At 57.4% G+C, this 115,343-nt stretch carries 99 protein-coding genes and 1 pseudogene (2 of these 100 cut by a window edge); 64 read left to right on the plus strand and 36 right to left on the minus strand.

All coding sequences use genetic code 11. The features are described 5' to 3' along the window. Positions 1-1,315, plus strand: the 3' portion of a protein-coding gene (locus tag AACH73_RS11945; RefSeq protein ID WP_338736349.1) for a cation:proton antiporter. It extends 509 nt beyond the left edge of the window; only the last 1,315 of its 1,824 coding nucleotides appear in the window; the start codon falls outside the window, past its left edge; its stop codon occupies positions 1,313-1,315. A 214-nt stretch (positions 1,316-1,529) separates the two neighbouring features. On the opposite strand, the gene AACH73_RS11950 is transcribed toward AACH73_RS11945, so the two are convergent. Next, positions 1,530-2,285 carry a prephenate dehydrogenase/arogenate dehydrogenase family protein gene (locus AACH73_RS11950; protein ID WP_272742261.1) on the minus strand — a complete coding sequence of 252 codons (756 nt, stop codon included), beginning with the start codon at positions 2,283-2,285 and terminating at the stop codon, positions 1,530-1,532. 257 nt (positions 2,286-2,542) lie between these two features. Continuing rightward, a complete protein-coding gene (locus tag AACH73_RS11955) occupies positions 2,543-3,268 on the minus strand; it encodes a hypothetical protein (protein ID WP_272742260.1) in 726 nt (241 codons plus the stop codon). Between the two features lie 312 nt (positions 3,269-3,580). Between AACH73_RS11955 and AACH73_RS11960 the strand changes: the two genes are divergently transcribed. The 13 genes from AACH73_RS11960 (at position 3,581) to AACH73_RS12020 (ending at position 23,308) form a co-directional block, all read left to right on the plus strand. Further along, positions 3,581-4,345, plus strand: coding sequence for an EF-hand domain-containing protein (locus AACH73_RS11960; RefSeq protein WP_272742259.1), 765 nt, complete (start codon positions 3,581-3,583; stop codon positions 4,343-4,345). A gap of 96 nt (positions 4,346-4,441) precedes the next feature. Further along, a complete protein-coding gene (locus AACH73_RS11965) occupies positions 4,442-5,173 on the plus strand; it encodes a CVNH domain-containing protein (protein WP_338736044.1) in 732 nt (243 codons plus the stop codon). Between the two features lie 384 nt (positions 5,174-5,557). After that, a complete protein-coding gene (locus AACH73_RS11970; RefSeq protein WP_338736045.1) occupies positions 5,558-6,859 on the plus strand; it encodes an integrase arm-type DNA-binding domain-containing protein in 1,302 nt (433 codons plus the stop codon). A gap of 138 nt (positions 6,860-6,997) precedes the next feature. Next, positions 6,998-7,345, plus strand: a complete 348-nt coding sequence (locus AACH73_RS11975; protein ID WP_338736046.1) for a type II toxin-antitoxin system RelE/ParE family toxin — start codon at positions 6,998-7,000, stop codon at positions 7,343-7,345. Continuing rightward, positions 7,342-7,623 (plus strand): XRE family transcriptional regulator, encoded by a 282-nt coding sequence (locus AACH73_RS11980; RefSeq protein ID WP_338736048.1) that lies wholly within the window; start codon positions 7,342-7,344, stop codon positions 7,621-7,623. The genes AACH73_RS11975 and AACH73_RS11980 overlap by 4 nt, the downstream gene beginning before the upstream one ends. Before the next feature lie 195 nt (positions 7,624-7,818). Beyond that, positions 7,819-8,298, plus strand: a complete 480-nt coding sequence (locus AACH73_RS11985; protein ID WP_338736049.1) for an RNA polymerase sigma factor — start codon at positions 7,819-7,821, stop codon at positions 8,296-8,298. Positions 8,299-8,312: 14 nt separating this feature from the next. After that, a complete protein-coding gene (locus AACH73_RS11990; RefSeq protein WP_338736050.1) occupies positions 8,313-9,269 on the plus strand; it encodes a FecR domain-containing protein in 957 nt (318 codons plus the stop codon). Between the two features lie 149 nt (positions 9,270-9,418). Continuing rightward, positions 9,419-12,502, plus strand: a complete 3,084-nt coding sequence (locus AACH73_RS11995; protein ID WP_338736051.1) for a TonB-dependent receptor — start codon at positions 9,419-9,421, stop codon at positions 12,500-12,502. Between the two features lie 158 nt (positions 12,503-12,660). After that, positions 12,661-16,116, plus strand: coding sequence for a TonB-dependent receptor (locus tag AACH73_RS12000; RefSeq protein WP_338736052.1), 3,456 nt, complete (start codon positions 12,661-12,663; stop codon positions 16,114-16,116). A gap of 312 nt (positions 16,117-16,428) precedes the next feature. Continuing rightward, the gene (locus AACH73_RS12005) at positions 16,429-18,042 is read left to right on the plus strand and encodes a family 43 glycosylhydrolase (RefSeq protein WP_338736053.1); all 1,614 of its coding nucleotides are present in this window, start codon (positions 16,429-16,431) and stop codon (positions 18,040-18,042) included. A 45-nt stretch (positions 18,043-18,087) separates the two neighbouring features. Continuing rightward, positions 18,088-19,014 (plus strand): rhamnogalacturonan acetylesterase, encoded by a 927-nt coding sequence (locus tag AACH73_RS12010; protein WP_338736054.1) that lies wholly within the window; start codon positions 18,088-18,090, stop codon positions 19,012-19,014. Between the two features lie 49 nt (positions 19,015-19,063). Then, positions 19,064-20,047, plus strand: a complete 984-nt coding sequence (locus tag AACH73_RS12015; RefSeq protein WP_338736055.1) for a pectinesterase family protein — start codon at positions 19,064-19,066, stop codon at positions 20,045-20,047. Between the two features lie 147 nt (positions 20,048-20,194). Beyond that, positions 20,195-23,308 (plus strand): sugar-binding domain-containing protein, encoded by a 3,114-nt coding sequence (locus AACH73_RS12020; protein WP_338736056.1) that lies wholly within the window; start codon positions 20,195-20,197, stop codon positions 23,306-23,308. A 454-nt stretch (positions 23,309-23,762) separates the two neighbouring features. On the opposite strand, the gene AACH73_RS12025 is transcribed toward AACH73_RS12020, so the two are convergent. Next, on the minus strand, positions 23,763-26,117 hold the full coding sequence (locus AACH73_RS12025; RefSeq protein ID WP_338736057.1) for a TonB-dependent receptor: 2,355 nt from the start codon (positions 26,115-26,117) through the stop codon (positions 23,763-23,765). Between the two features lie 607 nt (positions 26,118-26,724). Further along, positions 26,725-27,240: an SRPBCC domain-containing protein gene (locus AACH73_RS12030; protein WP_338736058.1), complete on the minus strand. Its 516-nt coding sequence runs from the start codon at positions 27,238-27,240 to the stop codon at positions 26,725-26,727. Between the two features lie 144 nt (positions 27,241-27,384). Between AACH73_RS12030 and AACH73_RS12035 the strand changes: the two genes are divergently transcribed. From AACH73_RS12035 to AACH73_RS12050, 4 genes are all read left to right on the plus strand, one after another. Then, positions 27,385-28,299 carry a LysR family transcriptional regulator gene (locus AACH73_RS12035; protein ID WP_013479871.1) on the plus strand — a complete coding sequence of 305 codons (915 nt, stop codon included), beginning with the start codon at positions 27,385-27,387 and terminating at the stop codon, positions 28,297-28,299. A gap of 250 nt (positions 28,300-28,549) precedes the next feature. Then, positions 28,550-29,083 (plus strand): sigma-70 family RNA polymerase sigma factor, encoded by a 534-nt coding sequence (locus tag AACH73_RS12040; protein ID WP_338736059.1) that lies wholly within the window; start codon positions 28,550-28,552, stop codon positions 29,081-29,083. Positions 29,084-29,094: 11 nt separating this feature from the next. Continuing rightward, positions 29,095-30,042 (plus strand): FecR domain-containing protein, encoded by a 948-nt coding sequence (locus tag AACH73_RS12045; protein ID WP_338736060.1) that lies wholly within the window; start codon positions 29,095-29,097, stop codon positions 30,040-30,042. Between the two features lie 109 nt (positions 30,043-30,151). After that, positions 30,152-32,635: a TonB-dependent receptor gene (locus AACH73_RS12050; protein WP_338736061.1), complete on the plus strand. Its 2,484-nt coding sequence runs from the start codon at positions 30,152-30,154 to the stop codon at positions 32,633-32,635. Between the two features lie 61 nt (positions 32,636-32,696). Here AACH73_RS12050 and AACH73_RS12055 read toward each other — a convergent pair whose 3' ends face one another. From AACH73_RS12055 to AACH73_RS12065, 3 genes are read right to left on the minus strand one after another with little or no spacing between them, the layout of a single operon-like run. Continuing rightward, the gene (locus AACH73_RS12055) at positions 32,697-33,341 is read right to left on the minus strand and encodes a TonB family protein (protein ID WP_338736062.1); all 645 of its coding nucleotides are present in this window, start codon (positions 33,339-33,341) and stop codon (positions 32,697-32,699) included. Between the two features lie 31 nt (positions 33,342-33,372). Continuing rightward, positions 33,373-34,449, minus strand: coding sequence for a cytochrome c peroxidase (locus tag AACH73_RS12060; protein ID WP_338736063.1), 1,077 nt, complete (start codon positions 34,447-34,449; stop codon positions 33,373-33,375). Then, positions 34,449-37,256, minus strand: coding sequence for a TonB-dependent receptor (locus tag AACH73_RS12065; RefSeq protein ID WP_338736064.1), 2,808 nt, complete (start codon positions 37,254-37,256; stop codon positions 34,449-34,451). The genes AACH73_RS12060 and AACH73_RS12065 overlap by 1 nt, the downstream gene beginning before the upstream one ends. A gap of 141 nt (positions 37,257-37,397) precedes the next feature. Between AACH73_RS12065 and AACH73_RS12070 the strand changes: the two genes are divergently transcribed. Continuing rightward, on the plus strand, positions 37,398-37,817 hold the full coding sequence (locus AACH73_RS12070) for a hypothetical protein (RefSeq protein WP_338736065.1): 420 nt from the start codon (positions 37,398-37,400) through the stop codon (positions 37,815-37,817). 36 nt (positions 37,818-37,853) lie between these two features. Here the strand turns inward: AACH73_RS12070 and AACH73_RS12075 are convergent, their stop codons facing one another. From AACH73_RS12075 to AACH73_RS12100, 6 genes are all read right to left on the minus strand, one after another. Beyond that, entirely contained in the window at positions 37,854-38,108 is a 255-nt protein-coding gene (locus AACH73_RS12075) for a hypothetical protein (protein ID WP_338736066.1), read from the minus strand. A 10-nt stretch (positions 38,109-38,118) separates the two neighbouring features. Then, on the minus strand, positions 38,119-39,096 hold the full coding sequence (locus tag AACH73_RS12080) for a FecR domain-containing protein (RefSeq protein ID WP_338736067.1): 978 nt from the start codon (positions 39,094-39,096) through the stop codon (positions 38,119-38,121). A gap of 70 nt (positions 39,097-39,166) precedes the next feature. Beyond that, positions 39,167-39,718: an RNA polymerase sigma factor gene (locus AACH73_RS12085; RefSeq protein WP_338736068.1), complete on the minus strand. Its 552-nt coding sequence runs from the start codon at positions 39,716-39,718 to the stop codon at positions 39,167-39,169. Positions 39,719-39,856: 138 nt separating this feature from the next. Beyond that, the gene (locus tag AACH73_RS12090) at positions 39,857-41,320 is read right to left on the minus strand and encodes an alginate export family protein (RefSeq protein WP_338736069.1); all 1,464 of its coding nucleotides are present in this window, start codon (positions 41,318-41,320) and stop codon (positions 39,857-39,859) included. 12 nt (positions 41,321-41,332) lie between these two features. Then, positions 41,333-42,640 (minus strand): MFS transporter, encoded by a 1,308-nt coding sequence (locus AACH73_RS12095; protein WP_338736070.1) that lies wholly within the window; start codon positions 42,638-42,640, stop codon positions 41,333-41,335. Between the two features lie 68 nt (positions 42,641-42,708). Continuing rightward, a complete protein-coding gene (locus tag AACH73_RS12100; RefSeq protein ID WP_338736071.1) occupies positions 42,709-43,971 on the minus strand; it encodes a gallate dioxygenase in 1,263 nt (420 codons plus the stop codon). Between the two features lie 183 nt (positions 43,972-44,154). Between AACH73_RS12100 and AACH73_RS12105 the strand changes: the two genes are divergently transcribed. Then, the gene (locus AACH73_RS12105; RefSeq protein ID WP_338736072.1) at positions 44,155-45,396 is read left to right on the plus strand and encodes a LysR family transcriptional regulator; all 1,242 of its coding nucleotides are present in this window, start codon (positions 44,155-44,157) and stop codon (positions 45,394-45,396) included. Here the strand turns inward: AACH73_RS12105 and AACH73_RS12110 are convergent. Further along, the gene (locus AACH73_RS12110) at positions 45,355-46,572 is read right to left on the minus strand and encodes a LysR family transcriptional regulator (protein ID WP_338736073.1); all 1,218 of its coding nucleotides are present in this window, start codon (positions 46,570-46,572) and stop codon (positions 45,355-45,357) included. The two genes, AACH73_RS12105 and AACH73_RS12110, sit on opposite strands and share 42 nt — an antisense overlap. Before the next feature lie 63 nt (positions 46,573-46,635). On the opposite strand from AACH73_RS12110, the gene AACH73_RS12115 reads away from it, so the two are divergent. The 9 genes from AACH73_RS12115 to AACH73_RS12155 all read left to right on the plus strand — a co-directional run bounded on the left by AACH73_RS12115 (position 46,636) and on the right by AACH73_RS12155 (position 57,369). Next, positions 46,636-47,325, plus strand: coding sequence for a 4-carboxy-4-hydroxy-2-oxoadipate aldolase/oxaloacetate decarboxylase (locus AACH73_RS12115; protein ID WP_338736074.1), 690 nt, complete (start codon positions 46,636-46,638; stop codon positions 47,323-47,325). Further along, positions 47,322-48,410 (plus strand): 4-oxalomesaconate tautomerase, encoded by a 1,089-nt coding sequence (locus tag AACH73_RS12120; RefSeq protein WP_338736075.1) that lies wholly within the window; start codon positions 47,322-47,324, stop codon positions 48,408-48,410. Before AACH73_RS12115 ends, AACH73_RS12120 begins: the two co-directional genes overlap by 4 nt. Further along, positions 48,407-49,297: a DUF1932 domain-containing protein gene (locus tag AACH73_RS12125; RefSeq protein ID WP_338736076.1), complete on the plus strand. Its 891-nt coding sequence runs from the start codon at positions 48,407-48,409 to the stop codon at positions 49,295-49,297. The genes AACH73_RS12120 and AACH73_RS12125 overlap by 4 nt, the downstream gene beginning before the upstream one ends. Beyond that, entirely contained in the window at positions 49,294-50,331 is a 1,038-nt protein-coding gene (locus AACH73_RS12130) for an amidohydrolase family protein (RefSeq protein ID WP_338736077.1), read from the plus strand. Before AACH73_RS12125 ends, AACH73_RS12130 begins: the two co-directional genes overlap by 4 nt. A gap of 33 nt (positions 50,332-50,364) precedes the next feature. Continuing rightward, on the plus strand, positions 50,365-51,936 hold the full coding sequence (locus AACH73_RS12135) for a subtype B tannase (RefSeq protein WP_338736079.1): 1,572 nt from the start codon (positions 50,365-50,367) through the stop codon (positions 51,934-51,936). Positions 51,937-52,139: 203 nt separating this feature from the next. Continuing rightward, complete coding sequence (locus tag AACH73_RS12140; protein ID WP_338736080.1) at positions 52,140-55,094, plus strand: two-component regulator propeller domain-containing protein; 2,955 nt, start codon at positions 52,140-52,142, stop codon at positions 55,092-55,094. Between the two features lie 2 nt (positions 55,095-55,096). Beyond that, entirely contained in the window at positions 55,097-55,762 is a 666-nt protein-coding gene (locus AACH73_RS12145) for a response regulator transcription factor (protein ID WP_338736082.1), read from the plus strand. Between the two features lie 170 nt (positions 55,763-55,932). Then, complete coding sequence (locus tag AACH73_RS12150; protein ID WP_338736083.1) at positions 55,933-56,733, plus strand: hypothetical protein; 801 nt, start codon at positions 55,933-55,935, stop codon at positions 56,731-56,733. An 84-nt stretch (positions 56,734-56,817) separates the two neighbouring features. Continuing rightward, entirely contained in the window at positions 56,818-57,369 is a 552-nt protein-coding gene (locus tag AACH73_RS12155) for a DUF3617 family protein (RefSeq protein WP_338736084.1), read from the plus strand. 91 nt (positions 57,370-57,460) lie between these two features. On the opposite strand, the gene AACH73_RS12160 is transcribed toward AACH73_RS12155, so the two are convergent. The 3 genes from AACH73_RS12160 to AACH73_RS12170 form a co-directional block, all read right to left on the minus strand. Next, entirely contained in the window at positions 57,461-58,495 is a 1,035-nt protein-coding gene (locus AACH73_RS12160; RefSeq protein ID WP_338736085.1) for a hypothetical protein, read from the minus strand. Between the two features lie 274 nt (positions 58,496-58,769). Next, positions 58,770-59,432: a hypothetical protein gene (locus AACH73_RS12165; RefSeq protein WP_338736086.1), complete on the minus strand. Its 663-nt coding sequence runs from the start codon at positions 59,430-59,432 to the stop codon at positions 58,770-58,772. Positions 59,433-59,445: 13 nt separating this feature from the next. Then, positions 59,446-60,060 carry a hypothetical protein gene (locus AACH73_RS12170; RefSeq protein WP_338736087.1) on the minus strand — a complete coding sequence of 205 codons (615 nt, stop codon included), beginning with the start codon at positions 60,058-60,060 and terminating at the stop codon, positions 59,446-59,448. Positions 60,061-61,258: 1,198 nt separating this feature from the next. On the opposite strand from AACH73_RS12170, the gene AACH73_RS12175 reads away from it, so the two are divergent. From AACH73_RS12175 to AACH73_RS12195, 5 genes are all read left to right on the plus strand, one after another. Then, the gene (locus AACH73_RS12175) at positions 61,259-64,897 is read left to right on the plus strand and encodes a TonB-dependent receptor (protein ID WP_338736088.1); all 3,639 of its coding nucleotides are present in this window, start codon (positions 61,259-61,261) and stop codon (positions 64,895-64,897) included. 121 nt (positions 64,898-65,018) lie between these two features. Beyond that, on the plus strand, positions 65,019-66,122 hold the full coding sequence (locus AACH73_RS12180; RefSeq protein WP_338736089.1) for a pectinesterase family protein: 1,104 nt from the start codon (positions 65,019-65,021) through the stop codon (positions 66,120-66,122). 73 nt (positions 66,123-66,195) lie between these two features. Beyond that, entirely contained in the window at positions 66,196-67,026 is an 831-nt protein-coding gene (locus AACH73_RS12185; protein WP_338736090.1) for a rhamnogalacturonan acetylesterase, read from the plus strand. Between the two features lie 120 nt (positions 67,027-67,146). Continuing rightward, positions 67,147-67,770 carry a TIGR02466 family protein gene (locus tag AACH73_RS12190; protein ID WP_338736091.1) on the plus strand — a complete coding sequence of 208 codons (624 nt, stop codon included), beginning with the start codon at positions 67,147-67,149 and terminating at the stop codon, positions 67,768-67,770. 11 nt (positions 67,771-67,781) lie between these two features. Continuing rightward, positions 67,782-68,414, plus strand: coding sequence for a TIGR02466 family protein (locus AACH73_RS12195; RefSeq protein WP_338736092.1), 633 nt, complete (start codon positions 67,782-67,784; stop codon positions 68,412-68,414). Positions 68,415-69,004: 590 nt separating this feature from the next. Here AACH73_RS12195 and AACH73_RS12200 read toward each other — a convergent pair. After that, positions 69,005-69,289: a hypothetical protein gene (locus AACH73_RS12200; protein WP_338736093.1), complete on the minus strand. Its 285-nt coding sequence runs from the start codon at positions 69,287-69,289 to the stop codon at positions 69,005-69,007. Between AACH73_RS12200 and AACH73_RS12205 the strand changes: the two are divergent. The 5 genes and pseudogenes from AACH73_RS12205 to AACH73_RS12225 all read left to right on the plus strand — a co-directional run. Next, positions 69,282-69,437 (plus strand): annotated as a pseudogene (locus AACH73_RS12205) (ATP-binding protein); the annotation flags it as partial. The gene AACH73_RS12200 and the pseudogene AACH73_RS12205 sit on opposite strands and share 8 nt — an antisense overlap. Before the next feature lie 26 nt (positions 69,438-69,463). Further along, positions 69,464-69,751 (plus strand): hypothetical protein, encoded by a 288-nt coding sequence (locus tag AACH73_RS12210; RefSeq protein WP_338736094.1) that lies wholly within the window; start codon positions 69,464-69,466, stop codon positions 69,749-69,751. Between the two features lie 261 nt (positions 69,752-70,012). Next, on the plus strand, positions 70,013-71,377 hold the full coding sequence (locus tag AACH73_RS12215) for a globin-coupled sensor protein (RefSeq protein ID WP_338736095.1): 1,365 nt from the start codon (positions 70,013-70,015) through the stop codon (positions 71,375-71,377). A gap of 31 nt (positions 71,378-71,408) precedes the next feature. Then, the gene (locus tag AACH73_RS12220; RefSeq protein ID WP_338736096.1) at positions 71,409-71,690 is read left to right on the plus strand and encodes a hypothetical protein; all 282 of its coding nucleotides are present in this window, start codon (positions 71,409-71,411) and stop codon (positions 71,688-71,690) included. Positions 71,691-72,284: 594 nt separating this feature from the next. Further along, the gene (locus tag AACH73_RS12225; protein ID WP_338736097.1) at positions 72,285-73,043 is read left to right on the plus strand and encodes a LytTR family DNA-binding domain-containing protein; all 759 of its coding nucleotides are present in this window, start codon (positions 72,285-72,287) and stop codon (positions 73,041-73,043) included. 194 nt (positions 73,044-73,237) lie between these two features. On the opposite strand, the gene AACH73_RS12230 is transcribed toward AACH73_RS12225, so the two are convergent. Then, complete coding sequence (locus tag AACH73_RS12230; RefSeq protein ID WP_338736098.1) at positions 73,238-73,582, minus strand: RcnB family protein; 345 nt, start codon at positions 73,580-73,582, stop codon at positions 73,238-73,240. Between the two features lie 344 nt (positions 73,583-73,926). On the opposite strand from AACH73_RS12230, the gene AACH73_RS12235 reads away from it, so the two are divergent. From AACH73_RS12235 to AACH73_RS12260, 6 genes are all read left to right on the plus strand, one after another. Next, the gene (locus AACH73_RS12235) at positions 73,927-75,018 is read left to right on the plus strand and encodes a serine hydrolase domain-containing protein (RefSeq protein WP_298325543.1); all 1,092 of its coding nucleotides are present in this window, start codon (positions 73,927-73,929) and stop codon (positions 75,016-75,018) included. 10 nt (positions 75,019-75,028) lie between these two features. Further along, positions 75,029-75,505 carry a nuclear transport factor 2 family protein gene (locus AACH73_RS12240; RefSeq protein ID WP_298325540.1) on the plus strand — a complete coding sequence of 159 codons (477 nt, stop codon included), beginning with the start codon at positions 75,029-75,031 and terminating at the stop codon, positions 75,503-75,505. A gap of 391 nt (positions 75,506-75,896) precedes the next feature. After that, on the plus strand, positions 75,897-76,643 hold the full coding sequence (locus tag AACH73_RS12245) for a LuxR family transcriptional regulator (protein ID WP_338736099.1): 747 nt from the start codon (positions 75,897-75,899) through the stop codon (positions 76,641-76,643). A 119-nt stretch (positions 76,644-76,762) separates the two neighbouring features. Next, positions 76,763-77,395: an acyl-homoserine-lactone synthase gene (locus tag AACH73_RS12250; RefSeq protein ID WP_338736100.1), complete on the plus strand. Its 633-nt coding sequence runs from the start codon at positions 76,763-76,765 to the stop codon at positions 77,393-77,395. A gap of 658 nt (positions 77,396-78,053) precedes the next feature. Then, on the plus strand, positions 78,054-78,512 hold the full coding sequence (locus AACH73_RS12255) for a DUF2285 domain-containing protein (RefSeq protein ID WP_338736101.1): 459 nt from the start codon (positions 78,054-78,056) through the stop codon (positions 78,510-78,512). Beyond that, on the plus strand, positions 78,484-80,244 hold the full coding sequence (locus AACH73_RS12260; protein WP_338736102.1) for an ABC transporter ATP-binding protein: 1,761 nt from the start codon (positions 78,484-78,486) through the stop codon (positions 80,242-80,244). The genes AACH73_RS12255 and AACH73_RS12260 overlap by 29 nt, the downstream gene beginning before the upstream one ends. A gap of 246 nt (positions 80,245-80,490) precedes the next feature. Here the strand turns inward: AACH73_RS12260 and AACH73_RS12265 are convergent, their stop codons facing one another. Together AACH73_RS12265 and AACH73_RS12270 are read right to left on the minus strand one after the other, a co-directional pair. Further along, positions 80,491-80,772, minus strand: coding sequence for a helix-turn-helix transcriptional regulator (locus AACH73_RS12265; RefSeq protein ID WP_338736103.1), 282 nt, complete (start codon positions 80,770-80,772; stop codon positions 80,491-80,493). A gap of 59 nt (positions 80,773-80,831) precedes the next feature. Next, positions 80,832-81,131: a helix-turn-helix transcriptional regulator gene (locus AACH73_RS12270; protein ID WP_338736104.1), complete on the minus strand. Its 300-nt coding sequence runs from the start codon at positions 81,129-81,131 to the stop codon at positions 80,832-80,834. A 78-nt stretch (positions 81,132-81,209) separates the two neighbouring features. On the opposite strand from AACH73_RS12270, the gene AACH73_RS12275 reads away from it, so the two are divergent. The 7 genes from AACH73_RS12275 to AACH73_RS12305 all read left to right on the plus strand — a co-directional run bounded on the left by AACH73_RS12275 (position 81,210) and on the right by AACH73_RS12305 (position 87,590). Continuing rightward, a complete protein-coding gene (locus AACH73_RS12275; RefSeq protein WP_338736105.1) occupies positions 81,210-82,040 on the plus strand; it encodes a sigma-70 family RNA polymerase sigma factor in 831 nt (276 codons plus the stop codon). A gap of 57 nt (positions 82,041-82,097) precedes the next feature. Beyond that, positions 82,098-83,042: a FecR domain-containing protein gene (locus AACH73_RS12280; RefSeq protein ID WP_338736106.1), complete on the plus strand. Its 945-nt coding sequence runs from the start codon at positions 82,098-82,100 to the stop codon at positions 83,040-83,042. A 289-nt stretch (positions 83,043-83,331) separates the two neighbouring features. Then, on the plus strand, positions 83,332-84,282 hold the full coding sequence (locus AACH73_RS12285; protein ID WP_338736107.1) for a hypothetical protein: 951 nt from the start codon (positions 83,332-83,334) through the stop codon (positions 84,280-84,282). A gap of 141 nt (positions 84,283-84,423) precedes the next feature. Continuing rightward, positions 84,424-85,764, plus strand: a complete 1,341-nt coding sequence (locus AACH73_RS12290; protein ID WP_338736108.1) for a hypothetical protein — start codon at positions 84,424-84,426, stop codon at positions 85,762-85,764. A gap of 8 nt (positions 85,765-85,772) precedes the next feature. Then, the gene (locus tag AACH73_RS12295; protein ID WP_338736109.1) at positions 85,773-86,330 is read left to right on the plus strand and encodes a hypothetical protein; all 558 of its coding nucleotides are present in this window, start codon (positions 85,773-85,775) and stop codon (positions 86,328-86,330) included. Beyond that, positions 86,311-86,892, plus strand: coding sequence for a hypothetical protein (locus AACH73_RS12300; RefSeq protein WP_338736110.1), 582 nt, complete (start codon positions 86,311-86,313; stop codon positions 86,890-86,892). Before AACH73_RS12295 ends, AACH73_RS12300 begins: the two co-directional genes overlap by 20 nt. A 146-nt stretch (positions 86,893-87,038) precedes the next feature. Beyond that, positions 87,039-87,590, plus strand: a complete 552-nt coding sequence (locus AACH73_RS12305) for an AAA family ATPase (protein WP_338736111.1) — start codon at positions 87,039-87,041, stop codon at positions 87,588-87,590. A gap of 430 nt (positions 87,591-88,020) precedes the next feature. Here AACH73_RS12305 and AACH73_RS12310 read toward each other — a convergent pair whose 3' ends face one another. The 5 genes from AACH73_RS12310 to hxsB form a co-directional block, all read right to left on the minus strand. Continuing rightward, complete coding sequence (locus AACH73_RS12310) at positions 88,021-89,331, minus strand: hypothetical protein (protein WP_338736112.1); 1,311 nt, start codon at positions 89,329-89,331, stop codon at positions 88,021-88,023. Between the two features lie 348 nt (positions 89,332-89,679). Further along, a complete protein-coding gene (locus AACH73_RS12315) occupies positions 89,680-90,396 on the minus strand; it encodes a lysozyme inhibitor LprI family protein (protein ID WP_338736113.1) in 717 nt (238 codons plus the stop codon). 38 nt (positions 90,397-90,434) lie between these two features. Next, positions 90,435-91,085, minus strand: coding sequence for a peptidoglycan-binding domain-containing protein (locus tag AACH73_RS12320; RefSeq protein ID WP_338736114.1), 651 nt, complete (start codon positions 91,083-91,085; stop codon positions 90,435-90,437). After that, positions 91,072-92,211 carry a His-Xaa-Ser system radical SAM maturase HxsC gene (hxsC, locus tag AACH73_RS12325; RefSeq protein WP_338736115.1) on the minus strand — a complete coding sequence of 380 codons (1,140 nt, stop codon included), beginning with the start codon at positions 92,209-92,211 and terminating at the stop codon, positions 91,072-91,074. Before hxsC ends, AACH73_RS12320 begins: the two co-directional genes overlap by 14 nt. After that, positions 92,208-93,650 carry a His-Xaa-Ser system radical SAM maturase HxsB gene (gene hxsB, locus AACH73_RS12330; RefSeq protein ID WP_338736116.1) on the minus strand — a complete coding sequence of 481 codons (1,443 nt, stop codon included), beginning with the start codon at positions 93,648-93,650 and terminating at the stop codon, positions 92,208-92,210. The genes hxsC and hxsB overlap by 4 nt, the downstream gene beginning before the upstream one ends. 292 nt (positions 93,651-93,942) lie before the next feature. On the opposite strand from hxsB, the gene AACH73_RS12335 reads away from it, so the two are divergent. Together AACH73_RS12335 and AACH73_RS12340 are read left to right on the plus strand one after the other, a co-directional pair. Beyond that, positions 93,943-96,501, plus strand: a complete 2,559-nt coding sequence (locus AACH73_RS12335; protein WP_338736117.1) for a TonB-dependent receptor — start codon at positions 93,943-93,945, stop codon at positions 96,499-96,501. Position 96,502: 1 nt separating this feature from the next. Continuing rightward, positions 96,503-98,653 (plus strand): Atxe2 family lasso peptide isopeptidase, encoded by a 2,151-nt coding sequence (locus AACH73_RS12340; protein ID WP_338736118.1) that lies wholly within the window; start codon positions 96,503-96,505, stop codon positions 98,651-98,653. A gap of 53 nt (positions 98,654-98,706) precedes the next feature. Here AACH73_RS12340 and AACH73_RS12345 read toward each other — a convergent pair whose 3' ends face one another. From AACH73_RS12345 to AACH73_RS12375, 7 genes are all read right to left on the minus strand, one after another. After that, on the minus strand, positions 98,707-100,458 hold the full coding sequence (locus AACH73_RS12345; protein WP_338736119.1) for an asparagine synthetase B family protein: 1,752 nt from the start codon (positions 100,456-100,458) through the stop codon (positions 98,707-98,709). A gap of 2 nt (positions 100,459-100,460) precedes the next feature. Further along, positions 100,461-101,234: a lasso peptide biosynthesis B2 protein gene (locus AACH73_RS12350; RefSeq protein WP_338736120.1), complete on the minus strand. Its 774-nt coding sequence runs from the start codon at positions 101,232-101,234 to the stop codon at positions 100,461-100,463. A gap of 11 nt (positions 101,235-101,245) precedes the next feature. After that, positions 101,246-101,398 carry a hypothetical protein gene (locus AACH73_RS12355; RefSeq protein ID WP_298325485.1) on the minus strand — a complete coding sequence of 51 codons (153 nt, stop codon included), beginning with the start codon at positions 101,396-101,398 and terminating at the stop codon, positions 101,246-101,248. A 74-nt stretch (positions 101,399-101,472) separates the two neighbouring features. Continuing rightward, on the minus strand, positions 101,473-101,625 hold the full coding sequence (locus AACH73_RS12360; protein ID WP_298325482.1) for a hypothetical protein: 153 nt from the start codon (positions 101,623-101,625) through the stop codon (positions 101,473-101,475). Between the two features lie 70 nt (positions 101,626-101,695). Beyond that, complete coding sequence (locus tag AACH73_RS12365) at positions 101,696-101,836, minus strand: hypothetical protein (protein ID WP_338736121.1); 141 nt, start codon at positions 101,834-101,836, stop codon at positions 101,696-101,698. A gap of 142 nt (positions 101,837-101,978) precedes the next feature. Beyond that, complete coding sequence (locus AACH73_RS12370; protein ID WP_338736122.1) at positions 101,979-102,587, minus strand: GntR family transcriptional regulator; 609 nt, start codon at positions 102,585-102,587, stop codon at positions 101,979-101,981. Between the two features lie 173 nt (positions 102,588-102,760). Beyond that, a complete protein-coding gene (locus AACH73_RS12375) occupies positions 102,761-103,090 on the minus strand; it encodes a hypothetical protein (RefSeq protein ID WP_338736123.1) in 330 nt (109 codons plus the stop codon). Between the two features lie 325 nt (positions 103,091-103,415). Here AACH73_RS12375 and AACH73_RS12380 point away from each other — a divergent pair, with 325 nt between their 5' ends. From AACH73_RS12380 to AACH73_RS12420, 9 genes are all read left to right on the plus strand, one after another. Further along, complete coding sequence (locus AACH73_RS12380) at positions 103,416-105,467, plus strand: ParB N-terminal domain-containing protein (RefSeq protein WP_338736124.1); 2,052 nt, start codon at positions 103,416-103,418, stop codon at positions 105,465-105,467. Between the two features lie 313 nt (positions 105,468-105,780). After that, positions 105,781-106,089: a DUF736 domain-containing protein gene (locus tag AACH73_RS12385; protein ID WP_298325465.1), complete on the plus strand. Its 309-nt coding sequence runs from the start codon at positions 105,781-105,783 to the stop codon at positions 106,087-106,089. A gap of 428 nt (positions 106,090-106,517) precedes the next feature. Next, positions 106,518-107,708, plus strand: a complete 1,191-nt coding sequence (locus AACH73_RS12390) for a DUF932 domain-containing protein (protein ID WP_338736125.1) — start codon at positions 106,518-106,520, stop codon at positions 107,706-107,708. 256 nt (positions 107,709-107,964) lie between these two features. Next, positions 107,965-108,201: a helix-turn-helix domain-containing protein gene (locus AACH73_RS12395; RefSeq protein WP_338736126.1), complete on the plus strand. Its 237-nt coding sequence runs from the start codon at positions 107,965-107,967 to the stop codon at positions 108,199-108,201. A 56-nt stretch (positions 108,202-108,257) separates the two neighbouring features. Then, positions 108,258-108,728 carry a S26 family signal peptidase gene (locus AACH73_RS12400; protein WP_338736127.1) on the plus strand — a complete coding sequence of 157 codons (471 nt, stop codon included), beginning with the start codon at positions 108,258-108,260 and terminating at the stop codon, positions 108,726-108,728. Further along, the gene (locus AACH73_RS12405) at positions 108,725-109,300 is read left to right on the plus strand and encodes a lytic transglycosylase domain-containing protein (RefSeq protein WP_338736128.1); all 576 of its coding nucleotides are present in this window, start codon (positions 108,725-108,727) and stop codon (positions 109,298-109,300) included. The genes AACH73_RS12400 and AACH73_RS12405 overlap by 4 nt, the downstream gene beginning before the upstream one ends. A 162-nt stretch (positions 109,301-109,462) precedes the next feature. Beyond that, positions 109,463-111,469, plus strand: coding sequence for a relaxase/mobilization nuclease RlxS (gene rlxS / locus AACH73_RS12410; protein ID WP_338736129.1), 2,007 nt, complete (start codon positions 109,463-109,465; stop codon positions 111,467-111,469). 77 nt (positions 111,470-111,546) lie between these two features. Further along, entirely contained in the window at positions 111,547-111,780 is a 234-nt protein-coding gene (locus AACH73_RS12415; protein ID WP_338736130.1) for a hypothetical protein, read from the plus strand. Positions 111,781-111,877: 97 nt separating this feature from the next. Next, a complete protein-coding gene (locus tag AACH73_RS12420; protein WP_338736131.1) occupies positions 111,878-112,321 on the plus strand; it encodes a MucR family transcriptional regulator in 444 nt (147 codons plus the stop codon). Positions 112,322-112,425: 104 nt separating this feature from the next. Here the strand turns inward: AACH73_RS12420 and AACH73_RS12425 are convergent, their stop codons facing one another. The 3 genes from AACH73_RS12425 to AACH73_RS12435 all read right to left on the minus strand — a co-directional run bounded on the left by AACH73_RS12425 (position 112,426) and on the right by AACH73_RS12435 (position 113,858). Next, a complete protein-coding gene (locus tag AACH73_RS12425; protein WP_338736132.1) occupies positions 112,426-112,701 on the minus strand; it encodes an HU family DNA-binding protein in 276 nt (91 codons plus the stop codon). 162 nt (positions 112,702-112,863) lie between these two features. After that, entirely contained in the window at positions 112,864-113,241 is a 378-nt protein-coding gene (locus AACH73_RS12430; RefSeq protein ID WP_338736133.1) for a DUF5615 family PIN-like protein, read from the minus strand. Continuing rightward, positions 113,238-113,858, minus strand: coding sequence for a DUF433 domain-containing protein (locus AACH73_RS12435; RefSeq protein WP_338736134.1), 621 nt, complete (start codon positions 113,856-113,858; stop codon positions 113,238-113,240). Before AACH73_RS12435 ends, AACH73_RS12430 begins: the two co-directional genes overlap by 4 nt. 266 nt (positions 113,859-114,124) lie before the next feature. Here AACH73_RS12435 and AACH73_RS12440 point away from each other — a divergent pair, with 266 nt between their 5' ends. Continuing rightward, on the plus strand, positions 114,125-115,343 hold the 5' portion of the coding sequence (locus AACH73_RS12440) for a conjugal transfer protein TraG (protein WP_338736135.1). 884 nt of this gene lie beyond the right edge of the window; only the first 1,219 of its 2,103 coding nucleotides appear in the window; it begins with the start codon at positions 114,125-114,127; the stop codon falls past the right edge of the window.

Genomic DNA, 115,343 nt, shown 5'->3' on the forward strand with positions numbered 1-115,343 from the left:
CCGCAGCGTGTTTGCCGTTTTGCTGGCGCAGGATCTGGCTGTCGCGCCCATACTGATCACGGTGGTGGTGCTGGCGTCCGGGGGCGAGTCCTTCGGCATCAGCGGACTTCTGACCCTCATTCCGGCGGTGGTGGCCATGGCGCTGCTGGTGGTGGGCGGGCGTCTTCTGATGCGCCCCCTGTTCCGTTCGGCAGCCATGGCCAAGAGCGCCGAGCTGTTCATGGCCGCCTGTTTCCTTGTCGTACTGGTGTCCGGGCAACTGGCGGTCTGGGCGGGCTTGAGCATGGGGCTGGGGGCCTTTATCGCCGGGGTGCTGCTGGCCGAAACCGAGTACCGGCGCGAAATCGAAATGATGGTGGAGCCCTTCAAGGGCCTGTTGCTGGGCCTGTTCTTCGTTACCGTGGGGGCGCGTCTCGACTTTGCGGCCGTGATGTCCGAGCCGGTACTGGTGCTGGGCCTGACGCTCGGCCTGATCGTACTGAAGGTGGCTGTGGTCACACCGCTGGCGCGCGGCTTCGGCCTGAGCTGGCGCGGGGCACTGGAGGCGGCGCTGGTACTGGCACCCGCAGGGGAATTCGCCTTCGTGATTATCGACGAAGCGGTGGGGCGCAAGCTGGTACCCGTCGGCTTTGGTCACGCGGTTATTGTTTCGGCCATTGTCAGCATGTTCCTGGTGCCTCTTCTGGCCGGTATCGGCGCGCGCTTCAATCGCAAGACGGCGACGGCCGAAACGGCCACCAGCGTCGCGCCGGCCCATGTCTCTGAGCAGGTTGATGTGCTGGTGGTCGGCTACGGCCGTGTGGGTGAGCTGGTGGCGGACATGCTGCGTCGGCACGACATATCCTTTGCGGTGATTGACGCCAATGCACGGGTGGCGTCACGGGCGCGTAAGGACGGTGTCGAAGCCTGGTATGGCGACGCCTCGCACGTCGATATGCTGCACCGTATGGGCGTGGACAATGTGCGTGCGGTGGTGGTGACCGTTTCGAATGCGACCTTCACCGACGCCGTAGTGACCGCCGTGCGTCAGGTACGTCAGGATGTCGGTCTGATCGTCCGTGCCAAGGATGCCGGTCACGCGGAAAAACTCTACGAACTGGGGGTGACCGACGCGGTGCCGGAAACCATCGAGGCCTCGCTGCAACTGGCGGAAAACACGCTGGTCGATCTGGGCGTACCGATGGGGCTGGTGCTGGCCTCCGTGCACGAAAAGCGCGACGAGTTCCGTCAGGACCTGCTCAAATACGCCCCCGACGGCCGCGTCCCGCGTATCCTGCGTACCACCAAACGCAGTATCAAGGCGGTGGAGGGGTAGGGAGATGAGTGATTGTAACGGCGAATGGAGCGACGAAGAGAGGGTGGACCTGACAGAGGCAGCCTTTACCGCGCTTCGAGCGCAATTGGTCGCTGCTTTTTCGGCACCTGATGTAACCTATGTCCGGATGTCAGCGGAAGATGTGATCGCACGGAACGCAAAACCTGACCTTCTCTAGCGAAGCTTAGGCGCGCGGCTGCGGGTAAGGCAGCGATCAATCCGCCTGACGGTGCGCTTCCAGCCGCTCACGCAGGCTGTCGATCTCGGCAAAGAAGCGCTTGCGGATTTCGGACGCAAACGGATTATCGCGCTCGATCGACATAAACAACTCATCCGAATCGCCCTGGACCAGCCCCACGCCCTGCATCATCAGGTCATAGGAGCGCGTGGTATGGACGCGCGGCAGGGGCTCAAGGCCGCTCAGGACCTTGGCGATCATGTGCGTCAGGCCCTGCACCGCGGCGAGGGCGCGATCGTGGATTTCGGGTGTCGCCATCGACACTTTCAGATCAAGCGTCTTTTCCAGAAAGCGCACGATAGGGGTCAGGTGCCGCACGCGCACCGGACACACGACGATTTCCATATCGTGTATGCCATAGCGCGCCGATTGCGGCCCGAACAAAGGGTGGGTGCACAGGATCGACACCTGCGGCGGCAGGGCCTCCTGAAGCCACGCGGCCGGCTTGACCTTGACCGAGCCGACGTCGATGACCAGACCGTTGAGCGGCACATGTGGCGCGATCTTCGCAGCCAGGTCTTTCAGGGTGCGGATCGGCGTGGCGAGGATCACCACCTGACAGGCGGCTGCCTCTTCGAGCGAGACCAGTGAGACATTGTGGCGTTTGGCGTAGGCCCTGGCCTCTGGCGACGGGTCACAGGCCAGAATGTCGAAATAGGGGGCGAGATGCCGGACAATCAGCCGCCCGAAGGCCCCCAGCCCGAACAATCCGAGTTTATGAACCTGTTTCACTGTCTTCGCCACTTATCGTTCCGGTCTTTTGGAAGGCAGGGCAGTTAGCATGTTCCGACAGGGGCGGCGAGAATAAACGCGCTTAAGGGGTGTAATTAGATGGAATTTGCTTTTTTATGCGCGCTAACCGCAATAATTTTGCACAGTTTCGCAAAAATTTGCTGGAAAGTTTCTTGTGACACAAATGAAACAGGTTGCCAATGCAACAACATGGCAACCTGTTTCAAATAATACTAAACGTTTGATTTTAAAACGTCTTACCAGCCGCCGAACAGGCCGCCTTTTTTCTTCTGGTCCTTTTCGCGTTCGGCGGCGCGTTGTTCCAGCCCTTTTTGCAGAGGTGTTTTGGGCAACTCATCCAGGGTCAGCTTGCCGTCCTTGTTGGCGTCCAGCAGTCGGAAGCGCTGCGACGTGGCGCGGGTCCATTCCTCGATCGTGATGCGATAGTCAAAATTGGCGTCGGCGGCACGGATGGGCTGCGGCTCATTGATCAGACTGAACTGCGCCGCGCCCTGCACGCTCTTGATATAGCGGTTGGCCGCCCCGGTCTTGTCGCCATCCTCATCGGTGGTACGCGGGTTTCTGGGCTGCGCCACCAGCGGGCTGAAGCCGGTGATTTCGGGGGCCAGCTCGGTTTCGTAATAGGTATTGTCCTGCGAGGTGATCACCCCCCGGCCGTCGCGGTCCACGATGGCAAAAAAGCGCATGGCGTCGGCCAGAAACTCATCCGGACTCAGAGCCCCGTCCTTATTGGTGTCGGCGCCGTTGAACCACAGCACGACCGGGTAGGGGTCTTTTAGCGGGGCCTTGAACACTTCGCCCGACGGACTGAAGAAGACGGCCTGTCCGACGGTGCGACCACTGGGCGTTTCTGGCGGCGCTTCGCCGGTCGGCGGCGGGGCGGAACGCGGGGGCTGAGCCATGGCCGAAGGGGCGAGACAAGCGATCAGAAGGCCGCAAAGGGAAATTTTTTTGAAGGTCATGACTCTGGTTCCGCCGATTTGGGTCTGTTGTCGGGTCTCTATGTGATTTTTAGATGGTGTGATTATGGCGTGACTGACATGCAAGGGGAAAATTTAGCGCCCCTGCGATCAGGCGTTTTTGCCTGACGGAAAATTTGTCGGGATTTGTGTAATGAGTGTAGTGAAAGTGGGTCCGAAAGCATTGAATAAGGCAAAATTGTGACAAATTATGCAAGTCATTGAAATTGTTATTAAATAAATGCTTTGTTAATAAGGAATTGCTTCCGTTTTGGCACTTGTCATTAGAGGCAAGTACTTGAACGGAGATGACAGATGCAGATTGGATCTATGTCGGCCTCCGCTATGTCGCAAATGCACGCGAAGATGTTTTCGAAGATCGACGCAAACAGCGACGGCGGAATAACGCTGGAGGAGATGACCGCCTCCGCCAGCGAAAAGACGAAGGGTAGGGGCGGCACAGAAGACAGTGCGAAAATCGCTGAACGCTTTGCCCGTATGGACAGCAACAGCGATGGCTCGGTAAGCGAAGAGGAAGGCCTGAGTGTCTTCCAGAGCCAGATGTCGTCACAAACCATGAGCGGCATGTTGCAGGCTCAGGAAGGCGGGCAGGATCGGCCCATGGGCCCGCCGCCCGGTGGCGCGGCCGGAGGGGGTGGTGGTCAGAAACCGATGCGTTTCGACGCACTCGACACCAATCAGGACGGCACGGTCAGTCTCGATGAGATGCTGGCGTCGTCTGAGAGCGATGAAACCGAAGATACGGAAGACACCGACAAAACCGCGCGCCTCACTGAACTCTTCTCAAAGATGGATGCGGATGGCGACGGCTCGGTCACCGAGAGCGAAAAATCGACCTTTGATGAAAAGAGGCGCGCCGAAGGCCCGCCGCCTCCGCCTATGGAGGCGTTCGCTCAGACCTCTGAAAGCGAAGACACCGCGTCGTCGGCGACAGGTACGACCGTCGATGAGGGCACGGCGGCCAGGCTGGCGGCTCTGACGACTCAATGGATACAATCCATGACCAGGGTACTGGCGGATCAGGTGCAAAGCCAGACATCCGTGTCGGTCGCGGCCTGATCCGCTGCGGGCAGGTAGAAGACCTGCCTGTTCGGCTGTTCAGCTACGGTTCAGAAAGACGGGCGCTAGATGGCCTCACCACACGGAGAGAAACCCATGCGCCGTCTTCTTACCCTTTTCGCCCTTGCACTGGTCTGTGGCCTGTCTGCCGGGGCTGCCTCTGTTCAGGACAGCTATGCCAGCGGTCGCTGGCAGGACCGCGACGATGATCGCCGCTGGGGCGGGTTGCCCGCCGGCTCCTATCGCGAAAGCTGCCGCGATATCGAAATTCGCGGAGACGTCCTGTCCGCGCGCTGCCGCGCCAAGAGCGGCTACTATAACTATTCGACGCTTTCGCTGCGCGATTGCCGCGGCGGCTCGGTCGAAAATGACCGCGGCACCCTGCGTTGCGAAGGCGGCCGGGGCGGCGGTGACTGGGGTGGCAACTGGGGCGGAGGCGGCGGCTGGAACGACGACCGCCTGCCCGACGGCAACTATCTCCAGACCTGCCGCGATATCCGGGTGCAGGGTGATCGCCTGACGGCGCGCTGCCGGATGCGCGAAGGCGGCTATAACTACACCGACCTGCGTTTGCGTGAATGTCGCGGCGGTCGCGTCGAAAATCTCAACGGGACCCTGCAATGCGAAGGCGCGGGCTATAGCGGCGGGCGTCTGCCGTCAGGCAATTACCGCGATACCTGCCGCGATATTTCCCTGCAGGGGGACCGTCTGACGGCCCGTTGCCGTGACAAATGGGGCGATTATCGCCTGACGGCCCTGTCCTTGAGCGATTGCAACGGCAGTCAGGTGGAAAACAGCAACGGCAATCTGGTCTGCCGCAACTGGTAATGCCGGACTGAGGTCAAAAAAGAGGCCGGGGCTTTTGTCCCGGCCTCGCCTGTTATTGGAAGGTGTCTGCGATCTGCGCCGTGGTCGGACCACCGTCGTACAAGTTGGGGCCCTCCATGCCTTTCAGGCAATAAATGACCAGCAGGACGATGCCGCCCACGCGCGGTACGAAGCTGATCCGCAGCCACCCGCAGCTTGGATATTTGAACCGATAATGGGAAAATAATGGCGGACAGAGAGGCTAAAACAAGTAAATCCGTAGTAAATTTTTTCCGTACGCTAGTGTTTGAGAAATTTGAATAAAATTTATATTTTGTTCGTTGCTGTATCTTTCTGTCCGTTAGTGTTCTTGATGGGCTTTGAGCCGTCATGTATGCTTAGGGTATGGCAAAATTAATTCACAGACTGACGCCGTCATTCGTCAAGAGTTGCGACCGCCCCGGATGGTATGCCGATGGGGGAGGGCTTTATCTTCGAATCGACCGGACGACTCGCAAATGGACTTTCCTGTACCAGTGGCAAAAACGCCGAAAGGAAATGGGCCTCGGCGGCGTCAATGAGGTGCCGCTTCAAGTAGCGCGGGAGAAGGCGGAGGCGGCGCGCCATTTACTCAAGTCGGGCATAGATCCGCGTGCTGACACAACCGAGATCAAGGTCGCCCGGGCAAAGCGTCAGGCCATTACCTTCGGCATGGTGGCTAACGACGTCCTTGAAACGGTCCGGGCGGATGCGCTGGCCAAGATCAGGCGTATGGAAGCCCCGCCGAAAACGGATGCAGAGCGTGACGCCGAGAAGCGCAAGGTCGAGAAGGCTATCAATCCATGGAGGCTGTCGCTTCGGGTTTACTGCGAACCTATATGGAATATACCCATTGCCGACGCAGATACGGATGATGTCCTAACGGTTCTAAAACCCATGTGGACGCGCGTTCCGGAAAGTGCAGACCGTACCCGGTCGAGAATGGAGCGGGTGTTTGCAAACGCGGCGGCACGTAAACTCAGAGGCTATGATAACCCTGCAAGGTGGCGAGGGCATCTGGAGTTCCTTTTGCCGCGCCTTCCTAAGCTCGTGAATGGTCACCACCCGGCTTTGGACTACACGCTTCTGCCGAAATTCATGGCCGAACTGGAAGAGCGGCGTGCGCGATCAGCGCCATTGCTGAAGTTTACAATACTAACGGGCTCCCGAACGACTGAGGCGCGCGGGGCCAAGTGGTCAGAGTTTCACGATGACGACTGGCTATGGATCGTACCGGCCATTCGTATGAAGTCACCCGATGGCCAGCCGAAGGAGCACCGCGTTCCTTTGTCACCTCAGGCGCGGGCACTCGTGAAAGAAATGCGCGTGGTTGCACAGGGTTCGCCCTTTGTGTTCCCTGGACATCGACCCGGAAAGTGCTTGTCTGAGCTGACCATGCTCCTTCTGGTCAAACGGATGGGCTACGAGAATATTACCGTCCATGGCTTCCGATCGACCTTTAGTGACTGGGCCGGTGAGGAGACCGACTTCGCCGACGAACTGGTCGAAATGTCAATTGCACACAAGGTCGGCAATGCCGTCCGGCGTGCGTACAAGCGTAAAGACGCCCTGGCGCGGCGCCGGGAACTCATGACTGCCTGGGGTGAGTATGCCTGCTCATTGATCCCGGGTGCCTATCAAGAACAGTTGCCGCTTGCCGCAGAGTAACCCTGCCTCCCCAGCGACGCATTTCTCCGATGCCGCCACACACGGCACCTTTCGGCAATCCGCGCGTCAGCGGCGGGCTGGCGTCGTTTAAGGTTCAATTGAGCTTGAAGTTATATAAATTTTGATATAAGGTGTTTAATGACTGATAGTCAGCCGCTCAAGCCCATCGAGTTTCGGGGCTCGTCTAAAAAAGATCTGCTCGCCTTTCCGAGGCCCGCTATCGAAGACGGCGGGCACCAGCTTTTTCTCGTCCAAAAAGGCGAGGAGCCTCACGATTGGAAGCCGATGGTCAATGTCGGTCACGGGTGTTTCGAAATTCGAATAAGCGAGAGTGGGGATGCCTTCCGAATTATCTATGTGGCGAAGTTTGCTGATGCCGTCTACGTGCTGCATTGTTTTCAGAAGACCACCCGGCAAACGGCGCATCGCGATATTGATTTAGCGAAAACACGATATCAGGATCTTCTTCGGGAATTAAAGTCATGACCTCACAACGCTTCGACACAGTCTGGGAAGCTTTGGCTGATACGCCCGTTGAGGCCAAGGTTATGCGTATGCGCTCCGAACTCATGACGGACATAGCCGCTTTCATCAAGGCGAGAGGTCTGACACAGGTGCAGGCCTCCGAGTTTTTGGGCATCACTCAGCCACGCGTGTCTGATTTGCTACGAGGCAAGCTTGGAAAGTTCAACCTGGAAACCCTTATCGCTCTCTCAGAGCGCACCGGCCAACGTATTGATTTACAGAAGTCGCGCGCGGCCTGAATCGGTTGTCGGTCGTGGGCGATAATCGCGAGCGCGCCCCAACAGTAGGAGCGCTTCAGGTATTCCAAATATGACCGGGTGCCCGCAGCCCCCATCGCTTTACCACGCATCACACTCTAAGTCTTTTGGTTCAGAAAAAATTGTCGTGTATTGGTTGCTCCGGCGTCTTAAGTGTGAGGACAAGCTTGAGCGTCAATGGAAAATCTTAGAAAGATTCTAGCCAAAGCGAAGCGGGTAGTCGTTCGCAAGGGCATTTCGCCGCAAGACGCAGAGGACCTGGTCCAAAGCGCTTACATGCGCGTCCACGCCTATGAACAACGTGAGGTCGTACGCTCTCAGGAGGCGCTTCTGATCACGGCGGCGGTGAGATTGGCTTATGATGAGAGGCGAAGGCAGGACAGAGCCGCCATGTTGGAAAAAGCTGATGCGCTGCCGTCCGTACCGGATGACGCGCCGCTCCCGGATGAGATATTGCGCGCTCAGCAGCGCGTTGCCAGGCTCAAGGAAGGCTTGGACAGATTACCAGAGCGGACCCGTCGTATTTTGCTTAGTCGGCGCCTGGATGGGCTGACCTATAAGCAGATTGCGCAGAGAGAAGGCTCAACAGAGGCCGCGATAGAGAAGCAGGTGGCACGAGCCACGCTCGAGTTAATGAATTGGGTGAACGGATGGTAAGTCCAGACGACAATATGCCACCGGAAACGACTGAGAAAGACAGTCGGCTGTCCGAAACGGCGGCCGAGGCCGCTGTATGGATGGCGCGGCTAAAAAGTGATCAACGGCGGCCTGAAACTGAGTCGGCGTTTCGACAATGGCTTGCGACGACGCCTAACGCTCAGGATCTCTTCGATGAGGCCACGGAGGTATGGGAGATGATTCCCTCAGCCGTTCAGCGTCGTCCAACGCCTTCGTTTCATCAGTTGATGTCTCGACGCACCACGGCAGTGGTCGCAGCTGCCGCCGTGATTGTGCTTGTCATATTAGGCGGGTTTTTCGCAATAAGCGCTCGCCCGATTATGTTTGAAACGCAAACGGGCGAGCAGAGAACGCTGACCCTGGCGGATGACTCAAAAGTTACCCTGAACACGAATACCAGACTTTCCGTGACCTATAGCCGCAGTCGGCGTTACATCCAGTTGGAACGAGGGGAAGCGTTGTTCCAGGTAGCGCACGATGCTTCCAGACCGTTTGTCGTTGAAACGGGAACACAACGTGTGACGGCTCTGGGCACAGTTTTTTTGGTGCGCTCAGACCCGTCGGTCATGCAGGTTGCCCTTTTTTCGGGTAAGGTGGAACTGCGGCCAACAGATAGCTCTACGACTCCGTACGGTATGATATTAAAACCTGGCGAGCGAGCGACCGTCCGTGAAAGGCTTACTCCCATTGTGGATCGTCCGGCATCAGACGTTATCACCGCCTGGCAACGGCAGGAGATTGTGTTCTCTGGCGTCACACTCTCTGAAGCGATAAATGAGTTGAACCGCTACAGCCGGTTGCAGATCGTCGTTGCCGACTCTGGTATCGCTTCATTAAAAGTTGCCGGGGTTTTTCAGACAGGTGACTCCGAAGCTTTCGCCAAAAACATTGCACGCATCTATGGGTTGAAAATCCGTCGGTCTGAGAAGGTAATTGAACTTACCCGTTAAAGCTCCGTATTTGACTAACAGGCAGAATTGCCCTCAAGCTTTTTGACGTTCTGCGTCTGAGTGATCTAAAAAAAACGCGCTAAAAAAGCCGGCCGACGGCATCGGACAGGGATATGCGGTTAAACAGGAATTGGCTTATTGGCCCGTGCATGACGGTGCTTTTCTGTTTTGCGCCTCTGATAGCCGGAGCTCAGTCGCTGATCGACTGCCAGTTCCCAGAGCAGCCCCTAGGCAAGACCCTCACCTCTGTTGCGCGCGCGGCGAGGGTTACGGTTCTTTTCGACCCTGAACTCGTCGAGGGCTTGAGATCGAGGCCTGTGAACGGGCATTTTTCGTCGTCTGAGGCTCTGGCCCGCATTCTGGCGGGATCAGCCTTACACGCTGTCGAAATGTCGCCAGGGCAGTTTATTATTGAACGTGGCCCATTGGGCATCAAACCGCAGAGCGGCGGCTTGAAGCAGGACCGCCCGCCGCTACAATCAGTGCCGGTGCCTCTGATTGTTGTGACAGCCGCTAAAAGTGAGCTTCGAGAGCAGGAAGTTACCAAACGTGAGTATAACGGCGTTCTTGAAGCGGCAGCCGCCGCGGACGTTGCAAAGTTTCCAGAGGCTAATCTTGCTGAAGCGCTCCAACTTCTTCCCGGGTCAGCACTTGCGCGTGATCAGGGGGAGGGACGCACCCTCTCTGTGCGTGGTATCGGCCCGGAACTCTCCGTTGTGGAGATTAACGGGATTGAGGCTCAGGCGGTAACCGACGGCCCAAATTTTGGGAGCTATCGCGGGCGAGGTTTCGATTTCAACGTCTTCCCGTCTGAAATCTTCGCGCAGATTTCGACCGCCAAAACGACACGGTCGAGTCAGCCGGAGGGGTCCCTCGGCGCAAGTGTGTTTTTAACAACGCCGAAGGCCCTTGAGCAAAGACGAGTTCCGGACCAACTCAGTGTCACGCGAGCCTACAATGATTTGTCAGAGCGTACGGGGCTCCGTTATACAGCCTCCCTTTCGCGCCCGGGTCGTGACAACCGGTTTGGCTGGACAATATCGGCGTCCTACAGCCGTACACCCTTTGAAATACAAGGCGTAAATAGCGGGAATTGGAATACAGGCCCCTCTAACGGCGGCTTTTGCCGGCCGACGCTCTACGAGGGTGGGCTTTGTGATGTTGTTCCCACGGAATATCCCAACGCCCTTGCCGCCTATGCTCTACTGGGCTCAACGGGCGTCGTGTCTCCCCAATTTTACCGCTTTACCAGTATCTCAGGACAGGCGACACGAAGTGGCGTAGCGGTAGGGGCCCAGTGGCGTCCGAGTGAGGCGACCTTAATAACAGCGGACCTCCTGGTGTCAGAATTTAGTACCCAGCGGACGGGGCATTATCTGTTTCCAATAGGATTTAGCCGTGGCGCAGCTCAAGGCGGCAAACCTGAAATTGTGGCCAGAGATGTAAAGGTGGATATTAACGGGAGTGTCATCTACGGACTTTTCGACAATGTGGATGTCCGCTCTGAGGTGATATTCGACGACTATAAGACCCGTTTCGACCAGGTTTCTTTACAATTTTCGCACGCTTTTGGCGCCAAACTGCGGTTCAAAGCGGCGCTTGGATTTGCGCGGTCCCGCTTTCTCAATCAGGATGAAGTGAGCTTTCATGTTGATCGCTACAATGTCGATAACTTCGTGTTCGACACACGCCGCACGGGAGCCAATAATCCTTCTTTAGATTTTGGGTTCGACGTAACAGATCCCTCTCAGTGGTATTTTGGCCCGAGGCAGTTGCAGCCGGGTGGTACCGGGTCCGTTGGTCCGGAGATCAGGTATCGACCGAATTTTTTGCGCAACGAATTCAATGTGGTGAAGGGCCAGTTCATTTACCCTCTGTCAGCGGAGGTCCAACTGGTGGCAGGTGTTCAGTGGAAACGCTATGGCTTTCGCTCTGAAGTCTTCCGATTTCTAGAGGGTGACGTGGATTTCCCGTCTCCCACCAAAGACTTGAGCGCGTTAGGCGATCAGTTTTGCGGCCTCAGCCGATTTGCCAAAACTGATCGAACACCTGTTTGCTGGTTTGCGCCGGACCCTAATGCCTTTGCAAGCGAGTACAACATCTATGGAAACACCGGCCGCACGGCCGTTTCGCGTGAGGCGTCTCTGGCTCGCGGGTTTAACCAATCCGTCACCGAGAGCGATTTTGCCGCGTTTGTAGAGTGGACCTTTGAGGGCATGTGGGGCGCGTTTCCCTTCAAGGCGGATGCCGGTTTGAGGGTCATTGAAACCCATCAGACCTCTGAGTTTTATAATGAATCCCATCTGGCTTCGTATCCGGTACCACGACTAGAGTCGGTATCGCGAAGATATGTAGATACGCTCCCGACAGTGAACATTGGACTGGAACTCAGCCCCACACAGGTTATTCGCTTAGGACTGGCCAAGGTTATGGCGCGTCCGCCTCTGACCAACATCGCGGCAGCAACGGCCCTGAACATTGGCGGGGGTTCCAGACAGGTTATCTCAGGCAATCCGTTCATCAAGCCGATCCGCGGAGACACGATGGACCTCGCTGCCGAGTGGTATCCGTCACGGGACTTCAACCTTTCGCTTGGCTTGTTTTATAAGCACATCAGTACCTACGTCCAAAATTACTCTTATGTGGGGTCCTATGCCAGTACCGGGCTCTCAGACACACTCCTTGAAAACACCGGGGCCGCTCCGTCCGATGATTTTCTCATTACCGAAGTGATTAACACGCGGGGAGGGGAGGTGAATGGCCTTGAGTTCAATCTGCGCTGGCGAGCGCGGGGGTTGACGCGTCTCTTATCTGGCCTTGGCCTTGACCTCAACTATACGCAGATAAACAGCGAGATTGAGTACTTCCTCGACGATCAAGGACAACGACGCGTTGTTCACTTCGATTTGTTGAATTTGTCCCCGCGCTCCGCACGCGCCACAGTGCTTTATCGCACTGCCAACCTTGAGGCTCAGGTGACAGGGGTTTACCGGAGTTCTTATTTGACTGGCGTGCCTGGGGCACGAATATCAGATGCCGCAGGTGTTGATGGATCTTTCTACCTCAGCGCGGCGCTTGCGTACAAGATTGCTCCCAATTTGCAATTGCGCTTAGAAGGGCTCAATCTTACGGATGAGCCTTCCCGCACGTGGGAGGGGCTGGAAACAAGGCGGCTCGTTGACGTCCAATGGAGTGGTCGGACGGTCTCAATCGGCCTCAATTACACGTTTTAGCTCCGTTCAGGCTTACTGAGCAAAAAAATCTTCATTGGTATGTCGGAAATAGCCAGCCACGCGGTCTTACTCAATAAGGCTGCGTGACACCGGTGTCTCAGGTTCGACGCGACAGCTGCAGAAAATGGCGACAGCTAGATATGCCAGGGAGAAACACAATGGATACGTTTAATGACCGCTCGAAGTGCGGCTTTCGCGCAATTTTGCTTACAGGAATATCGCTCGGTGCGATGGCTCTGACTGCGCCCTCGCTGGCGACCGCGCAGGAAGCGAGTTCGAAAGACGAGCTGACAACGGTCGTCGTGACGGGCTACCGCGCATCGCTTCAGAGCGCGCTGACCACAAAGCGTAAATCTGACGTGATGCTTGATGCCATCAATGCCGAGGATATCGCGGACTTCCCGGACTCCAACCTCGCGGACTCGCTTCAACGTCTGCCGGGCATCTCTATTGATCGCGACAATGGCGAAGGTCGTCAGATCAGCGTGCGCGGCCTCGGCGGAGATTTCACGCGCGTCCGCATCAATAATATGGAAGCGCTCTCGACGGGTGCGTCCAATGACGCCGGTTCTTCGCCCAACCGTTCACGGGCGTTCGACTTCAATGCGTTCGCTTCGGAACTGTTCAATTCGCTCCGGGTTCAGAAAACAGCCTCGGCTTCGACCGATGAAGGCAGTCTGGGGGCCACGGTTGACCTGATTACGGGGCGTCCGTTCGATTACAAGCAAGGCGCCGCCGCTTTCTCCATCGAAAACTCTTATTACGAAAACGGTGAAACCAACAGCCCGCGCATCGCCGGCCTATTCTCCCGTCGCTGGGCGGATGGCAGGCTGGGCTTCCTGATGTCGGTGGCCTACGCTGAGCGCAATTCGGAAGATGACAACTATGCGCGTGGCGTCGGTTCTTCAGACTATGTGTATCGCGGATCGACATGGGCGGGCAATGAGCTTCCGGGACGTGCCGGTTTTGCGGCCCCTACCGGGACGACCTTTACGGCCTTGATCCCGACGACGCTTACCGGAGCGGCGCTTGACGCTTATAAAGCCAACCCGGCCAATTATTATAATCCCGTTGCGAACCCAGCGGCCTATGCGGAGCTTACGGGGTCAAATCCGGCCGCTTATGCTAAACTCTATCCGAATTGCGCCGCTACAGTGGCGACGCCTGTAGCCGGCCTTACGGCTACCACGCCGGGCTGCAACGACTCGCTGATCCGCTTCCCGGCCTTGCCGGCGATTCAGCAACGCGACACCAGTACGGAGCGCTTGGGGGTTACGGCCTCGTTCCAGATGCAACTGGCACCTCAGACCCGCTTCACCATCGACACTCTGTATTCAAAGTTCACCAGCGAGAGCACCAACTATCAGCTCGGTCCCGTAGGCTTGAATCGCAATAATACCAGCGATACCTATGCCTACGGTGCCAATCTGCCGACGGCAACGGCGCGGACCGGAACGGCGTTTACGGAGGCTCAGCGTCGGGGTCTTTATCCAAACGGATGTACGTTTGCCCTTGAGACGGAACTGAATCCAGGTACTGACTGCGGTCAGCAGCTTTATGGCACGACCCCCCTGACGGGTTACACGTTTAGCTTTAACCCATATAACCGCGACACTTATGAGTACTACACGAACCCAGCATCGCCGGGTTATGTAGGTACTGCGGCCTCGTTGGCCTTCCGCGGCGATCTGATTGGTCGTCCTTCTGTAAAAGTTCTCGACGCCGAGGTTGTTGGGACCAACGCTGAATATATGAAGCTTCAGAACGTTGACTGGCGTTCAGCGGCGGATCGCGGTGCCTACACGACCGAATTCGGCCAGGTGTCTTTTGATTTGACTCATCGCTTCACGGACAAGCTGGCCAGCCAGTTCACTATCGGTATTTCTGAGTCAACGAACATCAATCAGGGGACACTGGTCGAGTTCAACTATATGGACGCCCAGGAGGTCTACACCTTCGATGAACGCGGTAACCCTTCCATGCCTAAGCTGGATGCGGGTTTCAACGCAGCGGACCCCAGCAAGTGGGGCATCGTTAAGGGCTTTTCCGGCATGCGCAATTTCATGCGCACCACGGTCAATAAATACAGTGGCGCGAAGGCAGATTTCACTTACGATTGGACGGATCACCTGACCTTGAAGTTTGGTGGCGTGGCACGAAAGTTCGATTTCTCCACCAATCAGCTCGAGCGCAATAACGACACGCTGAACCCGACGGAAAAAGAAGCCGGTATCTCCATTGCGTCCCTGGGCCAGGTTATTGAGTTTGGTCAGGGGCTGGATGTTCCTGCCGGCACAACCACCCGTTTCTTTGCTCCCTCGATTGAAGCCTTTGATGCCGCTTTCGGGTTCACCTGTAATTGCATCAACAAGTATGGCGACTTCCGCATCACCACCAAGCGGAACCGCACGACGACTTTTGCCGTTACCGAAGAAACCCAAGCCTATTATGCAGAGCTAAAGTTTAATTACGACGTTCTGGGTCGCAATATGTTCGGTAATATTGGCGTGCGCCAGGCGCATACCGATGTCCGTTCTGTCGGTCAGACGAATACGGGGCGTACCATTTACGGCACCAATAGCTATGATGACACCCTGCCGTCGTTCAACGTGGCGTGGGAGGTCATGAACGACTTCTACATCCGTGCGGGTGCGGCCAAGGTGATGTCGCGCCCTCTGCTGGGCAATCTTTCGCCTGCGGTCACGGGTATTTCCGTGCCTGGTGATGGCTCTGTGACGGGGGGCACCCTTTCGGTCGGCAATCCGCGGCTGTCGCCCTTCCGCGGCGTGGCGTATGACCTGTCAGCGGAATGGTACTTCGCCAAGGGCGCTCTGGTGTCGTTTGCCGTGTTCAAGAAGGATATTGAGTCCTATCCTCAAACCATCATCTATGACGCGCCCCTGTCAGACTTCCTTGATGCGGATGCGATCGAGCAACTCAAAGTTCAGATCCGAACAGGCACGAATCCCACAACAGTGGCAAATCAACTGGCCTATATCGACGCAGGTAACGTGTTCCAGGCCCGCCAGATCCGTGATGCGCCGGGTGGTGTACTTGAGGGATGGGAATTCAGCTATCAGCAGGACCTGACCTTCCTGCCGTGGTATTTCAAGAACCTCGGTGTCCAGTTCAACATGACGAATCTCGACACCAATCTGAATTACATCCTTGATCCGGGCAGCAAGAACACGACGACAGGGGCTGTGATTACGCCTCCGACGTTGGGAACCGGGCCCTGGTTGGGCGCGTCGCCTCGCGCCATGAACTTCACCATCTATTACGAAACCAGCAAGTTCAATGCGCGTGTATCAGCCTCGCAACGGGATGAGTATTACACGACCTACCCCTTGGCTTCAGGTAACTGCCAGCCCGGCCTTCAGGCCAACGGTACGCCCTGTGATGGACCGCTCATCAACGAGTTCGGCGGATCGAAAGAAACGCTGAATGTTGATATGTCGGTACGGTATCAGCCAACTAAGAAAATTTCTCTCACTTTCGAGGCTCTGAACCTGACTGACCAGAAATCAGAGCGTTATGCCTATACCGACCCGGTTGTTGCGAACTATTCGGCAGTCGGTCGTAACTTCAGGCTCGGGATGCGCTACAAGTATTAATATTTATCCGGGTTTTCTCGGATAACATATTGTCTTGTGGGTATTTTAGGTCAGTTTTCATGCTCTGATACTAAAATCCTGTAGCGCTTTGTTTCGCAGGTGTGCTCCACTCCCTGTGGCATAGTCTGCTTATAACTGACGATTTAAAGGAAGCCCGAGCGCCTTGAACGTCTATACAGGTTGCGGGCATTTCGTCCCGCAACCTGTTCTTTTCCCTGTCCTTGCCATTTCGTTCTGTTCGGCAAATTTGCTGTGCGGGAATGATGGCAGTGTGAACCTTCCTCATTGGCAAAAGGTTATGGATATACAAGAATGACCATTAACCGGCGAAGCACACTAAAATCTATCGGTCTTGGAGCGTTTCTGTTTGGAGCCCCCGCCGGGGCCGTTGCGGCTCCTAAGGCCAGGCGTACGACATGGCCCAAGGGGATAGAGGGGCAGCGTCAGCCGGATCTGGGTGATGGCACCTTCCTCAATCCCATCATGGCCGGGGACCACCCCGATCCGTCCATCCTGAAGGACGGCGACGACTATTACATGACGTTTTCGACCTTCGATGCCTATCCGGGTCTGGTGATCTGGCATTCGAGGGATATGGTCAACTGGCGGCCCATCGGCCCGGCCCTGACCCAGAATATCGGCTCGGTCTGGGCCCCGGAACTGTGTAAGCACAAGGGGCGTTATTATCTCTATATCCCGACCAAAAAGACCTCGGCACCGGGTTCAAAGACCACCTCGTGGGTGATCTGGGCCGATCGTATCGAAGGCCCGTGGTCCGATCCGATTGACCTTGATCTACCTAACCACATCGACCCCGGCCATGCGGTGGGCGAAGACGGCTCGCGCTGGTTGTTCCTGTCGGGCGGAGACCGCGTTCGCCTGTCGGACGACGGTCTGTCGAAGGCCGGTGAGGTCGAGCACGTCTATGATCCGTGGCGCTATCCATCCGACTGGGTGGTCGAAGGGTTTGCACCCGAAGGACCTAAGGTCACCCGCCACGGCCAGTACTATTACATGATCCTCGCTGTTGGGGGCACGGCGGGGCCGCCGACCGGACATATGGTCATTGCGGCGCGCTCGAAGTCGATCAACGGTCCGTGGGAGCATCACCCGCGCAATCCGCTGGTGCGCACGACCTCGGCCGAGGAAAAATGGTGGTCGCGCGGCCATGCCACCCTTGTGGAGGGGCCTGCCGGTGATTGGTGGGGCGTCTATCACGGCTATGAAAACGGCTTCTGGACGCTGGGGCGGCAAACGCTTCTGGCCCCGGTGACGTGGTCTAAGGATGGCTGGTTTGATTTTGGCGGCGGTGATCTGTCGCAGCCTATAAAGAAGCCCAAGGGTGGCAAACCGCATGGCTTTCAGCCCCCACACGGGTTTGCTCTGTCGGACGACTTCACGACCGACAAATACGGCATCCAGTGGAATTTCTTTAACCCGTCGCCGGACGAGAAAAGCCGTATCCGCCGCGAAAACGGCGTGCTGCACCTCAAGGCGGCGGGTGAAGCGCCCAGCTCCGGCGCGCCGCTGATCACCATTGTCGGTGATCCGGCCTATGAGATCGAGATGGAGATTGAAATCGACGAGGGCGTGCGCGCCGGCCTGCTGCTGTTCTATGACACCAAGCTATACTGCGGTCTGGGCTTTGATGCGAAAAACTTCGTCACGCACCAGTACGGTATCGAGCGCGGGCGTCCGGCCAATCCGCACGGCCGTCGGATGCTGATGCGCCTGCGCAACGACCGGCATATTGTGACCTTTGACACCTCATCGGATGGCCAGACCTGGCGACGCTTTGACCGTGGCATGGAAGTGTCCGGCTACCACCACAATGTGCGCGGCGGATTCCTGATGCTCAAGCCGGGCTTCTACGCCGCCGGGCAGGGCGAGGCACGCTTCCGCAACTTCCGGTACCGGGTGATTTAACGCCCGGGTTTGACTCATAAGAGACTTAACAGAGGGATCCTGCCCATGACTATGCCCGCCTCCGGTGCGAAAAAGTCCATTGTCTTTGGTGCTGCAATGATCGCGCTCAGCCTGCTGGCCGTGCCCGCCCTTGCGCAGACCGTGCCCAGCCTGTCGCCTCAGGACGTCGAGGCCCGTGCCCAGATCAAGAAGATCAATGCCAAAAAGGTCATTCTGGTCGGTGATTCCACGACGGCGGTTCTGGGGGGCTGGGGTCCCAGCTTTTGCGGTCATCACCTCAGTTCGTTCGTGGCCTGTATAAACCTGGCCAGAGGCGGGCGTTCGACCTTTAACTATATCGCGGAAGGCTCCTGGGACATTGCTCTGGCTGAAATGAAAAGCGGCGGGTTTTCAAAGACCTACGTCCTCATTCAGTTTGGCCATAATGACCAACCGGGTAAACCCGGCCGTTCAACAGACCTCGTGAACGAATTTCCGCAGCTTCTGACGCGCTACGTCAATGAAACCCGTGCGGCCGGTGCCATACCGGTGCTGGTGACGCCCCTGACCCGTCGCGGGTTCAAAAATGGCGTTCTGGAGAACGATCTGGCCCCCTGGGCCGCCGCAACGCGCAAGGTGGCGGTAGAACTGAACGTACCCCTTGTGGACCTTTACGCGCGCTCACAGAGCGAGGTTCAGGCGATGGGCCCGGTGGCCGCCATGCGATTTGCGCAAAAGCCGCCCAGCGCAGAAGTGCTGGAAGCGGGCAAAACGGGGACGACGATTTCCGGGTCCACGGGGGTGCCTGTGGCACCGGCTCAGGCCCCGCTCACCGAAGAGCAGATACGCAATGCTCAGGAGCCGCTGGGACAGGCAAAGCTGAGTTTCGACTACACCCATCTGGGCAGAGAGGGGGCGGACTTTTTTTCCAAAATCGTTGCCTATGAACTGGCGCGTGCGGTTCCGGAACTGAAGCGGGACCTCATTCCGTGAACCGTCGCCACCCTATATCTGAACCGCGTTTACTATTGAGGAAGCGCTGATGACCGCAAAGCAACCTATGCTGAATCGCCGACTGTTCTGCGGGGCAGGCGGGCTGGCATTGATCTCAGCACCCGCTGGCTTCGCACAGACGCAGGCGATTGTGCGTGTGCCGACGCAATACAAGACCCTTGCCGAAGCGTTTGCGGCTCTGCCTGACGCGGGAGGTGTGGTCGAGATCGCGCCGGGGACCTACCGCGAAAAACTCAGTCTGTCGAAACCCGGCGTGCATCTGGTAGGCAAGGGCAAAAAGCCGGAAGATGTGGTTATTGTCTGGGGCGACAGCGCGAAAATGGCCGGGGGCACGGGCAAGTCGGCGTCGTTTACCGTCAGTGGCGATGGCTTCCGCGCCAGCAATCTGACGATCCAGAACGACTACCACCTCACTCAGCCGGACAATCCCTCTCAGGCCGTGGCCTTATCTATAAGCGCTGACCGGGCGGTTTTACGCAATGTCCGTCTTCTGGGGGCGCAGGATACGCTCTATGCAGGATCGAAGAAGCCGACCGTGCCAAGCCGTCAGTACTATAAGGATTGCTACATCGAAGGGCATGTCGATTTCATTTTCGGCAATGCGCTGGCCTTCTTTGATCGCTGCCATCTGCATATCATCGAGCGGAATGGTGCCTTTATCACGGCCCACAGCCGCACGGCCGACAGCGAAACCACGGCCTATGTCTTCGATCATTGCCGCATTACGACGGCGGGGACGGGTGCCTACTATTTTGGGCGGGCGTGGCGACCCTACGCGCAGGTCATTTTCCTCGATACGCGCATCGACGGGCGCATCCATCCGGAAGGCTGGCGTGAATGGACGCCGGGCAAGACCGAGACCTATGCCACAGCGCATTTTGCGGAATACAATTCCAGTGGACCGGGCGTGGATGTCAGCCAGCGGGTCTTCTGGGCCAAGCGGCTTACTGCCGATCAGGCGGCAAAGTGGCGACTGGAGAGCGTGTTCCCCGATCGTAGCTGGATGAATTGAAAGAGATAACCCCTCCCCGTTTACGGGGAAGGGGGACCGCGAAGCGGTGGGCGGGGATATGACCCGCCTGTCTTTTCCCCTTCTGGCGGGACACGCCCGCCACCTTCCCCGTAAATGGGGAAGGATGAATGCTAGGATGTCATACTCATGACCCAACTCAATCGCCGTAACTTCCTCACTGTTTCCGCCGCGGGCGCGGCGACCGCTTCGGTCGCAGGACCCGCTGAAGCGGTCGAGACCACCCGTATGGCTATCCCCGACGAAGGCTGGAACCTGTGGGTAGATGAGAAGGCTGCCTATAAGGACGATGTCATCTATCTGCCGGCGCAGGCGGACCTGAAGACCCTTCCGATCAATCCGCCGACGGGAGGGTGGGGGGCGCTGACCCCCGAAGCCACGGTTACCCTTCCGGCTACGGTTGAACAGCACTTCTGGGGCCGCTTTGGACTAAGGCCATATACGGGCGATGAATACCGCTATGCCGAAGACGATCCGGTGCCGCAAAACGGAGCCTATCGAGGTGTGTCGTGGTGGTGGCGCGAGATCACTATTCCCGCCTCAGCCAAAGGCCAGCGCGTCCTCTTGCATATCCGTGGGGCGCGGTTGCGGGCCGAGGTGTTCCTCAATGAAAAGCTGGTTGGGTATTCGATCCTCTCCGAACAGCCCTTTGATTGCGATCTGACCGCTGCCATGGCTCCCGGCGGCACCAACCGTCTGGCCATCCGCATCACCAATCCCGGTGGGCGCTACGACTGGCGCGATTCCACCACCATGATGTGGGGTAAGCTCAAACTGTTTGCCTCGCACGGGTTTGGCGGGCTGGACCGCGGCATGACCCTCAGCGTGCATCCGCTGGACAGCCATATCGAGGATGCGTGGGTGCTCAATACGCCTGAGCCCCGTAAGGTTACCGCCCATATGCAGGTGCGGTTGACCGACAAAATCAGCGCGGAAGGCCTCGCCAAACGCGGTTCTGTCCTGTTGCAGGGTCCGGACGGGAAGTCTGTTAAAGTCAAAATCGCTTTAAAAAGTGCGAGGATCGAAAACGGCGTGGCCACGCTGGTCTACGATCTTCATGCACCTGATGCGAAGCTGTGGGACCTCGAAAACCGCCACCTCTACCATATGCGCTTCGACTGGAAGGGTAAGATCGGCCTGTCATCAAAGACCGTGCGCTTTGGCTTTCGATGGTTCGCTGTCGAAGGGATCGGCACTAATGCGCTTTTGCGGCTGAATGGCAAACGTATCAAACTTTATTCCGCCATCTCGTGGGGGTACTGGGGCTATAACGGCATGTGGCCGACGCCGGCTTTGGCGCGGCGCGAGGTTGAGGCGGCGAAAGCCTTGGGCCTCAACTGCCTCCATGCGCACCGGAATGTCGGCAAGCACGATGTCTTTGATCGTCAGGACGAACTGGGGCTGTTGCGCGTTATGGAGCCCGGCGGCGGTCGCCACGCCATCGGTAAGGACCTGAAACCCGGTGAGAGCCTGTCTGCGGCCGATGCCTTCAGCCGCGCTTATATGATCGAGAAGTGTCGCCTGATGGCGAAAACCTTCCGTTCGCATCCGTCGCTGGCGCACTACACGCTTCAGAACGAAATCGGGGCCAATCTCAACAATCCTGACGTCCAGAATGTTCTGAAAATTATTCACGACGAAGACCCTTCGCGCACGGTCATCCTCAATGACGGCTTCGTCAAACGCGGCGCGGCTCAGGCCATGTATCTGGCCTATAATGACCACTATTTCCGTTCAGATGTCGAACCGTTCGGCGGCTGGTGGGTGGAGCATCAGGGAGCCGGCGATCAGTGGTACGACAAGTTCTATCAGTCGAAAGACAGCTATATCCATTATCAGACCGGTAAGCCCTATATCGTCGAATTTGGTGAAATGCAGGGCTGCGCCACGGCGGACAACCATGTCCTGATGGTGGCTGATATTCTGGCCAATGGCGGTAAGTCTTACGACCTTGAAGACCATAAGGTCATCGTGCATAACACTTCGGCCTATCTCGATAAATGGGGCTTCCGCAAAGCGTTTCCGACGACGGAAAGCCTGTTCCTGTCGGTTGGCCGTAAGGTTTATGACGCCTGGCAGAACTATCTGGAAAACATCCGCATCGGTGACGAAGTCGATATTGCCGCGATTTCCGGCTGGGAGACGACGGCTATCGAAAACCATTCCGGTATTGTCGATAATCTGCGCTACTTCAAATCGCCGCCCGATCTTCTGCGCAACAGCCTGCTGCCGGTCCGGCCGATCGCCAAGCAACGTCGTCTGGTCTATGCGACGGGTGAAGCCGCCGAACTCGATATCTACCTGCTCAATGATACCGATGCGCAGATCAGGGGCGAGATGATACTGAGCCTGATCGCGCCGGACGGGACTACGACCGAGATCGCCCGTTATGCCGCGCCGACGCATGTGAAGGATCAGTTCCGCTACCTGCTGGCGGAAAAGGTGCTGACGCCCGCACTGACGAAGCCGGGCATAAACAAGGTTCAGATTGAGCTGAAAGGCTACCCGTCCTTTGTGCGCGACCTGTGGGTGGTGGACAATGCCTCAGGGCTGAAAAAGCCGGTGAAACTGGCCGTATCGGGTGTGGCCAAATCCTTCCGCGATCAGTTGACAGCCATCTCCGGCCTTACGGTTGAAGACTTCAAGGCTGGCGGGAAATATGATGCCATCATCGCTTCGGGCCTCAAAGCCGAAGAGATAGCCAAGCGTCAGGTAGGGGAACAAACGGGCCTTGAAGCTCAGCCGAAGGCCGGCGAAAAGCCCAAACTTATTCTGGGCGACCTGCCTGCGGACGTGCTGGCGGCGGTAAAGGCGGGGACGCCACTGCTGGCCTATGTGCCGGAAGACGGTCTGGCCGAAGGGGTGGCGAAGCAGTTGTCGGCGCTGGGCCTGTTCACCTATGCCGGTCAGGTGGGCAATCTGCGCGCGCCGTGGATGGGTAACTGGAACTATCTGCGTGCCCACCCGATCTTCGAAGGCCTGCCAGTGGATCAGGCCACTTCGGTTTTCCACCAGGTCGAAGGTCAGCCCTCTAATGGCTTGCTGATTGACGGCCCTGTCATTGGACCGGAAGGCATTGAGGTCATCGCCGCCTATAGCCGCGACCATGACCGTCAGAACGGCGCAGCGAGCTTTACGGTACGCAAGGACGGCATGAAGGTGCTGGTCCACCGATTACCCGACATGGTGGCCCCGCTTCAAAAACGCTTCCTGATCAATGCGATTAGCTGGCTGGCAGAATAGTTTGAAGCCAAAACATTTGATTGATTACTCAAAAAGGTCGTTGCACCGATCCACAGGCGGCGAGAACGAACTCGCCGCCACCATCTGGTGGCTGGGATAAGGCCAGTCTCTGAGCACTATATTTATTCAGATAAAAGAATACGATTTGCCCTCATGGAGGGTGACCTGTCCTGCCCTGTCGCCTGAGCCGGGGGCGATACGGAATTCATCCAGTGTCTGGCCTTTTGGCGGAACTATGCGCCTCGCCAATTTGCGCGGATAAAAAACGCCAGAAGTTCTGTAGCGCATTGTTTCTATTGGTGTAAAAAGATGCGGGCACCCTCCGGTTTGGAAGGTGCCCGCCGAGGCCGATACCTGGAGAGGGGGAATAGATAACGACCTCTTCCCAATCTGGTTTAACGACGGATTGCAGGTTTTGCTTTTTTGAGCCAAAACCCGCTCACAATCCCTAAACTCAGAACTTCGTGCCGAGGGTCACCATGGTGGTGATCGGAGCACCGATCCAGAAGTAGTTGCCGGAGTCGTAGAAGACATTGCCCGTCGAAATGGCCGAGATGTACTTCTCGTTGAACAGGTTTTTCACATTCAGGCGAAGATAGGCGTCTTTCACCGGCCCGACCTGACCAAGGTCATAGCTGACATTGGCATTCCAGACCGTGTAACCCGGTGCCGCATCACCATTGGCCAGAGAGGCGTAGCGCTTGCCGGTGTATTTGCCGTTGACGTTAAAGTCCCACTTGCCGGTTTCATAGCTGAGATTGACCGCGTGCATAACCGACGGCACCTTGCCCAGCTTCTTTCCCTTGGTCGGATTGTAGGCCGTGGCGGAGTAGTAAACATTTTCCAGCATCTCGGTGTCGGTGTAGGACGACGAGGCGTAGAGATCGAGCCCCTTGACCGGGGTGAAGCCGATTTCGGCATTGATCCCCTTCATGCGGGCCTTACCCACATCCGTCGCCACCGAGGCACCGATTTCCTCATCCCATGCCGTTTCAACGCGGTGGTCGAAGTCGGTCTTCCACAGGGCGATCGCACCCGACACGTTCGGTGATGAGTAGCGATAACCGAGATCGATGGTTTTGGAGATTTCCGGCTGAAGATCGAGCGAAAGGCGATCATATAAGGAGTCCGTGCGCGGGGCCGAAATAGTTTCGGCATAGCTCGTGTAGATCGTCTGATGGTCGGCGATCTTGTAGCTGACCCCCAGGTTCGGCAGGGTCTTGTCATACGACACGGTCCAGCTTGCCGGGGCCTTGGCGGTGATCTGCGTCACGGTGCCGGTATAGACCAGCTTGGTGCCCGGGTCTTTCGCACAATAGGCGGTCGAAGATGAAATCTGGTTGCAGTAGTTGTTGAGCTCGCGCTCAAAATCTGGCAGGCGCACGCCCAGATCGACCTTCAGCTTGTCATCGAAGAACGAACCGCCATAGGTGATGGCGAATTGCTTGAGGTTGGCGTAGGACTGACGATTGCGCTTCTGGATTTCTTCGCCGTTTTTGCCATAGACCCACAGTGACGAGTCTTCGGAGAAGACATCACCGATCCATTGCCCACCTTCGAGGAAGCTGACGCGACCCGTCTGACGGTGATTGCCGTGGTCGTAGGTGTAGGCCACCCGCAACGTATTGTGGGGGTCGATGTACCAGATAAGCGACGAATTGACCGTCGTGCGGCGGGTTTCGGTCACGCTGGGTGAAAAGACCTTGTAGGCCGTTGTGGAGACCACGCCGTCGTGGTTGGCATCATAGCCCTTCAGTTCATTCCAGACATAGCTGGAGCCGACCATCGACAGTACACCAGTTGACTCCGTCAGGGTCGAAACCTGCGTGCCACCGTCGGCCAGCGTGTACTGGAAGCTGGGGTCGAAGGTGAAGACCAGTTTGTCGGTCAGGTGCTTCTTGAACTGGGCGCGGATATTGCCGTTGTTCGTCGGATTGATACGATAGCCGTAGTAACCGGAGGAACCCGACGAGATCGAGTTGGACACAGTGCCAATCGTCGAGGCATAGGCCTCGGACCAGTTGCCTGCGTTGATAGTAGTCAACGAACTGTTGTACACAGCGTTGTTGCGCGTCTCATTGTAATACAAGGCCACTGAGGCAAAATCGCTGCCCCCCAGCGACTGATAGATGCGGCCGTTGATCTGTTTGCGGTCTTCGGTGCCGACACCCTTGAATTGGTTGGAGTTAAGGTTCGAAACCGCCACAAAGGCCGTCGTACCCCACGGTCCGAACTCACCAGTGTCCACCTGTACGTACTGGCGAGAATAGTCATTGGTTCCAACGGTCGCCTTGGCAGACACGCCAAACGCCTTGGACGGACGGCGAGTCTGATAGGTGATGGTGCCGCCGCCGGCCGATGCTGTCGGGCTATCGACATCGGTGGTGCCAAGGTTCACATCAACCTTGGAATAGATCTCCGAGTCCGGATTCATCGTCGGATAATAGGCGTAGTTGCCCGTGTCGTTGAGCGGCATACCGTCAAGCATGAAGGCGATGCGCTGCTGATCGAAGCCACGCAGGGTGATGTCGCCGCCGACGGATCCCGTTGCTGTCTGGTCCGAGAAGTTGACGCCCGGCAGTATATTGATGGTTTCCAGAATGGAGCCGGGGGCCTGCTTTTCGATAAACTCTTCGGTGATGGAGGACCGCGTCTTGGTCACGCTCTGATCAACCGCCAAACCGCCGACATTTCGGTTTCGCGTTCCCGTAACGACGATTTCTTTGGTTTCTTCCAGAGCTTGTGTCGCGGTGGACTGCGCCATTGCACTCTGAACAGTGGTCAGACCGGCAATCGCCGTTGTGACCATGAATATTGCCTTGCCGTACTTCATAACTGAGACACCCCATATGATTACTGTAGTCCTCTGCTTCTCACCGATAACCGTAGAAACAGTCGTGGGGAGCCTTAGCACATGAGAGCAGGCAGTTTGTGTTTAGAATGATGCGCTGCAACCAATTTTCCCACTTGATGATTTATAGCAACTAAATATTTCATTATTGAAATGTGTAAAAATTATGAAAACTATAACATTGATATAGTTTTATATATTGAATAACTTATTTCCGATGAATTTTCTATTGTCAATCATTTGCCTAACTTAAAAAAATGATGTTATTTTATGGTCGGGAATATTTATGCCTTAACAGAGATGTTTTCTGGTTATACGGCTTTGCGTAACTCAAAGGTAAACTGGCGACGTTTCATCACTCCTCCTGAAGTCCCTCGTAAGTGTCGGGCTGGACCTGAGTGATATCGCGCGTTCGCAGGTGCGTGCTAATGTGCTGGTAAGTGGACCACATAAAGCCGGGTCCTGCGCGCTTCAGGCCCACCTCAAGCGTTTTCTACCGCGTATTCGTCGCAGCAGGGTAAGTGCGGCGGGTCAACAGACGCGCCGCCCCTTATCTCCCCCGGCGTTATTGCTTCGCGTTTCGCGCAGCCTGAACAAGGCCGTTCAGCCAGTCCTGATGCCCGTTGATCATGGGATTAGGTCTTGCATTCGCGAGTTCGCGAGCGGGCGCACCGTTTTGGGTTTCCTGGGTGAGTATCCGTACACGGCCATATGACAAATCTTCGATCAGCCAGGCGTGGTGCACATCCAGACGGTCTTCCGCGCCTACATCCCCGGCCCACCCGTGCCACGCAATACGAGCGGCTTGCCCCTCTACGGGCGGCACACATTCTACAACACGCGCCGGAACCGGAAACCCAAAGGTACGAAAGAAGAAGGTGTCGCCAAGCGCCAGTTCAGGGCCGTTACCGCCATGGATTTCGACATCAGAGGCATTGTCGTAATAGCTAGGCCACAGCGACGGCTGAACTAAAAATGGCCAGACGTCGCCGCTTGTCAGGCCAGGCACGATAACTTCGTTAGAAACGTAATTGTCAGTGAAGCCGGGTACAAAACCTGCGGGCCAAAGGATATCGGACATTGAATATCTCCGCTAGTGATGGGTTAAAGGTCAAGGTGGGCGCGATCCTTCACGTTGTTTCGGGACACGCTCTAAGAGTGTGCTGGCATGATGAAGGCAAACCTGTCATAAGTCGAATTGTAAGAATGTATTTCAGGTATCGGCATGACTAATATCAATGCGCTCGACCTTAATCTCCTCAAGGCACTTGATGCACTGATTGATACCGGTTCTGCGACCCGGGCCGCGGACCGACTGGGTCTCAGCCAGCCTGCGGTTAGTGGCATGCTGACACGGCTCAGAGACGTTTTCGGTGACCCTCTATTTGTAAGGGCTCAGCGCGGGCTGTTGCCTACAGCGCGGGCGCTTGAACTGGCCGAACCCTTGCGCCGGCTATTAACTGAAATTGAGGCCCTCGTACAACCACATCGCTTCGACCCTGCGAGCACGCAGGTAACCTTTCGTATAGCGGCAACAGATTACGCCCAGACAGCTATGGTCCTTCCCCTTCTCAAAGAGCTTCGGGAGGTTGCCCCTGGACTACGAGTCGCTGTTCGACCTGTCGGTGCCAACTTTTCAGACGAGTTGGCTGCGGGGAATTTGGACCTTGCGCTGGTAACCCCGGCCATGACGCTAAAAAGCCTCAGGGCAAGAAAATTGTTCGATGAGGACTATGTCTGCATTCTTCGCGCCGGTCATCCGGACGCCGACCATCTTGATATTGAGACCTTCTGTGCGCTTGATCATGCGATTATGTCTCACGATGGCACTCAGTTTTTTGGGGCAACGGACAGGGCGCTGGAACAATTGGACCGCACCCGTCGCGTGATTGCAACGCTGCCCAATTTTCTGGTTCTAGTTAATTTTGTAAGAGAAACCAATACCATTGCCCTTGTTCCCCGCAGGCTGACACACCATGCCGAAGGAATAATTATTCGCGAACCCCCCATCCAAATCGAGGGATTCACAAAGATTGCGGCATGGCATGAGCGCATGCAACACGATCCGGCCCACTCTTGGCTGCGAGAGAAGCTCGTCGATGTCTCGTCCAGGGCTTCTCAAATATATGGGGTAAATTGATCTGATTTTATAGTTTTATTATTTGATAGTTGTTTTTACTTTAAAGCGTTATTTTTAGCCAATTGCATTGAGCGCGTCTTTCTCATCTGTTGATATCGAAGTCCACTTAACTGGTTTGCAAAGAGGGCTGACATCCGTTTGGCTTGGACTGAGCGGGCGTGATAGCGCACTCTGTATTTAGAACGCGAGGGAAGGGGTAGGGGGCGCAGGAATGAGAAAAATTGTCATGAAACGCTGCTAAGGCGGCGTCATGAGCAACTCATGCCCGGCGACAACAAACCCTACGGTCGCTCATTTTGATGCCTTGGTTCGACGTCTGCGCAACCCGTTAATGCGCTTTTTTACACGTCGTACGGGTTCATCTGCAGACGCGGAGGAACTGGTGCAGGAGTTGTTTGTGCGACTTCTGCGCCGCCAGGATTTGCTTGCGCTTGAAAATGTGGATGGCTATGTCTTTGAGACGGCAGCCAATCTCATACGAGACAAGGCTCGTCGGGACATTGTTCGCGCATCCGACCGGCACGACGACGTAACTGGCTTATCTCTTGCTACAGATGCGCCATCGGCAGAGGATAGCCTGGTCTCGCGTCAAAGGCTGGCCCGTCTTATCAAAGCGCTTGACACTCTGCCGCCACGTGCACAGGCCATCGTCATGCTACGACGGTTCGAGGAGATGAGTTACGCTGAGATCGGCAAAAAGCTGGGTATTTCGGTCAGCGCCGTTGAAAAACACATGGTCAGGGCTATGGATGCCCTGAAACTCATCGATTCGCTCGTCGACTGATTCCAAAGGACATGATGGATAGACCTCAAACAGCCGACGAATGGTTCGTCCGCCTGAATTCAGGCCTTCCCGCTTCGCCAGAGGACGATGCGGCGTTCCGGCTGTGGCTGTCCGAAGACCCTTTGAATGAAAAGGCCTACCGCGACTGTCAGATGCGCTGGATGCAACTGGGCGCGATAGGTCAATCGCCCGAGATTCTGGCGCGTCGCGCCAGCGCCTTGAAAGCCGCCGCCGGAACCCATAGCCGCCGCGATTGGCTCCGATGGGCCGGGGGCGGGGTGGCCGCCGCCGTCACGGCGGGCGTGGTCTATGCCGGGTTTGCGCCATCGCGCGCCTGGGCGAAATACGCCACCGGGGTCGGGCAGAGGCTGACCGTGCCGCTGTCTGATGGCTCTGAGCTGACCCTGGCCCCGCTGAGCCGGGTCCGCGCCCGCTTTGCCGATGGAAAACGAACCATCGAATTGCAGGACGGCCAGATTTTCGTCCGTGCCGCGCGCAAGACGACGCCTTTGACAGTGAAGGCCGGGGCCTGCACGATCAGCGGATCGGGTTGTCAGTTGCAGGTTACACTTGATGCGGGCAAGGCTGAGGTGCTGGTTGCCGACGGTGGCGCGAAGGTGACAGCGCAGGGCGGCCGGACGCGCCAGCTGTGGTCGGGCCAGAAGCTGGACGGCGATATGGCGACCGCGCGCGTGCAGGCCGTGGATGTCCGCGTGGCGACCGAATGGCGCATGGGGCGGCTGGTCTTCAGCGATCAGCCCCTTTCCGAGGTGGTAGCTGATTTCAACCGCTATTCCGTCGAGCAGTTCACCATTGCCGATCCGTCGCTGGGTACGTTGCGCCTATCGGGTTCGTTCCGCTATGACGGCGTCGAGGATTTTCCGCAGGCGCTGGAAAGCGTGCTGGGCCTATCGGTCGAGCCGGATGGCGCGAACCGCTGGCGCATCACGTCGCGCTGAGCCACTTATTGGCTGGATGAAATTTTTGCGACAGGGTGTGGATTGGTAAATGCGTCGCGTTCCTGTAAGCGGGCCCGCTTAAAAGGGGTCTGTTCAAGGAGATAAGCATATGCCCCGCGTCGCATTCAAAACTACTCTGATGGCCTGCTGCGCCGCCGTTTCGGTAATCGCCGTTATTGCGGCGCCCGTTCACGCCCAAACCGCCTCTGTGGCTTTTCGTATCGAGGGGCAGCCGTTGGATCAGGCCCTGATCGAATTCGCACGCGCCGCCGACGTACAGGTGTTGTTCACGCCGGAACTGGTACGCGGTAAGCGCGCGGGGGCCGTATCGGGGACCCTCTCGCCGCGTGAAGCGCTGGCGACGCTACTTAACGGCACAGGGGTCGGCATCCGCAGCGTCAGCGCCGATGGCCGTACCTTCTCACTAGGTGCGACGGATGTGGCCGGCGCGGAGCCTGAAGTGGTCGTCGTCACCGCACTGAAGCGTACGGCAGCCATCGCCAAGGTGCCGGCGGCCGTCGTCGCCATCAACGGCACGGATATCCGCGAACGTGGCATCGTCGGCGCGGACGGTCTGGTCGACGAAATCCCAGGCGTTTCGATCAACTATTCGACCGGCGGCACGGGCTACGGTCTGCTCAGCATCCGCGGCATCGGCGGTGCCGATGACTATAAGCCAAACGGTTCGCCCTCGGTCGCCCTGCACGTCGACGGCATCTATCAGACCTCGAACGCGTACGTCGGCATGCCTCTGTTCGACCTGGAGCGTATCGAGGTTCTGAAAGGCCCGCAGGGCACCCTCTATGGCCGCAATACGACCGCCGGCGTCATCAACGCCATTACGCGCGGTCCATCGGAAGCCTTCGAAGGTTATGCCGACGTACGTGCCGGTAATTTCGATTATACACGCTTTGAGACGGCCTTCGGCGGCAAGGTCAGCGAGAATTTCGGCGTGCGTCTGGCCGTGATGGCCGAAAACGGTGGCGGCTTCATGAACGGCGAGGGTGCGGGCACGCTGGCCGGGTTTCGCCCCACCGTAGGCGGTATTGTGCAGACTCAGGTGCCTGCCGTCACCGATCCGGGCAAGCGCGAAGGTTTCGGCGACAAGGACATGGTCGCGGCGCGCGCCACCTTCTCGTTCGATTTCACGCCCCAGACCAATCTGACAGTCAAGGCCTTCGCCAGCCGCGACCGGGGCGACAGCCGTCAGTACGACCGTCTGGAAAAGGCGCTCGACAATACGCAGTTCAACGCCGGTGAAAACGCCGATCCGTACAGCTTCTATTCGCAGAAATACTTTACCCACGCCTACGACATCCGTGGCCTGTCGGGTACGCTGACGCACCGCGTGAAGGAAAACCTCAACTTCACCGTGGTCGGCGGCGTGCAATCGACCGACCGCACCGACGGCGGCAATGGCGACGGTTCGCCCTATCCCGGCTATGAGTACGCCTTCGACGAAAAGCTGTCGCAGGCGTCGCTGGAAATGCGTTTGAGCGACGACAATGGCGGCAAGTTCGACTGGATCGTCGGTGCCTTCTACCTGACCGATTCGGCGGATTTCGACTCGACCTGGACCAGCTTCACCGTGCGCTCGGTCTACGATAATAACCACAAGCAGCGCCGCAACTCCTTCGCCGTCTTCGGTCAGGCCGACTACAATGTCACCGAGAAGCTGCGCCTGTCGGGCGGTCTGCGTTTCACGCGCGACACCGTCGATTACAAGGGCCAGAATATCGATCATAACCCTTGGGGCATCTCGATTTACAACTCGACCTTCGCCACCGTGTCGGGCTTTAGCTGGGACCGCGATTTCGAAGATGACAACCTGTCGGGCCGTCTGACGGCGCAGTATTTCGTCAACGACAATTTCAACCTCTTCGCCTCGGCGTCGACCGGCTATCGCGGCGGCGGGTTCGATGGCACCTCGATCATGACGCTTGAGGAAACCTATCCGTTCGAGTCGGAAACCGTCACCGCCTATGAGGCCGGTGCGCGCTGGTACAAGGGCCGCTTCCGTGCTTCACTGGATGTGTTCTCCTATAAGTTCAAGAACCTGCAGGCGACGACGCGCCTGGCCAACGACACCAATGGCCGCACCAATGTCGGTAAGGCGGAAACCTCGGGCGTCGATCTGGCGGTCGGCGCGCGCCTGTTCGACGGTCAGACCCAGAAGCTCGATCTCGACCTGTCGGCGGCCTTCCTCGACTCGGAAATCACCGAATATATCTCGCGCCGCGCTGCCGACGTGGCGGCCACGGTCGGCGATCCCCTGCCGGGCGCGCCGGACGTCACCGCCAATCTCAGCCTGAAGCATCAGGTGGCTTTCACCGGCGGCTGGGACCTGACGTCGCGCCTGACCGTCGCCCACCACGGCGAGGAGTCGAACCGCCTGAACGCCCTGCCGAACAATACGGCGGAGCCCTATACCCTGACCAATATCCATGTGGAACTGGCGTCGCCGGCGTCGTGGTCGGTCTATGCCTTCGGCAAGAACGTCACCGATGAGGTCTACTTCCCGGAACTGAACGGGGCCGCCCGTCTGGTCGGGGCCCCGGCGACCTATGGCGTCGGTCTGCGTTACCGCTTCTGATACTCTGTAAGCTTTTGCGTCGGCGTCCTCTTCCATTGCGGGGAGGACGCTTTTTGGTGCCTTAACGAATGAAAAATTCCAGCACGACGACGATCTCCTGCCCCTGCAGACCGGCTTCGGCGGGAACGGGCAGGGGCGAGGCCGCGCGCAGGACCCGCAGGGCCTCGGCATCAAGCGATGGCACCCCGGAACTGCGTACCAGCCGCCGCGACAGCACCTTGCCCTGCGCATCGACGGTGAAGCAGACGACCGCCGCCCCTTGCTGACGGCGGATGCGGGCTTCGGCCGGATAGCGTTTGTGCTGTTCGATGTGCGCCAGAAGACGCGCGCGCCAGTCCGGCGAGGCGGAGACTGCTTTTGGCGCGGGCGGGGCGGGTTTGGACGCGGGTGCTGTCGTGGCCGGAGCCGGGGGCGCGTCTGAGGGCTTTTCGAGCGGCGCGGCCTCTTCGGGTGGCGGCACCCTCAGCGGTTCCACCGATGCGTCGGGCACGCGCTCCAACACCTGACGCGGCGGGGCCTTGCGCGCGGTGGCCTCGGTCTGAACCGGGCCAGGCGGACGCTCGCTTGGCGGCTGCGGTGGAGCCAGACGCACCATCTCTATAGTCAGGGCGTCCGGCTCCGGTGGCGCTTCCGGCGCGCTCTGCGCCCACTGCCATAACCCCGCCAAAGGCAAAGCGTGCAGCGCGGCGCTCAGCAGCAAGATCACCAGGCGTCCCCCAGGGCTTACGGCCTTCATGCTAAAGCGTCTTCAGATAGGCGACCAGGGCGGCCTTTTCCTCGCGCGTTAGCCCCAGCGGCTTGAGCAGCGGCGAAGTCGTCGGGAAGAGCGGATCGTTTTCCTCACCCGCCTTCGGCTTGGGACGCGCCCCGCCTTCGTTATAGAAATTCACCGTGCCTTCCAGCGTCGGAAAAATACCGTTGTGCATATAGGGGCCGGTGCGCGAGACATTGCGCAGGGACGGCGTCTTGAAGGCTCCGACATCGGCCGGGTTTTTTGTCACCTCGTACCGGCCCAGATCTTCCAGCTTGCGGCCATAGAAGCTGAGGCCGATATTGTGAAACTTCTGATCTGAGAACAGGGGGCCGTTGTGACAGTTGGCACAGCCTGCCTTGCCGCGAAACAGGTCCAGTCCGCGCAGTTCCTCATCAGACAGAACCTTTGTCCCGCTGGACAAGGCGCGGTCCCACTTCGAAGAGCGGGGTTTCAGCGTCCGCTGATAGGCGGCGAGCGCCATGGCCACTTCGGCCATGCTGACCTTTCGGACACCAAAGGCTTCTCGAAACGCGCTGCGATAGCCCGCGTCGTGATTGAGACGTTTCTCGATGTCTCCAGGTTTTGCGGACATCTCGCGATGGTCGGCGATCGGCCCTCCGGCCTGCGCTTCAAGACTTGCCGCCCGGCCATCCCAGAACAAAGTCTTCTGCCAGCCGGCGGTTATCAGACTGGGGGCGTTGCGGCGGCCGCGTTGGCGATCATGACCAAAAGAGGTTTTGATGCCATCACCAAAGGCGAGTTCCGAACTATGGCATGAGGCGCACGCGATTTGCTTCGATCCCGACAGGACCGGATCGTTGAACAGCTTAAGCCCCAGCGCAACCTTTTCCGGCGTCGACGGATTGGGCGCGGGTGAGGTGACAGGGGGGAGCGCGCCGAATTCTTCGAACTCGGCCCCTTCATGCAGCAACGGGCGCGGCCAGGTTTCCGGTGCGCCCTGATAGGCTTTGCGTAAAACGTCGATGCCGGGACTGTCGAAACCGGTCCCGGCAAACACCATCAGTACGCCTGCGATCAGCAGGTGTTTAGGTTTCATCATCAATACTTATACTTGATCCCAACCCAGAAAGATCGCCCGAAGCGGTAGGGTTGCGAGGTGGAGGTGGTGCCGGTGATCTTCGGCAGAGTGTCGAGCAGGTTGGTGCCCTTGACCTCAAGGGTCACCACATTGCGCCCGCGACGGACCAGTTCCGCATCAAACCCGCCATTGAAGGCGATGGTGTCGCCGTAATGGACGATGTCATAGACGTCATAGGAGGCGCCGCCGACCGTGATATTGGTACCTGTGTCTTCAAGCTGATCGAAGGCGTCGCGCCAGCGGGCATTGAGGTTGGTGCGCAGGCGGCTTCCCAGCCAGCGGGCGCTCCAGTCGAGATTGGCAAGGCCGGGGGCCGCGAAATCCAGTCGCTGATTTTCCGCCAGCACATCCATCAGGGTGCGTACCTGCCCCTGATAGTAGACCAGATCACCGTCCACCTCCTCGGTGTCGCTGACCGCCATATAGGCGTTCGTGGCGTCGATATTGGTCTTGGTCTCACCCCAGTTGCCGCTGAAGGTGACGGTGTGGCGTCCGAAGCTCTTGCCCCATTCCAGCGACACACCGCGATAGGTCGATTCCCCGCCATTGGTCGGCAGATAGACATTATAGGTGCCCGTCGTGCCGTCAGCCTTGGTATAGGGACGCGTTTCAGTCGTCGTCGAACGGGTCAGTTGATCTTCATAGTCGCGCGAGATGAGTTTCAGGCGACCCTGACCACCCCACAGCGACCGGCTGAAAGCCAGGGTCAGTTCGTCGGAATAGGGGGTCTTCAGGGCGATACCGTCATAGATGGTGCCATTTGAGACGCTGTAGAGATACCAGTCACCGGCCTTGTAGGTGCTCCCGACCTTCGACACGGTGCGGCGATAGGTAAAGGTGCGTGCGGTCGCGCCCTGAATGGCGTAACCGAGGAAGCTCTGATGGTAATAACGGTTGGCCCCGAAGGTCGCCGTTACCCAAGGGAAGTCGTAGCTGACCGAGAAGCGCGGAGCGAAATTATCGTTATCAAGCACGCTTTCGCTGTCGTAACGCAGGCCAGCCCGCAGATTCAGATCACCAAAGCGACGGCTGTACTCAGCCCATGCCGCCCGCGTGCGGACATCGACCGTGATGTCATAGGCGGGATAGAGTAGTTTGGTAGTCAAAACCCCCTTGCCCGTCATACAGGCGGGGTCACCTTCGCTGCAGACAACCAGAGCCCCAACGCTGGTGCCCGTGGCGGTGTTATAGGAGGCATTGTCCTCGAACCGCTGCTTGTGCGCGGCGACGTAACCGAAATCGAAACCGCCGTCGAAGGATCCGCCCCACAGGGGTTGCGACCACTGGCCTTTCAGATTGGTGTCCTTCTGCGTCTGGGCGATATCGCCGAAACCGCCGAAGACGCAGTTGGTTGATGAGCAGTAGCCCGACCCAAGGACCGTGACCGGCCACGTAAACAGATTGCCAGGCGATGAGCGGCTGGAATTTGACGCGGCATGGGTGGCGGTCAGCTTCCAGTTGGCCGAACCGGCGCGGCCTTTCAGTTCAATGCGCCCGCTCTTACCGCCGCCCTGCGTGACGATCAGGTCGTTCAGCATATTCTCGCGCGAATATTCCTGCGTATAGGGGGTGTAGCTGTACTGTGTGGTCAGGGTCATGCCTTTAGGCAGGTCGGCCTCGGCCTTGAGCAACAGGTTGCGGCTTTCGCTTTTCAGGCCAAAGGGCGCATTGCCGTAATTGGCGTTCTTGTAATAGGTCAGCTCGGCCTCCTGACGGCTGGCCCCCACCATAAGACGCAGATAGTCGCTGACGGGCAGATCGACGCTCATCCCGGTGCGGCACTTGGTGTAGTCGGGCTCATTCGGGACATTGCTGCCCAGAGCGTCGCGCGTTTGCGGATCGATCTTGAAGCTGACCAGAGCATCGCTGGTGCAGCTACGGTAAATAGCCGCGCCATAATCCTTGCGCGGCGCGCGTGTGTCGATTTCCACCACGCCGCCGGTAAAGCCGCCGTAGCGCGCTGAGACGTTGGAGTCGCGCACCGTTACCGCGTCGACCAGACTGGAATCGACCCAGAGGGTTTCGGCACTGGCCCCGGAGGTTTTATCGTAGTGGGCCGGATTGCTGCTGTCGCTCGACATAACGTCGAGACGGCTGTTAGCCGCAACACCATCGAGAATGAATGAATTCTCATAGGGCTGGCTGCCGGCAATCGAGACTTCCGACGGACGCAGGTCCTGAATTTCGTCGCTTGTCGCGCGGCCCTCATTGGTGCTGAAATAGACATGAGGCAGGATTTTCAGCGTCTGATTAACGTCGCCATTGCCGGTCTGGCGCGCTTCGATCGACTCACGCGACAGGATGCTGGTGCCGCTGTCGATAGGATCGCCCATCTCGTAGGCCAGCGGTGCACCGGCCTTCGTGCCATCGCCCGTCACGCCGTCACCCTGTACGCGGATCGTGCCGAGGTTCGTATCGCCGCTCTCCGCCTGTATCAGGTTGAGGCGGACCGCATTGCCGGTAAGCTTATAGCTCAGACCCGTCCCCGCCAGCAGCTTCGCCAGGGCCTGACGCGGCGTGTAATTGCCTTTGAGCGCCCCCGAACGGCGACCGTTGACAAGGTTATTGTCGTAAAAAAGCTGAAGTCCCGCCGATTGCGCGAACTGCAAAAGGGCCTGATTGAGATCCTGCGCCGGCAGATTATAGGCCTGCACCGTTTCCGTCGCGGTTGATGTCTGACCCAGTGCCGGTGCGACCATCGCGCCGCTTGCGATCAGCGCCCACACACACGCGCCAGTGGTCAGTTGTCGTAAACTTGCTTTTTTCATTGTTTCCCGATTTGGTTTGTGAGAATAATTCTCAGACGCATGCTTCGGGTAGTAAGACGTCGCGTGTCGGAAATACGGTAAAAATAAGTGCCACCTTTTCTAAAAAATTTATAATGAATTGAAAATAAAGAGACTTATCAGGTGCGATGGATTGTCTTTTGTCTGGTGAGCCTGGGGCTTGTCGGTTCGGCAGCGGCTGAAATTACCTTTCGTCCCGAAGCCGGGGGGCAGGCCCGCGCGCGGGAATTGATGGAGCGCATTCCGCCTGAGAAGCGGGCGCAAATGCCATGGCTGAAAGATCCGGGGCAGGGGAAACGACTCCGCGACGGCGAAGTCCGCGAGGTGCCCTTCTCGTTTCCCACCCTGTCGGAAAGGCTGGCTCAGTTCGATGCCGTAGACCCGTTGCACGCGCAGTTGTTCGACAATACGGTCCATTCGATCCACTCGCCGTCACGCGCCCTGATCGAGACCAAAACGCCCTGCCGGTGGAAAAAAATCCAAAGCCGTCGGCCCCGATGCCAACGGCACCGGACGGGCCTATACGGTGACGACGATCTATGACTGCAGGGCGGCCGATCTCGTGACTGTCGAAGGCGACTACAGGAACATGAAGGGTAGGGCATCATCTACAATGACGCGCTCTACAACGATCCGGTCGGCAATCGTTTCCTGACGCATCAACAGAGATTGCGTCATGACGGTCAGGTACAGACGAGGCTTCTTTGACTGAACGCCAGATATAAAATTACCTACGCGCTCTATCATCCGGACACGACGGATTTCGACATACCGGCCCTGCGGGCCGTGCTCGTCGCCACCGCCCGGCAGCAATATGCGGAGATGGAAGCGCAAGCCGCGCAGGCTACGGATAAATGACCGTTCCAGCGGGTGTGTCGAGGCTTCGCAGCTTAAGCCCCGTCGTGATCGAGGACAGGGCATTTTGCGGATCGCGGGTGTCGAACACGCCGCTGACCCGCCGTTCGGCCAGACCGGTACCGGCGATATAGAGGCGATCCCTGCGGTAACGGTTGAGTTGCGCCACCACGTCTTTCAGCGGCGCACGGTCGAAGACCATGCGGCCGTCGCGCCAGGTTGCCGCCTGCAGTGAAGGTGCGGTTTGCACCGCCTGCCAGCCCTCACGGCCATAGATGACCGATTGCCCCTCGGCGAGAACGGCCTGTCCGTGATCGTGGCTAACCCGGACCAGGTGTTCGGTGACGGTGACGCGCACCCCCGTATCAAGGTATTCAACAGCAAATTCTGTTCCCAGTGCCTGAGACTCTCCTCCGCGTGCTACCACGACAAAGGGGCGGGTTTCAGTTCCCTGCCGGGGGGCTGCAATCACATAGGCGGCTCCTTTGCGCAGGGCGATCCGACGTGTGCCGGTGTTAAAGGCCAGATCAACAGCGCTATTGCCATCAAGTGTCAGCTGACTGCCATCCGCCAGCCGAAAAGTGCGAACCTCACCCGGACCGGTACGCAAATCGGCGGCAGTGACAGACCCATAAATGGCCATGCCGCTGATGCCAAGAAGCAGGCAAGCGGCGGCGGCCAGCGGTTGGCGCATGGCCGACAGGACTGGCCCCAAAACCTGCGCGCCGGGGAGGTGACGCCCCATTAGCGCCTCACGTCCTGGCCTTAGTGCCTCCGCCTGCCGCCAGGCCTCACGCGCTCTGGACAAGGCCGCGGCGTGGGCTGGGTCCGCCGACAGCCAGACTGCAAACTGCGCCTCGGTCTGAGGATCGAGCGGCCCTTCCTCCAGCTTTACCAGCCATTCGGCGGCCTCGCGCGCCGAATCGAGTTTGATGTGCCTGTTCCAGTGAGGAGTGGGGGCGGTCACGCAGCGGCCTCATGATGAATGTAATCAGATAGCATTATAAGATGTGCATCCACGTCAGACGATATATGTCTCAGCGCCGACGGTGATCGGTTTCAAGGTGCTGCATCATGTGCGCGGTGGCCATGGCAAGGTGCTTTTGCACCGTGCTTTCGGAGATATTCAAAGCGGTCGCCGTTTCCCCATAGCTGAGACCATCCAGTCGGGTGAGGACGAATACCTGTCGCGTGCGCTGAGGTAACCGCATTAAGGCCGCGAGCATGTACTTCGACTGCTCAGAGGCACTGACGAGATCCTCGGGTGAGGGGGCTCTGTCAGGGACGCAGTCCATCGCTATAGACTCCGGTTGTCCGACAGACAACCGCCCACTACGGCGTAAGTGGTCTATCAAAAGGTTGCGCGCGATTCGGTAAAGGTATGGACGCTTCTGTTTGACAGCGGAGATCGCAGTCCCCATCACGGCCAAACGTGCGAAGGTTTCCTGAGTCAGGTCTTCAGCCAGGGCCGCATTACGCGTATTTCTGAGAAAGTAGGCGTCTATCTCACCATGGTAAGACCTAAACAAATGATTGAATACGTCATCACTCAAGGCGCTCAGTCTCGACCCAAAAACAATCCGACGCACGATCCGTTATCAAAAATGCGAATGATATGCAATCGCGAAGCCTCCATGAGCCGCACGTTAATTTTGAAGTAGGGGCCCTATCGCTCTCTTATCATGTCTTACATGACTCTCTTGCCGCACCGGAATGCGCCTCACCCATCAAAAGCGATATCCTGTCATTAGCCCGAAATAGTTCCCATCCTTGCCGCCCGATGCCTTGAAGGCGTCACCGGCGATAAAGCGGGTTTCATAGAGCTTGATTTGCAGGTTTTTGTTGACCTGCCATGTGGCTTCAAGGTTTAGGTCGGTTCCGATGAATCGATCTTCGCCATAAGGGGCAAAGCTGGCACCCGAAGAGCCTATGTAAACCCCATCCGCGGCGTTTTGGCGCCACAAAAAGTCTGGACCAAGGGTCAGCGTCAGGGCTTTCATAGGCTTTAGGGTAAGCGATGGATAGGCATCGATCAGGTTGGACAGGTTGAAGAAGCCCGCCTCGCTGATCAGGGGCAAGCGGGGGGCGGGAGCCACAAAGGTTCCCGACTGATTGTCACCGGATTTGTCATCGCCGCTGAAAGCATTCAGTCTCAAACCCAGCCGTGGTTCGTATTTCGTATCTGGCCAGCGGTATCCGGCTTCAAACATCACCGCATAGGCCTCGACAGATTTGGTGATAAAAGTGCCGGATTGCCTCACCATTTCCACATCAACGTCCCACTGTGACGATTTCTGCCACACGCGCGCCCCCAGACTTTTTCGCTCGTCCGGGCCAGTACCCTCGAAAAGCGTGCCGCGTGCACGGTTCACGTCGTATCCGTAGAGGTCCAGGTTCAATCCGTATGCGGCTTTGGGCAGGCTTATATAGCCCCCGCGAAAGTGCGTGTTGCGATTAACAGCGTCATCAAATGTACCTTTTTGTATGTCCACGGGGTAAACGTCAAACAGCGTGACAGAGGCCTGCCCCGTGAGGCTGTAGGTCAGTTGGGCACCCTGATAGGTGTAACGCATATTCAGCCCTTCGCGCACACCCACAAGCTTTCCATTACCAAGGGGCATTTCAAAGCGTCCTGGACGCAAGGTCAGGCGCTGCGACCCTGACAGGGGGAGGGTTACATCCACAAAAGCCTGATAAATGTCCAGTTTATCCTGATTGGGCACCGTCGCCGCGGTTTCACCGGTTTCCCGATTATCCCCAAGCTCGACATAAGCCCTGAGGTACGGGTTCGCGTGCAGATCGGCGGATAGCCTAAGGCGGGTCTGGGTGGGGGTGTTCGCGTCTGCATTTCGCAAGCCCAGCAATGAATGTGTCCAGTCAGTGTAATAAACGCGCGCCTCGCCCCCCAAAGTCAGATAGGCTCCGCTCTGACCAAGTCTTATGTGTTTGACGCGTTGGGTGAAGGGGGCGTTGTCTTCTGGTTCTGCGGTCCAGTCTTCCGCCCACCGATGCGTTTGAAAGGCTTTTGGAGCGCCGGCTCGGCCGCCTGGAACCGGTTCTGCGGGCGCAGCGAGCCGGGCGGGAGAAGTGTTGACGGCGATGGCTGTGTCCGGGAGCGTTTGCGCCTGGGCGGCAAAAGTGCAGAGGCTCAAACCGGCTACAGAGGCCGTTGTAAAGAGGTAGGTTTTCATCACGGCCTCCAATCAGGCGACGCTGTGTTCACGGTAACGGACGCGGGTTAGCGCAAGGGCGCCGACAGCCGTTCCGGAGGCCAGGGCGATCGCAACGGCGGGTAAAAGCCATCCGTGTGTAAATAGCAGACCCGCCAGAACCGGCCCCAGGGCGGCACCTGCCCGGCCTATGCCTATGACGAAACCAGTTCCGCCGGCGCGCAAAGACGCAGGAAAGGATTGCGCGATGACGGCATAAAGCCCGGCGGTTGCCCCATTGGTAAAAAAGCCGCCGATGCAAGCCACGACAGACAGTGCCGCCAATGTGTGGAAGCCCTGACCGAAGATGGCCACCGTAACAGCCCCCATCAACATGGCCCCGACAACCAGTTTACGTACGCCAACCTTTTGTGTGAGCAGGCTCATTGTGAAGGCACCCGTGGCGCCACCGACGTTTGCCCAGACAAGTACGCTGCCGGCCAAAGAAGGCGCAAACCCAAAGTCCGCGACAATCTTCGGGATCCATTTTACGAGAAAATAGAAGGTCATCATGTGCCCGAAGTAGGCGAGAGTCAGAAGGACGGTCACAATAGCCATATTGGGTTTGAACAGCGCCACGAGGCTCGCCTTTGACGTCTGGGCCTCGCGCGGCGGCAATGCGTCCAGAACCGCCCGCCCCTGGCGTTTCAGGCTCTTGTTTATCTTCTCGAGCGCACCCTTTGGCCGTTTATGCAAAAGGAAGGCGATAGTTTCCGGGACGAGCCAGAAGACGACAGGAATGAAGGCAAGGGTAATAGCGGCGCCGATCTCGAAAACTGTCTGCCAGCGCCCCGTTATTCCCATGAGCCAGGACGCCAGCATGCCGCCGAGGATGGCTCCGATCGGATATCCCCCCGTCATGATGGCTACGGACAAATTGCGGCGTCGGGCATTTGAGCATTCCGCCACCACAGCGTTCGTTGCGGCCAGCATCCCGCCGATACCCAGACCGGTAAACAGACGAAACGCCGACAAGCTCACGACGTCCTGAGCAATGGATGCAAGCCCCATCCCAAGACCCATGATCACAAGGCAGGTCAATATCGTCGGACGTCGGCCAAGGCGATCGGCGAGGGTGCCCAGCGACAAGGCTCCGATCCCCATGCCAAACAGTTCCATAGACAGCACCAGGCCTAACGCCGCGCGATCAATACCCCAGTCTTTTGCGATACCAGGGGCGGCGAAGCTGATTGAGAGGACGTCAAACCCGTCAAGGGCGTTCAGTGCTGTGGCGATACCAATCGCCAAAATCTGGCGAAAATGCATAGGTTCACGCGCAATGATTGAGCGGGGATCTTCCATAAGCGTCTCCGTTACCTCTTCGAAACATCGAGAGGTTTATTTATTGAATAGGGATGAGGGGCTTGCGACTACAGCTTCGGGGCGACCGAGTAGGTGACCTGCTGATTGCGCGTCTTCTGGAACGTTTCGAGGCTTTCACCGCGCATGGCGGCGTAGATGTGGAGGTTTGAGATGCCGCAGACCGCGCCCAGTTTCTCAAGTAGGAAGAAGATTACCCCGTAATGTATGAGGCCTCGCCAATCCCGACGCCGCAGAAGATCGCGCTCATCAGCAGAGAGGCCCGCCTCCTCAAAACAGGCTTCCTCATCCTGACGAAACCGGGTGCGAAACTCAGGCACAATCAACTGATGCAGGAACTTATTGAGGCGATACCCCGTTGCGCTGCGCTCAAGCGTGTAAGGATAGGTGCCTTCTAGGGCTTCCGCGCCCGCGAGTTGATGGGCCATATGGCCCCTGTGCGCGCTTTGGGCTTCAGGGCTTGCGCTTTCAGTGTGTGCGGGTTCGAAGACCGCTGTCGCAATGCCTGTCATCGAGGGGAGGTAGTAGCTTTTGTGCAAGCAGCGTATCTGGTCGGGCAACGCACCGCGCATGATCAGCCACATGATGACCTCGGCGCCCTCCAGGCCGCCAAGCGTCGCATACTGCGCGTGCGTCATGGACGCGAGTTGCTCAGGATCTTCTTCGATCAACTCCATAAAACGCGCATCCCATTCAGGGTTGTTAAACCCCGCCCGTTCGCCGTGAACCTGATGCGACAGGCCGCCCGTGGCCACAATGGCCACATCAAGGTCTTCCGGATAGCTTTCGATTGCCTTGCGCAGGGCCTGCCCCAGCTTGAAGCAACGGCGCGCGGTGGGCAGGGGGAACTGCAAAACGCCTACCTGCAGGGGGACAATCTGAACCGGCCAATCGGCCTGGGCGTCCGGCATCAGTACTGAAAGGGGCGAAAAGCACCCGTGGTCAAGCGGCTTGTCGCGGAAAAAGGCCATATCGAATTCATCAGCCATGAGGCTTTGACCTATATGGCGCGCGAGCCCAGCGTGCCCTTTGACTGCGGGCAGGTCCCTCGATCCGCCACCTTCATCAGCCACCCAATACTGGTCATCAACACCCAGACAGAAGGCGGAGTAGTGGTCGAAAAAAAAGGACGTGATGTGGTCGTTGTAGATAAAAAACAGCACATCAGGTTTACGCTTGACCAACCAGTCCTGAACAGGGGTGTAGGCATCAAAGATCGGCTTCCAGGCCGGATCAGCCTGCTTATTGGTGTCGCGGGCGAAGCCAATCGTCGGCGTATGCGAGCTGGCGATCGCGCCAATTATCTGAGCCATGAGGACTAACTTTCACGTGGTCTTTGGCAACGCCACTCGGTGACTGGCGTGAGCCTGATGTATCCCTGATAGCCTGCGATGCATTGCCCGCTGGCTTGTAAGTTACCTTAGTGCTGACGTGAAACGGTGCAAAACGCAAAACGGATTTGTGCACAGGCTATAGAGTTATGTTATAGACTGTTCATGTCTGATCCTAGCACGTTCAATCTTAGACATCTGGAAGCGGCGGCTGAGGTAGCACGCCTGGGGGCAATAAGTCGTGCATCGGCGGCTGTAAATCTATCGCAACCCACGCTGACGCAAGGCATAGCGAAGCTTGAATTGCAAATAGGTCATCGTCTGTTTAATCGGGAAAGTGGGGGGTGCACGCCGACCTCGGCCGGTCAGCTATTCATACCTCGTGTCAACAGAGCCCTAACTCGCATTGAAGAATGCTGTAGCCACATCCGAAAAGTGGGCCGGCTTTCGCCAATTTCGTTTCCGCAGCGACATATTTCATCGACCCAGCTTCGGGCGTTCCTGTTTGTCGAACGCTTCGGCAGTTTCAGTGAGGCGGCGCGGCAGCTTTCGCTGTCCCAGCCGGCCATCCATCGGGCCACGCGTGAACTTGAACTGGTCCTGGGCGTTTCGCTGCTTGTGAGGGTGGGGCAATACCTTCGTCCCACGGCATCCGGCGAGCGTCTCGGGAGGGATGTGCGCCTCGCGCTGGCGGAACTGCGGGCGGGACTTGATGATATTGCGTCGTTAAGTTCCGTCCATTCCGGGCGACTCACCATCGGTACCCTGCCTCTGGCCAGGGCCGCCTTGCTGCCGCAAGCCCTGTCTCGCTTTTATGCTGTGGCTCCCGGGGCGGAGATTGTTGTTCTGGAGGGACCCTATCTTGAGCACCTCTCCGCCCTTCAGGGCGGTGAGGTTGATGTGATCATCGGCGCGCTTAGGAGCACTGAAGCCCTGTCCGATATCCGACAGGTTTCACTGTTTGAGGATGATCTCTATATCGTCGGGCGTAAAGGGCATCCCCTCGACGGTCAGCCTGTCGTCGATAATGCCTTGTCGTCTTACCCCTGGGTAATCGGCGCACCCGGTGCCCCCATGCGCCTTTATTGGGAGCGCTTGTTTCAGAACACCCCAAGGCCGACGCAGACGGTCCAGTGCAGTTCCGTACTGACAACCCGAGGCCTCCTTCTTGCCGGTGACTGGCTGGCCCTGATGTCCGCCGACCAGTTTCGAATTGAACAGGCGGCGGGGCTATTGCAAGCCTTGAGCGGTCGTCTGCCGGGTTCCCGACGAGACATTGGTATCACTATGCGGCGCGACTGGTTGCCGAGCTCTTTGCAGGCCGCGTTTCTCGAAACCCTGAAAGAGGTTGCCACCGAACGACGCTCAGGCAGCGCGGACCAGAGCCGCCTTGAAGGCGTTATATAGTTGAGTGGGGCGGAAGTGTTTTCGCTCAGCCATCCCTATCGTGCGTTCGGTTCCATCTAGGGGCGCGCCGATGACCACAAGAGAGCCGGCCTCAAGTTCGAAAGACACCTGCCGTGGGGACAGGGGCGTGACGATATCTGTCAGGCTCAAAAGGCCCCGAAGCGCTGCCAAAGACCCACATTCCACGGTTTCTCTGGGCGCGCTCAGATTATGACGCGCGAAAAAAGCGTCGAACATCTGTCGGGCGGGCGTATCCGGCCGGGGCAGAGCCCATGTCAGTGTCCGCAAGAGTTCAGGTGTGACGGTCCTGCGGCCCGCCAACGGGTGGCCAGATCGGGCGATTATCGATAAGGGGTCGGAGAATAAGGGGTACTGAACGATATCGGTGGTGTCTTTTTCTGGTCTTAAGGCGCCGATGACCATGTCAACCTCTCCATCAATGAGGCCGTGCCTCAATTCCGCATAGGAACCATCGGTTACCTTGATGCGTGCAGAAGGATAGGCGGAAATAATATCCGCGATGGCAGTGGGCGCCCAGATGGCGCGAGCAAGAGGCAGGACGCCAATTCGCAACTGGCCGTCAAATACCCCCTTTTTTTCCATCATGGCTTCGCGTGCGAGTTCAAGTCCACGAAGGGTGAGCGCCGAGGCCCGCGATACCGCTTCTCCGACGGGTGTCAGGGCGACACCGTAGGGTGTGCGTCGCCATAAGCTGAGCCCGCTCAGTGTCTCCATCTCTCGCGCCGCGCGATGAACCGCGGCTGCTGCCATATTCAGGCTTTGAGCCGCGAGGTTAAAGCGGCCGGTTCGAGACAAGGCAATGACGGTTCGGAGATGGAGTTCGTTTACCTGGCGTGGCCAGACCGGGCTAAGCTGTGTCCCTTTCGCACACTGTCCGGCCGTCTCGGTGAGAATCTCAAACGCCTCGGCGCTGCGGGCGCAGAAAACCTCTCCTTCGGGGGTAGGGCGCATGCCTTTTGAGGATCGCTCAAAGAGCGGCGTGTCTAGTTCCGCTTCCAGACGGCCAATCGCTTCGGTAACGCTGGGCTGCGACAGATGCAACCGTTCCGCGGCACCCGCGGCGCTTCCGGTTTGACGGATAGCCAGTGCAACTCTGATACGTCGAAACTTGATCATAATGAGGCAAGAGTAACAAAAACCTATAGCCAGCGCCACCCTTCCGATTTCCGCTTTTGCATGCCCCGCGGTATCCACGTCTTAAAAGATTGTGAGGAAGACATGCCTGTTGTTGTTACTGATATAAAGCGCCCGGATCCTTCCGCCGTTGCCACACTGGCGCGGCACGGCGTCGCTACGGTGCATGAAGCGCAGGGCCGTAAAGGCCTCATGGCGGCCTATATCCGGCCGATCTATCCCGTTACTATTGCCGGTCCGGCCGTAACAGTGGAGTTGGCGCCCGGTGATAACTGGATGATCCACGTCGCCGTGGAACAGTGCCAGCCGGGTGATGTCCTGGTCGTGACCCCGACTTCACCGAGTGAAGATGGCTATTTCGGCGACCTTCTGGCCACCTCGCTCAAAGCGCGCGGTGTGCGTGGTCTGATTATCAATGCCGGCGTGCGCGACACCGCAACTCTTGAGGAGATCGGATTTCCTGTCTGGTCAAAGGCTATCTTCGCGCGCGGTTGCGTTCGGGCCACATTAGGCAATGTCAATATACCGGTCGTCTGCGCCGACGCCTATGTGCGCCCGGGCGACGTCATCGTGGCTGACCGGGACGGCGTTTGTGTGGTGCCTCAGGAAAAGGCAGTTGAAGTCGCTGCCAAAGCCGATGCCCGCGCCGCTTCCGAAGAAGCGCGCCGGAAACGCTTCGAGAACGGCGAGCTGGGTCTCGACATCTATGACATGCGTCAGAAGTTGACGGAAATGGGTCTGATCTACGTGTCTCAGGTGGATTATCTGAAATGAGCCAGCGTGCCATCCCGGCCAGCCTGATGCGCAGTGGTACGTCAAAAGGACTCTATGTCCTCAAGACGGATTTGCCCGTCGATGAGGCGACGCGCAATGCTGTCCTGCTGGCCGCCATGGGGTCGCCTGATCCGCGTCAGATCGATGGCGTGGGCGGCGCGCACCCTTTGACCAGTAAAATAGCCGTGGTGTCGAGATCGGATCGTCCCGACGCCGATATCGACTACCTGTTTCTGCAAATATTTCCGGACAGGGCGATTGTTGCGGACCAGCAGAACTGTGGAAACATCCTTGCCGGTATCGGCCCTTTTGCCATCGAAAGCGGGCTGATTCCGGCGACCGGAGATATGACGACGGTCCGTATCTTCATGGTCAATACGGCCTCCATCGCCGAGGCGACGGTCCAGACACCCGGTGGGGGCGTCACCTATACAGGTGAGGCGCGCATAGACGGCGTGCCGGGGACGCACGCGCCAGTCATGCTCAACTTCCTCGACGTGGCGGGGTCTTCCTGCGGGCGGCTTTTGCCGAGTGGAAACCCAGTGGATGAGATCGACGGTGTAAAGGTCACCCTTATCGACAACGGCATGCCGGTCGTGGTCATGCAGGCTTCGGATTTCGGCCTGAGCGGGGCGGAAAGCCCTGAAGAGATCGAAGCCAATGCTGAGGTCCGTGCCCGCGTCGAAGCCATCCGCCTCAAGGCTGGCCCTTTGATGAACCTCGGTGATGTGACCAGCAAGTCGGTGCCGAAAATGACGTTGATTTCTCCGGCGCGGGAGGGCGGCGACGTCTCGACCCGCACCTTTATTCCGCATCGCGTGCACGACGCGATTGGCGTTCTGGGCGCGGTCAGCGTGGCCACGGCGCTGGCGCTCAAAGGGTCAGTGGCAGGTGGAGACGGCATATCCGGTGCGAAGACCTTCGATATCGAGCATCCGACCGGCTTTTTCAGTGTCGAGATGGAGATGACGGGCCAAGGGGCGGACCTGAAGGTCACCCGTTCAGCCCTGCTGCGGACCGCGCGCCTCCTGATGCGCGGCGAGGTGCTGGTACCGGAAAGCCTATGGCCGGAGGACGCGGCATGAGTGTGAAAACCATCCTCTTCCTGGGGTTTGGTGAGGTGGGGCAGGCCCTCGCGGCCGCATTGCAGGTACGCGCCGATCTCACCTTGAAAACCTTCGATCTGAACCTCGCCGACGCAAGCTCTGCGGTCGCACGGGCCGCGGCACGACTGGAAATCGTCCGGTGCCGTACGGCTATTGAGGCGGCGCACGGAGCTGACTTGATTATTTCAGCGGTGACAGCGGCTCAGACCATTTCAGCCGCTCAAAGTCTTACCGGCGGCCTCAAGCGCGGGGCCATCTATCTCGACCTCAACTCGGCGGCTCCTGGGACTAAGTTCGAGGCAGCTCTGGCCATAGAAGGCACAGGCGGACGGTTTATTGAGGCCTCCGTGATGTCGCCGATCTACCCTCAGACCATCGCTGCTCCCATCCTGCTCAGTGGCCGTCATGCCCGTGATGTCCTGCCGGTCCTACAGGGGCTGGGCTTTACGGGCGCGAAATTCTGTTCAGATAGCTGGGGTCGCGCTTCCGCCACCAAGCTGTGCCGCAGCGTGATGATTAAGGGGCTTGAGGCGCTGATCACGGAGTCCTTGCTGGCGGCGCGTTTTCACGGGGTTGAGAACGAGGTTCTGGCCTCGCTCAATAATCTGTTCCCGCATCCTGATTGGCACGGTTATGCCCGTTACATGATTTCGCGCACGCTGGAACACGGTACGCGCCGTGCCGAAGAAATGTTCGAGGCGGTAAAGACCGTGGAGCAAGCCGGGCTTTCCGCCCTGATGGCCACGGCCACGGCGCACCGTCAGGCGGAGATGCCCGCTTTTGCCTCAGCCCTGCGTGAGGCCGATCTCATCAGAATGCTCGACGCCATAAGGGCGCAACTCACTCAGGAGGAGGCGGCTCAATGAGCCTTGAAACCCCGCTCATCATCGATTGCCACGGCCATTACACGACCGCGCCCGCACCTTTGCAGGTTTTCCGAGACGGGCAATTGGCGAAGATCCGCGATCCTCTGAAGCCCGATCCCGACGGCCCGGTCATCAGCGACGACGAAATCCGCGAAAGCATCGAAAAGAACCAGTTGCGCCTGCTGAAGGAACGCGGCGCAGACATGACGATCTTTTCCCCGCGTGCCTCGGTGATGGCGCACCATATCGGCGATAAGGGCGTGTCGCAGCGCTGGACGGTTGAATGCAACAACCTGATCAAGCGGGTGGTCGATCTTTATCCGGACTACTTCATCGGGGTCTGTCAGTTACCGCAGTCGCCGGGAGTGTCACTGGAAGGTTCGATCCGGGAGTTAGAACGCTGTGTCGCCATGGGCTTTGTCGGCTGCAATCTCAATCCAGACCCGTCTGGCGGGCATTTTTCTGCGCCGCCACTTTACGACAGATACTGGTATCCGTTTTTCGAAAAGATGGTCGAACTGGATGTCCCGGCCATGATCCACGTGTCGGGGTCATGCAATCCCGCCTTCCATGCCACGGGTGCCTATTACATCAATGCCGACACCACGGCGTTTATGCAACTCATCGAAGGCGACCTGTTCAGGGATTTTCCAACCTTACGCCTGATCATCCCTCATGGCGGCGGAGCGGTACCCTATCACTGGGGTCGTTATCGCGGATTGGCCGATATGCTGAAAAAGCCCGAGCTGCGCGAACATGTGATGAAGAATGTTTACTTTGACACCTGCGTTTACCATCAGCCGGGTATTGACCTGCTGTTCGAGGTTATTGACACAAAAAACATTCTGTTTGGGTCGGAAATGGTCGGTGCTGTGCGCGGTATCGATCCTCAGACCGGCTTTTATTTCGATGACACAAAGCGCTACGTCGACGCCTTGGCGATTTCGCCAGAGGACAAATACAATGTGTTCGAAGGCAATGCCCGCCGTGTCTACCCGCGTCTTGACGCAGCCCTGAAATCCAGAGGCCTGTAAGGCCAAACGAAGCTTTCCTGAGAGGAACACAAAATGATTGACCGTCGTCGTTTGATGCAGGCTACGCTTGCTGCAGGTATCTTTAGTGGCACGGCTTTACGTGCGGCATGCGCTGAGACTTCCCGTCTGGTGTTTAACGCCGACGACTTCACCGAGCTTAAAAAGACGATCACTACAGCCAAAGGCGAGAGGGTCGTAACGTATCGCTTTTATAAAGCCATTCCCTATGTCTCTGAGCCTATCGATGTTGCCTATCAGAGCCTAAATATCAGCGTTCCGGTCAGCATCGATGGCAAACGCGTGGATAGTTCGGGCTCACCCATTTTGTTCTCAAACTCCGTGGGCGGCTATATGCCCTCATCCGTCGCCGACGCTACCGGTATTGGCGGCGCGCCCATGCGCGGCCTGCCGCCAATGGGAATGCAAGCCCCACCCCAAGGCGTTGCTCCGACCGGGATAGGCGGTGAGGTTCAAAGTGGCGGGAACGCGATGATCGCCGGAGGCAAGCGCGTTTCGAATGCCGAGTTGGCGCTGGCCGCCGGGCTGACTGTTGTGGAACCTGGTGCTCGTGGGCGAACCCTCACCGATGCGGCTGGAACCTATTACGGGGTGGCCCCTGCGGCGATCGTGGATCTTAAGGCCGCCGTAAAATACGTGCGTTTTAACAAAGGCCGTATTCCAGGCGATACAGATCGGATTGTCTCTTCCGGTACAAGCGCCGGCGGTGCCTTGTCCGCCTTGCTTGGGGCGTCAGGCGACAGCCCATTGTTTGCGCCCTATCTGGAGGCCATAGGTGCAGCGGACGCCAGCGATGCGATCTTTGCTGTCGGTTCGTGGTGTCCGATCGCTGATCTTGAACACGCCGATATGGCGTATGAGTGGAACTGGGGGGCGAACCCACTCAGCACCGGCAACACAGTGGATCAGAACCTGTCGGCTCAGTTGAAAAACGGTTTTGCGGCCTACCAGTCTTCCCTGAAACTCAAGGGCCTTGGTGGCTTTGGGCCTCTAACCTCAGCCAACTATTCAGACTATCTGCTCAAAACGTATCTTCAGCCTGCCGCCACACAATATCTGGCGAAGCTATCGTCAGAGGATCGGGCCGCGTATCTCACCAGAAATCCACATATTCGCTGGAAGGCCAATCAGGCGCGCTTTGGCTGGACCGATTTCCTATCGCATGTCGGGGCGCGCAAAAAAGGGCTACCCGCCTTCGACGCGTTTGACCTGTCTTCGGGTGAGAACAACCTGTTTGGTCGCGATAAGACAAAGGCCAGACATTTCACGTCGTTCAGTCAAATACATAACACCGGGAAAACCGCGATTGACGCCGATATTCCGGCCTTGCTTGATCTGATGAACCCCATGTTTTTTATCGGAAAATCCGACGTCTCTACGGCCAAGCATTGGTGGATACGCGTCGGGACCAAGGACTCTGACACGTCACTCTCCATCGTTGGAAATCTGGCAGCGGCCCTTTCGGCAAATAAGCGGAAAGTCAATTCGGCGATGTACTGGGATGGCGGACATGGCGCGAATGAAGACGCGGATGCGTTCGTCAAATGGGTGTCTCGTCTCAACAAAGATACCCGCATGCGCGGCTAAACGTCTTGAGCGATTGACGATGAACGACCGCCATACGGGTAGGCCTGTCTGAGAGGCAACCAGCCACTAGGGCAATGTTGCGGCATTTGTGTCGGCTCAGATGTTTGCTCCCAAATATTAGGGATTTTGAACCGACTGATCAGATGATAGCGTCCGCTCATCCGAGGTCTCGCACAAGGGGCCGGCTTGTGCAGCGGAGGCGTATGTCAAGGCTGATAAGGCACGCAATTATCGCCCTCTTTTGCCTATGGCCGCCCGTTGCGCTGGCTCAGGCCGCTTTTTTTGAGTCCTACACACAGGATCAGGGACTAAATGACGGCGAGGTCAGTGCCCTTGCGCAGGACGGGGACGGCTTTATCTGGATCGGTGCCGACAGTGGCCTGATCCGCTATGATGGCGTCAGGTTTCAGCACTGGTTTAATCCTGGCTATATTCTGGATATGCAGACCGCGCCGGAGGGCTGTGTATTCTTCAGGACAAGAGCGCGCCTCATCTACCGTATGTGCAGGGGGCAGGCGAGAGCGGTAACCGGGCCTGACGGAACTTCTCTTTATGCCTCAAGCATTGCTCTTGACGCAGCGGGCAGGCTGATCGCTGTCAGAGACGGGCGTATCTGGATTCGGGAAAAAAGTGGCTGGCGGGCGTTGGCGGCGGCCTGGCACGGTTCGCAAAAAGTGCGCCGGGTTTTCGCGCTGAATACCGGCGATGAGTTGGGCGTGATTACTGGCGAAGGGGCTTATCTGATCACCAGAACCGGCGGGCAAAGAGTGATACAGGCGCGGCATCTGACTGCCATCATCCGCCGTGATGCCCATAGTCTGTTTGTGGCGGGGGTTTCCGCGGACAAAGGAAGCGACGATCTCTGGCTCATTGAAAAGGGCAGGGTGCGCAACCTCAAACGTCCGGAAGGGCGCTTTCTGTCCTGGGTGATGCGTAATGGCACCTTGTGGCTGTCTTCGGATACCTATCTTTTGTCCGTAAGCGCTGAAAATCGCACGCGGCTGATGCAGCAAAGCGAAGGCATAAACAGTGGCGGTCCTCTTCTGGTGGATCGGGAAAACAGTCTCTGGCTGGGAACATTCACACGCCTTTTGCGCTTTCCGGAACCGGAGACCGCCAACTGGCAGGAGCCTCAGGGACTGAAGGTCAACCATGTCTATCGCCTTTTCGCCGGCCCGAAGGATGTTTGGGTGACGTCCTGGAAGTATGGTGCCAACCGGTTTTCGCGCATAGAGGGAGGCCTTCGCGCCGAGACTTTGCCGGGGGCAAAAGGCGTCGTGTGCAGCGATGGCCGTCTGGTCTGGCATGTGAGCGAAAGCGGACAACGGGGAGGCCCTTACAGTCAGCCGGTACCGGATGCTGAAATCTGGGGTTGCTACACCGATGAGAGTGGCGCGCAGTGGCTGGCGGCCAGCGAAGGCCTGTTTGTCCGTGAAGGTAATGGCGGTTATCGCCTTGCGCTCTACGGATTTGGCAAGAGGGTGGGGTTTGTGGCTCTGTGGCCTTCGCATGAGAGCGGCTTCTGGCTGTCGGATGGCTTTACCACCTGCCTGTGGCGGCCGCAGATGCGGATTTATGAGCGGTGTTTTCGGCCGCGCGATTATGAGCGGGTCTTTGACGGCGCTGAACTGCCTGACGGGCGGCTTTGGGTGATCAAGGAATCGGATCGGCCGGAAAAGGCTCCGTCGGGCGTCTCCGAAGTGGTGAACGGTCAGTGGCGCGATCTGGTCGGCAGCACCGAGACCCCCGGACAGGGGCTGCTGCACATACGCCCAAGCCCTCGGGGCGGATACTGGATTTCCGGCAAGGGGACGCTGCTGCGTATCGCCCCCTGTCGGAATTGCCGGGAAGGATGGCAGACTCTGGAAGCCCCGGCCACCGCGCAGGGACTGGCCGGCAACAGCGCCAAGGATGTGATCGAAACCGCAACCGGCGATTTATGGATTGCGGGCAATAACGGCGTTTGGCGCATACCGGCAGCGGCGCGGTCCGCCCAACCGGTGGTTAAGGGTGTGCGCATCCTTCAGGTGAACGTCGATGGGCGTGCCGTGAGCCACGGACAGTTTCTGATGAAGCCTCAGAACGCGTTGATGGAGATTGTCTTCACGGCCCTGTCTTACAAACAAGCCAATCTTGTTACCTATCGGTATCGGTCCGGGCCGGACCAGCGCTGGACTGATCTGGGACACCAGACGCGACTTCAATGGACGCGCCCCAGACCGGGAGACTACCGGTTACAGATTTCCGCGTCCCAGGACGGCGCTCAGTGGACCCCACCAGCGGAGGTGCAGGTAAAGGTGGTGCCGCCGTGGTTCCAGAGCCTGCCGGCACTGATCTGTTATGCCGGCATCTGCGTGGGGCTTCTGTGGGGGGCCTACTATTTACGTGTGCGGCATCTGTTGGCGCTTGAACGACAACGCACCCGCATTGCTATGGATCTTCACGACGAGTTGGGGGCCTCCCTGAGCAGCATCGCCATGCTGGCCACGGCGGCGCGCTATGGCCGCGAGACGGGCGATGCCGACAGCCTTACCTCCCAGATAGCCAGTCTGGCGCACCGCAGCGGGCTGAGCCTGCGCAATCTGGGGCAAACCCTTGCAGTGCAGGCGGCGGACGCCGACCGCTTCGCATGGGAGGTCGCCTCTCAGGCCCGCAGTCTGATGCCGACACCAACGCCGCGAGTGCATCTCGACCTCGTCACTGATGCGAAGGGCGTCTATTTCCATGCCCATCTGCGACGTCAGCTTCTCCTGATCCTTATGGAGGCCCTCACCAATATCAAAAAGCATGCTCTGGCCTCTGAAGTGATCATTCGTCTAAGGCCAGAAGCTGAGGGGGGAAGCCTCTGGGAACTGTGTGTCGAGGACAATGGAAAGGGTATGGGGGAGGAAGGACTCGGTTCGGGCATGATGCACATGCGGCAGCGGGCCGAGGCTGTGGGGGCCCGGCTTAATGTAGACAGCCGCTCTCTGGGCGGAACGCGTATCCGTCTGCTTTTTTTGCCCTCAAAGTTTAAATCAGTATCTGACCGCCCGGACGCCATTGCGGAGGTATCAAAGTTTGGCATTCGACCTGTATTAGCGCTTGTGGGTTTTCTGAAGAAGGGGGCGAATATGATCCTTGGGCGCGCTACCCGCAGAGGGACGAAGGAGGGGTAGAGTTGGGACAGGAGCGTCACCTGATCATCGTGGACGATGACACGGCTTTCCGGGAAAGCCTGCGCACCCTTATGCGGGCCGCTCATCTGTTTGAGCGCATCAGTCTCTTTGCCGACGCCGACCAATTTATGCGCTGGGCGAAGTCGGCACCCGGTGCTGAGACGCTCTGTGATCTCGTCCTGATGGATCTGAACATGCCCCGAATGAACGGGCTCGAACTCCTGAGTGCGGTCAAGGCGCAGTGGCCGCTGACCTGCGTCTTCATGCTGACCATCTACGATGAACCCGCTCAGGTTATGGCAGCGGTTAGCGGCGGAGCCGATGGCTATCTGCTGAAGGGGAGTGACCCAGAGACCTTGCTTCAGGACATCTCTCAGGCGACGCGTCATGGCGCGGGGCTTTCCCCTGGTCTAACCCGAACCCTTATTGACGCTGTTCGCCTGCTTTCACCCCAGCCGGTTGCCCACCCGCCGTCCGCGACCCTGAGTGCCCGTCAGGTCGCGATACTCAGGGCGCTAAGTGAGGGGCAGTCCTATCAGGAGGCCGCGCAGGGGCTGAACATCTCTTTGGATACGGTCCGCTGGCACATCCGCAAAATATACACTGCGCTTGAGGTGCAGTGCGCCGCTCAGGCCGTGGCAAAAGCGCTAACCTTGCGTCTGATCTGAGGCAGAGACGGGTTGAGACCGCGAGAGGGAATGCAGGCGCGTAAACGGGTGGCAACCACATGTATATGCGGTTCTGCGGGGACGCATATGGTGTAGGATTGTGCGCAACAAAGCTTACGCCTGTGGTCAGGGCCTCTATGTTTCCATGTGTCTCACAGCGTCTCCTGTGTATGATCGGACTATTACTGATGGCGTCGCCGGTCATGGCTGAGCCTGCAAGGCCCGCGCTCATGCCCTATGCCCCCGGTTACTCCGAACCGGTGAGTGTGTACGCGGAAGGGGCTGAAGGCGAGGTGCGCCGCGCCCTTTCACTGGGACCGGCAAGTCAGCCGGCTCTTTCGGGCTTTTTGTTCAGAGCGCAGACAAGCGCACCGGGATGGTCTCATCTGGCCGTGACTGCGGAGTCCTCCGTTGCGCGGCTGAGCCTGCGTCAGGGGGATCAGACTTTCAGATTTACCGCTCAGGCCCACTGGTGGGCCGGTACATTTGAACGGCGTGTTATCCGGCTTAAGGGCCGGTCGCGCGCGTCAGGTGCCATAGATGTGCCTGAGGGTCATGTGGCGGTACTTCAGGGGTTTGACATTCGCAGTCCACGGGCCACCGGGCCTCTGCGGGCATTTTCCCTGACACTTGCCGATGACGGCCGCCATGTCGAACTGGTGCTGCGAAACGGGCAGCCCTGGGAGGCCGAGATCAGTTATGTGCTTGTCCCGTCCGAACGCCTCCGCCGTAAGATAACAGTTGAAGGTACGCCTGCCGACAGTCTGACCGTGCCGGCACCGCAGATAGGGGCCGTGCGGGCGTCTGAAAAGCGTGTGCTGACGGGTTTTGAATTCCTGCCCAAACGACCAGATGTTGTCGCCACGGCGCTGGGTATTGAACTGCAAAGTGCTGAGCCGCGAGTCATTCTCGAAGGGCCCAAAGGGCCCGTGGCCTTACGCTGGCGTGTGCACTTTGCGACGGTGGATTAGGTTCAGTGTATCGGACTGAGCGCCTCCCCTGGTTCAAACAATTGTTTTTATTTACTTCTAGCAAATGCTTTTCGGGAGACTGAGATGAAGCAACAAGCCATTAAGGGGCTGGTCGTTTGTGTAATTGTGGCGTCGATCGCCGCCTGCGGCAAACCCTCCGAGGGTGAGGCCGGGATTAGTGAGAAAAAGACCCCTACGGCCGCATCTTCGGCGACGGGTGGTCAGACGGCAGCGGCAACCTCCGCCGTCAATCCGGGAACTTTGCTCAAAAGTGGCCTTTGGGCCATCAGCGTGACAGGGCAGGGACCAATGGGGATGAACGCTAGGGTCTGCATCGGAAAGGACTATGGCAAGGCGTTTTCAGGAGGTTTCACCAGCCATTCAAAAGGCTGCGACAGCGTGACCGCCCGCCAGGAAGGCGGGTCAATCATCGTGGACGCCCGTTGCAAGGCCGGGGGCGGGCAGATGAACATTCTTCAGACCATCACCCCCCACGGCGACACCCGATTTACGCAGGTGACGCAGATGCGTTTTGAACCGGCCCGCCCCGGAATGCCGGAGATGAAAACAACGGCAGAAGGGGTTTATGAGGGACCATGCCCCGAAGGCATTAGCGAGGGCACGCTACAGCGTTAGGCGGGCCACACCGAGAAGGCTACATCGAAGAAGCGCCTCCAGGCATAGGGCCTGAGGCGCTTCTTTTTCGTGGTTTCCCCCTCCAAACCGTTCAACGGCACGGAAACGGGTAGGTTTCGCTCTTGCGATCACCCGTAAAGCGGGTCAGCGGCGACCCGTTTAAGGTGCATCGGGCCTGATTGACGCCATTGTCGCGAAAGATCATGGTCAGAGTATCAAGGTTCCAGTTATCCCCGCCCATGCCGCCTCCAAACGAGGTTTTCAGGGTCACAGACTGGATATCCTGTGGCGCAAGGCCCTCAGGCAAACTTACGCCGACGGTCTGATCGGAATGGTCGATCCACCTCTGACCCATATTGACGTTAGACGCCTCAATGCGGCTGCCATTTTTCAGATTCAGGCTGACACTCAGATTGTCGTTGCCACCGCGCAGATCATCTCCACCGGTCCCAAGGGTCAGGATGAGTTCTTTGGGATGGTCGCTGATGGCGGGGGGCGTCTGGGGCGTCCAGGCATTTTTCATCACAAAATAGGTCCGGAAGCATTTGGTGCCATTGGCACCGTCCATGCAGTATTTCGCTTCAGATGGGACGGGATAAAGCGCGACCTTCCGATTGCCGGAATTGGGATCATAGATGAATATTTTCAGGTCTTCCTTGTTGGCGCCAAGGTCGCCGCGATAGCGGCCCATATCGTAGCCGATGGCCAGCACGACGTGGTCATTCGAGGGGTCTGCATCCAGCGATTTAAGACCCAAAGGGACCGGACGTCCGGCGTCTATTTCCGTCCGTAGCTCCTGAAGCCGTCCGCCGCCAGTACCCTGAAGCCCCCAGTTGAAGAACTCAGCGTTACGGGCGCCCAACGGATTGGCATGCAGTTCGACCCACTTCGGCATGGCTCGCTCAAGCGACGTCATGTGACGGGCATATATGTAGCTCTGCAACTGCGTCCCGTTGACGGGGGTATAGGTTTGAGCCGGTGCCGCCTGCCCCTTGTTGAAATAATCCAGTGCGGCATAGACCATACCGCCGCACAGACCACCCGTGGTGATGTCGAAGACGCCTGTGACCGTTTGGAAGGAGTTTCTAAAGTGGAACCCGTTCACTGCGGGATCAAACCGGGTCATTCGCTTCGTATTCGTAAGGCTTTGCGCAACGTCCGTTGGGACCTTAAGCGGTTTTTTGACGACAGGTGTTTGGCCTGTGGCCGCGCTGGCGCTAACCATGGACATCAAAGCAACCATTCCGAAACCGAGCGATCTGAGATAGCGAGACATTATTCCCTCCTGAATTGAATTCATGAATAAGTTTATGGACTCATCGGGCACAGCCAACTGCATAAGCATGTGGTTCACAGCCCTTAGCATTACCCGCCACGCAGCCATTCGCTTTGCGTCCGGGTTAGAGCAGAGGCGTTATTTCAATCGCCGATATAAGGGTCCGCTCATTGTTGGATTTAGTAATAAGACCGCTCACTGAGACAGGAGTTCTCAGGTTGGTAGGCGTGGTCACGAAGCTTACGATATGATCTGAGCATAAGGCGGGGAACGGCGCCGTCGTTTCTCCCAGAAACCCCGAAGAGTCCCTCGATATCAGGGTGATTTCAGCCGTCGATGACGCGCCTGCCGCCGTTCTGGGTTCGCTTGACACATGAAGGGTCAGCAAGATGGGTTTCAATGCCGATGGGGTAATGTTGACGGTGAACGTCTGAAATTTTTCCAAAAGGACGCGCTGGCCACCGATGAAGCTATCGGAGAAGCCTGGATAGTCAAAGCGTTGGTCGTTACTGAGGACAAAGCCCCGCTCAGTCAGTTGCCCATACATCTCAAAATCGACGGCAGGCGATGGGTAGGGAGCCGAAGGGGTGATGATGACGGTCTGCCCCAGTGTCCGGGTGGTTGTAAACCCAAGTTTGCTTGCCTCTTTTACCTTGTCGGCGGCAGACAAGGGGCGAAAACCGGCACCTGCGTTATTTCCGGCCGGTGCAGCCGCAAAGGCCTGTGCCGCCATCAAAGGCAGGGCCACCATGCCGGTTAAGGCAGTTCGGCGATCAATCAGGGACATGGCTGGCTCCGGATCAGAGGACAGGGGTAATCTCGATGGCCGAGATGCAGAAAAGGCCGCGGGCCTTGAGTTTGACCTGTATAGGCTTGGACAGGGTGCGGGGGGTGAGGGCGTGATTGAGGATGAGGCCGGTTTCGCTGGCGGCGCAGGGATGCGCGGCATAGGGGGAATCAGGGCCTGCCAGATCGTCGCCTATATTCAGGACGTTCTGAATGCCGTGACCGGGGCTAACGCTTTCTGAGTAGGTTACAATGTCGGGCAGGGCATCGACATAGACGGTGATCAGGATTGGACGAATGGCCTTCGGTCTGATGGTCAGCGAGGTGTAGACCTGATCACCCAGATCCTTCCATCCGGCCAGATAAAAACCGGCTCTGTTCATCTTTCCCGAATGGATCAGCCTGACCGCCGGGTCGGGCTGAGGGTGAACCGGTGTGATCAGAACCGGGCTCCCCAGCTCAGGGGCATTGAGTTCGGCCACGAGTTGCGTAAGGCCCCTGGACTTCTGAGCGGGCGTCAGGCGCGTGAATCGCGGCGCAGGCGAAAGGGCGGGTTTGTAAACCGCCCCTTTCAGGAGTTCACTAGCTTTTAGAGAGGGGGCGATTTTGGATTTTACTGGACTTTCCATAATGTCCCTCTCGTTGCAGATTTTGAGTCCAGAATGAAGTAGCCGCTTAGATATCGGCAACCGCATGTCCATGCGGTTTCACAGTATGGTGCGCAAATAAACTGTCAAAGTGACGGTAGAGGCGCGGGCCCAAGAGAACGGGGTTCGTTGCTGACGATGTCATCCCGAGTGCGGATTTCGCCATCTACGGAGTCACCGATATCTATAGACCGGCCACTAATCGCAGGTGAGCTTGCGCATGGAATGTAGAAGTCGCAGATATGCATTCGGCCTGTTGCTCAGATGACCTCCATCTCGATTCTGTGAGTATCAAAAGTCCCGTCCGGCATTGGATAGGCCCCGGACCTCTGAAATACTTTTTTAAAAAATTTAAGCCGCGATGTCGGGAATGCCTGCCGACGCAGTCTTAATCAATAGCGGTGCATGACACCGGTATCTTGATGCGAACGCGATGCCCCAAAAACGCGTGGCCACACGTTTTAAAATGGCAGAGTCATAAAGTGAGCGCAGACGACAAACGGTGGCGCGTGGCTTCGACTACATTTGTGAAGCGTTGGAAATGCCAAAAAGCCTTATGTTGACCCGACGTGTTGTGACGGGTCACGGTTGATAATAAGGGGAGGGGGTTTCATATGCCTGTATAGTACGCGTGTTGTTTTTTATAATACAAAAATGTTTAGACCGTTTGCGTTTGTCATATGCGAACTACGATTTGTTGTTCCTAGAATGATAAATACAATCTTTATTTGTGGCATTATTGCAATAATGACTCTTATATTTCACATTTAACGTAAATTCATGTTGAATGTGTTTTGGTCGTCGCTACGATCGCTAACGTCAGTAAGTTGCACCTTTGACAAAAAACAAAAAAATTGCGCCAAGACGCATCCCTGGGAGGGGAAAATGGAAGCGGACAGTAAAATCATCAAAACGGGCTAACGCCCGGATTCTCCACCACTGAGTAACGGCGGAAACGGCGGCACATTATCGTGCATGCCGTCTTAGGGCGCTGTTGCCGTTGTGCGGATCAGTTCATGCGCATCTCGGATGTCGACGCTTCCCCCGAGGAGAGGCGATCGAAGGGGTGTGCGCCGAACGCCAAGGTTGGCGCTGTTGAGGCGGCGCAGACAGACGGATCACAGTTGAACGACAGATCCAACAATTAAAAACGTCACCAAATGACGAAAAAGGGCGGACTATGCAAAAATCATCCAGAAAGTACACAAAATATCTGCTGACCAGCACAGCGCTATCGATGCTGGTAATTGGGGCGACGAGCGGAATGGCGTTGGCACAACAAGCCGGGGAGGATGTTCAGGAAGTCGTCGTCGTCGGCGTGCGCGCGTCGCAACAGAGCGCGATTGATCGCAAGAAAAAGGCGAAGACCGCAACGGATTCGATTGTCGCTGAAGATGTTGGTTCTTTTCCAGACCGAAATATCAACGAAGCCTTGTCACGCGTAGCTGGCGTCGGCATTACCCGTGGTGAAACGGGTGAAGGCGAGGGCATCACTCTACGAGGTAATACGGCAGATCTAACGCGTGTTGAGCTTGATGGCATGTCGACAGCGCCGTCCGGTGCCGATCTGGCCCTTAACCAACCAGGCGGTCGCGCGGCCGATCTTCGCGAACTACCCGCCGACCTGATCAAAAGCGTTGATGTCGTCAAGGGTGCCACGGCGGATCAGACCGAAGGTGGCCTGGGTGGCACAGTGTCTATCCAGACGCGTACCGGCCTCGACTTCAAGAAGCCCTATTTCCAGATGCGCCTCGGTAACGAACGCAATTCGCTGAATGAGAAGTGGGCGCCGGATATCGGGATCGTAGCGTCGCGCAAATTTTTCAACGGGCGCCTTGGGATAACCGGCAATTTGTCTTACCGGAAGGTGTTGAACGAGAGCCATCAGACTTCAATGGATAATTTTGACCAGGGGTATTACCGACTGGCAGATTTCGACAATTCACCGGAAAAGACAGTTCAGTTCAATCCAGCGACCGTTGGGGGCTCGCTGGCTAATGTACCTATCGGCTCCTACGACCTTGTAAGCGGCAGTGGTAAGTTCAACACGAACACGCCCCTTCAGACGGTTACCTTAGCGGCTAATGCGAAGACCAAGTCAGAATGTGAAGCGGCGTTCCCACTCTACACAGAGTCGCAACTCGCGGTAATCTCGACAGCAGTCAACAGCGGAGTCAACCGTCGAGACGCTCAGAATGTCCGCATTGGCGAGCTTTTGACCTGCTTGAACCAGTGGAACGATTATACGCCGGGTCAGGTGCGTGACGCGATTGAACGCCAATATGAAGACCGTTTGTCCTGGGATATTCGTTTGGATTATCGCGTTAACGACAAATTGACGACTTTCGTCAAGTACCAGCAATCCAATCGTAAAATGAACCAATGGCGTTCTAATCGTAGCCAGGGCAATATCGATATCGATGTCGACTCAAATGGTAGTGGGTTGTCATGGAGAAACGCCTTTACCCTCGTCAATAATACAACATTCCCTTTCAACTCTCGTGATCAAATCATCGCGGGTGACGGTTACTACCTGTATAATCCCAATCAGGTAACAGCCTGGCGCGGTCTTGATAATACTGCAGGCGCTGTTACGACCAATAACGGCTTTCCGGTGATGGGCCAGGCGATCAACGTCGTGCCGGGTTCGGTGACATTGGACGGTAAGCACCACGTGACATCGCTTACGCTTGGGCGTGGCGAATACCTGATCGACCACATTCTTAACACCCAGACGTTCGACACCTCCTATCTCCAGACCGGCGCCAATTATAAGGATGGCCCCCTTCAGATCGATTTCATGGCAAGCCGGACGAAATCCGGTCATACGCGTTATGATCTGCGCTCGTCCGTCAGAGCTTACCTCTATGGCGCCAAGATGTCGGCCACATCTGACGGTTCCTGGAAGATCGACCTGCCGTCAAACTTCGACCCGAATGATATCTCGCAATATATGCCGTTGCTCCCGGCTACAGGCACTACAGCATCGCAAGTAGCCCAATACAGTGATGTGGTAGGCTTGGGATGGCGCCCGCGTATTACCGCAGGTCAGGAAGATCAGGCCAAGCTCGATCTAACCTACCGCATGGATGACTTCCCAATACTGAAGCGTTTCAAGGCCGGTGTTCAGTACCGGGCGATCGACACTCAGGTCTGGAGGGGCGCGGGTTTCATTCCGAAGGCTGGTGTAAGCGTGCCGACTTCGGACTACCAGAGCAATCTAAGGGCGTGTGAAAACCAGCCCACCACGACCGCGCTTAATGCCTGCGTATATGGTTACGTTCCTAACGCCATGACCGCAACGTCAACCACTTGGATGCATGGTGTACACACCATGCCCCGGGCAGACCTACTGTCGCTGATCAGCCAAAGCGTCTGGGATAATAATGGTGCCCCCTTCTTTCCCGGTTACGAAGGCCTAGAAAGTACCCAATGGAACAGCCTCGATCTGGCAAAGCTTATTTCACTGACGCCGGCGGCTGCAAACTATAATTTTGCCTGCGTCAAGGTCTGCAAAGGTTCGGACGGGAACCTGTATAATAAGCCCACAGACTTCTCAGCGGAGACGGTTACTGCCGCGTATTACATGTTCGATTTCGAACAAAAGCTGCCGTTCGACATGTCCTTCGAAGGGAATTTTGGTGTACGCGCGGTCTTTTCAACGGTGCAAGGCAGCGGCTTCGTCTCGTTGAACTCGACACGCAAAAACGTTAATACCGGCAACGTCAACACGGACTGGAATGAAACGAACGGTTATAATCGCGTCACCACGACCACGATAAATAAGCCAGTTGCAGTTTCACGCTCATATGCCGACTGGTTGCCGAGCTATAACGCTGCCCTCTGGGCCGTGCCGGACAAGGTGGTCATTCGATACAATTGGGCAAAGACGGTATCGCGTCCCGCTGTCACGTATCTGTTCCCCGCAGGTGCCTGTACGGTCGATGAGCGTACGGAAGCGCCGGCCGACCAAGGCATTTCCGATGTGGATCAAAACTGCACCACCTTCGGTAACCCAGACCTGAAGCCTTACACGGCGACGAAGAACAACACAGCGATCGAATGGTATGTCAACAAAGACACCTATGTCTCTTTGGCCTACTATCGCCAGAAGGTGAAGATCGGCAAGCCGTTGCGTCTTCTTCTGACAGACCAGAGGGTGTTCGAGGGCACTGACGAAGTCGACCCGGTTACAGGCCGGCCTCTCTCAGATTTCCAGTTCACCTATAGCACCTACATCAACCAACCGGGTGAGACCCAGTCCGGGTGGGAGTTCTCAACGAAGTCAGCATTCACCTTTCTGCCGTGGCGCTTGCGCTACACAGGGGTCGACTTTAACTACTCGACTAACAAGTCGAAGGGCGCCGCCGGCTTTACTGACCTGATAACCGGGACCAGCCTCGGGTCTCAGGGCCGCCCGGACTACTTCGCAAATCTTGCGGTGTGGTACGATGACGGCAAGACGAGCGCGCGTCTTGCCTATCAGAAGCGGTCGAATGTACTGGAGTGTATGTCCAACTGTGGCGTGGATCGTCGTCCATCTTATGCATGGCCAAGCACTAACCCCCTGAGCTTCGCGGCGCTGCCATACAATCCCGGCGAGGCCTATTATAACCAAGCCTATGGTTACCTTGACGCCAAGGTCTCCCACAAGGTGAATTCAAACGTTGAATTCTTCCTGGAAGCCCGCAACCTGACGAAGCAAGCCAGTGTTCGCGTGGGTACCGCCCGAGGTCTTGAAGCCACACCGGAGTCGGCGTGGAACGTCCAGTATGCCGGCCGACGCTTCAACGTCGGTATCGTCTACAAGATGCAGTAACCTGCATTCAAGAGCGGCCCGACAAACCGCTCTTGATCTATCTCCCTGTCACACTCTGAACCTTGGAGGAAGCCCTTTGCATAAGGGCTTCCTCTATCTTCTGTCAAAACACGGAACGAAAATGGTGCAAATTACACGGCGTACAACGGCGTCTTTCGCACTTCTGGCGTTGGTGCCCCTGTCTGCACAGGCCAAGACCAAAGCCATCGATGCCGTGGTCAGTTCAAAAGCGGAACCGGGCAGCTACTCCACACTTCAGGCCGCCGTCGACGCCGCTCCTCAAGGGATGACGACGCCCTTTCGTATCGCCATCAGGGCGGGGACCTTTGCAGCGCAAACTACGGTCCGCCGAGCCAACATAGAGATTTACGGCGCCGGCATTGGGAAAACCGTCCTATCCAATGACGCCTATGCCGGGAAGCTTGCACCGGATGGAAAGCCCTACGGAACCTTCCGTACGGCCACCCTCAACGTTCTGGCACCAGGCTTCAGGATTGAAAACCTGACCATCGAAAACGCTTTCGACGCACCCGCAGAGATGCGTCGTGCGGGTGGTTTACGTGCAGATGAGGGGGGCAGCCAGCAGGCCATCGCACTTTCACTGGGTCGGGGGAGCGATCGGGCCGTGGTGCGTAACTGCCATATTCTCAGCCATCAGGACACACTTTACTGCGCCGAGGGACGCGCTCTGTTTGAACGTTGCCTCATCGCCGGGAGCTACGATTTCATTTTTGGTGGAGCCACGGTCCTGTTCGAGCGCTGCGAGGTCCGGTCAAGGCCGAGAATCGATCCAATCGAAGGCTATGTCGCCGCCCCCAGCACTATGATCGACCAATCGGCGGGTCTGGTGTTTTCCAGGTGTCGATTAACGGCTGACGCCGGCGTACCCGACTACAGCGTCTTTTTGGGCCGTCCATGGCGCGGCGCATCTATAACGCTAAACGGCAAGCGCGTGGGCGACCCGCGCTCGGTCGGAATGGCGGCCTACCTTAACTGCTATCTGGGCCGTCATATCGCACCTTCGGGTTGGACGCGCATGTGGTACGTCGGCTCCGATGGAAATCCCAAAACGTGGTTCGAGCCCGAAGAGGCGCGTTTTCGTGAGTTCCGCAATATAGGCCCGGGCGCCCGCGGCGTTCGCCGCGGCCAAACCCTGTCTGTCGCTGAGGCCGCGGCGCTTTCGCGTCCACATCTATTCGGTGATTGGGACCCAAGGTCCGTATAACAACGCCTCCTTTGCGTTACTAATCAGAAAACAATGCGGCCATCACTGCTCGCAGTTCTACAGGAAGTCCGTTATGAAGTTCAAGTATCTCGCCGCTGTAACGCTCCTCTGGCCATTAGCCGCGATGGCTCAGCCGCTTGAACCCAGGGTTACGCCCGTATCAAAACCGGCAATTAAAAAAATAAATCCCTCCAAAATTATTCTTGTCGGAGACTCGACAACCGCGGTGATTGGCGGCTGGGGGCCGAGCTTCTGCGGCTACCATGTCAGTTCGTTCGCTAACTGTGTGAATTTGGCCCGTGGGGGCCGTAGTTCGCGGACCTATATTGAAGAAGGGTCATGGGATGTTGCGCTCAATGAAATGCGCACACCCGGTTACAGCAAGGTCTGGGTGCTTATTCAGTTTGGCCATAATGACCAACCTGGCACCGATCGAGCGACCAATTTGGAGACCGAGTTTCCGGGATATATCCGCCAGTATGTGCGCGAGGCAAGAGCCGCTGGCGCCGTGCCCATTCTCGTAACGCCGTTGACCCGCCGCGCTTTCGAAGGCACCAAGCACGTGAATTCGCTCGCACCGTGGGCGCAGGCCGTACGCCGCATTGCCGCCGAAATGCAGGCACCCCTGATCGACCTCAATGCCGATAGCGCAAGGGCGGTACAGTCGATGGGGCAGGAGGCTGCCGATCGTTTTGCGCAATTGCCTCGTGGGGTAGAGCCGACCGGAAGGACTCAGCCCGAGAAGAAGCCGGGCGAACCTCTCCCGACCCTTGTGCCGAAGCTGTCTTTTGATGACACGCATTTGGGGCGCGAGGGCGCGGATTACTTTGCAAACATGGTGGCAGGAGAACTAGCGCTCGCGGTCCCCGATATGCGCCCCCTGCTGGTATTAAAACAGCCATAGCAGAGATCTTTCGCCCAAAGGGGCGCTGCTCATGGCACAGGCGCTATACAGAAAGATTTGAGGATATGCAGGGTCCTCGCCGTACTATTGATAAAGGACTGCAGAGAAAAAATGCGAGAGATGCCTACCGGTTCTATGTTGCAAGTATTTGTAACGGAAGTGTACCGAATTGACCTAACTGGCACCTCGGTCGCGTCACTTCTTACGAAACTAACTGCCGCTTGCCGTCGGGTGGCAATTGAAGATACGGCTGGTCAGGCTTGGTCTAAAGCCAACACCTATCAAGGCTATACCTCTTATGGGTCTATCCTTGACCTAGGCACCGTCGACCCCGCTTTCGTTGAACTCAAGACTCTCGTTGAGGATCAGGCGCACATCTATGGGCATCTTTTGGAACTGGATTTAGGCGGGAAAGCGCCTGAGGTTTGCAATATGTGGATCAACATCCTTGAACCGGGAGGCGCCCACTCAGGCCATAACCACCCTTTGAATGCGTTCTCCGGTACGCTGTACCTCGAAACACCGCCTGGATCAGGCGATCTGGACTTGGAAGACCCGCGCCAGCCATTGTTGATGCATGCCCCAATGCGGAAGCCGAACGCGGAAAAGTTCCGAAAGACTTTTGTAAGTGTAAAGCCAAAGCGAGGGACGCTTCTCCTTTGGGAAAGTTGGCTACGACATCAAGTGGGTGTCAACACGGGCGTCTCGCCGCGGCTTTCCATCAGCTTCAACCTCAATATCTAGGTCATAGAAAAATGATGGATACTGGAGCGCTGATGCCGGCCTTTGCAACCGAGGTCTATAAGGTTGAGCTTGCAGGAACGGTAGCGGAAACTCTGATTACCCGGTTGGATCAGGCCTGCCGCCGGTTTGCTCTTGACGATTTAGAAGGACAGAATTTCTCAAAGCGCGTTGGTTACCTCGGCTACACGTCTTTGAAATCGATCCCGGACTTAGCGGAAAGGGACGAGGCCTTCGCCGAGTTGAGAGAGGTAGTGGAGCACCAGGCAAGCTTGTTTGCCAATTGCACACAGTTTCAGTTAGGCGACCGAAAATTAAGGGTTAACCGGCTGTGGATAAGTCTGATCGGTCCCAATGGGGCGCGATCCAGCCAAATCCATGTCGGTAGCGTTTTGTCCGGCACGCTCTACACCACGGTTCCGGAAAATTCAGGGGCGTTGAAATTCGAAGACCCTAGACTCGGCATGATGATGCATGCGCCGCCACGCCTGCCAAGTGCCAGACTCTATCGACAAACCTATTTGCCCGTGATTCCGCAACGCGGGACGCTGCTTCTATGGGAGAGCTGGCTGCGCCAAGAGGTCACAGCAAATCTATCCACCCATCCATCCGTCTCTATTGGCTTTAACATCGATGCCGAGGACTAGGCTCAAGACCTGCCTCGAGGCGAATTGGACTTGGGGGTACGGATAAAAAGTTGGACTGATTTATTGGCAATAGCCAAGATTTTTTCGATATTCGAATGGACTAAGAGTGCCAAGAGATAATTTGATGCGCTACTCCGGGTCACGCCGTAACCGGGGGTAAAAACCTCGCTAAGCGGACAAGCCATTACCTGTCCCTTGTGCGAAGGCCTTATGGTCCTGAATAAGGCCAGGCGTGGCAGTTTTGAGGCAAGCTTTTCTACGGCTACGCGCAATTTCCCATCTGTTTCGGGCTCTGGGCGATCGATCGAAAGATCCTTCGGCGCTTGTTCTGGGTCACAAAGGGGATGTTGCCTGTAATCAACCTTGATAGCGAGGTGCCAAACTCGGTCTTGCGTTTATGCTGCGCCGCACTATACAATGGTCATGTTCGATGCTTTTGCGTCGATTGCCCTTCTTGGGCGTTTCCTCCCTGTAAACTTGGCCGCGCCGGATGTGCGCGGCTTTTCTTTGGGCCAGCCTCACCTCCTAGGGCTTTGATAAGGGCGTCGGCGGCGTCGCTGATCTTGCGCTGACGCAGCAGGCGCACATTTTCAACTTCCCAGTCGTCGCTGTCGCCGAGTTCGAAAAGGGCGCTCCGGATCGGGTTTGACAATATAGCGGGGCGCCAGACCGCCGACGAGATAGACGCTGTCCTTCCACGGGCCGAGGCCGCGCAGCAGGGCGACGAGGACGCGCTCGCAGTCCTCGGTGATGTCGGCGTCATAGCGCTTTGGCCACCGCCCCGCCTTAACCACCACCGCGATCTCTATGGCGGAATGATTTCTACTGGAATCATTCCGCTCAAGCCGCCGTTGAGGCGGCGGCCTCATCGTCACGAGCCAGTTCCCGCCGGTGACGTGGCACGATCTGTTCCCCGACCCGACGACTGCTGACGCCACGATGGATCGTGTTGTGCACCAGTCGCACCGGATAAATCTAAAAGGGGAGTCATTGCGCCGGAAGCGGGGTGAGCGGCGCCTGTAGGAGTTTGGCTTTACCGGAACTCAGGAATGGGACTGTCAGGAATAGTCAAGACGGAACTTTTCGTAAACCTGGCGGCGGCGCACATCGTCACGCCGTCGCCCTCCACGACCACTGGAAATCGCGCCCAGAAAGATTTGGAAATGGCATCCATGAACTTCTGGAATGCCCCTCCACGAGCGACCGGAATCAGCAACAGAGCAACCATCAGCCGACTTGTTGCAAATGCACAACGCCCCGACGCGGTGGAACGCGCCAATGTTCATCAACCGTTCTTCGGGTTCGCCAAAATCAAACCGACCTTGTCATTGGGCTGAGTGGTGCGAGGCGCATCCAGCGTCTGCCCATTCACCCCGGACGAGCTGGTCCCAGCAAAAATAGAACGGTCAGTGAGCGAAAATCCTTCGCGCTCATCAGTTCTTACCTCCAGATCGTCAAGGATGAATGGCTCGATGTGCCGCTCAGCCAATTTCTGGTTCAGTTTGAAATATTAAGATGGCTTAGAAGGCGAGCTACTGAGATCAATCTCCTGAAAAGTGAGTCGAACCCGACAGAAAAAAATCGACAGGAGAATTTTCATGAGTGAGGCAACAAAATTCGATGCCAGGGCAGTTGCTATTGAGCTGGCGTTTTTTGAAATCTCCTCAGGTGTTGGAGAAGTTCTTCGAGAGCACAAATCTTATATCATGCACATGCTTCCTACGGTTCTAGATGAATTCTACGATCATGTGAAAAAATTTGCGGAAATTAGATCCTTCTTCAATTCTGATGAACATATAGCTCACGCAAAACTAAAACAGATTGAACATTGGGAAATCATAACTGATGGAAAATTCAGCGATACCTATTTTGGTTCTGTGAATAAAATTGGAGACGTTCACAATAAAATAGGACTACAGCCGAAATGGTACATTGGCGGGTACAGTTTTCTTTTGACCAACCTTATCAGCGGTATCAATGAGACAAACCCGCTACCCTGGAAGCGGGATAAGTTAAATGCAGTGCAGAGGCAGGCTCTATCCAGCGCAATCACCAGGGTGGTGATGATGGATATGAATTTCGCGATAGGTGTATACATCGCCTCCGGTGAAAGTGACCGTCGCGATATGCTTGCCAAGATTGCTCTGGACTTCGAACAATCCGTGGCCGCTATGAGCAATCGTGTTATGGAGTCTGCCGATAAAATTAGCAAGTCATCTGATGCGATTGAAGAGCATGCTAGTAAGGCCGCAAATCGTGTTCGTGATGTTGTTGGCACATCAAAAAATACATCTCATAGCGTGAACACAATCGCCATATCTACAGAGGAATTGTCAGGTGCTATAGGCGAGATTGCAAGACAAGCCGCTGATGCATCCACAGCAACAAATAACGCGAAGTTGGACGCCGATCGCACGTCGTCTCAAATTGAAGACCTGTCAATTGCGGCACAAAAAATCGGCGACGTGGTGGCTCTTATCAACAATATTGCCGCTAAAACCAATTTGCTTGCGTTAAATGCGACCATAGAGGCGGCAAGAGCGGGGGACGCTGGGAAAGGCTTCGCAGTGGTGGCGTCTGAGGTCAAACAGCTTGCCAATCAGACCGCAATCGCGACCTCCACGATTTCGGAACAGGTCAATGGCATTCAGGAATCAACGGTGGCCGCAGTGACTGCCATGAAGCGGATATCCGCTCTAATTGGAGGCCTTGACGGAATCGCCACTGCAATCGCGGCAGCGGTTGAGGAGCAGGGGGCCGCAACACGTGATATCACGGCAAACATTCAAAAGTCAGCGGCAGGCACTCAAGAGGTCGTCACCCAAATTGGTGACGTCGCGAACGCAAACGAGGAGGTTTTCGGCTCAGCAAAGGAGCTACAGTCGGCTTCTTCATACCTAATCGTTACGAGCACCGCGCTTCGGGAAGAGGTGGACAGATTTCTGCGCAAGGTGCGCGCGTAGTTACGCGGTAGTAAGCGAGGAGGCGAGGCGTGTGACCTTCATACTTCTAGACGACTGCATTATCGACCAGACGGTTGAGCCTCTTGGCCGTTATCCCTTGCGCGAAGTTGTTGATCCCTACTGCCTAGAATACAGTGTTTCCCTTCTAACAGATGAGAAGCGCCGAGCCATTTTTGAAGCAATCGGATCAGAGGCTCTCGCTGAGGGGTTGGAGAGGATCTATGCGGCCGATGGGTCGTTCGATGAAGGCGAAGCCGCGCAAACTATTCGACTGGCGGAATGGCATTTATACAATGCGCACTGGGCGGGCTGACAACATTATGTAATTACTCATTTATTATTTATTTTATACGTGAGGTTGCTGGTTTATTCGAGAGGTTTCCGGATCGATACGAAGGAACCTTTGCCAGCGAGGTGTGGCAGTTGCGTAGATTTAAAGCCGCGTCCACGCGGGCGTCCCGTACTATGGCGCTCCGGGTTATGTCGATGTCTTAGCTGGGACCCAATGACCTCAATAAACAGACATAATAGGGGCACCCAATGTTTTCCACTTGGCCCAATGATAGGTTCTGCGCGAATTCCGCCAACGCGCAGGTTTTTCTAGCGAAGACCTGCCTGTTGCAGAGTCTCTCGGCGCCGGAAAAGTCATTTTGTTGCATGGCCTTGTGGGGTGAGATATCAGCGGTATTTGACAAATTGTTGTATCGCGACTTTTTTCAGAATTGGCCATAAGATGCAGACACCAAATCAGTCGAGTAGGTTTGACGTTGTCCTGATCACCGGCAGGACCGTTAGTCTGTCACGGCAGGAAGTGACATCCGTATTTCTTCACCCGTGGATACTCCTTACCTATTCGGCGTTATCGCTGATAACCGTAGCGATGAACCAACAACCCTGGACACAAGGCATGCCCCTTTGGCTACGGGTGGCCATCTACTTCTTATCCAGCGTTGTCGGACTGTCTGTAGCATGGATGACGCTTATAGCGCTGTCTTGGACGGTCGCCGGTAAGATTTTTCGCAGAGTTCCGTCAATCATTTTTGATCTGACGGGCGCTTTTGCGAGCCTGTGGACTACATATTGTTTGGTGACTTTTCAAAATAGATCAATAAATATTTTTAGCACATCAAGTGTATTTATATATGTTTTCTACATTGTTATAATTGTACATGTGAGCATTTTTTTGTGGTCTGTTATTATCCCAAAAATTCTTTTCGAAATACGCTCCCAGGACAATTTTTTGGCTCTAAAACCCATCGATGAAGTCGTCGAGACCGACGAAACGGCCGAATATGAAGAAAATGTTTCTCCGGTGCAAAATAGTAGCTATGAAAATAGAACAGTCGTGGTTGGCAACTCAAAGATACCGCTTACCTCCATTCAGCATATAAGTGCCGAGGGTAACTACGTCAGAGTTCATACAGGCAATTCAAATTATTTTGAGGCAGCCACCATGAAAATGGTTCTGTCGCAAGTTCCAGTGAATCTCGGACTGCGTACCCACAGAAGCCATTGGGTATCCTATTCAGCTATCCATAGCGTTGAAAGCGATGGCCGCAATTTGAAAGTTAAGCTAGCTTCGGGTGTCCAAGTACCCGTATCAAGAAGCAACGTGGACCGCGTAAAAAGACTCGCGCGCCCTGACAACACAGTTGAGTGTAAATAACGGGCATGTATTCAGCTCTCAATACCCGCGACGCAACCACGGGTCAGCACTTGACCTCAGCCTTGCGGTTAGACAACCCTATCACTTACTTTCTGGAAAACTCCAGTCTTAAATGGCCTCGATTTTCGGGGGAGCAGTTCAACAAAAATGGCGCTCCCTGAAAGAGCGCCGTCTTGTTTTGGGGTCGGTGGACCCTAGCGGCTCAGGATAATCGCGGTGATGATACCGGTCGCGCCCGAAGCCAAAACATAGCGGTTATCAACCTTGCGCCATTCGTAGCCCTTGGGCGGCTTCGACAGGCCCCGGACTTTGCGGTAATCGACTGCGCGACCACGCTGCCAGTCGATGTAGGCGACGTGTCCCCCTTTCCGGAAATCGGACTTCGTGTGCCAGCCGCGATTATCGCGGTCACTACGGTCGTCCTTGCGGGCAGCCTGTGAAAGGCTGTCGTTGTGTTGCGGCTGAGCGACAGCCATATTGGCGGTGGCCAGCGAGGCTGCCATCACCAGCAGGATGGAAGCGGATACGATGCGTTTCATAACGGGGCTCCTTTTGGTTAGGTCTTTTCGACCTCCCCAGAATGCGTGTCGTGCGCTGAACTCTACATGAATGATTAAAGGTATCAGTGTGTTGTTTATGTAATGATGGTGAAATGCTGTCGTAATCTCGCCACCAGGTATAAAAACCGACATTTCTCATTTGAGCGCCTTATTGGTGGCCCAATGGCGATAGGACAACCGGACGCCCGCACCCGAATTTCCTGACAGACCCGAGCCCCGGGGCGAGGTTTTCGACTATGTCGGACGGGCGTCATTCGACGCTTGGCTAGCCGGATGGCTCGATCGGAACTGTGAGCACGCCAGAATCTGCGTAGGTGTAAGGTATGAAAGATAAAGTTGCTGCGTTATCAAAACGAACGGTTCTGTGCGGCGCCGTCTGTGCATTGGCACATGCCTCTCTGGCGAAAGCCGGACCGCGCGTCGCTTTACCGGATATGACCCAGACGTTACGCGAACACCGTGTGGAGAGTGCATCGCTCGCGCTGATCCGTAATGGTCGCATGGTCGCGGCAGAGGCGTGGGGTATGGCGGGACCTAACCATGCGGCGACCGTTGCCACACGCTACAATCTGGCTTCGCTGACCAAGCCCCTGACCGCAGAGATCATCCTGCGACTCGTATCGGCGGGCAAACTCTCGCTGGATGAGCCGATGGATGCGTACTGGAGCGATCCCGATTTATCGAGCGACCCTCGAAGGAAGAGCCTCACGGTTCGCATGGCGTTGAGCCATCGCACCGGATTACCGAACTGGCGCGATGCCAAGGGCCTTGCCTTTGATCACGACCCGGGGACGGCGACGGGCTATTCTGGCGAAGGCTACCAGTATGCGGCACGCTATGCTGAGCATCGGACGGGGCAGTCATTCGAAGCCCTGGCCCAACGCTGGCTCTTTATGCCAGCCCACATGCGTTCGTCGGGATATGTATCTACACAGGGGGTGTCAGGCCCGGTCGCCACGCCTTATGATGACATGGGCAGGACCATACCGGTTGAACCCGTCACCCATTACAACGCTGCTGATCTGGCCCACGCCACCGCCAGCGATTATGCGCGCTTTCTTATCGCTGTATGGCAAGACAAGGGCCTGTCCTCGGCGGTTGCCACTGAACGCAGCCGGTCTCAGGCGGATCTGTATCCCCAGACGTGTGGCGGTGCGAAAGCGGCCACCTGTCCGCCGTGGATCGGCTTCGGCCTGGGGTGGCAACTCCTCGGGTTTCCCGGCGGTACGACCCTGTTGCATACGGGTAAGGATGCGGGCGCATTTACCTTTGCCGCCATTGATCGTGCCAGTGGGAACGGGATTGTCATCCTTACCAATAGCGATAATGGGTGGCGCATTATTCTGCCGCTTCTTGAGCGCACGCGCAGCAATCCTAAACTGATCGACTTTCTGCGCGGTCAAATGAACGGATAGGACTCTCATTATGACGACTGCAATTGCCATCGCTGCGGCTTTACTGGCGACCCCCGCCGATCTGCCCAGTGATCCGCTAACCACTGAAATCCGCGCGCTCGATGCGAAAGTGTTCGACGCCTATAACCGCTGTGACCTCGAGACCTTCTCAGCCTATTTTGATCCCAAGGTTGCCTTTTATCATGATACGGGCGGGGCGACGTTTGACCGCGACGCCGTGGTAGACGGGGTTCGCAAATACATATGCGGCAAGGTGAAGCGGGAGCTGATAACAGAAGGCTTCCACGTCTATCCCATCAAAGACTATGGCGCGATCGAGGAAGGGGAGCATCGGTTTTGCCAGATGGCCACCGGTCAATGTGAGGGCATAGCCAAGTTCGTGATGGTCTGGGCGAAGCGGGATGGGGCATGGCAAATCACCAGCGTCCTCAGCTATGGCCATCGCGCCGCGACGGCCGCAGAACAAACGAAAGCCGCTGACCGGTAACCGGGGCGTGAGAACGCTCACCTGATTTACCCGAAGAGAGGCCACCCCATCACGCAGACCGTTGCATAAAAGGGGCCCGCCGCGGCGCCTGTACTCGTATGCAGGCGGAGATGAACCGCGCGCGGCAAACCGTGCATCGCGTACAGAATCGACGAACAAACCGAAACGGTCTGCAGCCTGTAGAGGCTACCTCATCGTCACAGGATATGAACCTGTAGCGTGAATGCCGCACCGGCCGTGCAATCCTCGCGGTCATTTCTGAAGACGCTTCGCATTTTCAATTAAAGCGCGTACCCTTGCGTCAGTACCGCCGGTAGTGTGCCGGGCGTGGGAGACCGAACAAGCCACTCTGGCCAGTTGCGTTGGACATCCAATGGCTACGGAGACGGTTATGCTTTATGCAAACGGTCAGTATTCCTTTGAACAGTTTATCGACGACACGAGCCGCGTCCGAACCGTAGAGCGTTTGTTCGAGGTATTCATTGAGGCCATGGCCCATCTCGGATTCGACCGGGTGAATTTCTCGGTCCTGCGCGACCTGGATCTCGACGCATCGGCGCAGGGCTTCGGGCTCATCAGCACCTATCCCGCGGTCTGGCAGGACTACTATGCCCATAACGGCCTGGCGCGCATCGATCCCGTTGTCAAATGGGCGGTGGGTTCCGTGCGCCCCTTTCGGTGGACGGATATCGAGCACGAGGCGGAACTCACGCGTCGTCAGCGGCATTTCCTGCGCGAGGCCGAAGAGGGCGGATTATACAACGGCATTGGGGTGCCGTTCCCCGGCCCGAAGACCCTGAGGGGCGGCGTCGCCCTGGCGACCTCTGTCAGAAAGACCAGACCGATGGAAAACCTCGATTTGCTTGCCGCCTACTGCCATCACTTTTACGCCGTCTATAAGCGCCTGGTGCCCCCGGGACTGAGGCTTTCCCCCGCCGCCGTCTCACTCACCCGCGCTGAACAAGAGGTTCTGTTCCGCCTAGCTCACGGTCTGTCGAACGAAATTATCGCTGATCGCCTGAGCATCAAGGCCGGATCGGTCGATTTCCATGTGCAGAACATCTTCCGCAAGTTCGGCGTCAATAACCGCACCGCGGCAGCGATGAAGGGGCTGATGGGTGGGTATATCGAGCTTTGAAGTGGGCGCTGAAGAACGAGCAATTTTGTCATTTCTGCAAAACCCTGGGAATATCCCTAGTGGTAACCGGTGGAGGGCTGTGGATAACTATTAACCATCCGTAAAAGGAGGGTTTGGGGATGCTAAAGCTCATTTCCTACAAAGAAATATCCACGCGCAGCGATCTGTTTTTCAGCCAGTTTCAGTTGCGCCATCGCGAGTTCATCGATCGCCAGAGCTACGACGTCAAATCGATCGACGGCATGGAGTTCGATGAATACGACTCTCTGGCCGCGCACTATCTCGTCTTCACCCAGGACGGACGAACGGTCCTCGGATGCAGCCGTCTTACGCCCATTGCGTTGGGCTGTATGCTCGCCGATCACTTCCCGGATCTGGTCGAGGACAAGTCGATCTTTACGGCACCCCGAGTGTGGGAAGGGACCCGCTTTTGCATTGACCGTCGCTTGCCGGCTGAGACGCGACGTCTCATCTGCCAGTCTCTGGCGGTCGGCTATATCGAGTTTGGTCTCGCGCACGGCGTCGATCAGATCATCGGGCTAATGCCGACCCTGATCCTGCGCTCAGTCTTCGAGCGCGCAGGGCTCACCCTTGAGCGATTAGGGTCGCCCCGCGCCATTGGGGCACACGACCGCATACAGGCCGCCACCATCCCGATCCGACCGTGGCAGCGTGATCAGGCCTATCTGGCTACAGGCCTTCGCAATCTTTTGATCTCTGACGCTCGGCCCTTTCGAGACCATGTCGCCTGAGCGTCGTGGGAACGCGGGGGAGGACGGGCTCGATCAGGCGCTTTCGCGAGGCATCGACAGTCTGGGGCGTCTGCGAGCCGATATGCGCCAAGCGGGCCTGACCGATTGTGCGGACCTTCTGGACGAGGCCTTCGTCTGTTGTCTCAGAGCCTTTGTTAGTCGCCGGGAGACCTTTGGGAGACCGCCGCCCAGTGTGGATGATGAGCCGCAAGGCCAGGCCGAATAGCGATCTCCGCTTTGTCCCGCGAGGGGCAATCTGTGTCGCGAGCAGAAGGCTCGCGGGGAGCGTGCCGATGAAAAACGGACATGTGGGCAGCCTCACCCTATCGGGTGAGGCCTGGAGAGATACGGCAGCGTATCAGCCGTATCTCTCTTATGACAAACGTCGCTGGGCCTGGCTGTGGCTGCAGCGCAAACCCGGTCTGCAGGCCATGGCCTCGTGGGCGATGGGCGATCACTGGGCAACGCAAGGGCAGGGGGCGCACACCCTCCTGCGGGGAGATTTGAATGACCTTTTTGCCATGGGGTATTTGTTCATGCTGAGCGGGCGCCCGACACGCCGCAGCACGAATGGCTCTTCTGGGCCCCGGACCTCGATGCCTCCATCGTTCAGGTTCAGGCCGAACGGGTATCCCGCTCTACCGTCGGTGCGTTTGACATGAGCCGGTTTGCGGCAAAGCGCGATCTGCTCCGCGATGGCTTCGGCCATGAATGGCTGATCCTCGCCGACGAGGCCGGGCAGGTCCAACTCGACGTCACACAGGGCACCCTGACGGAAGGGCCGGTGCTCCTGCATTTCGACGTCACGGGGTTTCGGACGTTTTCTTCGAAGCTGAAAACCCTTGCCCGGCTGGATGCGCTGCACCGTCTCGGGCGCTTCCCCCGGGCCCTGTTTCCGCCCGAGACCGGTACTGTCAAATGGGCACGCGCCCTTCAGGCCTATGACGGCATGTGCGCCGGCGCCAGTCATCGCGAGATCGGCGCGGCCCTCTTTGGTGAAAAACGCGTCCGCGAAGAATGGAACGGCCGATCTGACTATCTCCACTCCCAGGTGCGCCGGCTCCTGATCTATGCAAGGAAAATGGTCGATGGCGGCTACACCTCCCTCTTACGCTGAAATGTCGGACCTAGGTGTCGTTTGGGCATTGGTGCGCCGTCTCCATGCCCTGGGTCCGGGCGTGCGTCGCGATCTGATCATCGGCCTGATCCTTGAAGGGGTGGCCGTGGCTCTGGGCGTCATAGGTCCCCTGGCCCTTAAATCCCTTATTGATGCCCTGAGCCACCCTCCCGTGTCATCCCCGATAACCCTCGGGCTGGCACTGGTCTTCGTCGGCGCTTGGGCGGGCGGCAGCCTTCTCTCGACCGGACGTCTCCTCTACTCGACCCGGGTGATTGACACCCTGAGCGCTGATCTGGCCGCCGCCGCGCTGGCCGGTGAATTGCCGCGCGTAGCGGCCAGCCGCGACGGGGACAGTGGTCGCACCCTCGGCCTCATCGAGCGGTTGCCGTTCAGTCTGCTGGTCGTCGTCGATGGTCTGATCTGGCGCAGCCTGCCGCTGGCCCTGCAAATTCTGGCCAGTGTGTGGGTGATTGCGGGCCTGATCCCGGCCTCTTATGCCGTCGGCCTGTTTGTCACGCTGGCCGGATATGCGGTCTTGTCATGGTGGGGCGCGGTTCGCCATCGCTCGCACGCCCATCTCGCCAATCTGGGTGCCGCCGCCGTTTCGCAAGGGCTGGGCGATGTGCTGCGCAATGCCCGTCGTATTGTCCTCAACGGCACCCTGACGTCCGAGGTGGGGGGGATTCGGGCCGGCATCGGCCAGAAGGCGGTCGCCAACAGCAAGATGATGCACTCGCTCGTCCAAACCGCGCTCGCGCAATACGGATGGCTGAGCCTTGGCCTCGTAGGGCTCCTGGTGGCCGGGGCGGGCGATGTGGGGGCGGGACGCCTGAGCGTGGGGGCCTTCATCATGCTGGAAACCTATGCCCTGCGTCTGGCCCTGCCCTTGAGCGGGATCGGGTTTCTGCTGAGCCAGTCGGCCGGGGCGATCGCGAATATTCGGGATGTGTTGGGCTTATGTCGCGGTGAGGCCGAGCGCGTTGACACTGGCCCCGTTCGGTCAGGCGCGGCAGTGGTCGGACTGCGGGACGTGTCCTTTCGCTACGCGGGCACGACCGCAGGCGTCGAAAGCGTGTCGGTCAATATCCCGGCCGGGGCCTTTGCCGTGATCGTCGGGCCGAACGGCTCGGGAAAATCGACTCTGGCGCAGATCATGGCCGGGGTGTTTTCACCCGCCCAAGGGCAGGTGGTAATCGGCGGGGTCGATCTGGCGCAGGTGGACGTCCATGCCCGCTTTCGCCACGTCCTCTACGTCCCCCAGTTCATCACCTTCTTAAATCGTACCTTGCGCGACAATGCCCTCTATCCGCCGACCACCACCACCGAAGCCGATCTGGCGGCCCTGCTGGCGCAGTGGCGCTTCTATGAGGCCGGGCGTGAGATGGATCTCACCACCCCCGTAGGTGAACTGGGTGAGCGTCTGTCCGGCGGTCAGATCCAGAAGCTGGAATTGGCGCGTGTCACAGGCATAAAGGTTCCCGTCCTGATCCTCGATGAAAGCACCTCTGCGCTGGATCCCATGAGTGAAGCGCGCATCCTGTCAGACCTGCGACGAAGCTTTGAAGGGCGCACAACGGTGGTGATGGTCACGCACCGTCTATCGCTGGCACAAACAGCGGATTGTGTCCTGTTCATGAAGGCGGGCCGGTTGGAAGCGTGCGGACGTCATGTCGAACTCATGGAGACCGTACCCGCCTATGTCGAACTCTGGGCGCAAGCGTCGGAGTGAGGGGGGGGTCATGCTAAGCGGCGGGGGGAAGCGGGTGAGAGTTACCTAGCGAAGAGGCGACAAGGCTGGGAAAGGTGCAATGTCAGAGGCACGTGCTGAAAATCGCAGAGAGTAAACGCCCGTCAGGGGAAGGAAGGGCGTCTTCGCGCGTCCGCGCGAACCGGGCCTGTCGTGAATGGAGCCCCGTCGGGTCTCCAGCCTTCGGCCTAAGTCCCTGACGCGGCTATCGCCGGGATTCACAGCGTCTTAGATGGTCTTCTTGCCTGACCGACCGCTGCGTATTTTGACCGGCCCCTCAGTCAGAGTGCGAGGGACCCCATCGGTTGCGAAAAGCTCACTGATGTCCACGCTCAGCGCTCTCGCGATCAGGTATAGGGTCACGGCCGTGGGGTTGCATCTACCGGCTTCGAGATTGCTGATGTAAGTTTGAGCGACGACCTCTACGCGCAGTGCAAGTTCCTCTTGAGAAAGCTCAGCTTTCTTTCTCAATCTGGAAACATTCCACCCAATCAGCGCCTGCACGTCCATACCGATTGAGCAACCGGAAATGTCGTTGATTGACTATACAATCGAGTATATATTCACGCCTAACGATTGAGTTTGGTATCGACAAACGCCTTCTTCGACCGGGTGCTTCGAATGATCACCGGTCCTGCCAGAATGGTTGCGGGAACATTTTCCCGAGAGAAGAGCGCGCCGACTTCGACGCCAAGCGCTTCCGCCAGCAAATACTGGATGACAACAGTTGGGTTGCGTTTTCCAGACTCGAGTTTGCTGATGTATCCCTGCGTAAGGATTTCGCAGCGCAGTGCGAGTTCAAGCTGCGAAAGCCCTCTCTCCGTCCTTAAACGGGCAACATTCAATCCGACGAGAGCTTCAACATCCATGCCCTCAGAAGGAATTTTGTTGCCGCTTCACGCTATACAATCGAGTGTATGAAATGCGCTCAGGGGGTTGTTTTCTTTATGGAAGACGAAGTTGTTCCACTGAATGAGGTTGATGCGCACGTCGGCTTGCGACTCCGTGTTCGTCGCGAACTGGTGCAGATGTCAGAAGACTGGCTGGCAGGACATCTGGGCATCTCTGCCAATCAACTACGGGATATTGAAGAGGGGCGTGCCCGTATTGGCAATCGCGAGTTGCTCCTCTGTGCAGAGGCGCTCGACGTACCCGAGCGATACTTCTACATGGGGTTTGGAAAGGACAAGAATACGCCCGGCCCAAACCGACCACCCCGCCGTGAGATGGATACGTGGTTTTCGGCAAACCTGTTTCCGCATGAGGGCCTGTTCCTGTCTGTCGGGAGGCGCATGACGGGAAGTACCGAGACCGCCCGCGAAATCCTCCACGACATCTATGCGGACTTCGTCACGGCCGATAAATGGCGGGCGATCACCCATCCGAAAAGCTACGCCCTACGCGCCATTCGAAACGTGGCCGCAAGCCTGTTCCAGCGTTCAAAGATCGTGTCGATTGAACTGGTGGCCAACATGGAAACCTTCGACCACGCCGATATCGGCCCGGACGCACACGAAATCCTGTCCGCCAAGGAACGCCGACGCATCGTCCTGGAGGCGATTGAGAGCCTGCCACCTCAGTGCCGGAAAGTCATGAAAATGCGTCGCCTGAAGGAAATGCGGCCACCGGCCATAGCCAAAGAGCTCGGTATCAGCGTGTCCATGGTCGAAAAGCATCTCGCCAAGGGCATGGCGATTGTCGCGGCACGTCTGGCCGATCAGGAGCCACCGCCGTTGAAAAGCGGTCTGGCGCGGCGGGACACGGCAGCGAGCGAATAGACGCTGTATGTATTTTTTCGTAGTGTCTGGCCTCACGTCAGCTGGGCGGAGGGCACCGTGTCCGTAGATGATCCCGAGCCGACCGATTGGACGGCCCTGATGGAGGAGGCCGCCCTTTGGCATGCCCGTTTGGAAGCTGGAACGGTTGACCTAAGCGCCTTCGAAGCATGGCGGGACGCCAACCCGCACCACGCTGTCGCCTACGCTCGTATTCTCGATACGGCGGACTCGATAGACGAGCTCAAGGACTGTGATCTCAGCCAGGATCCCGACCTGCAACCTCGGCGCACATTGACGCGCCGCCGTTGGCTGCAAGCCGGCGCCGGTGCATTGGTTGTCGCAGCGGGAAGCGGCGCGTGGGTTTTGACCCAGAGCCGGGCTGAAGCCTCAACTCGTGTCGGGGAGCGGCGGAGCCTGACCCTATCGGATGGTGTTCGTCTTGAACTCAACACCAACACGCACATCGCTTGGAAGACGGGTCGTGAGGGCAGTCAGGTCTGGTTAGAGCAAGGGGAGCTGGGTGTCGTTGTGCCGCCCAGCGTCAAGCCGTGCAAGGTGACCGCTGCCGGCAGGGCGATTCTCATGACGGCTGCGGATGTGAATGTCCGGCTGCGCGCATCAGCGCTGGAAGTCACCGTCGTCAAAGGCGACTGCACGATCGACGGCGACTCCGACGTCCAAAAGCTTGTAGTAGGACAGGGGGCCCTCGCGAGCGGTGCGGAGACTCGCGTAAGAGCGATCAGTAACAGCGATCTCGATTTTACAACGGCCTGGCGTCAAGACGCCGTCGTGTTCAACGGCCAGACCCTCGGCGTGGCCGTCGAAGAATACAATCGCTATCTGCCGCGCCCCATCGTCATTGTTGACCCGGACTTGGCGGGTCTGAGGATCGGCGGGCGCTTCAGCACGCGTGATCCGGCGGATTTTTTGGAAAATCTGCAATCGAGCTTTTCGATCCATGTGACGGTCGCCAACGATGGATCGAGATTGCTGTCGAAATGACGGCAGAGAAGTGCCGAAGGTAGCTGTAAATACCGGGGTCGCAGACGATGAAGTGATTTCAACATGTCAACGCCTTGACTTCCGGAGTTGGCCCGAAAGAGACATTCGCACCAATTTATAGTGTCAAAAAGCGGTCGCAGTGGCATCGTAGATAATGCTAGCCACAGACCGGACTTGCGCTCAACCATTCATGGTGTAGCGTTGAAGGCAAAAAGATTCGACAAAATGGCGATGTCTTCTCATTGTCGGTCGAAACGAGTTGTCTGAAATAAGAGCCGACCAGAGAAAAATGACAAACGCGTACCTCGACCTTGCTGAAGAAGTTATAACTATTCAACGGATGCCGTTGAGTGCGCGCGAGATCATGGATTATGCGTTTATGGCAGGTATCGCGCCAAGTCATATTTTCGGAGTAACGCCGCACAAGACACTGCACGCAAGGCTTGCGGTAGATATATTAAATTATCCTGAGACGACGCAGTTTTTTCGAACGGCACCAGGACGCTTTTTTTTGAAGCGGTTTCAAGCCGATACAGAAATATCGAGTCAGCACAAGAAGATATACATCGCGCCCCAGCGTCGCAAAGAGCTCAAGCGAGATGCTGTATTGGTGTTGGAGCCGTCTGATTTGCCTCCATTAGAAGAATCAGGGGGATACATAGCGTTAGAAGAGCTTTATGATTTGCTAGGTCATGGGAGATATAAATATATGCAAGGCAGACAAGCGGAAAAGACGTCCAATGTCATCCCTGTGCATAGTTTTGTTCTCTTCAAGGACGGCGGAAATGTACTTAGCTATAATTCTGGCAGAATCCATCAAAAATCGGATCCATTGATAGGAAGTAGAAGCATAGGATTTGGATCTGTTGTATTGCAGAGTGATCAAGACATACTTTACAATTCGCTCCTTGGTATAATTGAAAATGCGATCTCAGAAGTTGCTCACGCATTGGGAATGCCGAGGGAACTGGCAGAAAAGGCCCGTTACGATAATGAGTTACGGCCAAGATTTTGTATGGTTGTTGAAAATAATGTTAGCCGTCAAAAGCATTTATTCGTAATTTTGGATTTTCAGAGGCCGTCGCAGTTTCAGCCTGATGAGCATAGCTCAAGCGCTGCGGGGTTCGGATGGATGGGGCCGGGACGGTTGCCGAACGACATATCGAATTATGACGAACTTTCGCAATACATGTTGCAGAGGGAGCCGTTAGACCCTCGTTCGGCGTATCATTGGGCGTAAGGCTGAACCATGTCAGGGGGGGTATATATTTCTACGGAGGACGAAAAGCTCCTTCGATATGAATTAGAGATGGTTTCTAGTCCTCTTGTTGTGAAGGGGGCTTTGCAACGACTTTGCGCGCATGTTGAAGGTGGGAGGCGGTTGAGTACGCTTACCCTGCTCAGGGGTCTTCTATCTGGCCTGACGCAACACAATTCCATTTTGGTCAGGCGTTGGACCTACAAGGCAATAGCTTTGATTGGTATGGCCGGCATGAGTAACGGCATGCTGCAAAACCGGCTGCGATCAGAGCCCGACTTTGAAAATCGGTGTTGGCTCATTGCAGCGATTGTTAAAACCGAAAGCGATTACGAGGTTCAGCGGATATGTGAGAGTTCCGGGTTGGACTTCAACATACAGTACGAACTCGCATCACGAGTCTTTCTCCCGCGCGAAATTATTGGCAATATGGCATTGTCACGGAAGCTGGATCTGTCGAAAGAAGACGATCTGACATTGATGTGGTCGTCACTACTTCTGGGTTATGAAAAATGTACGGAACCCCTATTTTTAACAAATCATACAGATGTTGACATTCTCAGAGAAATGAACGTCAGTAATAGGGACCTTGTTTCTGAGTATTCTGTCTGGGCTCTCTGGAAGAATGCCGGATACACTTCTGAAAATCTTGCGATTTTAAATCATGATCTTTCATCGAGGGCGCCTGGAGTTCGAAAGTGGGTAAATCGCCTTCTTATGAAGAGTACTGACTGGATCGCTAAAGATTTGGATTTTTTTCAACATTTGGCGAATGATGACAGTTTAGCGGCACGTGAAGGGTTGGCGTTGGGCCTCCGAGATGATGCTGTTGCGGGAATTGATCGGGCGGTGCTCGGTTGGTACGACTCCGAGCAAGATCAAAATATTAGGCAGATACTATTAGAATTTATGGCTCGTTCGTCTGAGTATCACGCAAATTACGCCTTCCTTGTTGAAGAGGGATTTAAAGCGGTTGGCCCCGATGATATTCTGAGGACCCGCCTGATGGCGGCAAGCGCGGGTACAAGGTTGCACGCTGAACTGCGGAGAGCTGCAATCAAAGAGGCGGCGGTATTCGCCCCTGATCTGTTTGGAAACTCAACAAACATAGGAAGCATTACCATGGGAAATGTAAACACTGGATCGATTAACGCGACAGGGTCAATAGTAGCACTCGGTGACGTCCTTGATAGTGTGAATTATAGTATTAATACTTTGAGGTCGGAAGATCCAGAGCGCGCCTCAAGTTTGGAGGACTTGTTAGAAAGACTGAAAGAAGTTGATGACATTCCGGTTACAACAAAAGAAAAAATGTTGTTGGCTATAGGTGAAATACTGAAAAATCCCGATGAGAAAAGCAAACGAAACATATCGGATTTATTTTCGAAAGTAAAAGACGTAATGACGTTATCATCTGCTACGGTGACGGTAATGTCTGCGATACTGAAAATTTTCGGAATGTGAAATTGCACATGTTCAAAATATATCTATCCGGAAGTATACAGAAGGGTGATAGCGATCCCCGGCCGCATTCGTATTTTTGGACCCGTGAAGATGAAATTTTTTTGGAGGAAAATATTAGATCGGATATAAAGCTTCTCAATCCAGCAAAAACACCCATTCGCCGGAATAATTTTTATCTAAACTATGGTTGTGATCTGTACCTCGTTAAAATCGCAGACGTTGTTTTGGTCGATCTGCGTCGTTCAAAGGGTATCGGAGTGGGGGCGGAATTAATGTTTGCAAGTATGCATTCGATTCCCGTTATTGCATGGTTACCTGACGACTCGGAATATAAAAAGGACGTAGTGAGGAACGTTAGTGGCGAAGATCTATATGACTGGGTTCACCCATTTGCTTATGGATTATGTGATAAGCATGTTTCAGATTTAGACGCCGCATGTCGTGAAATCAACGATATGATCAAGAATCGAAACATTAGCAAGCAAAGCTTCCGTACTCCGGAACATGCTATAGGCGAGTTTCAGAAAGCATATCCGGATTTAGTGGATGATAATTCCAAGACCTGAAAATATAGGCCATGATATTCTATATTATGATGGTTCGAATCCGCATGAGTTGGCCGAATTGAAAGGTCGCGTCCGATTTTTAAACAAATTATGGTTGCCGTGCGCTCTAGAGTTGTTGTCTCCTGAACAGATATTTGTAACAAATCGTTTCAGGGAGTCAGTGATTAGCACTGATACACAATTCTTGCATGCTTCATTCATGAGAAGTTGCTTTATTCAAATATTGAATGAGCTTGAGAAGCCGGAAGTTATCGAAATTGGTTGTGGAAAATTCCCACTAGCCACCAATTCGAGTTTTGGATCGTATCTTGGATTGGAGATTGACTCTGAGGCAGTCGATTTCTGCACCAAAAAAGGCTTTGACGTAATTCTTTGTAGCGCGGGAAAGATTAAAGACGTAGCATTAGAGATCAAATATGACTTTTGTGTAGGGTTGTATTCTTTCCACTTTGACGTTTCTGAGGAAGTGATAGATTTTGTTCACCGTCATTTAAAAGATAGTGGGTGTGTCATGTTCAACGTAATCGTTGACGATTCAGAGCAACTCGCAAAAAAATTCTGATGTTTGAACATAGGGGATTTGAATGCAAGTCGTTCAAGGCAGATAGTATGTCGAGTAAGGAATATCTATTCTTATTGAAAAGAAATGGAATTGGTTTAATTTCCATTTACGAAAAAGTAAATAGAATAATAAATAGGAAATAGTTAATGAAAATTGCCATCAGCGGGTTCCAAGGAACTGGAAAAAGCACCATTTGTAGCGGCCTCACATTCAACCTCAAAATGAAGAGCGTAAACTGCGGAGTCGTTACTGGCATTGCGAGAGGCAGTCATTTAATGCTTTCCAATGATTTTTCCCCACTGATGCATCTCGAAATCATTTCAATGCATATCACAGCTGAATGTAGAAGTCAGTTTAAAAATAGATTGACCATAAGCGATAGGTCAATACTTGATTATGTGGCATATGCAAAGTGCAGATTTCTATCATCAACAGATATAATTGAATTGGATGCTATCAATGAAATTGCCCGTGTGTATTCAAATAGCTATGACGCAATATTTTTAACCAATAAATTCTTTGGAAATTCTGACAATGATCCGGCGCGAATTGTTGACGATGTCAGCCGGGAAGACTTTGATGATGCGTTGTACACCTTAATCCGTGATTACGGATTAGAGTCTCGCACGCATAGAATAAAGGAGGATGGCGCCGGACATATCACAAACTGGATATCTGAAAATTACAGCAATTCCTAAAGCTTTCATTTTCAGGGCTTTGATCGTGGGTGGTATAATTGTATGTGGCGGCTTTGCTGAATTCGTTCAGCCCATCGATGTTGCTCCTTCTTTGATACGATTAGAAGGGAGATTGGGGCGTTGTTGGCCGCTAACTGGGCTATCGACTTCTAGCTAGTCGGATTGAACCGCACCGGATTTACAGGAGCCTTAAATTCGTTAGTAGGCTCTCCGATCGTCGCGATGTTCGGCGACGTTGCCCCTTGTCTTATCCAATCTTGAGTTCGCTCTGGTGGTCACGGTCCATCCCATTAAGAGACATTTACGCACTTGCGTCGAACGAAAAAAGAGCGGACGCGTTAATGATTATTTGAAGTTGGCTATGGGGATATTGTACACGCGTAATCCGAAAGAACACTGAGAGACTGCTTGTATGGCACGCCTTGGAAAGTTACTCTTCCTGTGCTTTAGTAATTCTGGACAGCCTATTCGCGCTGTTTGAATCATTTTCAGATGTAATAGGTACCTTGTCTAGTACGGCCTGCATTGTTTCCCTGAGACTAGGGATTTTTCCAAGTGCGCGCTGGAAGCCGGTGGATTCTATCAGCGCTTCGTACGGGCTGTTGTGGTCGACCTGAGGAAGAAATCTCGAAGGCGGTTCTTCCAACCGATCAAGCGCGGAGGCGAATAAGCGAGCTTCGAGTTGAGGGTCGAGCCGGACAGCTTCTTTGCGATATCCTTCGTATGCTTGCGCAACCGCAGCTTTGAATCCGTAATCTTCAGCTAGCTTGAAGCGTTGGCCAATTTGCCGAGTTGATAACCAGGCGAACCAAACAGGTGCTGCAATAGAGAGGACTGACATTACCGCTTCCAACCAGATCCACTGAGCATCCGCACCTTTCGAAACCAGTTCTTGGAACGACTGTAGACGGATATGACCCATTATGCCGCCGGCCGTTAGAGCTGATGCGAGGAAAGCAACCCAGACCCATGTCGAGAACCCAAGCTGCTCGGCCCGTCTTTTAAACGCACCGGCAAGGCCTGCCGTTGTCGCGGCACTGTACGCTTGATCAATTTTTGCAATGAGTTGTTCCGCGGCATTAGCGTGATTAAGTGTATCTTTCTCTGCCTTTAATATTACCTCTTTGGAGGCCTCTGCAGCGGCTGCAGCCTTTGCAGCCAAACTTTGATGATCTGAGATTTCCTCTCGTGCCTCCTTCAAGGCCTCCAAATCAGTCGGCAAGTCTGTCGCTGCGGCGTGAGCTTCTTCGATGGCTTTTATCTTACCCTCTAGATCGCCTGCGCGAGGTTCAATGCGAGACAAGGCAGCCTCTAGGTTCCGAATTCGTTTTGACAACTTGCTTGGAACAAGGTTAGATGATTCAATTTCCTCCCAATTTGGCGTCGGTTTCTGAAGGGGAAAGCTTTGTTCAATATTCGACATGATCATGTCAAAATTAGCTAAAACTTGAGGCGCATTTCCATTTTGGATTTGAGGTAGGGTGTAAGTTTGAAAAAAGGAGATTTGAGCGGGCAGCGAACCGATTTGGCGCTGCAGCTCTTCTTTAACCTGGTCGTCCGACAGCAGCTTTAATCGCTGGGAAAGGCGCCGACTTCTATTTGCTAGGTCGGACCGAGACAATGGAGGCATGTTCCAGCTTTGCCCATGAGCAATATGGTACGGCTGATCTGTCCAGAACGATTCCATGTATGTCGCAAAACCTTCCAACGCATTGGTGGCCGCAACAACTTCCTCTTTCATTTCGATTCCCCCAACAAATCTATATGCTTAGCGGCAGCACTCGACACCGTGGTGAAACCTGAGCGCATCCTCATAGGTGGAGTTCATGCCAGAACGGTTGTGCACTTGTAAAGCAAGGAATCATGAGAGAGTCGGCCGTCGGCCTGGTTCGCCAGACGTGCTGCGTTGCCACGTGTGGGCGTGTCGCCAAGGCGCTCGCAGCATGCGCTCCTCTCGCAAGGGTTGCTGCCTCCATCACCGTTGCATCTTTTGTTGTGGCGGTAAACCGGTGGATTTCGTCCGCTTTCAGTGTGAATGCATGGCTAATCGATGCATGTCTGGATTGGGCGCGAAAGGGAAGCGCCGTGCCTAATTGTCTTCCATCGCTGGCGATGTCGCCTCTTGCGTCTCACTGGGTTGGAATAACTGAAGATTAATGATGCGCAGCTGGTACTGTTGACTCAGACAACTGGCGGCCTCCTGTTCTCCGGAGCACCGGTTTCGCTCCAACACCCAAGCCTGTTGTTCCGACACCAACCGTTTCCGGTCGTTTCCCGACAGGCTGTGTCGCAGGGGCTCATAAAGTTCGGCCATTGTGAGATCACTTGCGGCAAGCGCTCGATCGCTGCAAATCAACCTTTCAGCGTCTTCAGTTGCTTTTGTGCAGTTAAAACTGGTCTGGAATGTTTGGGCCCGGGGCGCAACCTCTTCCTCCCCTTTCAAGGTGACAAGGCTTTCTTTGATAAAACCAACGTTGCCGCCGTCGAGGCTCACAACCAGCCATCCGGATCCAGCGCCGGTGGCTCGCCCTATAACGCTGAGATTTTCGTTGGGTGCCACTTGCCTCAGAACGACCTGTGCCGTGTCAGGTCCCTGGCGCAGATTGGCCTTTTTACGGGCCGCCGCGAGGACGTATGTCTTGGGTTCTTCAAATGATGTGTACGGGAATGACGAAGAGGAATTCGCGTCATCCGACGTGCCGACGTTCGATGAGGGGCGGCACGAGGCAATTATCGCGATCAAGGCTATCACGCCAAAGAATGCCCAGACGCATCCGGTATTTTTGTTGGGAGCAGAGGCTGACATCTGAAATCACCTCGGCAGAGTTTGTAGTGAGGATGATGTCATTGAACGACATTCAATAGGCGCAGCGTCTGCAAGTCCATCATCTGTGTGACAGGCAGATGGTTGGCGGCTTGAAACTGTCCGAGCGCAGCTTTTGTCTGGTCGTTGTAGATGCCGTTCACTGGGCCGGGATCAAATCCTCTGACAATCAAAGCTATTTGGACCTTTTGAATGATATCTGACAGTTGATCCTTTGTGAATTTCTTGGCTTCGACCGTTTGACTCGGACTGCTGCTAGACGAACTCGAAGACCCAGCCGTGGAGGAGGGCGGTGAATAGAGGCTCTGAGGGGAGGTTTGAGGTTTAGGCGTTGTCGTCGTGTCCGGCGTCACTCTTGGGGCCGGTGCAGGTGTCGATTTGGGAGGTGGGGGCGGCGATACCGTTCCGCTGTAGTGGCTGGAGTGACCGCTACTGCCACTATAATGACTCCTATGGCTGCTATGGCTTCGGTGACTGGAGTGCGAACGATGACCGGCAAGGAGCATTAGCCGATCTCTTTGGGCGGGATCGGTGAACAGCAGCAGGTCCTTTTGCGCATCTGGCGTTGTATCCAAGCGCTGGATGGTCGGCGCGTCCGCCGCGAAGGCTTGGCCGGTTTGGAACAATGGGCTGGCGCCCAGCAGTAACAATAGCTTGTCACGCCAATTCATAGTTCAGATCCTTCAAACCAAGCGGCCCAACACGCCGGCTCTTCCAGTTAGGTCCTGCGGAGGCAAAAAAACCGGAGCAGTGTTCTTTCACCACGCATCCCGAACAGTCTGATGGAAAGGTGTTTTTCCATTCTGAGATTGACTGTCGCGCGAACTGCCACAGGGGTTTGGGCAGCACACAGAGCGAGAGATTATAAATCGAGACGTTCATGCCCCGATTGGCGAGGAAGAAAACGGCGTCCCGTAGCTCTGGTAAATAATCTACCGGATCGATCCAAAGCTTATCCCGGTTTGCTTTCGCAAACCCCATCGGCTCAAGGCCCATTAAGGCGACATGATCCACGAACGGGAGGCGCCGGTAAATGAAGGCCACCAGCTGACGCAAGCGTGGAATGGTCATCTTATGTAAGACGACCCTTATTTCGACACGGGCATCGTAGCGTGCCAGTTCGAACAAACCGTCTAGTGTTTCATCAAACGCACCCGGAGCCACAACCACGGTATCGTGAATCTCTGGAACATCTGCGTAGAGAGGGACGGCCCACATGGCTTTCCGGCCACCGGCGGTGACCCAAGCTTTCGCCGCCTCATGATTTCGGAAGTTTCGACCGTTCGTAAGGATGTGCAGTTCAGTAAACGGCAAGTGCCGATGGCAGGCTTCGAGAATTTCCGTCAACCCCTGCCCCAGAAGAGTGGGCTCTCCTCCCGTAATACCCAATTGAGGCTCATCCGAATCGATCAGAGGAATGGTCTGCAGAAGTTCCGATACGCGCCAACGGTCATCTTCATCACGCGGTGGCTGAGAGCACATCAGGCATAAGCTGTTGCAACGCTCAGTCGTGAAGAGGGTATTGGTGCGCGCGCCACGTCTCCAGAGGACTGAAATTAGGCTGCTATTTTCACGTAATCGGACCACATCTCCAGCAGCTATGACATCGGCGTCGCGCGGAGAAGAAATCGAAATCTGATCGCCCGTGCCGCCTATCCATCCATCTTCTCTTGGTCGGGCGGTCCAGTAGTCCTGTCCAGACCATGCGTCATCCTGCTCCCCAAGCAGTTTGAGGATGCGGACGCCATCTACGCCTTGAACTTTGGCGTGCGTATGGTTGGCGACACCGAGTTTCATGTTTCGATATACCCCGGTTCGACTATATCCATACGAGACCGCCCAAAGGCCCAGGACAGTAGTGTGCGCATGTTTTCCGGGTCCGCATCGCGAAGGTGACCAAAAAGGATCCTGAACAGGCCAGTATGCTTTTGACAAAACTCACTTGTCTCTCGATCGCCCACGGGATCGCCATGTGCGGCCGCATGATAGACCGGGTCCGCGCCACAGAATGGTAGGAAGCCGCACGTGTTGCAGCCCGGCAAATCGCCAGCAACGGCCCCCGTCATTAGCCATTGCATAGCTGAAGAACTAATCAACTCATCCAACGGCTGCTGCACGCGGCCCAATGCGAAGCGAGCGTCGCCACTTTCCGCAGCCATACGTGCCTCATCGGCGGGGTAGACCCGACCGTCATAGTTGTAGACCAAAACCCCGAGCCCTGCACCGGCGGGTGATCGCAAATCGACATAGTTGGAACCGAAGGGTGTCAGGATGTGTCTTAGTAATACGGCTGAGTAGGTCTCACCCATTTGCGTGCCCGTCCGATTCAGCGTCAGCAGGTATTCGAGGGCCTTTGCATAGAAGCTAACGAACTCCGACATCGGATAGCCTATGGCGCGTCGAGTTTTTAGAGCAAAACCGTACGGACTTATCGGTCGCAAAAAAACTGAGTTGAATTCCAGATCAACATAGGTGTCGATCAAAGCATGAGGAGAGGCGAGAGCCGCGCGGGTGAGCGTTGGCATCGCGACGACACCATCATGTCCCAAGGCGGCGCGCACTCGCTTTAATTGGGAGATCGTACGCTCCCAGCTGTCCTCACCAGGGTTGTGCCGAAACCGATTGTGGATGTCCCGCGGGCCATCGATCGATGTGGAAATATGGATGCCGTGATCGGCACAAAAACCCAAATCATCATCCTTTAGATGATGGAGCGTCGAGACGAGTGAAAAGTGTATGTTCCGACGCGCCATGGCATTTCGTGCCACTACGCGACTGACAATATAGCGGATAAGGTCGAACCGAAGAGTTGGCTCGCCGCCTTGAAATTCTACCGTCAAAGATTGGGCCGGAGACTCAAATACCCGGTCGATGGCGGCATCGGCGTCCGCGTGCGACATATCAAAGCCCGTTGCACCGACGGCAGCACGAGAAACCTGACAGTAGGCACAGGCATGGTCGCAGCGCAACGTGACCACAAAGATATGTAGGGAGGGGCCCTCTAACATGTGGGCTTTGCGGGTACGCAAGACCGTTTGCTCTAAGCCTTTGCCGCCACGTTCAGGACGATCGATCAGACCTTTTGCCAGAAGATCGTAGTATCTGGGATCGGAGCTGCTTAACGCTCCGCTACGCACACTCGCAGCCACCGAACGAGGCAATAACGCAAACTCCCCTAGGTCGTTCGAGACCAGAGTTGTTCCGTATGCGTCGTGAAGATCTAGGTACCTGTTCATCTCGCCCCTAGCCTATGAGCGATTTAAGCGGGCGGGTTGTCAAGTAAAATTCGCCAAAAGATTGAACGGCAAGGAGCGATTGGAGCGAGGCGAGATTCGAACTTCTGCTAACGGGACGAAATATAGTGCTGGCTGAAAATGTCTGGAATGGGCGCAAACGCGACTGTCGTATGATGCGGTAATGGTAACGGGACACTAAAGCGGTAAAAATCCATGTGGAGGTGAGGAGACGGATTTGTGACAGGACGCCATCGCCTGACACGCCTGTTGTGGCGTGGGCTAGGGGAAAAACATGACATCTGTCACGAACCGAAACTACCACTCGTCAGTCTCTCTGGCGGCCATCGCGTTGGCTGCCGCGCTCGTTTGCGCTGCGCCTGCTTATGCGCAGGCACCTAAGTACAAACTCGACATTCCTTCTGAGAGTGCGGCCAAGGCCCTGAACGATTTTGCTCAGCAGGCCGGCCTCCAAATCCTGTTTCCTTATGAGGCTGCCGATGTCGGTCGGGTGCCTGCAATCAAGGGCGAATATACGCTCGAAGAAGCCCTGAAACTGATCCTCGCCGGTACTAACCTCGAAGTGGCCCGACAGGATGAGAAAACCATCTCGCTTCGGGTGGTTAAAAGCCCTTTGGCAGGGGCGGGAGACGAGGCGGTGGAGGTGATCGTCACCGGCACCCACATCCGAGGGGGTAATCCCACTTCGCCAGTGCACACCGTCACACGCAAGGACATCGAGCAATCAGGTTACTCCCAGATCGGGGACGTTATGCGGTCCTTGCCGGAGAACTTTTCGGGCGGACAGAACCCGGGGGTTATCGCCGCCGCCACAACCAATGTGAACAACTCCAACTTTTCCAGCGCCTCAACCGTCAATCTCCGCGGCCTCGGCTCAGATGCCACCCTTGTGCTACTGAACGGACATCGCATGGCCGCCGATGGTCATTTTCAGGCGTCTGACATCTCAGGCGTGCCGCTGGGCGCCGTACAACGAGTAGAGGTCGTGACCGATGGCGCCTCCGCCATCTACGGATCAGATGCCGTCGCCGGTGTCACCAACATCGTTCTGCGCCGTAATTACAGCGGTACGGAAATCAGCGGGCGAGTGGGCGTGACCGCCGAAGGGGGCGGATCAGAGCAGACCTGGTCGCTCTTAAGCGGGGTCAATTCTTCGAACTCATACCTGTTCGCGAGTTTTGAGATGTCAAGGCAAGGCGAAGTTACCGCAGCCGATCGTGAGGTCACAGCTTCGGCGCCTCCGACCTATTCTCTGATGCCCTACATGAAGCGCGCCTCGGCGTTCATTGGGGCCGGACACACCTTCAACGACTATCTTTCGGTGACCTTCGATGGCCTCGTCAATGAGCGCAAAACGCACTACACCGTCCAGTATTCGAGCACCTCGCCAGAATCCGTCATTGCGTTTGCCACACCGAGCTATTCGACGGCGGTGACGTTCGATGCCAGACTTCCGCGCGATTGGAAGCTGCACCTGACCGGCGTGGCCTCGGGCAGCCGCAACAGCAATTACATCCGCTATCCGGCTTTTGGCATCACCCTCAATAACATCACCAAAAACACCTTGCGTTCTCTTGAGTTAACGGCTGATGGGGTGGCTTTCTCTTTGCCGTCCGGGCCCGTGAAAGTGGCTGTGGGCGGAGGACGGCGTGAAGAGGCCTTCGTCCGAGGCTATGCAGGTACCTCCGGCTATCAGGACCGGTCCCGCACAGTCGATTACCTGTACGGCGAAGCGCACGCGCCCCTCGTCGCGCGATCAGACACCCGAACCGGGCTGCATGCGCTTGAGCTCAATCTGTCGGCCCGGGTGGAGGACTACAGCGACTTCGGCCAGAGCCGCAATCCGCGCGTCGGCCTGCGCTATGTCCCGGTTGAGGGTGTCATTGTCAGATCGACCTGGGGCAAGTCGTTTAAGGCCCCGACCTTCCTCCAGATGTACAACGCCAAATCTCTGGTCCTGCGTGACGCGGCCTTTGTGGGGGGACCCGCCACCGGCACCATTTTGATGACGCAAGGGGGGAACCCCGACCTGAAACCGGAACGGTCTGAGTCAGTGACGTTCGGCGTAGAATACCAGCCAGCTCAGATCGACAGCCTTACCCTAGGCGCCACCTGGTTCAAGATCGATTACACCGACCGCGTCGTTGTGCCGATCTCAAATATCACCGCAATCCTCTCTGATCCCATCTATGCGCCGTTTGTAAAATATAACCCCACCGTCGCTGAGCAAAATGCAGCTATGGCCGAGGCCGATCTCTTTTACAATTTTGCATCGGGTCCTTATGATCCTGCGGGCGTGATTGCCTTTATTCGCAGTGCGAACACAAATGCGGCGGCCCAAACGGTTTCCGGCGTCGATGTGTCCTATCGCCAAGGCTTTGATTGGGCAGAGGGCCGTCTGAATCTGTTTGCCAACGGCTCATGGGTCAAGCTTGAGCAGCAGACCATTTCGACCGTGCCGTCGCAGGAATTGTCGGGCACCATTTTCAACGTGCCGGATTTTAAAGCGCGCGGGGGCTTGTCCTGGCAACGTGGCGGTTTGACGGTCAACGCCATAGCCAATTACGTGTCTGCGTCGCGCGACACGGGCGTTCTTCCTGAGTACCGCATTGCCTCGTGGACGACGGTCGACGCCAATGTCGGATACGTGTTCGAGCGGGGTCAGGCCCTCACATCCGGCCTGAAAATCTCGCTGGCCGCGTCCAATCTCTTCGATAAGGCCCCGCCTTACGCCAAAAGCCCCGGGCTCGTGGGCCAGGGCATCACGTTCGATAGCACGAACGCCTCGGCCATGGGCCGCCAAATCAGCCTGACCGTGACCAAGGCTTGGTAGCATGTCCCAAAACTTATCTCATTGTAACGTCAGAGCGGGGATATCCGCTCTGACGATCGGCAGCGCTTTGGTCTGGAGCGGGGCAGCGTTTGCGGATGTCTGCGATTCCCTCCTGCCCACGGGTTCCGGGTCGGTGCCAGCGGTCGCGCGCGGCATCGTAGCCGATGATCTGCTGCGCCTGCGCGATTTTGGGCCGCCCGGCCATCCCAATATTCCGGACAAGCTGTTCACCGTCTCACCTGAACAGGACCGCATAGCCCTCCAGCTGCGCCGCGCCGATCCAAGCCAAAACGCGCACTGTTTCGCAATTGTGGTCCAGCCTTTGGACCCAAACGGATCGCCCGTGGTTATTGATAAAGGCGGAGAGTACCTCACCTTGCCCAGCAGCGGGCGGGGGCTCGCCGCCGTGCCTTCGGGCGTGCTGGTCAGTGACCCGCCGAAATGGTCCCCGGACGGACAATGGCTCGCCTATCTGCGCAAAGAAAACGGGACGATCCGCCTCTGGCGCGTTCGCTCGGACGGAAGCCGAGCCGGTCCGGCGGCCGAATTGCCCTTCGACCCTGAGAGTTTTGACTGGGGAGAGGCCGGCCAGACGCTTGTGGTTGTAGGTCGTCCAACTCTCAAGCAGGCGCAGGCGGACCTCATGGTTGCTGGGCGTGAGGGCCACATTCTCGACGACGCGTTAGTCCCGGGCGAGGGGAGCCTCCCTCAGCTCAAGGAGCCGATTGCGCGCGAGGTCTTTGTCATTGAGCTTCAGACGAAGACCGTTCGACCCGCGTCAGCCGAAGAGAGGGCCAGACTTCGGCCACCGGACCTGCCATCATGGACAGGCGCCACGCGGTTGACACGGGTTCGGAGCGACCAGGCCGCATCGGTTGTGGCTTTGCGACCGGAGGAACTGACGTCACCGACAGAGCTTCAGGTGACGCGTGCCGGGCGGGTCAGCGATGTCTGCGGCGATCCGCTCTGTTCGGGGATCGCCGACCTGTGGTGGCGGGATGAAAATCGTCTCGTGTTTCTCTCACGCCGCCCGGGGGATAGCCGGACACGGCTGTTGGAATGGACACGCCATCAGTCCAGACCCAGACAGATTCTGGAGACGGAGGACGTTCTTTTTGGCTGCCAGTTGGTCAGCGATCGCCTGATATGTGGCCATGAAGCCTCGAAGCAGCCGCGCCGTCTGATCTCGATTGATCTTCAGAGTGGCGAGAAGACCCCGCTGTTTGATCCCAATCCTGACTTTCAAACCATCGCCCTCGGCAGCGTTCAGCGCCTGCGTTGGACAAATGACCGAGGTATTGCGACCTACAGCGATCTCGTGCTGCCTCGCAACCATCGACCGGGTGACAGACATCCTCTGGTCATTGTTCAGTACATCACCCGCGGGTTTCTGCGCGGTGGGACCGGGGATGAGTACCCTATCTGGCTTCTGGCAGAGCAGGGGTTTGCGGTTCTGAGTTTCCAGCGGCCGCAGGATGTGGGGTGGGTCGCTGGCGTAAAATCACCCGACGAGGCCAACCGCGCGGGATTTCAGGATTGGGCCGATAGACGCAGTGTCCAGTCCTCCCTCGAAACGGGGCTGCAACGGGTCATCAATATGGGCGTAGTGCATCCCGACCGGATAGGGATCACCGGTCTAAGTGACGGCGCGTCTACCGCGCAGTTCGCGCTTATCCATGGGCCTCGCTTTGCGGCTGCCATCTTAAGCTCCTGCTGCGAGGACATCACGGGCATGATAACCCTGAACAGTCCCTCCAACGCCCAGTGGTTTCGCAAGATGGGTTATCCCGCGGCCGGTGACCGCGCCGAGGCGTTCTGGAAACCGGCAGCTTTGCTCTACAACGTCGATCAGGTGAAGACGCCGATCCTGTTGCAGATGCCCGACCGGGAGTATCTGGGAGCTTTGACCGCTTACAGTGCCTTGAAAGATGCGGGCACGCCCATCGAGCTTGTCGTCTACCCGGATGAATTCCACGTCAAAATTCAACCCGCCCATCGCGCGGCCATATATAGGCGTAACGTCGATTGGCTGCGGTTCTGGCTTATGGGCTTGGAAGACGACACGCCGTCAAAAGCGGATCAATATCGTCGTTGGCGCGCCTTGACGGCGGCGGCTTCGGCGGCAAAGACGAGCGCATCTCCGGGGCAGTAGCCGACGCTCGTTGCGGTCCCATTTCGTGTGTTCAGAAATGGGGCCGCCTTTTCTCAGGGTTTCGTGCCCCAATGTCGTACCCAGGCTTCGGCTTCGGCTAGTCCCGACAGGCGCAGGTATTGCATGGGATCGATGGCGCGCTCCGGATCCAGGGCGTCGTGGATGGCGACGGGGTCGATAAGCCGCAGGCGACGGAGTTCGCCGTTGACGAGCCGATCACAGAGTACGCGGCGGTTCCGGTCTATAATGTCGAAGGCAAAGCTATCGGGACCGCCCTTTGATCGCCGTTGAACAATCTCCGCCGGTAGATCACCCGCGAACGCCAGCCGCGCGATACTCCGGTCACGTCCGCCGCGGACCCATTCCCAGGTGGGTATCCGTAGACAAGCCTCGACAATGGGCTGCGACAGCAATGGATTTATCTGCGGCGGCGTGTCGTCACGTGAAAACCCGTCAATCGTTCCCTGAATGCGGACGAGTTTGACGATATGCGCAGCCTTGCCGGGCAAGGCCCCCTTCGGCGGCGTGAGCCACGGGTGGCCGCTGATCCGGTCTGCCTGGGCGACGACGTCGGGATGCAGAAAAGAGTCGTCGTATAGCCAGCGATAGGGACGGTTGCCTGCGAGCGCCTTCTCGATGGCCAGGCCTCCAATCTCCCAGACACTGGCACCTGTCAGGGCGCAGATGTCCATGAGTGTTCCGAGGCTTTCGGTCCTCAGCCCCCGCGCGTACGCGCTGTCAACCAGTGGGGTGCCAGAATGCATGCTGCAAAAAACATTGTCACCCCCAATGCCTGTCATCAGAGCGTCTATGCCTCTCTCTCGAACGATCCGCAACTTTGCGGCATGTTCGCCCTGGCCATAGGCGTACTGAACCGGGCGCGGGAGATGAGAAGCGCTGGAGCGGGTCACGTCGATATCGGTCATATCGTATTGGGCTTCCGTGATCTCGACCTTCAAATGCGCTGCGAGGACGCGGGCATAGGCGCGTTCGTCTCCAACCGCCTCATTGGTGGCGAGGGTGAGGTAGCTCGCCCTATGGCCACCCGTTTTGAGGCAGGCGGTCAGAATGGATGAATCGAGCCCGCCCGACACGGACAGGAGGGTGTGAGCGAAACGCCCGGCCCAGGCATTCACACAGGCCAAAACGACGGTGCGAAGGTCTGACGCGAGGTCCTCGGGAGAGGTTTCGGACAAGGGTTCAACAAAGTCCCACGGTGACCAGATAGCGGTGAGACCTTGTCCGCGAGCCCCGACGCTCAGTCGAAACCCCGCCAGCAATTCCTCGATTCCGCTCAGACAGGTCCGAGCGTCTCTCAGGTCATAAGACATTAAGAACCGTGCCAGGGCCGCCGTATCGACCGTCGGGCTCTGTTGGGAGGCAAGCGAAAGCGCCGTTATATCTGATGCGAAGATCCAGTCCTGCCGACTATGGGTGTAGACGCACGGCATCGCGCCAGAGGGATCGCGCAAGACATGGATCGTGTGTCCGTCAGCGTCAGTGACAAAAGCGACGTATCCGCCCCAGCAGGCTGTGACCAGCAACCGACCCTGAGTCTCAACGATCTCTTGGGAAAACGGATTGGCGAGTGTCGTCACCACCTGAAAGTCAGGTCGGTTGAAGAGGTGACCGGCGACCGCCCCTGATTGATCAGCCAGTGGCAGCCCGACGTCGGCACCATTAGTAAATACGGACAAGCGCTTACTGGCGCACACGCATTGCCATTGTCCCCCCTTCAATCGGTCGCGGAGATGGGCATGGGCGTCACCATCGTCGGAAACGAGGCCGATAAATCGCGGGGCCATTGTCATATCAAAACTATGGGTGTGAAGGGCCTGACTTCGTCGAAGACATCGCTGAGAACAGTGCCCCGGTACTGGACCCAGGCGTGGGCTCCAAAGGGCTTCGTTTTGACACCAATTATCAGATCGACGGGTATGTCCCGGTTCATGAGATAACGCGTCATAGCCATCGACCACGGTAGGCATTTATCGTGCGTCGGCAGAAGCCACCGCGTATCGAGCATGGGTTTAGCATGGGCCACAGCCGCCTCCAGAGGGGGCGAGGTTTTCAGCCGTCTGATGAGGTTGGCTTTTTTCCGACGCAAGACCGGAAAATAACCGTCTGGTCTTTGCCATTGCGCGCGAAACGACCATTCCCAGCGTGCAAAGAGGGCCTTTACGAGGTCGCTGGAGAAGGTCAGTCGCGTGGGTTCATCGGCGCGCCCCACAGTCGGTCGATCAATGTTCGCCAGCGCCAGCCTATCCCCAGTGGCCGCTGTTCGGGTTAGCAGACCAGTAGGCAAGAGGGGGCCTGCGACGGCCTCGGCGTCCTCGTCTGTGGCGGTGCCGGCCAGCAGGCGTTTAAAGGGGGAAAGCAGATCGGGTGACAGGGCCGAATACGTGTCCGCCCGTTCGTCGAGAAACACCACCTGATCGTTGGCAAGACACGCGTGTACGTGTGAGGGAAAAACCAGTCCCATGGGCTTTGTACCGTTGAAAAGCGAAGCGTCAGGACCCCGATCACGGGTTCGATGATTCAGGCGAGGCGCGTAGGAAGAAGGCGTGGTCTCGGTGACCACGCCTCCTGATCTCAGTCGGCGGACGGCCAGGGCGTCGCACGCATCTGAGTTTGACCGGCATCCGGCGCCGGGAAGGGGGCTTCACCCTGGGTTACGCGGCTGGCGCGACCCATTGTGAGCAGGCCTGCCTTTTGGCTGGCAACGGGCTTTGATGGCTTGAACATGATAGTCTCCACTAGGGCGAGAGGAAGAGGGATAAGCCCGGCGACGACGGGTGCGCCGCTGGGCCCGCGGAGGTTTAGTCGGCCGATGGACCGAGGTGGTCGCGGCACTGGACCTGTCCCGCATCAGGTGCCGGGAACAGGCTCTGCCCCCGGGTTTGGCGACTGGCGCGGCCGAGGGAGAGCGCACCAGCGGTCAGACAGACCTGCGGTTTCACATGTTTGGACATGGAAAACTCCAGAGATTGGAAGGTTAAAGGGAGGCGCCGTGGCGATGGATCGTCCCAGCGCCCGGCGCGCTTAGTCGACCGAAGGGCCGATCTGATTGCGCTTCTGGACCTGCCCGGCGTCCGGCTTCTCATAAAGGCTTTCGCCTTTCGTCTGCCGGCTGGCCGTGCCAAGGGCAATGAGGCCCGGGGTGATCGAACGCTTGGTCATCATACACTCCTGTAGGTTTGAGTTAGAAAAGCCATGGGGATCATGGCCAACTCAAAATTACGCCCTTGAGGCGAGTGTTCTGGCAGGGATACTTCCGGGATACCCCGAATGTTCAGCACGTGGCGGGCGTGCCGGGTCGGAGAGGCTATTGCGACCGGCCCCGATAGGCGTCGGCCACAATGTCCGACAGTTTCGACAGGCGTCGATGATAGTAGCGTTTCAGGCGCCTGCGCAGCGCATCGGGATTGGTCTCTTTTAAGGCTTCAAGCAGGCCCGCAATCTCCGGTTCAAGGGTGAATGCCTGGGAGGGCGCGGTGCGGCGAATAGCGCTCAGGTGCGCCGACACATTGGCCAGTGCGGCCCGGTACACCGTGTTGCCGCTGCCCTCCGCAATCAGCGAAAGAACGCCTTCAATGCTTTCCTCTGTGAGGGGCTCAAGCGGCAGCTCTGGCGGTGCGGGCGGCAGGCCACCGTCGCGGATCGCCAGAAGCACAATGTCCTGCTCCCAGTTATAAAGCTCACGCAGCGACTGAACCGTCACCCGCGGCCGGTAAAACCCATCATGGGCCTGAGCGGCCAGAAGGCCCTCTCCGACCAACCGGTTGAGAATATTGCGGATCGGCGACTTGCTGACATGGTGTTGCTCGCACAGGGCTTTGATGTTGAGGCGCTCTCCCGGCAGAATGCGGCCGGAGAGCAGCTCGCGCTTCACCTCCAGATAGAGCGTCTCTACAACAGAGTCCTGTACGGACATGCGCCCGCTCCCTTCACACGCGCGAGGCTGAAAATGGGGGCCTCCGGTCGCTCGCTGCCGTCAGATCGATCCGACATCATCAGACGTCCGGCAACCCCTCTTGCGCGGCATGGTAGTGGAAGCGGGCCCCGTCATCAATATGTCATAAAACGACGTCGAGGCCGTTTAAGCCGCTAATGGGGGTGGTTGATTAGGTTCACGAGTTGCGGCACGAGCGCCTTTCGTCGGTCAAAATAGGCCTGCAGCAGGGTCTCCAGCCGCGCCATGTCCCGATCCGCCCAAGCCCTGGCTAAAGCGTCCAGCTCCTGCGCCCGATCCGGTATCAGCGCCGCCTCATAGGGCCGGACCTGTCGCATGATCTCATTCATCCGCGCCATCTGCCGTGACAACAGCGGATTCTGCATCCCGTTCACCACCTCGCAAAACAGGCGCTCGGTCGCCACCGTCACCTCGGCCTCCTCGCCTAACGAGCCGTGCGGGGACAGAGGCGGGACGTCAGTCATGGCAACGCTCTCAGGGTCAGGGCCCCGTCACAATGACACGAATGCCAGAGGCGTTCAATCCAGAGGTGCGGCCCGCTGTTTTGTGCGTGATGGGCACCTTTAAGGGCTAAGGGCGCCGCCCTCGCGCCGGTCAAGAACCCTTCTGGCGGTCTCCCCGTCTTCCTTCGCTCACCTGAGCCCCGGCGGCACGACGCCACGTCCGTGCAGCCGGGCGATACCCCTCCGCCAGAACGGCCCTGACCGTTGCTACCCCGGTCTCGCCGACGGGCAGGGTTTCAGCGCGGCCTTTTGCCCGCTGAAACCCAAGCTTGAAAAGGAACGGACTATGTCTAAATCTGCTTTAAAATTGACGTCTGCCGCCGTTGTGCCGTCCGGGGTTCAGACCCTGATCCCTCTGGATCGGCTCCTCAAATCTCCCGACAATGCCCGCAAAACCCCGCACAGCGCCGCCGCTCTGGCCGCGCTTCGCGCCAGTATCGCCGCCAAGGGCCTCCTGCAAAACCTCATCGTCAAGCCCGAAGTGGATGAGGCCGGGGCCGAAACCGGCTTCTACTACGTCACCGCAGGCGAGGGGCGCAGGCTTGCCCAGATTGCCCGCGCCAAGGACGCCGAAATCCCCCGCGATACCCTCGTCCCTTGCGTCATCCGCGACAGCGACGACGCCCACGAGGTCAGTCTGGACGAAAACGTCACCCGCGAGGCCATGACCCCCGCCGATCAGTATGAAGCCTTCCGTGCCCTCAATATCGATCGGGGTATGGACGCTGCCGATATCGCGGCCCGTTTCGGCGTCTCGGAGCACGTCGTCAAACAACGTCTGCGTCTCGGTGCGGTCTCGCCCATCCTCCTACAGGCTCTGCGCGACGAAAAACTCACCCTGACGCAACTCATGGCCTACACCGTCAATGCCGATCACGCCCGCCAAGAGGCCGTCTTTGACCGCCTCAAGGGCAGTTATGCCGATCCCTACCATATCCGCCGCCTGCTCACCGAAGGGCAGGTCCCCGCGCAGGATCGCCGCGCCCGCTTTATAGGCGCAGACGCTTATGAAGCCGCAGGCGGCGTCATCGCCCGCGACCTCTTTACCGAAGAAGGCGGCGGCTATTTTACCGATGCGGGCCTGCTCGACCAGCTGGTCCTCGACCGCCTGACGGCGCTCGCCACCGAAACCCAGACCGCCGAAGGCTGGAAATGGTCCGCTGCCGCGCTCGATTACCCCTATGCGCACGGTTGGGGGCGCGTCTACCCGCAAACCGTGCCCCTGTCACCTGAGGCCGCAGAGCAACTGCAGGCGAAGCAACAGGCGCTCGAAGACCTGTTAGCCCCGTTTGAAGGGGCCGACGAACTGCCCGACGAAATCGATCAGGCCGCAGGCGTCCTCGAAGCGGAGATCGCCGCCCTCGAAGCCCCTCAGGACGCCTATGATCCGCAAGATATCGCGCGCGGCGGTGTCTTCGTCACCCTGCTGAGCGACGGTGGCGCGGCCATTCATCGCGGGCTGATCCGCCCGGAAGACGAACTGCCCGAACCCGATACCCCCGCTGACGAAACCGAAGACCTTGCCGCTCACCCGGAGGATGCGTCGGAAGACGGGGAGGGTGAAGGTGAAGGCGAAGGGGCAGAGCCGCACACTGAGGATACCGAGGACGCGTGCGAAACCGGGCCCCTTTCTGATCTTCTGTTACGGGACCTGACCACCCACTGGACGCTGGCGCTCCGCTATACGCTGGCCGAACAGCCGGAACTCGCCGCCCGCTTTCTCGTCCATAAGCTGGCCCTCGACACCTTCTATCGGCAGCGCAGCGTCACCTGTCTCGACATCACCGCGCGCAGCGTCTCGATTGAGAGCTTCGCAGAAGGCCTCGACGACACCCCAACCGCTGCCGCGCTCTCTGCCCGTCACGAGGCATGGGCGGCAGGTCTGCCCGACAACCCCGCCGATCTGTGGACCCATCTTCTGACGCTCAGCCCCGAAACCCTCGGGTCGTTGATGGCCCATTGCACGGCCCTGACGGTCTTTGCCGTGCGTCAGGCCTATATGCCTGCCGCCCCCTATGTGGCCTCGCTGAGGATGGCGCGCGACCTGCGTCTGAACATGACCGACCACTGGACACCTACGGCGCGCAGCTATTTCAGCCGCGTGACCAAGGGGCAAATCCTCGCCGCCGTGCGCGAAGCCGTGGGCGATGAGGCCGCCAACCGCCTTCACAAGCTGAAAAAGCCCGAGATGGCCGAAGCCGCCGAGCAACTGGTGCAGGGCACGGGCTGGCTGCCCGCCTGCCTGCGCACCCCTGCCGCGCCGGAAGACGCAGCGCAAGGGCTTGTGGCCTTGCCGCCCTCGGAGGCAAAGCCCGACCTGCCCGAAGCGGCGGAGTAGGTATGACCGGGGCCGCGTCAGCGGTCCCGGTTTTCAGTTTCGCCCATCTCTGAGGGGGCACGGGATGCGCCTTTCGGGACGGGCCGACGCAAGGGCGACCGCGACGATGGAGGTCTGAACGCAACCGGACCTTAGGCGCGCAACAGGCTTTGGGGGCTTTTTTCCGCCGCGCTTCGCGCTTTGCATCGCGAGGCAAAAAAGCGCCCCGCCGCCCGTCCTTCGGCCCTGCGGGTGCGCGCGGTCCGGCCCCGTTCGCAGCGACCCCATCGCGGTCGCGATTGGCGCGGCCCCGACCACAGAAAGGTACACCCCTATGTCTATCATCGGCACGTTTGTAAAATCCGACACCGGCTTTACCGGCACCATCAAGACCGTCTCGCTGAACTTCAAAGCGCGTCTGGTCGAAACCGAAGGCGGCTCTGAAAACGCCCCTGACTACCGCATCTACAGTGGCGCCGCCGAAGTCGGCGCGGGCTGGAAACGCACCGCCGAAAACAGCCGCGCCTACATCTCGATCAAGCTCGATGATCCGTCCTTCCCCCATCCGATCTATGCGAGCCTGTTCGAAGGCGAAGACCCCGACACCTTCAACCTCCTCTGGTCGCGTCCGCGCAGCCAGTAACCGCCCCCCATCCGGTCTCAATCGGCCTCGCCGCACACGCGGCGGGGCCTTTTTGTGCTGCCAAAAAAGGGGAGGAGGGAGCGGCCCCGGTCCCCGGAGCCGCTCGCGTCACCGGAATCGAGGGGGGGGGATGAGCCCGGTGACGAGACTGACGCTAACGGAAGGCGCGCCCCCCGGCCACACACAAGCGCGTGAGGGGAGCATCCTGGAAAAGGGCTAAGGGCTCCGCCCTCGCGCCGGTCAAGGGGGTGTCCCTTCGGTCCCGATGACGGCGGTTTCCCCAACCTTCCTTGGCTTACGCCGGCGTGCAGGTTGGGTGATCCCCCACCGCCGCCATCGCCCCTGACCGTTGCGACCCCGCTCTCGCCGAGGGGCAGGGTTTCAGCGCGGTAAAGGCGCTGCAACCCAAGCCCAAAGGAGACTTTTCCATGATGAACGATACCCCTATTTCCGCCCCCGTAACCGAGGCCTTCAAGGTCAATCCCTATCGCGGCACCGTCAATAGCCGCGTCTCCGGTCAGTGGTTTTCACGGCCTGATGATCAGCGGTTTTTAAGTCTCGATGACCTCTTTGCCCATACCCGCCAGCGCCGCGACACCGCCCATGTGCGCACCGTCGCCTCTGACTCGGTACGCGTCATTGCCGAGCGTGACGACCTTGAGAGTCTGCGGCTGGTCTGCCCCGGCCGCGATACCCCGACGGCCCCCACACACTGGTCATTTGGTCAGTTGTGCGGACTGGTCGGCGCACCGTCCGGCTATCTGCGCCAGCTCCCGGCCCCGCTTGCGGCCATCAACCTGCAGCATGGTCTGCTCAACCACCGCGCCGAACTTATCAAGACGCTCGAAACCGACACGGGCGGGCTTGAATTGCGCGCCGTCACGGGGCCGGACTATGGCCGCATCTGGGATTATGAACTGGTGCAGGCCGTGCAAAAGATTGCCGGAAATGGGCTTGGCGATACGCGCTGGAAGGTCCCCGGGGTGCTCGACTGGGGCACCATGACCCACAATCCCTTTGTCGATGTGACGAAGGACACGACGACCCTTTACGCCTCAGATCGCGACGTGTTTCTCTTCCTAGTGGACGACACCCACCCCATCGAAGCCGGGCGTCTGCCCAATGGCGAGCCTGATCTTTATTTCCGGGGCTTCTATGCGTGGAACTCCGAAGTGGGCTCAAAAACGCTCGGGATTGCCTCCTTTTATCTGCGCGCCGTGTGCCAGAACCGCAATCTCTGGGGCGTCGAAAACTTTCAGGAAATCACCATTCGTCACAGCAAAAATGCCGCGAGCCGCTTTGCGTGGGAGGCCGCTCCCGCCCTGACTAAATTCGCCAATTCCTCGCCCTCGGCCTTCATTGAAGGCATTAAGGCCGCGCGTGAAACCGTCGTCGCGAGGACCGAAGAAGACCGTGAAGAGTTCCTGAAAAAGCGCGGCTTCTCCAAGCCCGAGACCGCGAAAATCATCGAAACCGTGCTCAATGAAGAGGGCAAAAAGCCCGAAAGCGTCTTCGATTTTGTGCAAGGTCTGACCGCTCTGGCGCGTTCAAAACCGCATCAGGACGCGCGTCTCGACCTCGAAACCAAGGCCCGAAAACTGATGGCCGCTGTCCTCTGACGCATCCCCGCCGTGTGGTCTCACTGGCCGCGCGGCCTCCCTTTTTTAGGTGGGTCTCGGTGGTATCGGAGGCCGCGGCTCGCCATGCCTGCGGCATGGCTCGCGAGGTCGATAGGGTGCGTTGGGGCACACGTGGAGACAGGGGAGTCGGATCGGCGGGGAGGGGATTTCGACACTCCCGATGTGGGTTAACCGACCACATGCTTGCGCCCGAAACCGCTGTGGTTTTGTTCTTTTCTCGCAAGGAAACGACCCTGTGTCCGATGAAAACGCGCGTGCTGCCAGCGCCAAAAAAGGCAGCCCCTTTCTCAATACCGATCAGGCCGCCCACTATATGGGCCTGTCACGCCGCACGCTGGAAAAGTTTCGTGCCGAAGGACAGGGACCCGTCTATCGCCGTCATGGGCGTTATGTTCGCTACCATATCGACGACATCGATGGGTGGTCGCGCGCCTCAGGCCAGACCGACGGGCATATCGAGGCGCGGGTGTGATGGGGGCCCCTAAGAGTCCGACAAGGTCACGCCGCAGACGAGGGCTTATCGCTGGAATGAGCGCTGCGGCCTTGATCGCTTTGGGTCTTTCCACGCGCACCCCGACGCTGCCTTGGCTGATCTATAATGCCAGTTCCAGTGTGCCCATCGGATTTTATATCGCCTCTCCGGTCCGGCAAGTGCAGATGGGTGATCTGGTGGTGGCGCGCCTGCCTAAAGCCGCACGGGACCTCGCGGGTGCAAGGCGGTATGTGCCCGCAACCGTTCCAGTTCTCAAACACGTGGCGGCCCGTGCCGGGGACGCAGTCTGTGCCATAGACGCTGACATTCGTATCAATGGAAAGCCGGTCGCAGTGCGGCGTCTGCGAGACAACCTGAACCGGTCCCTGCCTTGGTGGCAAGGCTGTCGGCGTCTGCGTGCAGACGAGGTGTTTCTTCTCAACACGGCCGCGCCGGACTCCTTTGACAGCCGCTATTTTGGGCCGGTCAGTCGAGATCACGTGATCGGAAAGGCGCGCCCCCTATGATCCGCTGGAAACCGCTCCTCAGCGCGCTGGGCGTCCTTTTGTCGGCGGGAGAGAGCCACGCTCAGACCGCGTCCGCGCTGGCGCGTTGGGCCGAACCCGTGCGCGAAGCCTCGCAGCGGTTTGGCGTGCCCGAGGACTGGATTTATCGCGTCATGCAGGCGGAAAGCGGCGGGCAGACCCATCTGAACAATCAGCCCATCCGCTCAAAGGTCGGCGCGATGGGCCTCATGCAACTGATGCCGGGAACGTGGTCAGATATGCGCGTGGCTCATAACCTCGGAGCCGATCCCGATGACCCGCGCGACAATATTCTGGCCGGCACGGCCTATCTGCGCGCCATGTTCGATCGGTTCGGTTATCCCGGACTGTTTGCGGCCTATAATGCCGGGCCCGCGCGCTATGCGGCCAGCCTGAAGGGTGAAACCCTACCCGCCGAAACGCGCGCCTACCTCAAAAAGCTTGTGCCTGAAGACCAATCTCCGAGGCCCGAAATTCCGTCCCTGACCCCGTCCGATTCAGGCCTGTTTGCGATCAAACGCACCGCCGAAGGTGAGGGGCGCCCAAAACCGTGAGGTGGCGAGATCGGACGAGGTTCGGCGAGGGACGGGAGGGCGACGGGCAAGATAAAAGACCGTCTCTCCGCGACGGTAAGCCTTTGTCTGCACATCGGAAATTCGGGAGACAGGGGCGCGGTCACGAGAGATAGTCGTCGCGCAAGCTTTTGATTTCATTGGGTGGGGAGTCTCGTCAACATGGCCTCTGAAGAGTATTTTGAGCCCAAACTCGGGCGCATACGGTCCCAAACGGCGAAAACGCCCAGATCGTTCCGATCGAGCGTCATCGGGGCGGTGCAGCGCGCCGGTGGTTTCAAGCGGGCCGGAAACGCAGCGGCAAAAGGCGGGGGAAACTATGGCCGCGGCGCGGGCGTCGGACGGGTTCTGACCGCCAGTGCCACGCGAGGCCGAACCGCGCGCCGGGTGGTGGTCAAGGCGCGGTTTGTGCGCCTCGCCGGGAAGGGCGTTCGCGCGGCCGCCGCCCACCTCAACTATCTTCAGCGCGACGGCGTCACCCGCGAGGGCGCGCGCGGCGTCCTCTACGGACCCGACGCCGACCGGATTGAGGCCTCGGATTTCATGGAGCGATGCGACGGTGATCGCCACCAGTTTCGCTTCATCGTCGCCCCGGAAGACGCCCATCTCTATGAGGATCTGAAACCCCTGACCCGGACCGTCATGCAACAGATGGAAGCGGATCTGGGAACGAAGCTCGACTGGGCGGCCGTCGATCACTTCAACACCGGCCATCCCCACACCCATATCGTGGTCCGTGGCCGCGACGATCGCGGCAAGGATCTCGTGATCGCCCGGGAATATCTGAGCGAAGGGTTTCGCGAACGGGTGCAGGCCCAGGTCAGCCTCGATCTGGGGCCACGCTCCGAGCGGGAAATCGCCCAGGCGCTGCAGGCCGAAGTCACTCAGGAGCGCCTAACCGCCATCGACCGTGAGCTCCGCCGCGAGGCCGACGATAGGGGGCATGTCCTGGCCGGACATAGCGACTCGGTAATGAGCGCCGCACGCGCGGGACGGCTGGTCAAACTGGAAGCGCTCGGCCTCGCCGAAAAGCTGCCCGGTGGGAGATGGCGTCTCCACCCGGAGCTGGAAACCACCTTGCGTCAGATGGGGGAGCAGGGAGATATTGTCAAAACCCTGCACCGCGCCCTGAAGGACCGAGGACTGGAGGCGTCGCTGTCGGAGACGCAGATGCATCTGCCTTCGGCGCCTTCTTCGGGATTGGCGAGCACACTGACCGGTCGCCTGATCGAGCGCGGGATACTCGAGGAGCACAGCGATCGCCACTACGTTATTCTGGAGGGAATCGATGGTCGGACGCACTATGTCGATATAGGGCAGGGGAGCCACACAGAGGCGTTGCCCAAAGAAGCGATCCTTCAGGTGACGCCTCGCCGGCCTGACATCCGTGAGGTTGATCGAACGGTGCTTGCGGTGGCGCAAGCCAATGGCGGCTACTACACGACCGAGATACACCTGCGGTTTGATCCGTCCGCTCGCCGGTCTTTCGCCGAAACGCACACGCGGCGTCTAGAGGCGATCCGCCGAACGACCGGGGCGATTGAACGGCTCCCCGACGGTCGGTTTCGTATCGACCCTGACCACCTCGATAAGGCCCTGGCCTATGAGCGCAAGGACGTGGCGCGCTTGCCCGTTTCGATCTCGGTTCAGGCATCGCGGGCACTGGATAAACTGGTCGGGTATAAGGGCGTGACCTGGCTCGACCGCCAATGGGTCGCAGGCCCGTCTACTGAGTGTGCGCACTCAGGCTTTGGACAGGCGCTTCGTTCCGCCTTGCAGGCGCGCCGTCAGTGGCTCCTGGAGGAGGGCATTTGGATGCCCGTCACGGGGCAGGGGGCTGAGACTCTGGACCCGTCTGTTCTCAAGACCTTGCATCAGCAGGAAATGACCGACGTCGCCGCCGGTCTGGAGGCCAGCACCGGCAAGACGTGTCGGACCGTACCGAGAGGGGGCCTGGTGGAGGGCCGACTGCGGGAAATCATCGAGACGGAGTCGGAAAAGTACGCCGTGGTCGAGAGGGCTAAAGACTTCGCGCTGGTGCCGTGGCGGCCCGTTCTCGACAAGCACATCGGACAGGACGTCTCCGGCCTGATGCGCGAAGGGGGGATTAACTGGACCATCGGTCGCGCGCGTGGCCTGGAAATCGATTAACGCGAACGGGTCGCGGACGATCCCTGTGGCCGTGAGCGTCCAGGTGTGGCACAGTGTAAACCGAAAGGCAGCGCCCTATGACCATGCAGACCCGCGTCAAGGAAGTGACGCTTCAGGCGTTACGTGAAGCTATCGCATCGGGGGATCCCGGCGACTACAGCTGTCCGTTTGACGGCCATAGCAATCTTTTGATCTGGAGCCGTCAGGCGCGCGAACTCGACCAGTTCGCGCAAGGTCGGGGCTACCGGTCGCGCGCGCACCCGTCCGCCATGGGGGCCAACCTTGTCGATCTGATTGTCGTGCGGATCTAGCTTGAATGGCTTTTGACGAAGGGCGAGCTAAAGGATAGAGGTAACTGACCTTTCCTTTAACAGTAATCGTCTTGCAGACGGTATAGGGCAACAGACATTGGAACAAAAAACAGACACGACCAATCTCGTCGTTGAAATCGTCACGGCCTATGTGAGCAATAATTCCGTCCCCGCAGCCGAGTTACCGCAACTGATTCACAGCGTCTCGGGGGCTTTAAACAGTCTGACATCTGGTCCGGTTGCCGAGCCTGAAAATAAGACGCCCGCTGTCTCCATAAAAAAGTCGGTGGGTACGGACTACATTATCTGTCTGGAAGACGGTCGCCGCTTCAAATCCCTGAAGCGCCATCTGGCCTCGAAATACAACCTGACCCCCGACGAATACCGGGCCAAGTGGAACCTTCCCAAAGACTACCCGATGGTCGCCCCGGCCTATGCCGAGGCCCGATCCAATTTGGCGAAGCAGATCGGACTGGGACAAGGCGGACGCAAGTCAGCGTCTCAGGCGGCGCCAAAGCCAGGTCGTCGGGCGAAGGCATAGGCTGAATCGGGTGATTTTAAGGGCCTGTCGGGCGACATCCCTCGATCCAGCGCGCATAAAGAAGCCCCGGGGATAGTCCGGGGCTTTTGCCGCTCGAAGGTGGCTTACGCGTTGAGGCGATCCTTGACCGCCTTGCCCGGCTGGAAAACAAGCTTTTTCGAAGCGGCGATCTGAATGGTGGCACCGGTCGACGGGTTTCGACCTTCACGCGCGGGCTTATCCTGAACCTTGAACTTGCCGAAGCTTGGGAAGTTGACTTCTTGTCCCAGAACCGCCGCTTCCACGATGCTGCCAAAGACCGTGTCAACGATGGCCTTGGCCGCCACTTTGGTCACGCCGTGTTCCGTTGCGATTTTGTCAATGAGGTCAGAGGTGTTCATAGGTCTGTCTCCGAATGAAAGACACTGACTTGCCCTCCTGAAGCGGTGTTGGCAATACCCTTGGTCAGGTATCCACCGGAAGAGCCAACGGGCCTTCACTGCCAATGGTGAACGGGGAGGCATGAAGCCACCTGGGCATTGGGCTCCGGTCTATGGTGCCAGTTAATCTTCAGGCAGGTCGTAAGCGTCGAGCCTCACCCCATCGCCGTCGATCACAATCTCGATGACTTCGTTTACCAGCTGTCCCGTGGCCCCAAGGTGATTCAAAAGGGCCTGGAAGAGCTCGCGTTGCCGCACGGGCGGGACCTGGGGAACGACAATAACCAGACCGGGATGTAGCTGTTGACGGCTATATAGACGCCTGAAATCTGCCGCGTTGTTCGTGACGAAGGTGTAGTCCCCTTCGATAATCCGGGGCATAAGGTCCCAGTCCGTGGTGCCGCTGAGCCCAAGCCAGTTCACATGATCGCAGTGATGTCCGGACTGCTGAGCGACCGCCACAAGCGAAGTGTGCAGGCATTCGTCGATGAGGAACCTCACGCGCCGACGCCCGACAGCTTCCCAAGAGAAACGCTGGATCGGGGGGTGTCGCTCCCGTCTGGCCGCTTTTTAGGGCGCCCCACGGCGGGATGTGCGGCCGCCCAGACCCGAGCCAGCTCCAGCCGACGCGCGTTGAGTTTGGGATACCCCTCGAGGAGTTCGGCGTCTGTCGCCCCGTCGCGCAGCATGCTGGCAACAAGTCGGACAGGGATACGCGTGCCTTTGAAGACAGGTTCCCCACCCATCACCGTCGGGTCTGTCGAGACATCAGATTCCGCCTCCGTCAGATCTTTCACGCCTCTTTCGATCTCCTTGCGGGCCGCCGCGACGTCGATGATGAGATAGTCACCGGCCTTGACCGTTTTCGCTTTCGGCTCGCGCTCAATCTCCGCAAAGAGTGCGACGCGCCACTCCTGGCTTAAGGCACCCCCAACCTCTTTCCAGAGTTTGAGTTTCAGAACCGCCATTTCAGACAGTATGCGCTTCGACTTAACGATGCCTGGCCGCGATTGAGCGACGACGATATGCTTGTCGATCGCGTTATGAACCGCTTTTACGTCCACACCGGTAACGGCGGCGGCCTGCGCGGGAGTAAAGGTTCGGGACAGGGCTTGCATAATTATTCTCCTTAAGAAGGATAATTATCATAATTTGAGGGCCTAGTAAATTCCGAGCGAGCGTAAAGATCGACGGGTGTCCCAGCAATGCCAGCAGTCAACACGTTCACACAGCCCTGGCTTTTTCAGGCGCCAGCGTCTGCGCCTGGGATGAGAGTCGGCGTAAGAGTAGCTGTGGCGTACGGGCCGTAGATATGAAATCTCGCCTGGTTCGATGATCCTGTCTCAGACGCGCAGCCGGATGCTGAGCGCAGCGAGACAGAGCCGTGACGCCAACGAAATTCCTCATCGGTCAGATAAGTCTGGTCCTCGGGATCGTCATCCTCGGGGTATGGGCATCGACGCAATGGGCGGCGCATCAACTGGCCTACCAGGCGCAATTGGGCGCGCCGTGGTTTCGGGTCTCAGCTTGGCCGGTCTATCGGCCCTGGCAGGTGTTTGTCTGGTGGTTCCATTACGAAGCCTATGCGCCGGCTGTTTTCCATCGCTGTGGCCTTATGGCGGCATCAAGCGGCGGGCTGGGTTGCGTTGCGGCTGTGGCTGGGTCGTTATGGCGCGCCCGTCAGTCGCGACGCGTCACGACCTATGGCTCGGCGCGTTGGGCATCTTTGGACGAGGTGAGCAGAGCGGGTCTTCTCCGCGAACGCGGTGTTTTTCTGGGTCGGCTCGGCCCGGACTATCTGCGCCATGATGGCCCGGAACACGTTCTGGCGTTTGCGCCTACGCGGTCAGGTAAGGGCGTCGGGCTCGTGGTGCCGACCCTTCTCTCATGGACCGGTTCCGTCATTGTCCATGACATCAAAGGCGAAAACTGGGATCTGACAGCGGGGTGGCGGTCGCGGTTCTCCCACGCGGTCCTGTTCAATCCGACCGACCTGCGCTCAGCACGCTACAACCCCCTTCTGGAAGTGCGCAAAGGCATCAATGAAGTGCGCGATGTCCAGAATATCGCCGACATCCTGGTCGATCCGGAAGGGTCGCTTGAGCGGCGTTCCCACTGGGAAAAAACCAGTCATTCCCTGCTGGTAGGCGCCATTCTTCATGTGCTTTACGCTGAACCGGAAAAGACGCTGGCCTGCGTGGCCCGCTTACTCTCCGACCCCGATCGCTCCCTGGTAGACACGATGAACGGTATGATTGCTACCAATCATTTGGGTGGTGAGGACGAGCCGCCGCGCGTGCATCCGGTCGTGGCGTCGGCCGCCCGAGACATACTGAACAAAGCCCCCAACGAACGCTCAGGGGTGCTCTCGACGGCCATGTCCTTTCTTGGCCTTTATCAGGACCCTGTCGTGGCCGCGACGACATCGACCTGCGACTGGCGCATCGCGGATCTGGTCAATGCCGAGAGCCCGGTGTCGCTCTATCTCGTGATCCCGCCCTCAGACATTTCACGCACCAAACCTCTGGTCCGTCTGATGCTGAATCAGATCGGGCGTCGGCTGACCGAACGGCTGGAGGGTGATCCCGCCAAGCGCAACCGTC

Source organism: Asticcacaulis sp. DW145 (genome assembly GCF_037101385.1).
In the GTDB taxonomy this organism is placed as follows: domain Bacteria; phylum Pseudomonadota; class Alphaproteobacteria; order Caulobacterales; family Caulobacteraceae; genus Asticcacaulis; species Asticcacaulis currens.

Bases quoted from the DNA above. Each gene is read 5' to 3' on its own strand.
- AACH73_RS12335 (WP_338736117.1), top strand. From the start codon at position 93,943: ATGACATCTGTCACGAACCGAAACTACCACTCGTCAGTCTCTCTGGCG.
- AACH73_RS12250 (WP_338736100.1), top strand. From the start codon at position 76,763: ATGCTAAAGCTCATTTCCTACAAAGAAATATCCACGCGCAGCGATCTG.
- AACH73_RS12125 (WP_338736076.1), top strand. From the start codon at position 48,407: ATGAGTGTGAAAACCATCCTCTTCCTGGGGTTTGGTGAGGTGGGGCAG.
- AACH73_RS12040 (WP_338736059.1), top strand. From the start codon at position 28,550: ATGAGCAACTCATGCCCGGCGACAACAAACCCTACGGTCGCTCATTTT.
- AACH73_RS12100 (WP_338736071.1), bottom strand. From the start codon at position 43,971: ATGGCTCAGATAATTGGCGCGATCGCCAGCTCGCATACGCCGACGATT.
- AACH73_RS12260 (WP_338736102.1), top strand. From the start codon at position 78,484: ATGGCGGCTACACCTCCCTCTTACGCTGAAATGTCGGACCTAGGTGTC.
- AACH73_RS12005 (WP_338736053.1), top strand. From the start codon at position 16,429: ATGACCATTAACCGGCGAAGCACACTAAAATCTATCGGTCTTGGAGCG.
- AACH73_RS12425 (WP_338736132.1), bottom strand. From the start codon at position 112,701: ATGAACACCTCTGACCTCATTGACAAAATCGCAACGGAACACGGCGTG.
- AACH73_RS12375 (WP_338736123.1), bottom strand. From the start codon at position 103,090: ATGACTGACGTCCCGCCTCTGTCCCCGCACGGCTCGTTAGGCGAGGAG.
- AACH73_RS12020 (WP_338736056.1), top strand. From the start codon at position 20,195: ATGACCCAACTCAATCGCCGTAACTTCCTCACTGTTTCCGCCGCGGGC.
- AACH73_RS12345 (WP_338736119.1), bottom strand. From the start codon at position 100,458: ATGGCCCCGCGATTTATCGGCCTCGTTTCCGACGATGGTGACGCCCAT.
- AACH73_RS12045 (WP_338736060.1), top strand. From the start codon at position 29,095: ATGATGGATAGACCTCAAACAGCCGACGAATGGTTCGTCCGCCTGAAT.
- AACH73_RS12385 (WP_298325465.1), top strand. From the start codon at position 105,781: ATGTCTATCATCGGCACGTTTGTAAAATCCGACACCGGCTTTACCGGC.
- AACH73_RS12160 (WP_338736085.1), bottom strand. From the start codon at position 58,495: ATGACCCGGTTTGATCCCGCAGTGAACGGGTTCCACTTTAGAAACTCC.
- AACH73_RS12435 (WP_338736134.1), bottom strand. From the start codon at position 113,858: ATGCAAGCCCTGTCCCGAACCTTTACTCCCGCGCAGGCCGCCGCCGTT.
- AACH73_RS12245 (WP_338736099.1), top strand. From the start codon at position 75,897: ATGCTTTATGCAAACGGTCAGTATTCCTTTGAACAGTTTATCGACGAC.
- AACH73_RS12225 (WP_338736097.1), top strand. From the start codon at position 72,285: ATGCCCCTTTGGCTACGGGTGGCCATCTACTTCTTATCCAGCGTTGTC.
- AACH73_RS12355 (WP_298325485.1), bottom strand. From the start codon at position 101,398: ATGTTCAAGCCATCAAAGCCCGTTGCCAGCCAAAAGGCAGGCCTGCTC.
- AACH73_RS12000 (WP_338736052.1), top strand. From the start codon at position 12,661: ATGGATACGTTTAATGACCGCTCGAAGTGCGGCTTTCGCGCAATTTTG.
- AACH73_RS12235 (WP_298325543.1), top strand. From the start codon at position 73,927: ATGAAAGATAAAGTTGCTGCGTTATCAAAACGAACGGTTCTGTGCGGC.
- AACH73_RS11990 (WP_338736050.1), top strand. From the start codon at position 8,313: ATGCCACCGGAAACGACTGAGAAAGACAGTCGGCTGTCCGAAACGGCG.
- AACH73_RS12120 (WP_338736075.1), top strand. From the start codon at position 47,322: ATGAGCCAGCGTGCCATCCCGGCCAGCCTGATGCGCAGTGGTACGTCA.
- AACH73_RS11985 (WP_338736049.1), top strand. From the start codon at position 7,819: ATGGAAAATCTTAGAAAGATTCTAGCCAAAGCGAAGCGGGTAGTCGTT.
- AACH73_RS12095 (WP_338736070.1), bottom strand. From the start codon at position 42,640: ATGGAAGATCCCCGCTCAATCATTGCGCGTGAACCTATGCATTTTCGC.
- AACH73_RS12010 (WP_338736054.1), top strand. From the start codon at position 18,088: ATGACTATGCCCGCCTCCGGTGCGAAAAAGTCCATTGTCTTTGGTGCT.
- AACH73_RS12175 (WP_338736088.1), top strand. From the start codon at position 61,259: ATGCAAAAATCATCCAGAAAGTACACAAAATATCTGCTGACCAGCACA.
- AACH73_RS12065 (WP_338736064.1), bottom strand. From the start codon at position 37,256: ATGAAAAAAGCAAGTTTACGACAACTGACCACTGGCGCGTGTGTGTGG.
- AACH73_RS12400 (WP_338736127.1), top strand. From the start codon at position 108,258: ATGAGCGCTGCGGCCTTGATCGCTTTGGGTCTTTCCACGCGCACCCCG.
- AACH73_RS12285 (WP_338736107.1), top strand. From the start codon at position 83,332: ATGACAAACGCGTACCTCGACCTTGCTGAAGAAGTTATAACTATTCAA.
- AACH73_RS11955 (WP_272742260.1), bottom strand. From the start codon at position 3,268: ATGACCTTCAAAAAAATTTCCCTTTGCGGCCTTCTGATCGCTTGTCTC.
- AACH73_RS12210 (WP_338736094.1), top strand. From the start codon at position 69,464: ATGGGACTGTCAGGAATAGTCAAGACGGAACTTTTCGTAAACCTGGCG.
- AACH73_RS12315 (WP_338736113.1), bottom strand. From the start codon at position 90,396: ATGTCAGCCTCTGCTCCCAACAAAAATACCGGATGCGTCTGGGCATTC.
- AACH73_RS12190 (WP_338736091.1), top strand. From the start codon at position 67,147: ATGCCTACCGGTTCTATGTTGCAAGTATTTGTAACGGAAGTGTACCGA.
- AACH73_RS12270 (WP_338736104.1), bottom strand. From the start codon at position 81,131: ATGGATGTTGAAGCTCTCGTCGGATTGAATGTTGCCCGTTTAAGGACG.
- AACH73_RS12115 (WP_338736074.1), top strand. From the start codon at position 46,636: ATGCCTGTTGTTGTTACTGATATAAAGCGCCCGGATCCTTCCGCCGTT.
- AACH73_RS12155 (WP_338736084.1), top strand. From the start codon at position 56,818: ATGAAGCAACAAGCCATTAAGGGGCTGGTCGTTTGTGTAATTGTGGCG.
- AACH73_RS12130 (WP_338736077.1), top strand. From the start codon at position 49,294: ATGAGCCTTGAAACCCCGCTCATCATCGATTGCCACGGCCATTACACG.
- AACH73_RS12380 (WP_338736124.1), top strand. From the start codon at position 103,416: ATGTCTAAATCTGCTTTAAAATTGACGTCTGCCGCCGTTGTGCCGTCC.
- AACH73_RS12195 (WP_338736092.1), top strand. From the start codon at position 67,782: ATGATGGATACTGGAGCGCTGATGCCGGCCTTTGCAACCGAGGTCTAT.
- AACH73_RS12305 (WP_338736111.1), top strand. From the start codon at position 87,039: ATGAAAATTGCCATCAGCGGGTTCCAAGGAACTGGAAAAAGCACCATT.
- AACH73_RS12140 (WP_338736080.1), top strand. From the start codon at position 52,140: ATGTCAAGGCTGATAAGGCACGCAATTATCGCCCTCTTTTGCCTATGG.
- AACH73_RS12105 (WP_338736072.1), top strand. From the start codon at position 44,155: ATGTCTGATCCTAGCACGTTCAATCTTAGACATCTGGAAGCGGCGGCT.
- AACH73_RS12170 (WP_338736087.1), bottom strand. From the start codon at position 60,060: ATGGAAAGTCCAGTAAAATCCAAAATCGCCCCCTCTCTAAAAGCTAGT.
- AACH73_RS12265 (WP_338736103.1), bottom strand. From the start codon at position 80,772: ATGGACGTGCAGGCGCTGATTGGGTGGAATGTTTCCAGATTGAGAAAG.
- AACH73_RS12365 (WP_338736121.1), bottom strand. From the start codon at position 101,836: ATGATGACCAAGCGTTCGATCACCCCGGGCCTCATTGCCCTTGGCACG.
- hxsB (WP_338736116.1), bottom strand. From the start codon at position 93,650: ATGAACAGGTACCTAGATCTTCACGACGCATACGGAACAACTCTGGTC.
- AACH73_RS12030 (WP_338736058.1), bottom strand. From the start codon at position 27,240: ATGTCCGATATCCTTTGGCCCGCAGGTTTTGTACCCGGCTTCACTGAC.
- AACH73_RS11965 (WP_338736044.1), top strand. From the start codon at position 4,442: ATGCGCCGTCTTCTTACCCTTTTCGCCCTTGCACTGGTCTGTGGCCTG.
- AACH73_RS12275 (WP_338736105.1), top strand. From the start codon at position 81,210: ATGGAAGACGAAGTTGTTCCACTGAATGAGGTTGATGCGCACGTCGGC.
- AACH73_RS11995 (WP_338736051.1), top strand. From the start codon at position 9,419: ATGACGGTGCTTTTCTGTTTTGCGCCTCTGATAGCCGGAGCTCAGTCG.
- AACH73_RS11980 (WP_338736048.1), top strand. From the start codon at position 7,342: ATGACCTCACAACGCTTCGACACAGTCTGGGAAGCTTTGGCTGATACG.
- AACH73_RS12150 (WP_338736083.1), top strand. From the start codon at position 55,933: ATGATCGGACTATTACTGATGGCGTCGCCGGTCATGGCTGAGCCTGCA.
- AACH73_RS12295 (WP_338736109.1), top strand. From the start codon at position 85,773: ATGTTCAAAATATATCTATCCGGAAGTATACAGAAGGGTGATAGCGAT.
- AACH73_RS12060 (WP_338736063.1), bottom strand. From the start codon at position 34,449: ATGATGAAACCTAAACACCTGCTGATCGCAGGCGTACTGATGGTGTTT.
- AACH73_RS12240 (WP_298325540.1), top strand. From the start codon at position 75,029: ATGACGACTGCAATTGCCATCGCTGCGGCTTTACTGGCGACCCCCGCC.
- AACH73_RS12050 (WP_338736061.1), top strand. From the start codon at position 30,152: ATGCCCCGCGTCGCATTCAAAACTACTCTGATGGCCTGCTGCGCCGCC.
- AACH73_RS12185 (WP_338736090.1), top strand. From the start codon at position 66,196: ATGAAGTTCAAGTATCTCGCCGCTGTAACGCTCCTCTGGCCATTAGCC.
- AACH73_RS12180 (WP_338736089.1), top strand. From the start codon at position 65,019: ATGGTGCAAATTACACGGCGTACAACGGCGTCTTTCGCACTTCTGGCG.
- AACH73_RS12230 (WP_338736098.1), bottom strand. From the start codon at position 73,582: ATGAAACGCATCGTATCCGCTTCCATCCTGCTGGTGATGGCAGCCTCG.
- AACH73_RS12310 (WP_338736112.1), bottom strand. From the start codon at position 89,331: ATGAAAGAGGAAGTTGTTGCGGCCACCAATGCGTTGGAAGGTTTTGCG.
- AACH73_RS12035 (WP_013479871.1), top strand. From the start codon at position 27,385: ATGACTAATATCAATGCGCTCGACCTTAATCTCCTCAAGGCACTTGAT.
- AACH73_RS12255 (WP_338736101.1), top strand. From the start codon at position 78,054: ATGAGCCGGTTTGCGGCAAAGCGCGATCTGCTCCGCGATGGCTTCGGC.
- AACH73_RS12025 (WP_338736057.1), bottom strand. From the start codon at position 26,117: ATGGTCACAACGGCGATTGCCGGTCTGACCACTGTTCAGAGTGCAATG.
- AACH73_RS12390 (WP_338736125.1), top strand. From the start codon at position 106,518: ATGATGAACGATACCCCTATTTCCGCCCCCGTAACCGAGGCCTTCAAG.
- hxsC (WP_338736115.1), bottom strand. From the start codon at position 92,211: ATGAAACTCGGTGTCGCCAACCATACGCACGCCAAAGTTCAAGGCGTA.
- AACH73_RS11970 (WP_338736045.1), top strand. From the start codon at position 5,558: ATGGCAAAATTAATTCACAGACTGACGCCGTCATTCGTCAAGAGTTGC.
- AACH73_RS12360 (WP_298325482.1), bottom strand. From the start codon at position 101,625: ATGTCCAAACATGTGAAACCGCAGGTCTGTCTGACCGCTGGTGCGCTC.
- AACH73_RS12405 (WP_338736128.1), top strand. From the start codon at position 108,725: ATGATCCGCTGGAAACCGCTCCTCAGCGCGCTGGGCGTCCTTTTGTCG.
- AACH73_RS12015 (WP_338736055.1), top strand. From the start codon at position 19,064: ATGACCGCAAAGCAACCTATGCTGAATCGCCGACTGTTCTGCGGGGCA.
- AACH73_RS11975 (WP_338736046.1), top strand. From the start codon at position 6,998: ATGACTGATAGTCAGCCGCTCAAGCCCATCGAGTTTCGGGGCTCGTCT.
- AACH73_RS12300 (WP_338736110.1), top strand. From the start codon at position 86,311: ATGATAATTCCAAGACCTGAAAATATAGGCCATGATATTCTATATTAT.
- AACH73_RS11960 (WP_272742259.1), top strand. From the start codon at position 3,581: ATGCAGATTGGATCTATGTCGGCCTCCGCTATGTCGCAAATGCACGCG.
- AACH73_RS12165 (WP_338736086.1), bottom strand. From the start codon at position 59,432: ATGTCCCTGATTGATCGCCGAACTGCCTTAACCGGCATGGTGGCCCTG.
- AACH73_RS12320 (WP_338736114.1), bottom strand. From the start codon at position 91,085: ATGAATTGGCGTGACAAGCTATTGTTACTGCTGGGCGCCAGCCCATTG.
- AACH73_RS12370 (WP_338736122.1), bottom strand. From the start codon at position 102,587: ATGTCCGTACAGGACTCTGTTGTAGAGACGCTCTATCTGGAGGTGAAG.
- AACH73_RS12415 (WP_338736130.1), top strand. From the start codon at position 111,547: ATGACCATGCAGACCCGCGTCAAGGAAGTGACGCTTCAGGCGTTACGT.
- AACH73_RS12090 (WP_338736069.1), bottom strand. From the start codon at position 41,320: ATGAAAACCTACCTCTTTACAACGGCCTCTGTAGCCGGTTTGAGCCTC.
- AACH73_RS12135 (WP_338736079.1), top strand. From the start codon at position 50,365: ATGATTGACCGTCGTCGTTTGATGCAGGCTACGCTTGCTGCAGGTATC.
- AACH73_RS12340 (WP_338736118.1), top strand. From the start codon at position 96,503: ATGTCCCAAAACTTATCTCATTGTAACGTCAGAGCGGGGATATCCGCT.
- AACH73_RS12215 (WP_338736095.1), top strand. From the start codon at position 70,013: ATGAGTGAGGCAACAAAATTCGATGCCAGGGCAGTTGCTATTGAGCTG.